General features: G+C 44.8%; 86 protein-coding genes, 2 tRNA genes and 1 other annotated feature (1 of these 89 cut by a window edge). Of the genes, 19 read left to right on the plus strand and 69 right to left on the minus strand.

What is annotated here, in order from left to right; genetic code table 11:
* Positions 1-1,252: 1,252 nt before the first annotated feature.
* The 6 genes from NST74_RS23610 to NST74_RS23635 form a co-directional block, all read right to left on the minus strand.
* A complete protein-coding gene (locus tag NST74_RS23610) occupies positions 1,253-1,924 on the minus strand; it encodes a type IV toxin-antitoxin system AbiEi family antitoxin domain-containing protein (RefSeq protein WP_341114710.1) in 672 nt (223 codons plus the stop codon).
* Positions 1,925-2,057: 133 nt separating this feature from the next.
* Positions 2,058-3,185: a flavodoxin-dependent (E)-4-hydroxy-3-methylbut-2-enyl-diphosphate synthase gene (gene ispG, locus NST74_RS23615; RefSeq protein WP_036685055.1), complete on the minus strand. Its 1,128-nt coding sequence runs from the start codon at positions 3,183-3,185 to the stop codon at positions 2,058-2,060.
* A gap of 109 nt (positions 3,186-3,294) precedes the next feature.
* The gene (clpX, locus tag NST74_RS23620; RefSeq protein WP_042130648.1) at positions 3,295-4,551 is read right to left on the minus strand and encodes an ATP-dependent protease ATP-binding subunit ClpX; all 1,257 of its coding nucleotides are present in this window, start codon (positions 4,549-4,551) and stop codon (positions 3,295-3,297) included.
* Positions 4,552-4,563: 12 nt separating this feature from the next.
* Positions 4,564-5,154 carry an ATP-dependent Clp endopeptidase proteolytic subunit ClpP gene (gene clpP / locus NST74_RS23625; RefSeq protein ID WP_036685049.1) on the minus strand — a complete coding sequence of 197 codons (591 nt, stop codon included), beginning with the start codon at positions 5,152-5,154 and terminating at the stop codon, positions 4,564-4,566.
* 285 nt (positions 5,155-5,439) lie between these two features.
* Positions 5,440-6,774: a trigger factor gene (gene tig / locus NST74_RS23630; protein WP_341114711.1), complete on the minus strand. Its 1,335-nt coding sequence runs from the start codon at positions 6,772-6,774 to the stop codon at positions 5,440-5,442.
* Positions 6,775-6,872: 98 nt separating this feature from the next.
* On the minus strand, positions 6,873-7,718 hold the full coding sequence (locus NST74_RS23635; protein WP_341114712.1) for a hypothetical protein: 846 nt from the start codon (positions 7,716-7,718) through the stop codon (positions 6,873-6,875).
* A 280-nt stretch (positions 7,719-7,998) separates the two neighbouring features.
* Here NST74_RS23635 and NST74_RS23640 point away from each other — a divergent pair.
* Positions 7,999-8,072, plus strand: a tRNA-Arg gene (locus NST74_RS23640).
* Positions 8,073-9,531: 1,459 nt separating this feature from the next.
* On the opposite strand, the gene pstA is transcribed toward NST74_RS23640, so the two are convergent.
* The 6 genes from pstA to uxuA all read right to left on the minus strand — a co-directional run bounded on the left by pstA (position 9,532) and on the right by uxuA (position 16,729).
* On the minus strand, positions 9,532-10,407 hold the full coding sequence (gene pstA / locus NST74_RS23645; protein ID WP_042130653.1) for a phosphate ABC transporter permease PstA: 876 nt from the start codon (positions 10,405-10,407) through the stop codon (positions 9,532-9,534).
* A complete protein-coding gene (gene pstC, locus NST74_RS23650; protein ID WP_042130655.1) occupies positions 10,404-11,351 on the minus strand; it encodes a phosphate ABC transporter permease subunit PstC in 948 nt (315 codons plus the stop codon). Before pstC ends, pstA begins: the two co-directional genes overlap by 4 nt.
* Before the next feature lie 82 nt (positions 11,352-11,433).
* Positions 11,434-12,294 (minus strand): phosphate ABC transporter substrate-binding protein, encoded by an 861-nt coding sequence (locus NST74_RS23655; RefSeq protein ID WP_341114714.1) that lies wholly within the window; start codon positions 12,292-12,294, stop codon positions 11,434-11,436.
* 55 nt (positions 12,295-12,349) lie between these two features.
* The gene (locus NST74_RS23660; RefSeq protein ID WP_341114715.1) at positions 12,350-13,786 is read right to left on the minus strand and encodes a stalk domain-containing protein; all 1,437 of its coding nucleotides are present in this window, start codon (positions 13,784-13,786) and stop codon (positions 12,350-12,352) included.
* A 243-nt stretch (positions 13,787-14,029) separates the two neighbouring features.
* Entirely contained in the window at positions 14,030-15,652 is a 1,623-nt protein-coding gene (locus tag NST74_RS23665; RefSeq protein WP_341114716.1) for a mannitol dehydrogenase family protein, read from the minus strand.
* Positions 15,653-16,729, minus strand: coding sequence for a mannonate dehydratase (gene uxuA / locus NST74_RS23670; protein ID WP_341114717.1), 1,077 nt, complete (start codon positions 16,727-16,729; stop codon positions 15,653-15,655).
* 186 nt (positions 16,730-16,915) lie between these two features.
* Between uxuA and NST74_RS23675 the strand changes: the two genes are divergently transcribed.
* Positions 16,916-17,569 (plus strand): GntR family transcriptional regulator, encoded by a 654-nt coding sequence (locus NST74_RS23675; protein ID WP_341114719.1) that lies wholly within the window; start codon positions 16,916-16,918, stop codon positions 17,567-17,569.
* A gap of 96 nt (positions 17,570-17,665) precedes the next feature.
* Here the strand turns inward: NST74_RS23675 and NST74_RS23680 are convergent, their stop codons facing one another.
* A complete protein-coding gene (locus tag NST74_RS23680; protein ID WP_341114721.1) occupies positions 17,666-21,109 on the minus strand; it encodes a glycoside hydrolase family 2 TIM barrel-domain containing protein in 3,444 nt (1,147 codons plus the stop codon).
* A gap of 96 nt (positions 21,110-21,205) precedes the next feature.
* Positions 21,206-23,296: an alpha-glucuronidase family glycosyl hydrolase gene (locus tag NST74_RS23685; protein ID WP_341114722.1), complete on the minus strand. Its 2,091-nt coding sequence runs from the start codon at positions 23,294-23,296 to the stop codon at positions 21,206-21,208.
* A 124-nt stretch (positions 23,297-23,420) separates the two neighbouring features.
* Here NST74_RS23685 and NST74_RS23690 point away from each other — a divergent pair, with 124 nt between their 5' ends.
* The 5 genes from NST74_RS23690 to NST74_RS23710 all read left to right on the plus strand — a co-directional run bounded on the left by NST74_RS23690 (position 23,421) and on the right by NST74_RS23710 (position 30,526).
* Positions 23,421-24,305: an AraC family transcriptional regulator gene (locus NST74_RS23690; RefSeq protein WP_341114724.1), complete on the plus strand. Its 885-nt coding sequence runs from the start codon at positions 23,421-23,423 to the stop codon at positions 24,303-24,305.
* Between the two features lie 262 nt (positions 24,306-24,567).
* Positions 24,568-25,299, plus strand: coding sequence for an ABC transporter ATP-binding protein (locus NST74_RS23695; RefSeq protein WP_445668154.1), 732 nt, complete (start codon positions 24,568-24,570; stop codon positions 25,297-25,299).
* Positions 25,296-26,351 (plus strand): ABC transporter permease, encoded by a 1,056-nt coding sequence (locus NST74_RS23700; protein WP_341114727.1) that lies wholly within the window; start codon positions 25,296-25,298, stop codon positions 26,349-26,351. Before NST74_RS23695 ends, NST74_RS23700 begins: the two co-directional genes overlap by 4 nt.
* Before the next feature lie 58 nt (positions 26,352-26,409).
* The gene (locus NST74_RS23705; RefSeq protein WP_341114728.1) at positions 26,410-27,099 is read left to right on the plus strand and encodes a TetR/AcrR family transcriptional regulator; all 690 of its coding nucleotides are present in this window, start codon (positions 26,410-26,412) and stop codon (positions 27,097-27,099) included.
* 82 nt (positions 27,100-27,181) lie between these two features.
* Positions 27,182-30,526 (plus strand): DEAD/DEAH box helicase, encoded by a 3,345-nt coding sequence (locus NST74_RS23710; RefSeq protein ID WP_341114729.1) that lies wholly within the window; start codon positions 27,182-27,184, stop codon positions 30,524-30,526.
* A 98-nt stretch (positions 30,527-30,624) separates the two neighbouring features.
* Here NST74_RS23710 and NST74_RS23715 read toward each other — a convergent pair whose 3' ends face one another.
* The 3 genes from NST74_RS23715 to NST74_RS23725 all read right to left on the minus strand — a co-directional run bounded on the left by NST74_RS23715 (position 30,625) and on the right by NST74_RS23725 (position 35,142).
* On the minus strand, positions 30,625-32,001 hold the full coding sequence (locus tag NST74_RS23715; RefSeq protein WP_341114730.1) for an exosporium glycoprotein BclB-related protein: 1,377 nt from the start codon (positions 31,999-32,001) through the stop codon (positions 30,625-30,627).
* 393 nt (positions 32,002-32,394) lie between these two features.
* A complete protein-coding gene (locus NST74_RS23720) occupies positions 32,395-34,767 on the minus strand; it encodes a beta strand repeat-containing protein (RefSeq protein ID WP_341114732.1) in 2,373 nt (790 codons plus the stop codon).
* A gap of 15 nt (positions 34,768-34,782) precedes the next feature.
* Positions 34,783-35,142 carry a hypothetical protein gene (locus NST74_RS23725; protein WP_341114734.1) on the minus strand — a complete coding sequence of 120 codons (360 nt, stop codon included), beginning with the start codon at positions 35,140-35,142 and terminating at the stop codon, positions 34,783-34,785.
* Positions 35,143-35,424: 282 nt separating this feature from the next.
* Positions 35,425-35,641 (plus strand) — a binding site (T-box leader).
* 40 nt (positions 35,642-35,681) lie between these two features.
* On the opposite strand from NST74_RS23725, the gene NST74_RS23730 reads away from it, so the two are divergent.
* Entirely contained in the window at positions 35,682-37,547 is a 1,866-nt protein-coding gene (locus NST74_RS23730) for an arginine--tRNA ligase (RefSeq protein ID WP_341114735.1), read from the plus strand.
* A 55-nt stretch (positions 37,548-37,602) separates the two neighbouring features.
* Here the strand turns inward: NST74_RS23730 and NST74_RS23735 are convergent, their stop codons facing one another.
* From NST74_RS23735 to NST74_RS23750, 4 genes are all read right to left on the minus strand, one after another.
* Positions 37,603-40,947, minus strand: coding sequence for a GH36-type glycosyl hydrolase domain-containing protein (locus NST74_RS23735; RefSeq protein ID WP_341114736.1), 3,345 nt, complete (start codon positions 40,945-40,947; stop codon positions 37,603-37,605).
* 47 nt (positions 40,948-40,994) lie between these two features.
* Entirely contained in the window at positions 40,995-43,163 is a 2,169-nt protein-coding gene (gene bglX, locus NST74_RS23740) for a beta-glucosidase BglX (RefSeq protein WP_341114737.1), read from the minus strand.
* Between the two features lie 38 nt (positions 43,164-43,201).
* Positions 43,202-43,957 (minus strand): alpha/beta hydrolase, encoded by a 756-nt coding sequence (locus NST74_RS23745; RefSeq protein WP_341114738.1) that lies wholly within the window; start codon positions 43,955-43,957, stop codon positions 43,202-43,204.
* A 125-nt stretch (positions 43,958-44,082) separates the two neighbouring features.
* Positions 44,083-45,096 carry a LacI family DNA-binding transcriptional regulator gene (locus NST74_RS23750; RefSeq protein ID WP_042132423.1) on the minus strand — a complete coding sequence of 338 codons (1,014 nt, stop codon included), beginning with the start codon at positions 45,094-45,096 and terminating at the stop codon, positions 44,083-44,085.
* Between the two features lie 412 nt (positions 45,097-45,508).
* Between NST74_RS23750 and NST74_RS23755 the strand changes: the two genes are divergently transcribed.
* Entirely contained in the window at positions 45,509-46,408 is a 900-nt protein-coding gene (locus NST74_RS23755) for a serine hydrolase domain-containing protein (protein WP_341114739.1), read from the plus strand.
* 278 nt (positions 46,409-46,686) lie between these two features.
* On the opposite strand, the gene NST74_RS23760 is transcribed toward NST74_RS23755, so the two are convergent.
* From NST74_RS23760 to NST74_RS23770, 3 genes are all read right to left on the minus strand, one after another.
* Complete coding sequence (locus tag NST74_RS23760; protein ID WP_341114740.1) at positions 46,687-46,992, minus strand: hypothetical protein; 306 nt, start codon at positions 46,990-46,992, stop codon at positions 46,687-46,689.
* Between the two features lie 33 nt (positions 46,993-47,025).
* A tRNA-Arg gene (locus NST74_RS23765) sits at positions 47,026-47,099 on the minus strand.
* Between the two features lie 165 nt (positions 47,100-47,264).
* Positions 47,265-47,621 (minus strand): hypothetical protein, encoded by a 357-nt coding sequence (locus NST74_RS23770; protein ID WP_042130688.1) that lies wholly within the window; start codon positions 47,619-47,621, stop codon positions 47,265-47,267.
* Between the two features lie 145 nt (positions 47,622-47,766).
* On the opposite strand from NST74_RS23770, the gene asnB reads away from it, so the two are divergent.
* A complete protein-coding gene (gene asnB / locus NST74_RS23775; protein ID WP_341114742.1) occupies positions 47,767-49,611 on the plus strand; it encodes an asparagine synthase (glutamine-hydrolyzing) in 1,845 nt (614 codons plus the stop codon).
* An 86-nt stretch (positions 49,612-49,697) separates the two neighbouring features.
* Here the strand turns inward: asnB and NST74_RS23780 are convergent, their stop codons facing one another.
* The 4 genes from NST74_RS23780 to NST74_RS23795 all read right to left on the minus strand — a co-directional run bounded on the left by NST74_RS23780 (position 49,698) and on the right by NST74_RS23795 (position 52,609).
* Positions 49,698-50,534, minus strand: a complete 837-nt coding sequence (locus NST74_RS23780) for an aldo/keto reductase (RefSeq protein ID WP_341114743.1) — start codon at positions 50,532-50,534, stop codon at positions 49,698-49,700.
* Between the two features lie 153 nt (positions 50,535-50,687).
* Positions 50,688-51,143 (minus strand): cupin domain-containing protein, encoded by a 456-nt coding sequence (locus NST74_RS23785; RefSeq protein ID WP_042130702.1) that lies wholly within the window; start codon positions 51,141-51,143, stop codon positions 50,688-50,690.
* A 102-nt stretch (positions 51,144-51,245) separates the two neighbouring features.
* Positions 51,246-52,181, minus strand: coding sequence for an SPFH domain-containing protein (locus NST74_RS23790; RefSeq protein WP_042130704.1), 936 nt, complete (start codon positions 52,179-52,181; stop codon positions 51,246-51,248).
* Positions 52,181-52,609 carry an NfeD family protein gene (locus tag NST74_RS23795; protein WP_341114745.1) on the minus strand — a complete coding sequence of 143 codons (429 nt, stop codon included), beginning with the start codon at positions 52,607-52,609 and terminating at the stop codon, positions 52,181-52,183. Before NST74_RS23795 ends, NST74_RS23790 begins: the two co-directional genes overlap by 1 nt.
* 601 nt (positions 52,610-53,210) lie before the next feature.
* Here NST74_RS23795 and NST74_RS23800 point away from each other — a divergent pair.
* The gene (locus NST74_RS23800; RefSeq protein WP_341114747.1) at positions 53,211-55,151 is read left to right on the plus strand and encodes a glycosyl hydrolase family 18 protein; all 1,941 of its coding nucleotides are present in this window, start codon (positions 53,211-53,213) and stop codon (positions 55,149-55,151) included.
* A 77-nt stretch (positions 55,152-55,228) separates the two neighbouring features.
* Entirely contained in the window at positions 55,229-57,643 is a 2,415-nt protein-coding gene (locus NST74_RS23805; protein WP_341114749.1) for a glycosyl hydrolase family 18 protein, read from the plus strand.
* A gap of 213 nt (positions 57,644-57,856) precedes the next feature.
* Here NST74_RS23805 and NST74_RS23810 read toward each other — a convergent pair whose 3' ends face one another.
* The 3 genes from NST74_RS23810 to NST74_RS23820 all read right to left on the minus strand — a co-directional run bounded on the left by NST74_RS23810 (position 57,857) and on the right by NST74_RS23820 (position 60,560).
* Positions 57,857-58,513, minus strand: coding sequence for an XTP/dITP diphosphatase (locus NST74_RS23810; RefSeq protein ID WP_341114751.1), 657 nt, complete (start codon positions 58,511-58,513; stop codon positions 57,857-57,859).
* A gap of 1 nt (position 58,514) precedes the next feature.
* Positions 58,515-59,273 (minus strand): ribonuclease PH, encoded by a 759-nt coding sequence (gene rph / locus NST74_RS23815; RefSeq protein WP_076286052.1) that lies wholly within the window; start codon positions 59,271-59,273, stop codon positions 58,515-58,517.
* A 165-nt stretch (positions 59,274-59,438) separates the two neighbouring features.
* Positions 59,439-60,560, minus strand: a complete 1,122-nt coding sequence (locus tag NST74_RS23820; protein WP_339291453.1) for a GerMN domain-containing protein — start codon at positions 60,558-60,560, stop codon at positions 59,439-59,441.
* A 272-nt stretch (positions 60,561-60,832) separates the two neighbouring features.
* Here NST74_RS23820 and NST74_RS23825 point away from each other — a divergent pair, with 272 nt between their 5' ends.
* Positions 60,833-61,441, plus strand: coding sequence for a phosphatidylglycerophosphatase A family protein (locus tag NST74_RS23825; RefSeq protein WP_341114752.1), 609 nt, complete (start codon positions 60,833-60,835; stop codon positions 61,439-61,441).
* A gap of 273 nt (positions 61,442-61,714) precedes the next feature.
* Here the strand turns inward: NST74_RS23825 and NST74_RS23830 are convergent, their stop codons facing one another.
* From NST74_RS23830 to NST74_RS23850, 5 genes are all read right to left on the minus strand, one after another.
* Positions 61,715-62,794 carry an MBL fold metallo-hydrolase gene (locus tag NST74_RS23830; protein ID WP_341114754.1) on the minus strand — a complete coding sequence of 360 codons (1,080 nt, stop codon included), beginning with the start codon at positions 62,792-62,794 and terminating at the stop codon, positions 61,715-61,717.
* Positions 62,795-63,529 carry a class I SAM-dependent methyltransferase gene (locus tag NST74_RS23835; RefSeq protein ID WP_341114755.1) on the minus strand — a complete coding sequence of 245 codons (735 nt, stop codon included), beginning with the start codon at positions 63,527-63,529 and terminating at the stop codon, positions 62,795-62,797.
* Between the two features lie 148 nt (positions 63,530-63,677).
* Positions 63,678-65,375 (minus strand): glycoside hydrolase family 13 protein, encoded by a 1,698-nt coding sequence (locus tag NST74_RS23840; protein WP_341114756.1) that lies wholly within the window; start codon positions 65,373-65,375, stop codon positions 63,678-63,680.
* Positions 65,376-65,446: 71 nt separating this feature from the next.
* Complete coding sequence (locus NST74_RS23845; protein ID WP_341114757.1) at positions 65,447-67,096, minus strand: response regulator; 1,650 nt, start codon at positions 67,094-67,096, stop codon at positions 65,447-65,449.
* The gene (locus tag NST74_RS23850; RefSeq protein ID WP_341114758.1) at positions 67,097-68,911 is read right to left on the minus strand and encodes a sensor histidine kinase; all 1,815 of its coding nucleotides are present in this window, start codon (positions 68,909-68,911) and stop codon (positions 67,097-67,099) included.
* A 341-nt stretch (positions 68,912-69,252) separates the two neighbouring features.
* Here NST74_RS23850 and NST74_RS23855 point away from each other — a divergent pair, with 341 nt between their 5' ends.
* From NST74_RS23855 to NST74_RS23870, 4 genes are all read left to right on the plus strand, one after another.
* Positions 69,253-70,629, plus strand: a complete 1,377-nt coding sequence (locus tag NST74_RS23855; protein ID WP_341114760.1) for an ABC transporter substrate-binding protein — start codon at positions 69,253-69,255, stop codon at positions 70,627-70,629.
* A gap of 254 nt (positions 70,630-70,883) precedes the next feature.
* Entirely contained in the window at positions 70,884-71,768 is an 885-nt protein-coding gene (locus tag NST74_RS23860) for a carbohydrate ABC transporter permease (protein WP_042130723.1), read from the plus strand.
* 25 nt (positions 71,769-71,793) lie between these two features.
* Entirely contained in the window at positions 71,794-72,684 is an 891-nt protein-coding gene (locus NST74_RS23865; RefSeq protein ID WP_081954172.1) for a carbohydrate ABC transporter permease, read from the plus strand.
* 355 nt (positions 72,685-73,039) lie between these two features.
* Positions 73,040-73,861 carry a TerC family protein gene (locus NST74_RS23870; RefSeq protein WP_076120789.1) on the plus strand — a complete coding sequence of 274 codons (822 nt, stop codon included), beginning with the start codon at positions 73,040-73,042 and terminating at the stop codon, positions 73,859-73,861.
* 160 nt (positions 73,862-74,021) lie between these two features.
* Here NST74_RS23870 and NST74_RS23875 read toward each other — a convergent pair whose 3' ends face one another.
* Entirely contained in the window at positions 74,022-76,385 is a 2,364-nt protein-coding gene (locus NST74_RS23875) for a YcdB/YcdC domain-containing protein (protein ID WP_341114761.1), read from the minus strand.
* Between the two features lie 171 nt (positions 76,386-76,556).
* On the opposite strand from NST74_RS23875, the gene NST74_RS23880 reads away from it, so the two are divergent.
* Positions 76,557-77,504 (plus strand): serine hydrolase domain-containing protein, encoded by a 948-nt coding sequence (locus tag NST74_RS23880; protein WP_341115963.1) that lies wholly within the window; start codon positions 76,557-76,559, stop codon positions 77,502-77,504.
* 212 nt (positions 77,505-77,716) lie between these two features.
* On the opposite strand, the gene NST74_RS23885 is transcribed toward NST74_RS23880, so the two are convergent.
* The 18 genes from NST74_RS23885 to NST74_RS23970 form a co-directional block, all read right to left on the minus strand.
* Positions 77,717-78,805 (minus strand): low temperature requirement protein A, encoded by a 1,089-nt coding sequence (locus NST74_RS23885; RefSeq protein WP_341115964.1) that lies wholly within the window; start codon positions 78,803-78,805, stop codon positions 77,717-77,719.
* Between the two features lie 85 nt (positions 78,806-78,890).
* On the minus strand, positions 78,891-79,586 hold the full coding sequence (locus NST74_RS23890) for an ABC transporter permease (protein WP_341114762.1): 696 nt from the start codon (positions 79,584-79,586) through the stop codon (positions 78,891-78,893).
* 50 nt (positions 79,587-79,636) lie between these two features.
* A complete protein-coding gene (locus NST74_RS23895) occupies positions 79,637-80,413 on the minus strand; it encodes an ABC transporter ATP-binding protein (RefSeq protein WP_341114763.1) in 777 nt (258 codons plus the stop codon).
* On the minus strand, positions 80,394-81,386 hold the full coding sequence (locus NST74_RS23900) for an ABC transporter substrate-binding protein (protein WP_076120796.1): 993 nt from the start codon (positions 81,384-81,386) through the stop codon (positions 80,394-80,396). The genes NST74_RS23895 and NST74_RS23900 overlap by 20 nt, the downstream gene beginning before the upstream one ends.
* A 246-nt stretch (positions 81,387-81,632) precedes the next feature.
* A complete protein-coding gene (locus NST74_RS23905) occupies positions 81,633-82,346 on the minus strand; it encodes a GntR family transcriptional regulator (protein WP_042130734.1) in 714 nt (237 codons plus the stop codon).
* Positions 82,347-82,354: 8 nt separating this feature from the next.
* Positions 82,355-83,371: a sugar kinase gene (locus NST74_RS23910; protein WP_076120798.1), complete on the minus strand. Its 1,017-nt coding sequence runs from the start codon at positions 83,369-83,371 to the stop codon at positions 82,355-82,357.
* The gene (dagF, locus tag NST74_RS23915; RefSeq protein ID WP_341114765.1) at positions 83,364-84,119 is read right to left on the minus strand and encodes a 2-dehydro-3-deoxy-phosphogluconate aldolase; all 756 of its coding nucleotides are present in this window, start codon (positions 84,117-84,119) and stop codon (positions 83,364-83,366) included. The genes NST74_RS23910 and dagF overlap by 8 nt, the downstream gene beginning before the upstream one ends.
* Position 84,120: 1 nt before the next feature.
* A complete protein-coding gene (locus NST74_RS23920; protein ID WP_341114766.1) occupies positions 84,121-85,224 on the minus strand; it encodes a DgaE family pyridoxal phosphate-dependent ammonia lyase in 1,104 nt (367 codons plus the stop codon).
* The gene (locus NST74_RS23925; RefSeq protein ID WP_341114767.1) at positions 85,190-86,302 is read right to left on the minus strand and encodes an amidohydrolase/deacetylase family metallohydrolase; all 1,113 of its coding nucleotides are present in this window, start codon (positions 86,300-86,302) and stop codon (positions 85,190-85,192) included. The genes NST74_RS23920 and NST74_RS23925 overlap by 35 nt, the downstream gene beginning before the upstream one ends.
* A 452-nt stretch (positions 86,303-86,754) precedes the next feature.
* Complete coding sequence (locus NST74_RS23930) at positions 86,755-87,249, minus strand: YhcH/YjgK/YiaL family protein (protein WP_341114769.1); 495 nt, start codon at positions 87,247-87,249, stop codon at positions 86,755-86,757.
* Positions 87,250-87,449: 200 nt separating this feature from the next.
* Complete coding sequence (locus NST74_RS23935) at positions 87,450-88,304, minus strand: MurR/RpiR family transcriptional regulator (protein WP_042130742.1); 855 nt, start codon at positions 88,302-88,304, stop codon at positions 87,450-87,452.
* A 23-nt stretch (positions 88,305-88,327) separates the two neighbouring features.
* Positions 88,328-89,200: an ROK family protein gene (locus tag NST74_RS23940; RefSeq protein WP_341114770.1), complete on the minus strand. Its 873-nt coding sequence runs from the start codon at positions 89,198-89,200 to the stop codon at positions 88,328-88,330.
* 23 nt (positions 89,201-89,223) lie between these two features.
* Positions 89,224-89,913, minus strand: coding sequence for an N-acetylmannosamine-6-phosphate 2-epimerase (locus NST74_RS23945; RefSeq protein ID WP_042130746.1), 690 nt, complete (start codon positions 89,911-89,913; stop codon positions 89,224-89,226).
* Between the two features lie 24 nt (positions 89,914-89,937).
* On the minus strand, positions 89,938-90,780 hold the full coding sequence (locus NST74_RS23950; RefSeq protein ID WP_081390001.1) for a carbohydrate ABC transporter permease: 843 nt from the start codon (positions 90,778-90,780) through the stop codon (positions 89,938-89,940).
* Between the two features lie 13 nt (positions 90,781-90,793).
* Positions 90,794-91,606, minus strand: a complete 813-nt coding sequence (locus NST74_RS23955) for a carbohydrate ABC transporter permease (RefSeq protein WP_341114772.1) — start codon at positions 91,604-91,606, stop codon at positions 90,794-90,796.
* Between the two features lie 148 nt (positions 91,607-91,754).
* The gene (locus tag NST74_RS23960; RefSeq protein WP_341114773.1) at positions 91,755-93,161 is read right to left on the minus strand and encodes an ABC transporter substrate-binding protein; all 1,407 of its coding nucleotides are present in this window, start codon (positions 93,159-93,161) and stop codon (positions 91,755-91,757) included.
* An 81-nt stretch (positions 93,162-93,242) separates the two neighbouring features.
* Positions 93,243-93,884, minus strand: a complete 642-nt coding sequence (locus NST74_RS23965; protein WP_341114774.1) for an SGNH/GDSL hydrolase family protein — start codon at positions 93,882-93,884, stop codon at positions 93,243-93,245.
* Positions 93,885-93,888: 4 nt separating this feature from the next.
* The gene (locus NST74_RS23970) at positions 93,889-94,800 is read right to left on the minus strand and encodes a dihydrodipicolinate synthase family protein (RefSeq protein WP_042130751.1); all 912 of its coding nucleotides are present in this window, start codon (positions 94,798-94,800) and stop codon (positions 93,889-93,891) included.
* A 530-nt stretch (positions 94,801-95,330) separates the two neighbouring features.
* Here NST74_RS23970 and NST74_RS23975 point away from each other — a divergent pair.
* The gene (locus NST74_RS23975) at positions 95,331-95,516 is read left to right on the plus strand and encodes a hypothetical protein (protein WP_341114776.1); all 186 of its coding nucleotides are present in this window, start codon (positions 95,331-95,333) and stop codon (positions 95,514-95,516) included.
* A gap of 218 nt (positions 95,517-95,734) precedes the next feature.
* Here NST74_RS23975 and NST74_RS23980 read toward each other — a convergent pair whose 3' ends face one another.
* The 14 genes from NST74_RS23980 to NST74_RS24045 form a co-directional block, all read right to left on the minus strand.
* Positions 95,735-97,018 carry a Gfo/Idh/MocA family protein gene (locus NST74_RS23980; protein WP_341114778.1) on the minus strand — a complete coding sequence of 428 codons (1,284 nt, stop codon included), beginning with the start codon at positions 97,016-97,018 and terminating at the stop codon, positions 95,735-95,737.
* A gap of 92 nt (positions 97,019-97,110) precedes the next feature.
* Positions 97,111-98,793 carry a response regulator gene (locus NST74_RS23985; RefSeq protein WP_341114779.1) on the minus strand — a complete coding sequence of 561 codons (1,683 nt, stop codon included), beginning with the start codon at positions 98,791-98,793 and terminating at the stop codon, positions 97,111-97,113.
* A gap of 13 nt (positions 98,794-98,806) precedes the next feature.
* Positions 98,807-100,540, minus strand: a complete 1,734-nt coding sequence (locus NST74_RS23990) for a sensor histidine kinase (RefSeq protein WP_341114781.1) — start codon at positions 100,538-100,540, stop codon at positions 98,807-98,809.
* A 45-nt stretch (positions 100,541-100,585) separates the two neighbouring features.
* Entirely contained in the window at positions 100,586-101,470 is an 885-nt protein-coding gene (locus NST74_RS23995) for a carbohydrate ABC transporter permease (RefSeq protein ID WP_341114783.1), read from the minus strand.
* A 34-nt stretch (positions 101,471-101,504) separates the two neighbouring features.
* The gene (locus NST74_RS24000) at positions 101,505-102,410 is read right to left on the minus strand and encodes an ABC transporter permease (RefSeq protein ID WP_197069713.1); all 906 of its coding nucleotides are present in this window, start codon (positions 102,408-102,410) and stop codon (positions 101,505-101,507) included.
* Between the two features lie 89 nt (positions 102,411-102,499).
* Positions 102,500-104,164, minus strand: a complete 1,665-nt coding sequence (locus NST74_RS24005) for an extracellular solute-binding protein (protein ID WP_341114785.1) — start codon at positions 104,162-104,164, stop codon at positions 102,500-102,502.
* 302 nt (positions 104,165-104,466) lie between these two features.
* Positions 104,467-105,396 carry a phosphotransferase gene (locus tag NST74_RS24010; protein WP_341115965.1) on the minus strand — a complete coding sequence of 310 codons (930 nt, stop codon included), beginning with the start codon at positions 105,394-105,396 and terminating at the stop codon, positions 104,467-104,469.
* A 223-nt stretch (positions 105,397-105,619) separates the two neighbouring features.
* Positions 105,620-106,150: a hypothetical protein gene (locus tag NST74_RS24015; protein WP_341114786.1), complete on the minus strand. Its 531-nt coding sequence runs from the start codon at positions 106,148-106,150 to the stop codon at positions 105,620-105,622.
* 156 nt (positions 106,151-106,306) lie between these two features.
* The gene (locus NST74_RS24020; protein ID WP_341114788.1) at positions 106,307-107,212 is read right to left on the minus strand and encodes an AraC family transcriptional regulator; all 906 of its coding nucleotides are present in this window, start codon (positions 107,210-107,212) and stop codon (positions 106,307-106,309) included.
* Positions 107,213-107,382: 170 nt separating this feature from the next.
* Positions 107,383-109,788: an S-layer homology domain-containing protein gene (locus NST74_RS24025; protein WP_341114789.1), complete on the minus strand. Its 2,406-nt coding sequence runs from the start codon at positions 109,786-109,788 to the stop codon at positions 107,383-107,385.
* Positions 109,789-109,927: 139 nt separating this feature from the next.
* Positions 109,928-110,476 (minus strand): cupin domain-containing protein, encoded by a 549-nt coding sequence (locus tag NST74_RS24030; protein ID WP_341114790.1) that lies wholly within the window; start codon positions 110,474-110,476, stop codon positions 109,928-109,930.
* A gap of 352 nt (positions 110,477-110,828) precedes the next feature.
* Entirely contained in the window at positions 110,829-114,224 is a 3,396-nt protein-coding gene (locus NST74_RS24035) for a cadherin-like beta sandwich domain-containing protein (RefSeq protein ID WP_341114794.1), read from the minus strand.
* Between the two features lie 301 nt (positions 114,225-114,525).
* The gene (locus tag NST74_RS24040) at positions 114,526-114,774 is read right to left on the minus strand and encodes a GNAT family N-acetyltransferase (RefSeq protein WP_341114796.1); all 249 of its coding nucleotides are present in this window, start codon (positions 114,772-114,774) and stop codon (positions 114,526-114,528) included.
* 121 nt (positions 114,775-114,895) lie between these two features.
* Positions 114,896-115,343, minus strand: the end of a protein-coding gene (locus tag NST74_RS24045; protein WP_341114798.1) for a hypothetical protein. Its footprint extends 761 nt past the window's final position; the window shows 448 of its 1,209 coding nt (coding positions 762-1,209); the start codon falls outside the window, past its right edge; its stop codon occupies positions 114,896-114,898.

Consider the following 115,343-nt stretch of genomic DNA (forward strand, 5'->3'; position numbering starts at 1 on the left):
ACGCAAAGTAACCTTTAGATGGGTAATTACCTTGATTACTCTACAGCCCTCGGTATCCAAACTTTGCTCCATTCATCACACTCACTAAGCACGCAAAGTAACCTTCAGATGGGTAAGTACCTTGATTACTCTACAGCCCTCGGTAACCAAACTTTGCTCCATTCTCCACACTCGCTAAGCACGCAAAGTAACCTTTAGATGGGTAATTACCTTGATTACTCTACAGCCCTCGGTATCCAAAATTCGCTCCATTCATCACACTCACTAAGCACGCAAAGTAACCTTCAGATGGGTAAGTCCTTGATTACTCTACAGCCCTCGGTATCCAAACTTTGCTCCATTCATCACACACTTACTAAGAACGCAAAGTAACCTTCAGATGGGTAAGTACCTTGATTACTCTAAAGCCCTCTGTAACCAAACTTTGCTCCATTCTCCACACTCACTAAGCACGCAAAGTAACCTTCAGATGGGTAAGTACCTTGATTACTCTAAAGCCCTCTGTAACCAAACTTTGCTCCATTCTCCACACTTACTAAGAACGCAAAGTAACCTTCAGATGGGTAATTACCTTGATTACTCTACAGCCCTCGGTATCCAAAATTCGCTCCATTCATCACACTCACTAAGCACGCAAAGTAACCTTTAGATGGGTAATTACCTTGATTACTCTACAGCCCTCGGTATCCAAAATTCGCTCCATTCATCACACTCACTAAGCAAGCAAAGTAACCTTCAGATGGGTAAGTACCTTGATTACTCTACAGCCCTCGGTAACCAAACTTTGCTCCATTCTCCACACTCGCTAAGCACGCAAAGTAACCTTCAGATGGGTAAGTCCTTGATTACTCTAAAGCCCTCGGTATCCAAACTTTGCTCCATTCATCACACACTTACTAAGAACGCAAAGTAACCTTCAGATGGGTAAGTACCTTGATTACTCTACAGCCCTCGGTATCCAAACTTTGCTCCGTTCATCACACTCGCTAAGCACGCAAAGTAACCTTCAGAATAGTATGCCCATTGCCGATAATTGCGGAAATCCTCCCTGATTATTCGTTATATATGCCCTCTACGCTGATAATTGCGGAATTTCTCCCTGATTATTCGCTCAGAAGGGCTCAAAACGTGGAAATCGCCCATTAATTAGGGAGTTTTTCCGCAATCTAGCCCATTTCGAGCAATATCAAGCATAGATCAGGGAGAATTTCCCTAATTACTTATCACTACTTCACACTTTGCTACATTCTGCTCAATCCCAATAATAAAGAACATCACGTGCCAGTTTATACTCAACATTTTTAACACCAACTCCCCTTCTTACTGGAGCCAGCCAGCCTTTTTCGCATAAATTAACTAACATCGTTCGTACAGTCTTGGGATCTAACCCAAAGTAATCTGACACATCTTTTGGACGCACTGTCCCAGCTTTGCGGACAACTAAACGGATAATTTCCTTCTCAGCGAGTAGAAGTCTACCGCCCGGTGCACTAACAACCTGATGTCGACTTAGCGCCATAGTCAGCAATGTGATGCATAAATCAGGCCGCTCGTTCACATCATCATAGGCAAATGAAATTACTTGGTACCCCATCCCGTACAGGAAAGTTTCACGATTCAGCTCATTGCTATACTTTTGTCGGTCCATGTCTCGTACATGTGCTGCATAACCCTTGATCTCGAACAACAGCTTCACTGGTCCTGGCAAATACGCAAAGTCAGCAAAGTATGATCGTCCGCGCCAATCCAGCACATCATACTCCGGATGCAGATCCTTGAAGTCCCCACGAAGTGGCCACCATACATTCTGCAAAAACATTTCTTCGGCATGACGATGTCCTCTCTCCAACCTTCCCCGTCTTTCACCTGTCCTGCTTGTTAGATGTTGCGCAATAAATGCTTCATGGGCTTGTTCATAATTCATTCGATGTTCCCCCTATATAATTAATTTCACGCAAAAAAAGAACGCCCCGTTCCCACCACCGGATAAACCGGGGTGTAACAGGGCGTTCTTCGCCACCTATTATTAACGAATCATAAATTCGTAAAAGACCAGATTACTTCGATTGCACAGGAGGTGCAAGATTAGCGTGTGCACGGCCTGGAATTTCACCAGTTGCCTCATACGCCACAACAATCGCATCAATTTCCTTCTTCAGCTCGTTCACTAGTTCCGCTTCAGGGACTTTACGAATCATTTGTCCGTAACGGAACAACAAACCTTCCCCACGGGCACCAGCAATACCGATATCTGCTTCACGTGCCTCACCAGGACCATTAACGGCGCAGCCAAGCACGGAAACTTTAATAGGCACCTTAAGCTTCGAAATGTATTCTTCCACCTCATTAGCGATGGAGAAAAGATCGATATCCAGTCGGCCGCAAGTTGGACAAGAGATCAGCGTTGCCGCGTTAGAGATCAGACCAAAGGTCTTCAGCAGCTCACGCGCTACCTTCACTTCTTCCACTGGGTCAGCGCTAAGCGAGATACGCAGGGTGCTGCCGATGCCCATAGAGAGCAGTGCACCAATACCCGCGGAGCTTTTTACTGTACCGGCAAACAAGGTGCCGGATTCAGTAATCCCGAGGTGCAGCGGATAAGGAATGACTTCCGCAGCCTGACGGTAAGCTTCGATGGCCATAGGCACATCGGATGCTTTTAGCGAAACGATAATGTCGTGGAAGTCCAGCTCTTCCAGAATGCCAATATGGTATAACGCACTTTCTACCATAGCTTCTGGAGTCGGGTATCCGTATTTCTCCAAGAGATGATTCTCCAAAGAACCGGCGTTTACACCAATCCGAATCGGAATTCCTTTTTCTTTACAAGCTTTAACTACCGCTTCTACCTTCTCCCGACGACCGATATTGCCCGGATTAATCCGTACTTTATCGATGCCGTTCTCAATAGCCATCAGCGCGAGCTTATAGTTAAAATGAATATCCGCTACGAGTGGGATATGAATCTGCTTCTTGATCTCCTTAATCGCGGCGGCTGCCTCTTCATTGTTGACAGTAACGCGTACCAGTTGGCAGCCTGCTTCCTCAAGCCGTAAAATTTCGGCTACAGTAGCCTCCACATCAGCTGTTTTGGTTGTACACATGCTTTGAATCGCAACCTCGTTGTTTCCCCCAATAATGAGCCCGCCAACATTGACAGGACGGGTTTGGTGTCTCAAGAACATGATTTTTCTCCCCCATAACGCCAAAGCTCCACCCCTTCGCAACCGCTAGTGAAGCGGGATAAGCGGAAGAAAGGTGGAGACAGTGACATGTATTGTTAAGGTAAGCGACTTACGCGCTTTCCTCTTTCTTCTTATCTTTCTTAAGGTTCAATTCAGGCAAAGCCTTCTCTTGAACGACCTGCTCCGTGATCACACAATCCTTGATATCATCGCGTGAAGGAACTTCATACATCACATCAAGCATGATGCTCTCAATAATCGCGCGCAGTCCACGGGCTCCCGTATTGCGTTTGATCGCTTCCTTGGCAATTGCTTCGAGTGCCAACGGTTCGAACTTCAGCGCTACGTTATCCATTTCCAGCAGCTTGATGTATTGTTTCGTGAGTGCATTCTTAGGCTCGGAAAGGATACGCACCAGCGTATTCTCATCAAGCGGCTCCAAAGTCGAGATAACCGGTAGACGGCCTACAAATTCAGGAATTAATCCGAATTTGAGCAAGTCTTCAGGCAATACCATCGACAAATATTCGCCAGGTTTGAGATCCTTTTGTCCTTCAACCGCTGCGTTGAAGCCAATGACTTTTTTACCGATACGGCGTTTAATCATTTGCTCCAGACCGTCAAAGGCACCGCCAACGATGAACAAAATGTTCGTCGTGTCGATTTGAATAAACTCTTGATGTGGATGCTTACGTCCACCTTGTGGAGGTACAGAAGCAACTGTTCCTTCCAGAATCTTCAGAAGCGCTTGCTGAACACCTTCACCGGATACGTCACGAGTAATGGACGGGTTCTCGGATTTACGTGCCACTTTATCAATCTCATCAATATAGATAATGCCGCGTTCGGCTTTCTCCACATCATAATCTGCTGCTTGAATCAGCTTAAGCAGAATGTTCTCAACATCCTCGCCGACATACCCAGCTTCCGTTAGGGAAGTAGCGTCTGCAATAGCAAAAGGAACGTTGATAATCTTCGCCATCGTCTGTGCAAGCAAGGTTTTACCCGAACCTGTTGGACCAAGCAAGAGAATATTACTCTTTGTCAATTCAACATCTTCGATCTTGCTTTGGCTGTTCACACGTTTATAGTGATTGTAAACCGCAACAGACAGCGATTTCTTCGCTTGTTCTTGACCGATTACATATTGATCCAAAATGTCGCGGATTTCCTTTGGTTTTGGGATATCCTTCAGATCAAGCTCTTCCTCATGACCGAGCTCTTCTTCCACGATTTCCGTGCAAAGCTCGATACATTCGTCACATATATAAACGCCCGGTCCTGCTACAAGCTTACGAACCTGCTCTTGTGATTTGCCGCAAAAAGAACATTTCAATTGCCCTTTTTCATCATTAAATTTAAACATCTAACCACCCCTTTAAGATTTCATCGGTGAAGAAAGAACCTGGTCAATAAGCCCATATTCCTTGGCTTCTTCCGCGCTCATGAAGTTATCGCGGTCTGTGTCCCGTTCGATTTTTTCAAGGGGCTGACCTGTGCGATCTACATAAATTTGATTCAACTTCTGTTTCGTCTTGAGGATCCAATCGGTATGAATCCAAATGTCGGACGCTTGACCTTGAACACCACCGAGCGGTTGATGAATCATAACTTCGCTGTTAGTCAGCGCATATCTTTTGCCCGGAGCCCCAGCTGTTAGAAGGAGCGATCCCATGCTTGCCGCCATTCCTACACAAATGGTTGAAACATCCGGTTTGATATATTGCATCGTATCGTATATACCCATGCCGGCTGTTACTGAACCACCGGGTGAGTTGAGGTACAAGTGAATGTCCTTCTCGGGATCATCTGCTGCAAGGAACAGCAGTTGAGCAATAACCAGATTGGCGACATCATCGTCAATCGCACTGCTTAAGAAAATAATGCGATCCTTGAGCAATCTGGAATAGATATCGTATGAACGTTCCCCACGACTTGTTGATTCCACAACCATTGGTACCAGACTCATGCCACCAACCTCTTTTCTCTTTACAGATTAGTCTTATCGTTTCAAAAATATTTTAACACGTTCACGGCTCGATGTCATTTTTTCACTACAGCAGACCTGTCCACTGCTTGTCAATAATGATTGTCACGCCATTTTTTTATTACCATACGCTCATACGAATACCTATGTACTCACATATATCTGTGGCCGAGGATAAAAATAAGGCACGTAACGAAACTTACGTGCCTTATCATATCTGTATGGAGGCCGACTTACTTGGCCGTTCTAGGTAGTGTCAAAAAGATCTTACTCAGCTTTAGTGTCTTCAGCAGCTGGTGCTTCTTCTACTGCTTCAACTTCTACACTGTTGCTAACAAGGAAATCAATGGTTTTGCGCAAAGAAAGTTCTTCGCTCAAGCTGCCCAGGGAACCGTTAGCTGCCAAGATGCTGCGAATTTCTTCAGGAGTACGTTTGTAAGCTTCAGCCATAGTAGCCAACTCTTCGTTAACTTCTTCTTCAGAAACTTCAATGTTCTCTTCTTTAGCGATAACTTCCAGTACCAGGTTGTTGCGAACGCGTTTTTCAGCATCGCCTTTCATTTGGTTCTGCAAGTCTTCACGTGTTTGACCGGAGAAGCTAAGGAACATATCCATGTTCATACCTTGTTGACGAAGACGAGTGTCGAAATCACGAACCATGTTCTCAACTTCACTGTTGATCATTGCTTCTGGGATCTCAACTTCAGCGTTTGCTGCTGCTTTATCAACAACTGCGTTCTCACGAAGACCTTTCAGTTCATCCTGTTTACGGGATTCGAGCTGAGCTTTCAGATCCGCTTTGTACTCTTCCAAAGTTTCGAATTCACTTACATCTTTAGCGAACTCATCATCGAGTGCAGGAAGTTGTTTGCGTTTGATTTCGTGCAGTTTCACTTTGAATACTGCTTTCTTACCCGCAAGGTTCTCTGCATGATATTCTTCTGGGAAAGTAACTTCGATATCTTTGAAATCTCCAGTGGACATTCCCACTACTTGCTCTTCAAATCCAGGAATGAAGGAGTTGCTACCAAGCTCAAGAGAATGACGCTCAGCTTTTCCGCCTTCGAACGCTACGTCATCAACGTATCCGTCAAAATCGATCACAGCGATGTCGCCGTTAGCTGCTGCTTCTTCTTCAATTACAACGAGTTCAGCATGACGCTCTTGCAGACGAGCAAGCTCAGCGCTCAACTCTTCTTCAGTCACTTCAGCTTTTTGTACTGGAACTTCCAGACCTTTGTAATCGCCAAGCTTCACTTCAGGTTTAACCGTGATCTTCGCTTTGAAGATAAAGGATTGACCTTTAGCAAATTGCTCAATATCAACTTCAGGACGGTCTACAGGGAAGATGTCAGTTTGTTCAACTGCTTCACCGTAAGCTTCAGGAAGAAGAATGTCGATTGCATCTTGGTACAAGCTTTCTACACCAAAACGGGATTCAAAGATCGGGCGTGGCACTTTACCTTTACGGAAGCCTGGTACGTTAGCTTTCTTAACGACTTTGTTAAAAGCTTTATCGAGTGCTGCTGCAACGCGTTCTGCGTCAACTTCTACTTCAAGAACTCCAAGGTTCTTCTCTATTTTTTCCCATGTTGCTTTCATATTATACTTTTCCCTCCAAAATATAGGTTCACAAGTTTACTTCAAAAAATGATACAATCCACGCACAGAATAACCATTATATTATATACAACATTACTTTATTTATCAAGTAGAGAAGTCTTTACAAAACCCTTGATCGCACGATAAGCTCCCTCAAATTGAAAGCGCATGCCGTCTGTAATGCCGTACATTCCACGAGTCTCCTCTTCTTGCCGTGTACCGTTTAAGCTCTCAGATACAAACTGGTGTAACGCCCCTGCCCAAATATCCAGCAGCGCATCTTCTCCATCCAGTAATTTCCGATACTCTTCCGATCCATAAATCGACATGACGAACTGACCCCAGAGCTCCTGTGCAAAATAATACAGCGTAGGCTCGTGTACCTCCGCCTGTTCGGCTACCCGCTCCAGCACCTGACTCACCTGCGGTGGAAAATCCTCGGTCTGCAGCGGCACACTTTCAATCTCTACAATTGCTGTTTCGTGACCACGAATCAGATTGACCGTACCCTGCATCCCACGCCGCCGAAGGGTCTGCAGGGTCCGAAATTGCAGCAGTGGGTGAACATTATCCCCCTGCAGCCAAGCCGTCAGCGCCTCATCGACTCCGCCGCCTTCCAGATAAGAAAGCTGCTCTAGTGCTAGGATTGTCGCCTCTGACAGCGGCTCATTCATTACCCGCTGCAGCAGCTTTTGAGGGTACCCCGCATCCTCTGTCATCTTTGATTTGGCCAAAAGACGGGCCATATCTTCTTCTCTTAAATCTTCGTCTTCGGGGTGAACAGCTCCTCCTGCATCTCCATTCCGGGACGCATAGGGGAACGCCGTTTCCAGCCATTCCAGCAGAGACCGCCATTCCTCGTAATTCCGCTCTTCCTGTCCTTGACACTGCAGCAAAAAACGAAGCAGTTCCATCGCTTCCCCGTACCGTTCACTCTCCAGCATCACCGTAAGCTGGATTTGATAATAGTCCAGTGTCTTGGGAAACAGGACGATATTTTCTTTTGTGGCGGGGGAATCTGAATCTTTAATGAGGGCACCTCCTTAGAGCTAATTATGTGAATTGAATTCTAAACCGTCATAAATGTTATTAAGACCTTAAGCTTCAACCGAAACTTAATAATTGTAGATTATAGCATACCCCGTACTCTTTTTAAAAAACAGCTTGAAAAACTTTAACGCATATGATAAGATAAATCCTGCTTGCTTTTCAGCCATCATTCATGTCCCGGTAGCTCAGCTGGATAGAGCATGCGCCTTCTAAGCGCACGGTCAGGGGTTCGAATCCCTTCCGGGACGTCAGTGAAACAGCCTTCCTTCGGGAAGGCTGTTTCTGCATTCAGGGGATGTGAAGCACCGGGTTCTTCGGAGTGAGCATCGAAAACGTACGCTTCGCGTCAGCCCGTTAGGGCTGCATCCCGCACGCGACATCAGCATAACAGCCTTCCTTCGGGGAGGCTGTTATTGCGTTCTGCGGTAAAAATACTCGACGTACATGCTTAAAAAATACTCGGCTCTTCAGACGTAAAATGTAATGTTAAACATCGGACAGGTTGTTAAATAATATGTGGCTGGGATGATAGCGATTGTTGTTATTAGAGGCTTATCAGAAACATTCTAAGATGCTGTGAAGACTGGGTACGCTAGATTAACTAGATTGCTTAAAGTAACTTGGAACTGAGGGCGAGTATGGTTAGCGTTCTTCAAAGTATCTTAAGGTGCTGTGACAGCTAGGTACGCTCGATTAACTAGATTGGTTAAAGTAACTTGGAACTGGGGCGAGTACGGTTGGCGTTCCTCGGAGTATCCTAAGGTGCTGTGACGACAGGTACGCTCGATTAACTAGATTGGTTAAAGTAACTTGGAACTGGGGCGAGTATGGTTGGCGTTACTCAGAGTATCCTAAGGTGCTGTGACGGCTAGGTACGCTCGATGAACTAGATTGGTTTAAAGAACTTGAAACAGGAGCGAGCATGGTTGGCGATCCTCAGAGTATCCTAGAGTGCTGTCACGGCTAGGTACGCTCGATTAACTAGATTGGTTGAGGGAACTTGGAACTGGGGCGATTATGGTTGGCGTTCCTCAGAGCATCCTAGGGTGCTGTGACAGCTAGGTACACTCGATTAATTAGATTGGTTTAAAGAACTTGGAACAGGAGCGAGTATGGTTGGTGTTCTTCAGAGTATCCTAAGGTGCTGTGACAGCTAGGTACGCTCGATTAACTAGATTGGTTGAGGGAACTAGAGGCTCGACGGTGGCGGGTTATGAGCTACTTTGTTTCGGATTCGTGGCAGCTTAAACTGGATGAGGACCTTTCAGTTATTGGAGCTTACTTAGGGTGAAGTTCCCGCAAACAGATCGGATGGGTTATATCCTGCCGATATTATAAAATTAGGGAATTTCTCCCTGAAATTCGCCTGTAATCGCAAAAAAACAAGCTTTTTAGGGAATTCCTCCCTAAAAACTACCTAAAAACCTCTATTTAGGTGTAACACAAGGATATTAGAGGGTATTTTTCCCTAATCATGCCTCTAAAAACGATAAAGCACTGAATTATAGGGAGATATTCCCTAATTACGAATAAACAACTTCATTCCATTAATACCCCATCAATAATCCATCAATCCGTCGAGAATCTATCAGCAATCAAACATCCATCCATCCATCCATCCATCATTCACTCATCCATCAGTAACCCATCAAACCTTACAAATAAATAAAGGCCTACAGGTTCCCCCGTAGACCCTACTTTACTTCATTACTTCCGGCGATTTCCCAGCCACAGCGGAAATCGAAATACAAAATTGATAAATAAAACTACAAATACAAGAACCGCTGCCGACTTATCTGCAATTTGACGTGCATCTTCTACAATCGCCTCAGATTGTACATACCAGAGGTGTACGGCCAGGGTTTCACCCGGTGAGAACAGATTGAAGTCCCACATTTCGCCTGAGGTACTGAGACCGGCGGTAAGGATAATAACCGCTGACTCCCCGAAGGCGCGTCCAGCAACAAGACAAATCCCAGTAACGATGGCAGACATTGCAACAGGTAGGACTACCGTACGGATCACGTGAAATTTAGTCATCCCAAGCGCATAACCAGCCTCGCGTATATCTCCAGGAACGGCACGGATCGCTTCCTCTGTCACTCGCGCAAGCATAGGTAGATTCAGTAGCGCCAAGCTGACGCCCCCGCCAAGAATCGTAAGACCGATATCGAAATATTCCGCAAAAATCGCAAGTCCGAGCATACCGAACACGATCGAAGGAACCGATGACAGTGATTCCACGCAAATACGTAGTGCCCCTGTAAATTTATTATCTGGCGCATACTCAGCCATATAGATTCCCGCACCCAAACCAATTGGCACGGAAATAATCAGCGAGATAAACAAAATGTAAAAGGAGTTGAACAACACCGGGCCAATCCCACCCCCTGCATCAATCTCTTCAGGTTGTTTGATCAGGAAATCGGGCCGAAGTGCCGGTAGACCTTTACTAAGAATCGTGAAGAGCAGCCAGAAGATCAGCAGCATGACTAAAGCCCCTAGCGTATAAAACCCTATGGTCGCGATTTTATTGTTTCTTTGGGCACGCGCTGTATGCTTTGTACTTGCGAATCCGTTCACGCTGCATCCCTCCTTTTTCTACCCAACACGCGGATGATCAGAATTAATACAAATGATATTACTAGCAAGAGAAATGCCATCATATGTAGCGCATAGTTCCAAGTAGAGTCAAACTCTACATTAGAGATTTGCATAACGATGTTACTAGTCAGCACCGATGCTGGCGTGAATAACGTCTTCGCCAATTGCGGTGTATTCCCGATAACCATAACTACAGCCATCGTCTCACCCACAGCACGAGTCATACCCAGAATAACCGCAGAGATAATTCCCCGGCTAGCCGCAGGCAGTATTACACGCATGATTACCTGTAAACGGGTAGATCCAAGAGCATATGCTGCATCCCGGTATTTGCGCGGCACAGAAACAATGGCATCATCACTGATTCGGCAAATCGTTGGCAGCACCATTAATGCGAGCACAAGTGCAGCTGCTAACAAGCCATCACCTAAGCTCTCCCCGCTAATTCTGCGCAAGAAAGGAAGTAATACCGTTAAGCCTATATATCCGTAAACAATTGAAGGAATACCTACTAACAAATCTAGCACTGGACGGATGAAAGTCTTCATCCATTTTGGAGCAATCTCTGCACAAAGCACCGCCATCCCCACCGAGATAGGAACTGCGATCAGCAGTGTCAATGCAGTTAGAGAAAGTGTATTTACAATGAAGGCAGCCGCTCCAAAAGAATCCTCTTCCGGCGTCCAATTAAAGGAAAAGAAAAAGTCCGCAGGCGAGAGATGGCCGAACAGAAGCATAGCCGTTTTGCCGATAAATAGAATTACAAGTCCAAGCACGAAACAAAGCGCGAGAATGCTGAATAGAAAATAAAACTTGAACAATTTGTTGCTAAACAAATGTCTACCATGACGTTTGGAGTTAGCGGTAACCTGCGTTACGCTCTCTTTTCCCCTAGTTGCCAAGCCGTGGACTGGTGCCCCCATACTTTCCCTCCTGTAAGCGGCCACCCCCGTATCAAGATCGGAGCTGGCCGCTGTTACCGTTCAATATGATCTTTAGATGATATTAGCCCTTCATTGCTGCGATCGGAATGAATTTAAGCTTTTTCAGGGAACCTTGTTGGAACTTCTTGCTTTGTACGTATTCGATAAATTCTTTTGTTGCGCCAGTAGGTTGGCCCTTAGTCATGTAGTAACCGTAAGCCCAGATCTTATAAGTTCCATTGATTACGTTGTCTGTAGTAGCAGCTACACCGTTGTGTTTAACAGCTTTTACGTCGCCACTTACATATACAAGGTCGATATAACCGATGGAGTTAGGAGTTGTTCCTACGGTAGTCTTCATGTCACCGGATGAACCTGTTTCTTTGTAGTTCTTAGCTTTTTTAACGATATCTCCACCATCCAAAGCTTTAGCTTGATAGTTAACGCGTGTACCGGAACCGAAAGAGCGAGTGATAACTACGATATCAGCATCAGAACCGCCTACTTCTTTCCAGTTCGTGATTTTGCCTGCGAAAATGCCTTTAAGCTGTTCAGTTGTAAGGTTATCTACGCCAACATTTTTGTTCACGATTGTAGCAAAAGGAATAACTGCTACTTTGTTTGCTACTTGACCGTCAAAAGCTTTGAAGCCTGGTACGTCGATGCTAGCATCCCAGTCGCAAGCGCCGATATCGGCGATGCCTTTTTTAACAGCTTGAGGTCCAGTTACTGAACCTTTACCTGATGCTGCGATTTTTACTTTAGGGTGCAGCTTTTGGAATTCTTTTGCCGCTTGAAGCGTCAATGGAAGAAGTGCGGTCGAACCGTTAACTGTGATTTTACCTTTTAGTGAATCAGCTGCTGCTGCAACCCCTGCGAAAGATGCGGTTACCGCAATTACAGCCGTTAGAGCCGTTACTGTTAGCTTTTTGAAAATCTTCATTTGTATTATTTCTCCTCTCGGCTCTACGCCGTTAAAATATGATTAGGGATATTTATTATTTCGACAGTTGCAACGCTTTACCGCCTTGAACTACCCATACACCGCCGTCACTTACGATAGCAAGCTTGCTTCCATCATTCGAAACTGCTACTTCAGATACATCTTCAGTGGAGCGGAACAGCTCAGTCTTAGCACCATTGTTATCAACGGAATAAACTACTGTGCTTCCATCTGCCGCTGAACCTGCCACAACCAAGCCGTTCTTAACGCCAGTAGACCAAGTTACTTCTACATCAAGTGCAATTTTGCTGCTTGTTCCGTCTGCTTTTACAACCTTCAATGTGTTAGCTGCGTTACCTTCAGCATCTGCGCTCAGGTAAACTACGCTGCCATCAGCAGAAATTTCAGGGTACAGCTTGTTATCCGGTGTAGTTGTCAGTGCAACTGGTTTAGCATCTTTTGTAGCCAGGTCTAGCTTGTAAAGCTGCTCTCCAGCAGAGCTGAAGTCTACAGTAAGAGAATCTTCTGTGCTGTCCGCATCGTTCTTAGCAACACCCGTCAAGTTAACGATATAAACGGCACTCTTTTCGTCAGTGGAAATGCGCAGTTCGGATTTATTTTCAACTTTGTCCGCCAATACGGATTTTACATCACCAGTTTCTACTGAGACTTTTGCAATTTTTTCTTGCTTGTCTCCTTGGATGAAGTAAATGCTTTTACCATCGTTAGACCATACCAGATCTGTTTTTACGCTATTATCAGTACCCAGTATCTTAGTAGCTCCGCTCGACAGGTTAATCAGATTCAACAAACCAGTCTCATCGTTGAAAGCTCCCCACTGACCATCCGGCGATACCGAGAAATCCACTGCACTGTCATTTGATGAGAATACTTCGTAGTTACCTGGTTCAGTGCTGAATTTGATAAGTTGAGCAGTTTCAGCATCACTTTTGTTCGCAATCAGATTTCCAGCTGCTGTCCAGTGTAAAGTATCAAACAATCCTTCAGGACGAGCAAAGCTTAGAATCGTGCTAGCATCAGCATCCAGCTCTCCGCCTAATGCATAAACTAACTTAGTAAGCTCCACATAGGTTTTACCGTTATAAAATACTGGAGCAACGGTGAACGTATCGGTATTACCATCTACTTGATAGCTCTTTGAGCCTGTTTTGAGCTTCATATTATGTAATCCTTTGCTGTCATTAAGTTCAAACCCGCCAGCTCCAAGTACTAACTTAGCTCCAATTTCACCAGCTACCTGATTCAGAGCGTACAGCTTGTAACCACTGCTATTAATGGTGTTAAACACAATCGGCGTACCGTTTACATTCCAAGTAGCTGTACCTTCTTTAACTGCTGTTTTTGCAGCGGCTTGATTGGTAGCTACAGATTTTACATTACTGCCGATGCTAGCTGCAGATACACTTCCAACGCCTACTGTTGCAAGAAGTGCTGAAGCCAACGTTGCGCTAATCCATTTACTGTTTTTCAATTAGATTCACCCTTTTCGTATAGGTAACTGCTAATGTCATTTTCGTCTACAATTGTCAACTCTGTTGCAGAGGAATGTTATGGAAATATTAACTATAATTATTTTTTTGAAAAAGTAGGTATATTAGCGTAATAGACTGCACTATCTAGATAAACCAAATGGACTAGACACCAAAAAACCTCATAGAGTATTGCTCTGCGGGGTGCAGTAGCTTTACTCCATGAGGTTTTTTGTAAATGTGATCTACACTAACTCTTCATTTAAATGCTTTTCCAACGTTCTCCGTACAGCTCCTGGGCCTTTGAGCATCTCATAGAAGTAACTTTCAATCTTGCTACCCAGACCGATTTCATATAAAGGTACACCAAAGATCTTCTGATTATCTAAAATCTCGTGCACATTAGAGTTCGAATCTCCCAAAGTCACTCCCTGCAGATGTGCTTGAAGTGACTCCATTAGAGGATCGGGACTTAGCTTAAATGAATTCCCTTCATCATCCACTCCGATCAAATAGCGGCACCATGCAGCAAGGGCTAATGGAATCGCCGTCAAGTCAGCTGGATTAAGATCTTCTCGTAGTACATAGGATTTGATCGTTTCCCCATAACGAATGCCCACCTTCTGCGACGTATCTGTCGCAATTCGCTGCGGTGTGTCCGGAATATATGGATTCGTGAGTCGCTCTTGCAGCACTTCATTCAAGAATTGCTGTGGTCCTAGAATGATTGGATCTACAACTACAGGCATTCCTTCCTTATACCCAATCCACTCGACTAATGTACGTAGGGTCTGATCCTGCATCTCATCCGAAATCTGCGTGTAGCCTAGTAGACAGCCAGTAACCGCTAAGGCAGTATGTAAGGGATTCAGACAGGTCGTAACCTTCATCGTTTCAACTCGGTTCACGGTCTCACGATCAGTGAATATAATGCCCGCTTCTTCTAATAAAGGTCGCCCATTCGTAAACTTATCCTCAATAACCAGATATTCACTAACTTCTGCGTTAACGAAAGGTGCGGTATGAGCGTTTCTCGAGGTAATAAGTATGTCCATACCGCCAATCCCTTGCTCCTGTAAGGCATTACGTACAGCCTCGGACGGACGAGGTGTGATTTTATCAATCATCGACAAAGGGAATGTTATCCGACTCTCGTCTTCGAGATACACTACGAATTCATCCTCCACAAGTCCTTTTACAGCCCATGCCTTGGCGATTGTAATCACGCTATTCTTCAGCATATCCCCGTTGTGTGAACAGTTATCCATACTAACAAAAGTCATCGGATACTGCCCTTTAAGATAACGACGGTAAGCAAGTGAAGCGATCACACTCATGCTGTGGGAAGGCTGCTCCGGCCCTTGCTCCATATCTTTTTTCACAATATCAAGGTACTTTCCATTAGCATCTGTTAAAGTGTAGCCTTTCTCTGTAATGGTGAAGCTGGCCATCTGCAGGCTCGGATTCTCAAAAATTTCAACCAGACGGCAGTAATCCTCCGCTCGATTTGTGTTCGCCATTACAGCCTCGGTAATGCTGCTGATGACCTTTTTCGTAAACTCGCCATTCGCATTCATTAATACGAGAAGTGTTAAATGATCATGCGGTTTATAAATCTTATCAATCAGCTCGTAGTCAGAGGAGGTTGCGGCGATAATACCTGTATCTGCTTTTCCAAGCTCCAACAGCTTCTGGTGAGCATTTGCTACAAATCCACGAAAAATATTACCCGCTCCAAAATGAACCCATTCCGGCCTAACGCGAGTATTCTTCGCCACCTGCTCATAATCAAACTGAGGAAGCTCCACGCCAGCGCCCTTCCACGCCTCTGCACATGATTGAATACACTCTCTTGTCAGGAGCAGCATTCACTTCACCCCCGTCGTATTGTCGAGACTATCCCACACACCAAGTAAATACATGATCCCCATTGCTCTATCGTACAGCCCGTATCCTGGGCGGCAAGTCTTCTCTTCTCCCCATAAGTGACGACCATGATCTGGGCGCACATATCCCGTAAACCCGTTCTCATGATATGCTTTGACAACCTCTGCCACATCCACACTGCCATCCCGTCCACGATGAGAGACCTCAATAAAATCGCCGTTCTCAAAAACCTTAACATTTCGAATATGAGCAAAATGAATACGATTACAGAATTCCCGAATCATCGCTGGCAGATCATTCTTCGGATTCGTCCCGAGCGATCCTGTACAAAAGGTTAATCCATTATACGGACTATCTACTGCGTCAAGTAAACGGCGAATCGTATCGCGGCTGCGGACGATGCGGGGTAAACCAAAGATCGGCCACGCGGGATCATCGGGATGGATCGCCATTTTGATATCCACTTCCTCACAGACCGGAATAATGCGCTTCAGAAAATAGACCAAATTCTCGAACAGCTTCTCTTCCGTTACATCTGCATAAGCGGCGAAAAGCTCATCGAGCTTCGCCAGACGCTCCGGCTCCCAGCCAGGCATCGTAAATTCGCCAGCCCCCTCCAGAATACGATTCACCATGTCGCGAGGGTTATCATTAACGGCTGCATTTTCATAAAAAAGAGCATTCGAGCCATCCGGCAATTCCTTGTACAGCTCCGTCCGAGTCCAATCAAAAATTGGCATAAAGTTGTAACAGATCACTTTAGTACCGACCTTGGCTAACTTCCGGATGGTATCTATGTAAATATCGATATATTTATCACGCGTCGGGAGTCCAATTTTGATATCATCATGGACATTCACACTCTCTACTACGGCAGTGCTAAACCCTTTGCCCGTAATTTGATCCGCAACCTTTTGAATTTCATCCATCTCCCATACTTCGCCCGCTACCTTATGATGCAGTGACCAGACAATACCCATTACCCCCGGAATTTGCCGGATATGATCAAGCGTAATGTTGTCATTGCCTTCTCCATACCATCTCCATGTCATGTTCATCTGGATAAAAACCTCCTATAATTTCATGTGACAAGTTCTTGTATACAAGATAATATACTCAATATTAGAGTTAAATATTGGATTTTGTCAATGACTTTAATTCACTTAATGAAAACTTGTATACAAGTTAAAATGAATATATAATGAATCTGAATTACAAATTCAATGGCAATGGAGACGTAACGCATGTCCACCAAAAATGATATTTTGAACCTATTGAAGCACGAAATCCTTAATCTAACGCTAAAGCCTGGAACCATTCTGAGTGAGACCGTGTTGTCCGAACGGTTTCAGATATCCAGAACACCATTGCGCGATGTACTTAAGCAGCTATCCCTAGCGTCCTATATTGATGTGTATCCGAAGAAAGGGAATCTTGTTTCGTACATTGATTTGGAATCGGTTGAGCAGATGATCTATTTAAGAAGTGTTTTGGAAAAAGATATTATCAAAGGTCTATCCGGCAGCCTTACTCTTAAAGGAATTATGGAACTTCAGAAGAATCTGGAAGAGCAAAAAAACGCCATCCATCAAGAACATGCATTTGAGCACTTTCTTGCCTTGGATGACGCCTTTCATAAGACGCTATTCTCTTTAGCAGGACATGAATTTTTGTGGGAACAAATTAAGTTCTCCCATGTACATTATGAAAGATACCGCCGTCTGCATACTCTAAAGCAAGAAAAGCTGGAGAAAATTTTAAGGGAGCATCACATGATCCTGGATTGTATGACAAACCATGAAACGGATAAAGTAGATGCATTAGTCCAGCATCATTTGCGTGAAGATATGAACTCCTTATACTTGCTGGAGAATTTTGCGGATTATATCAAAACGTAATACACGCGTATTAACACAGCCTACTTAATAACAAAAGGACCGGGTCATGCAGCCACGGTCCTTTTATTCATTTATCGTTGTAGTTAAAATAACAAACTATCTTTCAAATCGGAACCATCCGAAATCGAACTGACTTCCAGGCAAGAAGATAAACGTTACCTTCTGCTCCCCTGTCACTTTCTCCAACTCAAATACTCGCTCTACATATCCATCTGACTGTGTAAATTCGATCAGTTGATGGTTAGATTCTTCACCTTTTTCGAAGTGAATATGAATGGTATTCTTATCGATCGGTGATCTTCCGCAAATAACAAGCCTTGAAGCACCTTCCGTGATAAAGTCCATCTGCCCGAACACAAGGGATACGTTATTCCCGATTCCTTCAACGCCCTGTTCAGCGATGGTAAATGTGTCACCATAAATACGATCGCAATCTACAGCCTGATTCTGCTCGAACGCTCGATTCTTTTTCATAAATGAAAAGCCTTTAATATGCACCTTCTTCTGCAATACGAAACAAATAGAGCTGATACCAGTGAGCCTCTTAGATAATGGATAGGTTGCCTCCTGATAAACATTCCATTGCGATTCCTTCTGATAAATAACGTCTGCCAAAAGCTCACTGTTCTCTTCGTCTGGCATGCCTTCCCAAATCTGGAGCCGGTAGGCTTCGTTAGACAATGCGAATAGGGGAATCGTTATCAGATCCGAGCCGTAAGGTCCAAAGTCAATCTCACGATAGGCAACCTGCGTCTCACCATCTCGACTCGTAGCTACGCCTCGTTCATTTCCGTTTCCGACTTCGCCTTTAAACTCGTCATATAGTCCACCAGAAATAAATCCATACGGATCCTTAAAGGCCGTCCCCAGACCGCTCGCCGTAAATTCCAACTGTGAAATCAGCTTTGTCTTATCCGTACCGTTCTTACTCATACAGCGAACGCGGAAATTCCCATCTCCTAATGCCGTGATTTTGGCTTCTTTTCCAAACGATTCGATCCGTGCTAAATTAGACTCGATCCCAGCGTCATTTACAATGCTCCATGCCACTTCAGAATAAGAAGTATCTACAGGGTAGAGGTTTGCGCTAACGATCATTTCTCTTCTAGATTCATTGAACTGTTGCCCTGAATGACTTACAATCTCTATTTTCCGTAAAGGAATTTCTTCTTCATTCCCCAGCACACATGGCATATCTAAATTTCTTGTGTTTGCCGAAATACCTACTTTACGATCTGGCACAGGGAGTGATTGAAGCTGTAGCTTACTGCCTTCTACACCTCCCGAAGTAACCTCAACTGTAATCGTTCCAGCCTCTAAGCTGGCAGCCACAATCGCCATTAACTTGCCGCTAAACAAGCGTCTACTCGTTCCTTTGTAAGGATCATAGTCCGTGCTATCTCCATTATCTAAACCGATTAACCGCCCTGCTCCGCTCACCTGGACTTGTACGCGATTGTTGGCATTCTCAACGGTATGACCCATCTCATCCTCCATCGTAATTTCGACGAAGATTAAATCTGTACCGTCCGCAAGAAGCGTATCCTTATCCGCATTTAAGCAGATTCGACTCACATCACCAAACGATTCTCTGAAGTCTACTGCAATGATTTGGCCAGCTTCATCATAAGCGATGGCTTTAAGCTCGCCTGGTTCATAAGGAATCTTCCACCAGCCAGCTAACTGCGTCCCATGTTCATGGTCGATATCATAGGTCCCTACAGTCTCACCATTGAACTGCAATTCTATCTTCGGCGCATTCGAGCAGACTCGAACATCGATCATCTGGCCTGGATTAAAATCCCAATAGGTGAGAATATGCACCATCGGATTGCTCTTGTAATTCGTCCAAGCCGATTGATAGATATAATAAGAATCCTTCTTAAAGGTCGCTGTATCCATCTGCCCGAAGTACGAGTTCTTCGTATGATACGGTGTAGGTTCACCAATATAGTCAAAGCCGGTCCATATGAATTGACCTAATGAGAACGCCGCATCTCGCTCCGCAATAATACACGCTTCTGCTGACTTCGCTCCCCAGCTTGTAGAGCTATTGCCTAGCGCAGAGCATTGCTCATCGTCGTCAGCCAAGATGGATTGCTGGAATGGGAAGTGATATATTCCCCTACTCTGCACAATAGAGGCGGTCTCACTGCCATAGATGATCCAGTCAGGATGCTCTGCGTGATGCTGATGGTAATATTTTTCCGCATAATTGTAGCCTGCCACCTTTACGATATCCGCACATTTCTGAGCATTCTCCCATGGCATATAGTTCGATCCAATGGTCACTTTCCCGTTGCCTCTCGGATCATATTGAAGAACGGCTTCCAACAGCATACCCGTTATTTCTTGGCCTCGTTCATCTGCATGTGTATCATAAATTTCATTACCAATACTCCACATCAGCAAGCTTGGATGGTTACGATCTCGCATGACCCAGCTACACACATCTCTTAAGGCCCAATTCTTGAAAAACCTTGCATAATCATATGAAGTCTTCGATCGTTCCCACATATCAAAGGCTTCTGAAACCACAAGTAGCCCCATTTCATCCGCTAAGTCCATAAGCTCTGCAGCAGGCATATTATGAGCGGTACGTATCGCATTCACACCCATGTCCTTTAAGATCTTAAGTCTTCTTCGCAAGGCTGCTGTATTAAACGCCGAACCCAATGCTCCAAGATCATGATGCTCGCAAACTCCGTTGAGTTTAATTTTCAAACCATTAAGGAGCATTCCCTCTTGCGGATCCAGTTCAATCATTCGAAAGCCTATACGCTGTGTTACTACCTCAATGGTTCTCCACACTTCTTCCGAACCCTGATCAGATGCCATATATTGCAATTCCGTTTTTAGCTGATATAAATGCGGCTCATCCGTGCTCCATAATAAAGGCGTATCTACAGATAGCACCTGACTTACACGAGAGGGAGCTTGTGTTTGTTCTCCTGCTGAGAGCTTCTCTACACAGGTCTTTATCACTCGGTCCTGATGTAGAATGGTTTGCGAAAGCCGCATCTCTTCCATGATGTTCACATCGGTATCGACCTCCACTCGCCACTCGTTATCCTCTTGCACCGTATGAATATAAATCCCATCTGTCACGATGTGACTGGAATCTCTTGTCTTGAGCCATACATTCCGATAGATCCCCGCTCCTGAATACCATCTACTATTCGGACTCTGGTGCACGACCTTCACTAGAATTTCATTTTCCCCATCTATGAGCATATCTGTAATCTCGTATTCAAAGGAAGAATACCCGTATTTCCACTCTCCTACCCATTGATGATTCACATAAATCTCCGAGTCCATATAAATACCATCAAAGCATAACAATCTCTGCTTATCGTCCTTCTCCTTTATAAAACGCTTTCGATACCAGCCAATGCTATCCTCATACAAGTCTAAAGTATTATAAATCAACCAATCATGAGGGAGATCTACGGTATGAAAATCCAAGAATTCTCCATCCGTCACTTCTAAGGTGCTCTTAGCAAATTCCCAGCCTTCATTAAACAATCTTTTATGATTCAATATGTATCTTCCTTTCTTCTCTTAGGAGTATGAAACAAAGAGAGGGAACATTAGAAGGAGCGGCCCTACTGGACACACTCCTCCTAATGTTAATATTTAGTATATTTTGCGTTGAAGCCGGTCTGGGATACCGCTTTTTCGATAAAAATACGTATTGATGATATCTCTCCACTCGCGAGCATGCAGTGCCTGTTCATGCAGACGGTCTGCCACCTGCCCGTGTCTGCTATCGTCTATTTTCCCCTCAAGAGATTGCCACATCTCTTTCAGTTGATCTGCCTGTTCCACACCTTCAAAATGCGAATCATAAATATGCTCTATGACGGTTTTACCAGAATGAAGCGTATGCGTATACGGGACATGATGGAAGAACAGCAATAGCTCATCCGGACATGTAGTTACAGATTCATACAGATCTACATTCGCGCCTTGATACTGACCGACATATCCTGTACCTGTCTTCATTGTCCGGTCTACGCCAATGCCTTGTAGGTCCGCAAAATGATACGTTCCCCATTTCGAATACTCATATCCATCCACATTTGGACCGTAATGGTGATCCGGATTAACCATCCAACCTACCCCAAGCGGCGAAGTATAAGATTCATATATATGCCAAGAGGTTAGCAAGATCTCACGAATAGTATCGATTAACTGCTCATCCTCTGCACTGAAAGTGAGCATTATCCATTCCTTCGCAATTTGCTCTGCACTTAATTCCGGATTCCAAGCGAGTCGACCGTAACCATACAGATTGGCCTGTGCTAACAAATGCCCTGTCCAGTTATGGTCATTGCCAATATTCGAAACAGCCGCGAAGCCGCTATATCTATTACCATACATGGATCCATCAACAACCCGCTTTACCGATGACTCCGAATCTGTTGCGTACGTATTAAAATCAAGAACTTCCTTCCATTGAGGGACGAGGTAGCAGACATGACGCTGTTGGCCTGTATATTCCTGCGTAATCTGAAATTCAATCATCATATTCGTGTGCTTCATGGCACCGAACAACGGAGATACGCCTTCTCGCACTTGGAAATCCATTGGACCATTCTTCACCTGTAAAATAACATTCTCCATGAATCGGCCATCCAGCGGTTTAAAATGATCATATGCCGCACGTGCGCGATCGGTAGAACGATCCCGCCAATCCTGCTTGCAATTGTAGACAAAGCAGCGCCAGATGACGATTCCCCCGAAAGGCAATAAAGCTTCAGCTAGCATATTTGAACCCTCTGCATGATCACGATCATAAGTAAACGGACCTGGACGATTCTCTGAATCTGCTTTTACGAGAAAACCACCGAAGTCTGGAATCTCTTTATAGATTTCTATAGCCTTAGCCTTCCACCATTTGCGAACCTCAGGATCTAATGGGTCCGCTGTATTCAATCCCCCGAGTTCGATCGGACTAGCATAGTTAATACTTAGGAACAGCTTCACACCGTAGTTACGGAAGATATCTGCAACCCTCGCGATGTCTGGAAGATAGCGGTCCGTAATAAACATCGTCTCAAACCGATGTACATTGACATTGTTTATAGCAATCGCATTGATCCCTATCGAAGCGAGCATTCTCGCATAATCTTGCAAACGATCAAAGTCCTTAGTGATTTCGTTGCCCGCGTAGAATATCGACTTCCCTGCGTAACCACGTTCGATGCTTCCATCGATATTATCCCATTGATTCATCATGCGGAGTGTATTTACCGGATGATCCAACACGTCCAACGCTTCAATAGATTGACCCGTTCCAAGTAAGCGTAAGAATGCAAATACGCCGTACAGTAATCCAACAGGTGTTGCGGCACCGATTCCAATGCAATTCTTCTCCACATTTGTTCGAATGACATATCCTTCAAGCCCAACCTCTGTCCTCTCAGCTTCGCTGAAGGTATGCGTAAGAAGTGGATGATGACTGTCAAACGTACCGATTGTAATACAAGCTTGCTCAGCTATATCCTGAGACTGAGTAATGATAGCATCGATATTAAGCATTCCTTGTATGCCGCGTGTTAGTTCTTGCACAGCACTTTTGATCAATGGGTGTTCCTGATTGGAGGTCAAGATGTTATAACACCATGAAGCATAGCGCTCTCTTATGGCGCTCGATTGGATATTAGGATATTCGAGCCAAGCTTTATACCCTGCGTTATGTAATTCTGTTTTTTTCTTTGCCATAATTCGGTGTCCTCCATTAGTGTAAGACTTTTATGCCCAAATGTTGCTAGCTGTGCAATGGTTCTCTTATACTTTTGTAAACGATAGATTAACCGCATCCCTACTATATAGGAGGAACACGAATGTGACGTACCATGCGCAGCAGGACTTACAACCGTTCCATCTCTATTTTGTATATAAAAGAACTAGTACAAATACAGATGACTATCAAGGAACATTCCATGCCCATCAAGGTGTTGAAATTCTTATTGTTCATGAAGGTAAAGGTACGCTGATTATTGATCAGAATAGTTATGAAATAAAACCAGGGATGATCTGTATTTTCCAACCTTACCAACTGCATCATATTCAAATTGAAATTAATGAGGCGATTCCTTTCGTGCGTTCGATCGTTCATTATGAGCCTAGCCTATTTAAAGCTTATTTTGAGAAGTGGCCTATCCTGCAAAAGTTTTTTAATCATATTCATAGTGGCGATTTGGCCTCACCTCGATGGTATGAACAGCAGGACCTTCAATCCCTGACAGCTCTTCTGAAAGATCTGGATGAAGCGCTTCCAACTTTGCACAAAAATGATTTCCTTGAGGAGGTTTCGTTGTTTCTCATCACGTTCCTACATACTTTAAAGCCGTTATGGGATACACAGCATCAGACGACCTCCAGGGAACAACTGCTCCGCAAACCACATCAGGCGGAAAGTATCATGGAATGGCTGCAGTTGCATTACAAGGAACCTTTGCGGCTGGATCAAATGAGCAAGGATCTGCATCTTTCACCCCATCATTTATCCCACTTATTCAAAGAATGTACAGGCAGCAGTATCTCCAATTATTTAACGGTAAAAAGAATGCAAGAAGCGGTTCATCTTCTGACTTCAAGCGAATACACAGTCGCGCACATCGCCGAGGAAGTCGGAATCACGAATTGCTCTCATTTCTGCAAACTGTTCAAAACTCATTTCGGCACAACGCCTAATCGATTTCGGAAGCAATGGTATATCCATCATTAGGTTGTTGAATATTCCATCTGCCTCATTCCTAGTTAACATCATATCAAGCCGGTTCGTGAACAAGTATTCACATCTTGTGTAAAAATGCCGCTACTTTGCGATTTATACCTGATTTTAAGCAGCTTTCAGCCAAAAATTGAATACTTTACATTTACTGGATTCCGGAGCACAATAATGAGCGAGCGCTCACTCATTATCGTGTTGGAGAGCACTCTGTAACACCATTCAGTATCCCAGACTATTCAGAATCGAGGAGATGAATATGGGTTCGGAATTTCCAGTCATTTCAGTGAGCCGTGTCAGCAAAGCCTTTGGAGACAAACAGGTTCTCGAGGATATTTCGCTTCAAGTCGAACGTGCAGAAACCTTCGGTATACTAGGCCCATCTGGCTCCGGAAAAACAACGCTAGTGAAGCTGTTAACAGGTATCGATGTAGTGACCTCAGGCGAGGTAAAGGTGCTTGGAGTCACCATGCCTAAGCTATCCATCCTGCAGCAAATTGGATACATGGCTCAATCCGATGCCCTATATACGGAACTCAGCGCAAAAGAAAATCTGGAGTTCTTCGCTGCGCTATATGGACTTAAAGGTGCGGAGCGCGGCAAACGTATCAAAGCTGTTATGGAACTGGTGGACCTACAAGAGCATCTGCGCAAAAGAGTAGATCAATACTCTGGCGGAATGAAACGCCGCCTATCCCTGGCGATTGCTCTGCTCCATGAGCCTCCGCTGCTTATTCTTGATGAACCTACCGTTGGCATCGATCCTGTACTGCGTTTATCTATATGGAAAGAATTAAAAGCGCTGAACCAGAAAGGTACCACGATTGTATTAACTACGCATGTCATGGACGAAGCAGAGAAATGTGATCGCCTCGGAATGATACGTGATGGCAAGCTGCTTGCCGCCGACACACCTGCTGGACTACTTCAAGCCACTGGCTCAACTTCTATTGAAGAAGCCTTTCTATATTATGGAGGTGTCCGTTCATGAGAATCCGAGCGATCACCTTACGGATTTTGCGACAATTTATTCATGATAAAAGAACGATGGCCTTAATGTTTATCGCACCGCTCCTCGTTCTAAGCTTAATGAGCTTGGTATTTAACAGTGATGCCTATGAGCCAACAATCGGAATATCCGAAGTGCCATTAAGTATCTCAGCTGCGTTAAAAGAACAAAAGGTCACAATCCAAGATTACGCCAGCGCAGAGTTAGGAAAAGACGCTCTAGTAGAAGGAAAGATTGACGCTTTGATTACTTTGGACGGAAAGTCCGGAGAATCACTAGGCATGCCCCAAGTGTTGTTAGAAGGCAGCAATCCAACGGCCAACAAGGCGGTAATTATGACGCTTCAACAGCTATCTCAGAAGCTTCTTCCTAGTACAGAGACACCATTGCAATTACAGCCCCAGATCAGCTACCTATACGGTTCTGAGAATATGAAGACGATCGACCGCTTCGGTCCGATTATGATTGGTGTATTTGTTTTCTTTTTCGTATTCCTGATTGCCGGTGTTTCTTTCCTGCGAGAGCGGACTACAGGCACCCTTGAACGTTTGCTTTCCACTCCTTTAAAAAGATGGGAGATTGTACTCGGGTATGTATGTGGTTTCGGCATTTTCACCGTATTCCAAGCGCTGTTGATCTCATGGTTCTCCATTCAGATTCTTGGCATTATGATGACAGGAAGCTTTGGTTACGTAATGCTGATCACCTTACTCCTGTCGATGACAGCTTTGACACTGGGCACGTTACTATCTGCTTTTGCAGCTAACGAGCTACAGATGATTCAATTCATTCCACTCATTATCGTGCCACAAGTTTTCCTCAGCGGACTGTTCCCACTCGACACCCTACCACTGTGGCTACAGCGCATCGGCTACGCAACCCCGATTTATTATGGATCAGAAGCGCTTATGAACATCATGATCCGTGGCAAAGGATGGAACTCCATCGCTTTGGATGTCTATGTGCTGATCGGATTCTCACTACTGTTCATGATTCTGAATGTATTGGCGCTGCGCAAACACCGGAAAATGTAGCCTCACTAAGATCTTTCATCGGTTAAACGGAATGAACCAAGTTTGGAGGATAAATGTAATGAAAGAACATGATTCTGCGGATCAAAATATAGAAGAGCAGTGGATTGAAGAGCTGCTGGCCAGAAGTGAAGACGATAATCTGACACCGAAGCAGATTTCCATTTTGCATGCGGCGATTGAGGTGTTTTCCGAAAAAGGATACGCTGCTACAGCGACTAGTGTGATTGCTCAAAAGGCAGGCGTAGCAGAGGGAACGATTTTCCGATATTACAAAACCAAAAAAGATTTACTCCTGTCCATCGTAGCTCCCACCATGAGTCGTATGCTCGCCCCTTTTGTGCTACGAAATTTCAATGGGGTACTTGACGTACCCTTTGACAGTTTTGAAGAATTCCTGCGATCATTCATCAGTAATCGGTTGGAGTTTGCCCGCAAGAATTATAAAATTCTAAAGATCCTAATTCAGGAGATCCCTTTCCAGCCAAAGCTCAAAGAGCAATTCACGGAGAATATTCTGAGTAAAGTGCTGGAACGTTTCATCGAAATTGTTGAACATTTCAAGGCAAAAGGCGAAGTCATTGAATTACCTGCACCCGCTATTCTACGCTTCACTATTTCATCCGTTGTAGGGTATGTGATTAATCGCCTGCTTCTACAGCCAGAGAAGGACTGGAACGACGAAGAAGAGATTAACCTGACGATCCATTTTATTATGCATGGGATTGGTAGAGCCGCGGCTCCTATTTGATGCGCACGCCCGTTCTGTTATCATAAGAACTATATAATAATCGGACTTTTCGAAGAACAAGTTACGAGGAAGGAATTATGTTATGGGCTTTAGTGTAACAGAACGGGTAATTAAGCTGCTGTGCGGCAAGTCTATTTTTGAAAAAGGATTGGCTTATCACCAGTCTGGAAGCGTCGATATCCTTGATATTGAAGAACGAAATGAATCCATACCAGATCTGCCCAGATCTCGTTATGAAGCGCTCGTTCAAGGGGGCATTGGCTACGAAGTCATGGTTGTCATTGATATCGATGGTGATGTATCGGCAGAGTGTACTTGTCCCGCTTACTCACATGGGGGGCCTTTCTGCAAACATATCGCTGCTGTATTGATCAGCATTGATGCCCTTGAGTCTACCGGAGAACAAGAGGAGCCTTCCGGGGCTTCCCGTCTTTCTTCTATAGAAGATACTGGGGTCTTAACCCCACGTATTGTTACGGATTCTACGCGAGACATAGGAGGAAATTCCAGAGATCAGCATCTGGTGAGCAGCCTGTTAGGCATGTTCAGCAACCATAAACCGCGTCCGAGTGGTACTGGAGCTTTTGTGGACAATAGAATCCCATTAAATGTAGAGTTCATCTGCAAGCCATTCACTTACAGCTACACCGCTACCATGCTGGGGATAGAAATAAAAGTCGGCTTGAAACGTCTATATGTCGTTCATAAAACAAGAGGTTTTCTGGAACGCATTCACCGTGGAGAAACCTTCGAGTTCTCTAAGCATTTCATCTATGATCCTGCCATTCACAGCTTTCGGAAGGAAGATAACATCGTTCTTCAGAAGCTGATTGAAATTGTCTTAAATGAAAAAATGTATCGTGACAACGTCACTAACTACTCTCCATATGGTGGTAACCTGGGAGGAGATCGCCTGCTGGCTGTCCCTCCTTTTTTCTGGGAGACGCTTCAGCCTGCGCTTTCAGAGGTTTCATCGGTTTATCTGCAACAAGGAGAGATACTACACGAAGGCATTCATATGTCTAATGAAGCACCGCCTCTTAGCTTTGCATTCGAGCAAGCCGAAGGCGAAGGATACCATCTGGATATTCAAGGACTGGAGCAGATCTCAGTTCTGGAAGACTATGGACTCGTGCTGTCTGAAGGGAAGCTGTTGAAGCTATCCCCTCAGGAATGCATGCGCCTATCTGAGATGAAGAAAATGCTGGAATCTTCCCGGCGAGATGGCATCGATATCGCACCTGAGCAAATGGAGCCTTTTATGGACAAGGTTATTCCTGGACTGAAAAAACTGGGCAACGTGCATATCGCCGACTCCATTGCTGATCGAATTGTACAACACAAGCTTACAGCGAGGCTTTATCTGGACCGTGTGAGAGATAGACTACTCGCAGGGTTAGAGTTTCAGTATGGTGACATCATTATCAATCCTTTAGACGAAAATGCCCATATTCGCGGTACGAACTTGATTCTTATTCGCGACGGCGAAGGAGAGGCCCGAATTCTGGAGCTAATGGGGCATGAATCCTTCGCCAAAACCGAAGGCGGGTATATTATGACGGATGAGGAAGGTGAGTACGATTTTTTGTACCATACGATTCCGTTGCTTGAGCCACTGCTAACGGTCTATGCGACCACCGCTGTCAAAGATAGATTGTTCACGGGGACCACGCCACCAAAGGTGAGCATTAGTTGGAATGAGAAAACCGACTGGCTTGATTTTAAATTCGACATGGGTGGTATTCCCGAATCTGAGATTGTGATGGTCTTGAAATCACTTCAGGATAAACGTAAATACTACCGCTTGCCCGAAGGGGCGTTGCTGCCGCTGGAAAGTGAGGAGCTTCAAGAAATCATCACCTTTATGAACGAAATGGGTATTCGGGAAGGTGAGATCAAAGGTGCCGCATTTTCTCTGCCGATTGTACGTGGTTTACATTTGACCTCCGCAGACGAGAAAAGTGACTCCGTTAAGCTTGGCAGATCTTTTAGGCGGCTACTGGCGAATATGCACAACCCTGAGAACCTTGATTTTCCTATACCAGAAAGTCTAGTTCCTGTGCTTCGGGATTATCAGCAGTATGGATTTCAGTGGCTGAAAACATTGGCCCATTACCGTTTTGGCGGTATTTTGGCGGATGATATGGGTCTTGGAAAAACGTTGCAGAGTATCGCTTTTCTGCTCTCTGAGCTTCCAAATATTCGTCAGAGTGGTCTGCCGGCTCTTATTGTCGCTCCGGCGTCTCTTACCTACAACTGGCTTAATGAACTCAAAAAATTTACGCCTGAAATCAAGGCTGTTATTGCAGATGGAAGTTTAACGGAACGCGGTCGAATTTTAAAAAATGCAGCAAAGGCTGATGTAATCATCACCTCTTACCCGCTGCTTCGCAGAGATGTACAGTTGTATGCTAAGAAATCTTTTCATACCCTAATTCTCGATGAAGCACAAACTATAAAGAACCATACAACACAAACCGCTCAAGCTGTGATGGCTCTTCAGGCCCGGCATCGTTTTGCACTTACTGGGACTCCTGTGGAGAATGCGCTGGAAGATCTTTGGTCCATCTTCGGCACTGTATTCCCTGGGCTGTTTCCAGGCAAGAAGGCTTTCCACGATGTACCGCGAGATGTTATTGCTAAACGGGCACGTCCCTTTTTGCTGCGGCGCTTAAAGAGTGATGTGTTAAAGGAGCTTCCTGAGAAAATCGAGTCCCTTCAAGCCTGTGAGCTACTGCCTGAGCAGAAGAAGTTATATGTCGCTTATCTCGCCCGTTTGAAAAAAGAGGCGCTTAAGCATCTTACACAAGATAGCTTTGGCAATAATAATCGGATTAAAATCCTTGCGGGACTCACCCGTCTGCGCCAGCTGTGCTGCCACCCGGCTCTTTTTGTGGATGGGTATGAAGGAGGCTCCGCCAAGTTCGAGCAGCTCCTTGAAATCATCGAGGAATGCCGCAGCTCAGGTAAACGAATGCTAGTATTCTCCCAGTTCACAGAAATGCTTGGCCTAATTGGACGGGAGCTTGGATATCAAGGCATTCCATATTTTTATCTAGACGGTCAAACGCCTGTGTCACAGCGGGTAGATTTATGTAATAAATTTAATGAAGGAGAGCGGGATATTTTCCTGATCTCTTTAAAGGCTGGCGGAACCGGACTCAACTTAACAGGGGCTGACACTGTAATCTTATACGATCTGTGGTGGAACCCTGCCGTCGAACAGCAAGCTGCAGATCGGGCTCACCGAATCGGGCAGAAAAAAGTAGTGCAAGTCATTCGGCTCGTCACCCAAGGCACTGTGGAGGACAAGATGTATGAGCTACAACAGAAGAAAAGGAACTTGATCGATGAGGTAATTCAGCCAGGTCAGGAAGGGTTATCTACTCTGACAGAACAAGACATCCGAGAAATTCTGATGATCTAGGTATAATGATGTTTGGAGAAAAAAAGGGATATCCTTCAGCCAAATGGCTTTTGGGATATCCCTTTTTCTGTAGTAAATACGTCATAATCATCATCAGATTATGCGATTGTAACTCCTGCACTAGCGTAACCTGCAACGGTTGCTGCAACATCAAGGCCAGCCGTTACCGTTGAAGTAAAGACCAACAACAAGCGCTCTCCCACAGTTACAGGAATGCTCAAACCTGTGGTATTCCCACTGCTAATAGATCCAAGAGAAATTAATCCTGTAAGAGCAGGACTTAATGTAACTAAAGCCCCAGGTACTGCTGTGAAGGTATTGTTAGGTGTAGTAGATCTGTATAATTGAGCCGTGATTGTTACTGTAGAACCAACTAAACTAACGGAAGCTGTCGTACTGAAATAGGCTGCTATAGAAGTAAGCGTTCCAGTTCGAGGAACTGAGAACGCAAAGTTCAGCAAGGTTCCAGCTGCTCCTGTAAGATCTATAGTGCCACCTGTAATAGCGATATTTGTGGCAGTGCTACCAAAACCAATCGCACTTGAAGTATTCAAAAGACCTCCCAATACTGTGGTCATAACAGCTGGCAGACCAGAAGCATATGGAATAATGGCTCCTGAACCCGTAGCTCCTGTTGCTCCTGTTACGCCTGCAATTCCGGTCGCTCCTGTTGCGCCTGCGACTCCGGTCGCTCCTGTTACGCCTGCGACTCCGGTTGCTCCTGTTACGCCTGCGCTTCCGGTTGCTCCTGTTACACCTGCGCTTCCGGTCGCTCCTGTTGTACCTGCGCTTCCGGTTGCTCCTGTTGCGCCTGCGCTTCCGGTCGCTCCTGTTACACCTGCGACTCCTGTTGCTCCTGTTGCTCCTGCACTTCCGGTTGCTCCTGTTGCGCCTGCGCTTCCGGTTGCTCCTGTTGCGCCTGCACTTCCAGTTGCTCCTGTTGCGCCTGCATTTCCGGTCGCTCCTGTTGCTCCTGTATTTCCGATCGCTCCCGTTGCGCCTGCACTTCCGGTTGCTCCTGTTGCGCCTGCACTTCCGGTTGCTCCTGTTGCGCCTGCACTTCCCGTCGCCCCCGTATCTCCTGTGGCACCGGTTTCTCCGGTAGCTCCTGTATAACCTATATATTCACTATACAATTCAGAGTATACAAGCCGATGGGCAGTCACTAATTGGCCTGTACTGCTTTTTCCCCAAACCGAGACTTGAATTGGATCGTCTATCTGAGCTGATGTTGTGAATAAAAATTCGAATGAATCAAAATCTGCATAATAATCTTTCGTTAGCACTTGATTAGGACCCACAGTATGAAGTTCACTAACATATAGTGTTCTTGTACCGTTCATATAGTAGCCTTCGATTTGAATCATAGCCGCAGAAACATCGCTCTGATTAACAAGCTTAATAGTAACCAGCTGGGTGGGTCTTTCTCCGCCTACCAGATTGTTTTCTATAGGTCCAGTAGATAAATAACTCAAGTTATCAACTCCTTTTATTTTTAAATAGATTGCCTACAAAAAGATTGTCCTACAAAAACTCTAAATAGTTGCGTTACTATAAACATTCCTCCGATCTACTCTAAATTCGCTATCAATGAGCCTATTATATTTTTCAGTTGGAAATTTCCGGCTCTTAATAGTAATATTCTTATCTTGATTTAAGGTGTGGACATCCATCAAAAGCTACTACTATACATATTAAATACTTATAAAAACTCTGAAAATCTATCATCATTTAATTAGCTGTAGATCTTAGGAGCATTATTCTGTTCTCCCCATAACATGTCCCTTTAACAAAACAGAGGATAGCTCAGGAACCTTACTTACGCTCCAGAGTATCCCCTCTTTTTACCATCAAACTATGTGATTAAATTAAGTCAATTCATGAACAGACCAAACGATACCCGCTGTGTTAGCGCCGCCCAAATCCAAAGGAACCGTCAAGCCATTTGACACATAGAACAAACCAATAACATCACCTGCTGTCAGTGCAAATTCACCAGCCAACGTTACAGTCCCGCTTCCCAAAATAGCTCTCAAAGTTAGAATAAGCGCAACATTCACATCCAACACTGGAAATAATCCACTAACCAGATTTGTTGTCGTTGGAGAAGTTCTCTGAACTACGAAAGCGGGATTGATCGCACTGCCGAGACTAATTGAGATTGAGGCAGTTGTGGAATAATTGATAGTAGCTTCAATTGAATATCTGCCGGTTGTCGGAATGGTATAATTGCCCCCAACTTCGTCGAAAGTCGGGCTATCATAAAATGGTGTTGTTACAGTCCAACCTGTTATTTGTGAGGATGTAGAGACCGACAATGAAGATTTAAATGCCGAAAATCCCTCTTGTTGAATATTCGGACCCGTGACTCCTGTTGCTCCTGTTACTCCATCTACTCCTGTTGCTCCTGTTGCTCCTGTTACTCCGTCTGCTCCAGTCACTCCAGTTGCTCCGGTTGCTCCGGTTGCTCCGTCTGCTCCGGTAACTCCAGTCGCTCCTGTTACTCCATCTACTCCTGTCGCTCCTGTCGCTCCATCTACTCCGGTTGCTCCGGTAACTCCAGTCGCTCCTGTTACTCCATCTACTCCTGTTGCTCCTGTCGCTCCAGTTACTCCGTCTGCTCCCGTTGCTCCATCTACTCCGGTTGCTCCGGTAACTCCAGTCGCTCCTGTTACTCCATCTACTCCTGTTGCTCCTGTTGCTCCTGTCGCTCCAGTTACTCCGTCTGCTCCCGTTGCTCCAGTCACTCCGTCTGCTCCTGTCGCTCCATCTGCTCCTGTTGCACCTGTTACTCCGTCTGCTCCAGTCACTCCAGTTGCTCCGGTTGCTCCGGTAACTCCAGTCGCTCCTGTTACTCCATCTGCTCCTGTCGCTCCAGTCACTCCGTCTGCTCCCGTTGCTCCAGTCACTCCGTCTGCTCCTGTCGCTCCATCTGCTCCTGTTGCACCTGTTACTCCGTCTGCTCCAGTCACTCCAGTTGCTCCATCTACTCCGGTTGCTCCGGTCACTCCAGTCGCACCAGTCGCACCAGTGACACCGTCTGCTCCATCAGCTCCTGTTGCTCCAGTTGCTCCGTCTGCTCCTGTTACTCCCGTTGCTCCAGTCACTCCGTCTGCTCCGGTCACTCCAGTCGCACCAGTCGCACCAGTGACACCGTCTGCTCCATCAGCTCCTGTTGCTCCAGTTGCTCCGTCTGCTCCTGTTACTCCAGTTGCTCCAGTCACTCCGTCTGCTCCAGTCACTCCAGTCGCACCAGTTGCACCAGTCGCTCCAGTCGCTCCGTCTGCTCCATCAGCTCCCGTTGCTCCAGTCACTCCGTCTGCTCCAGTCACTCCAGTCGCACCAGTCGCACCAGTCACACCAGTCACTCCATCTGCTCCCGTTGCTCCAGTCACTCCGTCTGCTCCCGTTGCTCCTGTCACTCCGTCCGCTCCCGTTGCTCCAGTCGCTCCGTCTGCTCCTGTTGCTCCTGTCACTCCGTCGGCTCCTGTTGCTCCCGTTGCTCCAGTCACTCCATCTGCTCCTGTTACTCCAGTCACTCCGTCTGCTCCTGTTGCTCCAGTCACTCCGTCTGCTCCCGTTGCTCCTGTCACTCCGTCGGCTCCTGTTGCTCCCGTTGCTCCAGTCACTCCAGTTGCACCAGTCGCTCCATCAGCTCCTGTTACTCCGTCTGCTCCTGTTGCTCCAGTCACTCCGTCTGCTCCCGTTGCTCCAGTCACTCCGTCCGCACCTGTTGCACCTGTCACCCCATCTGCACCTGTCGCACCTGTTACTCCGTCTGCTCCCGTTGCTCCAGTCGCTCCGTCTGCTCCTGTCGCACCTGTCACTCCGTCTGCTCCCGTTGCTCCAGTCGCTCCGTCTGCCCCTGTCGCTCCAGTTACTCCAACTGTTGCACCGAGTAATTCAGAATGAACAAGTCGGTGAGCAGTCACGATTTGACCTATACTATTTTTTCCCCATACTGAAATTTGAATAGGATCATCTACCAGGCTTAAAGTCGTAAAAATAAATTCAAACGCATCAAAATCCGCATAATAGTCCTTAGTTATAACTTGATCAGGTATAACGTTAACATGCTCACTAACATATAAAGTTCTTGTCCCATTCATATAATATCCTTGGACGAGAACCGTAGAAGAAATAACGTCGCTTCGGTTATCAATTTTGATCGTAACATGTTGAGTAGGTCGTATACCTCCCACCATCGTATTATCAATCGGCCCGGTAGATAAATTGCTCAATTTCTCAACACTCCTTTAGATTATTGCTGAATATTTTTCCCACGCTGCTATTCGATGAGGATCTACTAATTGCCCCGAAGCCTGTTTTCCCCATACCGAAATCCCTACCTCTGCTTCAACCTCGTCTACTGTTGCAAACACAAATTCAAAGGCATCTAAATCAGCAAAATAGTTCCTAGTCAGAACTTGGTTAGGTGCGAGATTTAGCATTTCATTCACGTACATTGTTCTTGATCCATTTAATAAAAAGCCTTGAATGACCAAATTATATGGATTAAGAGAATCACGGTTAACTACTTTTACTGTTACGATTTGAGTCTGTCTAACTCCCAGAATTGGAGAATTATCTATAGGTCCAGTTGAATATAAAGCCATCTTTATTCACTCCTCTCTTCTGCTACAGTTTGAAAGAAAAAAAACTATAAAACTAGTAACATGGTTCATAATTAATAGCTCTATATAGTAATATTCTGTATTTAAAGTTAATGTGTGGACATTTAAGCAAAGGAATTGTCACTCAAAAAAAGACAACCTTCTATTCTTTGAATTTATAATCTACTAATCGAACAATCTAATACTCAAACATCTTCTAGATTTCACTGAGTAACACACCCTATTGCTTTTTTCGAAATATTCGTTATACTGATAAAAATTATTCAAGCATCGATGAGTGGGAGAGTAGTTAACGTGTTCTAGTCCTCAGCGAGCCGGGTAAGTGTAAGCCGGCACAGATCACCTAATGAAGCGCACCCGTGAGATGGACTTCTGAACCCAAGTAGGAAGCCCCGGCTGAAGACCGTTATCCTGTAAGGTGGCTAAACGTCTGTTTAGCAACGAGAGTGGTACCGCGAGCGCTTAAGCCCTCGTCTCTTTTGAGACGAGGGCTTTTTTGTATTTTCAAAGGAGGGTATAACATGTTAAAGCAAGTCATCAAAAACAGCATTGAAGAAAGTGTAAAAAAAGTGTTCCACAGCTTAGAAATTTCCTACCCTAAGGATGTTGCTATTCTAATCGAACAGCCAGCGAATCTGGAGCATGGTGATTATTCCTGCAATATTGCTATGCAACTAGCTAAAACCCTGCGCAAATCTCCTCTCGTCATAGCCGAATTAGTAAAAAAAGAAATTGAACTACAAGAGAGTTACACAGGTCTTTTACAAAAAGTCGAAGTAGCTGCTCCTGGTTTCATTAATTTGTATATCGATTGGCAGGTGTGGGCTAAACATTCCTTTGATCTACCTGACAGCGCAGGGGAAAAGGTCATCATCGAGCACACTTCCATCAATCCCAATAAAGCTGCTCATGTAGGTCACCTGAGAAATGCTTGCATTGGCGATACGCTAGTCAGAATAATGAAAAGAACCGGATATAATGTTGAGGTCCATAACTACGTTGATGATCTGGGCAACCAGCTGGCTGATACAGTTGTAGGTTTATTAAATGTACCTTTGGAAGGAGATCATCAACGCTTCGGTGATTATTCCTGGGATCTTTATGCCAAAGTGAACAAAGAATATGCACGGAATCCAGAGATGACACACAAGCGCACGGATATGCTGCATGCGCTTGAACAGGGTGACGGCAATGAGGCGTGGCTGGGCAATCTTGTCGCTGAACGTATCGTGAGAGAACATGTAGCGGAAATGAAGCGTTTCGGTATTCACTATGACCTGCTGGTATGGGAGAGTAATATTTTAAAAGAGGGATTCTGGACAGCCGCATCTGAGCGATTGAAGCAAACGGCAGTTTTTGTACAGGAGACTGAAGGTAAGCTTGCGGGATGCTGGGTGCTAAAGCAAGGGACAGACGTAAACAATGAAACGGATTCCGAGGATCATCAGATGGATAAGGTGCTTGTGCGTTCGAATGGTATTTTGACGTATACAGCCAAAGACATTGCTTATCATCTCTGGAAATTCGGTCTACTAACCAAGGATTTCACCTATAGTGAATTCTCATCCGGCTTATGGACCACAGGATTAACTGGAACCCAAGAGTCTTATGGACATGCAGACCGTGTCATTAACGTGATTGATTATAGACAGGAATATCCGCAACAAATGGTTAAGCAGGCTTTAAGCGCACTAGGTTATAACGATCAGGCAGATAAGCTCCATCATGTAAGTTACGGTGTTGTTTCTCTTAGTCCGGTCTCGGCTGCTGAGCTGGGAATAGATATTTCAGAAGGAAAATCTTCTTATGCCATGTCCGGACGCCAAGGAATTGGCGTTAAGGTGAGCGATTTAGTGAAGCTTATGGAACAGAACATAGAACATTCGCGCTCCGATAAAGAGGGACTTTCCAGCCACATCATTGCAGCTGCTGCCATTCGTTATTATCTGCTGCGGTTCAATCTGGGAACGGAAATCGTGTTTGATTTCAAACAAGCTACAGAAATATCCGGGAATACCGGCGTTTATTTGATGTACACCTATGCTCGTGCCAGCAGTGTTTTGAGCAAATCTACAATCCCATTCAGCACAAACGCCTCAGTACTTCAATTCCCTATCGAAATGGAAAAAGCAGAGCTTGCTCTGCTGAGACAGCTTAGCCTCTGGCAGGAGACATTGTATTCTGCCAGTGTAGAATTGACGCCGAACATACTCTGTACTTACGCGCATACGTTAGCCACACTCTTCAATAACTTCTATTCTTTATGTCCGATTTTAAAAGGTGAGGCAGGTACCATTGCCTTTCGTCTCTGGCTCACTTCGAGATTTAAGGACACTTTAGGGGATGTACTTGAAGTGCTTGGGTTACCGACACCGAGCCGTATGTAGCACAAAAAAGGGCAATCTCCACGCTTATCGCGGAGATTGCCCTTCAAATATGATCTTACTTATAAATGTCTATCACATTTCCAGCTTCCACGCAGAGACGATCAAAGTCTTCGCGCTTGATCCGGATACCGCCACTACGGTAACGATTAAGCGTATCTTCCGCTTGCACTTCCGTATCGTTAACAGTAATCCGACTGTTGTCAGAGCCCGTAAGGTGATAAATAAATTCCACCTTAGTACCGGCATACTCAAAGCTAAAGTGCATTCCGTCCAGTGACTCCGGCAGAATTGGGTCGATGATTAAATCCCCGCCTTCCGTACGGATCCCCAGTGCATTGGAGATTAACTGGTTCATGTAGATCCCAGGACCGCTGGAATAGATTCTCCATCCACCTTTGACCGCTACATCACCATTACGCAGCTTATCGAAATTCTCCTGTGCCTCATAACGGGTGTTAAATTTACCATCCGAGCTGCTGAAATAAGAGTTAGCCTGACGTAGTTCAGCGTTTGGCACCACGTCACGGATTCCGATCGGATTGATCGCCGCTAGGCCATTCCAGACCTGATCGGTTTTCCCTAGCTTAGCCATAGCTTCTACATAACGGATGTGGGCATGTACATATTGAAGCCCAATTTCCCGACCAAAGTTAGAAGCTTGCTCCGCACGTTTGAAATGAGTGCTAACGCCGCCAACGTATTGTGCTGGACGGTTCATCAGACGAACGCCGTCTGGGCAGAACAATTTATCCTGGATCACTTCATAGTGCGCTTCGGCTTGTTCTGGTGTAAGCAGCTCACTGATCATACTGCGCGTCATTGGCAGCAAACGGTATTGAATTCCGGTTTCTGTATCGCTTGGATGTACCATAAGCTTCACCTGCTCAGGGTCCTCCATATACAGGAATCCAGGAATTACCTCAGATTGGAGCATATGAGTGTTGAAATCCTCACGGATTCCCTCTACCATCGCTTTCAGCTCTTCAGAACCTGCTGGATCAACTTTATGGAGCACTTCAGAGAACTGATTCAATGTCTGATAAGTAAGCGCCACTGTCCAGCTACTCACCATGTACTGCTTCAGCTGTGGATTTGCCGGCTGGAGTGTATCATCCCAGTCTCCATCACCGTAAGAAGACAAATGCGTGTCATGCAGGAAGTGATTCTTAATATAAGCAACTTCCTTCCGTGCATGATCCAGCAGCGTCGCTTTTTCCTCTGTAAAATCAAAGCTATGCTTACGAGTGTACGGCACAGTCGCCTGCAAAATGCTGTAGTCTTGCGTTACTGCCAAATAGTCTCCAAGCACTTTGAGTGGCCATACAATAATATCTCCATGGCTCTCCTCTTGCTGAATCTTCGTATATTTATCAAACATGAACCACTGCGGCCAGTTACCATCATCTTCATATTGATGAGCATACAGGGTCAGCAATATCTCACGAACTTGATCGTATTTTTGCGTAGCCATGAAGTATTCTACTGGTCCTTGACACACGTCACGGGTTCCCCAAGCAGCGCCGCCGTATTGTTCCAATCCGTGAGGAACTGAATAATGGACGAGCATATTATGGGTATACCACCAAGCCAGAGCATTTACCTTAAACAGCTCGCCTTCCGCCCCATCACCTAACGTCAGACGGAAGCCATTCATAACCCCGCTATAGAACTCACGGTATGCGGAAATCTCTTCTTCAGCTGTACGACTGCTCGATTGAATCTCCTTACCATCCAGAAGACCTTGAATGTTCAATGTCCACTCACTGCTCTCCGACAGTTCCAGAACTGCTAGCGGTGCATCGGTCTGCTCAGCATGAGAGACAAGTCTACCTTCATTTTGAAGAGTAAAATCTGCTCCCTGTACCTGGAATTTATATTGCAGATCAGGATATTCTCCTGCACTTAGTGCGCTTCTGTCAGCCGAGAAGGTTACGATTCCCTCTTCTTGCTTGAATTGATATGGAAGCTCGTATTCGTTAACGTTCATCGTGATTTGGTTAGTGACTAGATAGCGATAAGCTTTTCCGCTTTCGGTACGCACATTCAGGAATATCTCTGGAGAATCTGCAGTAGTGTAGTTCGTAATAATGAAGCATTCGCCATCAGTTCTGTAATACCAACGGGCATAGTTGAAACCAACCTCGAATAGAGAAGGCATGGTCAACAGACGGTATTCACCATTCCACTGCACATAGATACGTTGTCCTGAAGCTTTCGGAATGTTAAGTGCATTTCTCGCATTGGTCATGAGTTTGTTGAAATTAGTATTACCAATAACGATTTGAGAGTTAAATATTCCGTACATATAGGAAGTCGTAGTGATGACCTTATCGTTAAGTCGGGCATTATCCCCACTCATTAGAATATGGCCATGAGGACGCTCTACCTTAAGTTCCTTCTCTTTCAATACAACATGCTCATAATTTTCCGTGAAGAAAGACAGAAGCTGGTCTCCCTCTCTCTCTTCTTGATAACGAACCGGGAACAAGGCATCGATCTCTTCGTCCGTCAGAGAGTTTGCAGCCAGAGGCGCACCCAGCTCTTTCGTTAGGAAAGAACGCTCGAGCGTTGCTTCAACTTCTAAAGGCAACTCTTTTACAGTTTCCCAAGCCGCAGTAACATCCTTCGCGAATTCTAACGAGGTGATCGCTTCTGGATGATCTTGCTTGAACAATCCATAAAATACAAATCGGGCTTCCCCGCTCAGCTTCACCCGCTCCGATTGCAGCGCAGTATAAGCGAATTCATATTGATAGATTTCATTACTTAATTGATCACGACTCAGGCTTTCCGGTTGATTGGTCTCTTTATAAGACAATCCAAAGAATTGGAAACCATCCGTTGAGAAGCTTGTTGCTTTAGTGATTGCACCCTGTTGTAGATATGGAAATTTGCCACCTTGCGGTTGATTCTGTCTGGAGCATACTACATATCCCTTTGACTGATCCTCGAATACGGCATGATCAATATACTGTGACAGGTAGGCTTCATTACTGCGAACAGCACCAATATCGGCAATACCCACATCTTGTCCGTACACGAGATCCACATCTGCGTCTTGCCCTGAAAGCTTCACATCCCAGAACCAAGCGCCTTGAGCCGTCGGAGTAAAAATAACCTGATACTCAATTTTTTCCGCAGTACCTTCCCAAACCAAGCGGTTCCCAGCCTTACGTACAGTACTTGAAGAATGAATGCCAAGCAAAGGAACAGCTTGAATGCTTCCATTACTATGAATGCGTAAATATAGATTGGATAAGGAGCCATCCACAATATTAGGCAGCAATTGATTGATCATTGTCCGTTCATGGAGAACTTGGAACAAGTCCCCACTGTTTGTAAAAGTGAATGATAAGTCTCCAGCTTTTAAATGGATGTTAGAATTCATATTAGTAGTCATATTCTTGCGCTCCTCTAGTACGACAGCCTGTGTCGTGTATATTCTACTTAAGCTAATGTTAAGCGAAAATCGCGATCTTTAACCTCTTGGCTATTTGGACCCACAAACAATTTGAATTGTCCCGGATCACTGCTAAAGCTTAAGTCGCTATGATAGTAACGAAGCTGTTCTTCCGTAAGCGTAAAGCTCACTTCCTTGCTTTCTCCCGGGGAGAGGCTGATCTTGGCAAAGTCTTTCAGTTCCTTCATCGGTCTGACAACTTCTCCTGAAATGTCTCGGATATAGAGCTGCACTACCTCTTCTCCTTGTACATTGCCTGTATTCGTCACCGTAACAGTTACTTTAATAGGCTGATCGTTCGTCATTATTTCACCGGAAAGAATCGGTTCACTGTAGCTAAATGTCGTATAACTAAGACCAAAGCCAAATGGCAGGAACGGCTCGTTAGGAATGTCCAGATATTGTGAGACATAACGTTTGTCCGCACCCGGTACATGTAGAGGACGTCCAGTGTTGAAATGATTGTAATAGACCGGAATTTGTCCAACAGATACAGGGAAAGACATCGTTAATCTTCCTGACGGATTCTCGTCACCATACAGTAGACTGGTAATCGCCGCGCCGCCCTCGCTTCCCGGGAACCAAGCTTCCAGAATAGCATCCGCGTTCTCGATCACACCGCTAAGATCCAGTGGGCGTCCGTTAAACAACACCACAACAACAGGCTTACCCAGCTTCTTCATACGTTGCAAAAGTTCACGCTGCGCTTCCGGCAAGCGGATATCTGAACGACTTCCAGCTTCTCCGCTCATATCCGAATGTTCTCCAAGCGCCAGCACAATCACATCGGCTTCCAGCGCTGCCGCTTTCGCCTCCAGCCATTGCTCTTCTGTAAAGCTCTCAATCCCGGAGCCTTCTGCAACGGTAACCTTACCTGCAGCTGCACGAGCTTCAAGAGCTGGAGCAAGGCGGCTAGCTTCTTCTGTTGAACCCAACCAGGACCATGGTCCAAGAATATCTCCGTTACTAGCAAACGGTCCGATTAGCGCAATCCGCTGCTCTGTCGCAAGCGGCAGAACCTGATCATTCTTCAGTAGAACGCAGGATTTAACCGCTAATTCTCTCGCTGCTGTCCGGTGAGCCTCACAGAAAATCACCTCGCGCTCTTTCTCTATATCTGCCCCACGTAACGGATTCTCAAACAAACCCAGTCTTTGCTTCAATTTCAAAATACGAAGTACGGCTTCATCAATGATACTTTCATCCACTTGCCCATCAGCTACAAGAGATGGCAATTGGTGAACATAACACTCTGTCATCATCTCGATATCCACGCTAGCCTTGATAGCTTTAAGCGCTGCTTCAGCCTCGTCCTCGGCGACACCATGCGGGATCAGTTCCTTCACCGCGCCCCAATCCGAGATCAACACACCGTCAAAGCCCCATTCCTCACGCAGCAGTTGACGAAGCAGCTTAACGTTTCCGCTTATTGGAATCCCGTCAATCGTGTTGAAAGAAGTCATAACCATTTCTGCGCCCTCATCCAGTGCTGCACGATAAGCTGGCAGATAATATTCCCGTAGCTGACGTTCTGATAAATCGACCGTATTATAATCCCGTCCGCCTTCAGATAGACCATAGGCCGCAAAGTGCTTAACGCAAGCCGCCAGACGATTTACATCATCCGTCAAGTCATTCCCCTGAAATCCGCGTACAAATGCACGGGCAAACCTACCATTCAAATAAGGATCTTCACCAGTAGACTCCATCACTCGTCCCCAGCGCGGGTCTCGAACAAGGTCCGCCATAGGTGCAAAAGTGACGTGTACACCGGAGACTGCCGCTTCTTTAGCCGCAATCTCGGCGCTTAGCTCTGCTCGCTCCATATCCCAAGAGCAGCCAATCGCCAATGGCACCGGAAAAATCGTCTTAAAGCCGTGCACGATATCCGCCATCATCAACAATGGAATACCCAATCTATTTTTACGTAAATGAGCTTCTTGGACGGCTATGACTTGCTCTGCGCCCGATAGTCCAAGTACTGAACCACTGTTCTCAATCATGTGATCTGTAATCCCCATGGATGCCATAGGACCAGTAATTTGGCCTCCTTCTTCCGCTCCTTCATAAAAATTTGCCGCAAGCTGCTGCAATTGTGCTATTTTCTCCTCAAGCGTCATCTGGTTTAGCAGCGACGTCAGTTGCTGGTCTTTCATCTCAAATCCTCCATAATATCTCTTTCTGTAATTGCTCATTATTCTTTGTTGTACAAGAAATCAAAAGTTGTCTTCAGATGTTCCTCCCAGAATCCCCATTCATGCGTTCCCGGGGTCTCAACATATTGAAAGCTATACGGACTCGCTTGCATATGAGAAGCAAATTCCCGGTTCATCTCCACAAATGGATCTTCCGAACCACAGCAAGTCAGAATCGAAGGCAACTTACGGTTATCGTTGACCAATTTAGCCGCTAAAGCATATAGATCTTGATCCGGCTTAACTTGTAAGCGGTTTCCGAAAGTGCCTGCCATCTCCCTCGCCATATCCGGAGACATCTGCGGGTCTTTCAATCTTTTCTGAATATCTGTAACACCCGATAAAGAAACTACTTTGCTGTATCGTTCGGGATAGGTAAGCGCACATTTCAGGGCCCCATACCCGCCCATCGACAGACCGGCAACGTATGTCTTTTGCGGATCATCATCCAGTCTCATCATTCGGCCACAAAGCTCAGGAAGCTCATGCGTAATATAGTGGAAGTAATCTAGTCCGTACTCCATATCTGTATAATAACTTCTGCCTACCTGAGGCATTATGACTGTGCAGCCATACTTGTTAGCATACTGCTCAATGGTAGTCAGCCGGTACCAAGTGCTAGCATTATCACCAGCACCATGCAACAGATAGAGCGTTCCTCCGGTGGTGTTGCCCGAATCGACAGGGGAGATTATACTGATGGACGTTGTCATTCTTAAGGTAGGAGAACCGGTCTCAACGGTTAGAAGTGCCATATGTCATCTCCTTACGGAACCTTTTATTAAAAATATAAATAAGTATATGCTTACGCTATAAAATATCCTTCTATTTCTCGCTCAAACGATTACCGTCCTTATAAGGACGCCGAAGGCTTTTATGCTTATATATTAATCTTCTTACAAGATCCTCGCTTAACCAAAACAGACTCGAATACCACATGTTTGTTCTCCGATTGTCCCGAGATCAGATCAAACAGAATTTCAACACTGGCTTTCGCCATATCCACCCCAGGTTGGCTGATCGTATCCAGCGATGGGTGATAGTATTCTGCCATCTCTATACCGTCAAATCCGATGATCGAAATATCATTTGGAATCGATAGACCCAAAGACAATAAAGCTTTGGCAGCTCCGATAGCAATAGTATCTGATGCGGCAAACACAGCGGTGATGTCTTTTTTCTTATTGAGCAGTCTTTTCGTAGCCGTAAAGCCAGAACTTGGACTGTATTCACAATCCTCTACCAAGGAAGCATCATACTCAATCCCATGATCCTCAAGCGCCTTGATATAACCCATAAGACGACGGTTACCGGTAGTATGCTGAACCAAAGGAAATCTGGCCAAAAAGCAAATGTTCCGGTGTCCAAGTGAGATCAGATAGCTCACAGCTTTATAAGACTCTTGCATATCATCAATGATCACACTGGAGAATACAGCAGGATCAACATCCTTCGTAGTCGTGATGGTAGTCAAAACAAATGGGATCGGCAATTGTTTGAATTTTTCTTCAGAATGGTCATATGTACCACCCATAAAGATTACCCCGTACAAATTCTTTTCCTTTACGAGCTGAAGAGCAGCATTGATCTCATCCACACCATCTTCAACATGCTGGATCAGAAGCGGGCAGCCGCGCAGATTCACTTGACGCTCTACTTCTTTGATCATGTCTGCAAAAAACGGGTTTGCAATTCCCTTAACCATAAGCGCTATCGTATTAGAACGCGTTTTTTTCAGATTGCTTGCATTTCCATTTGGAATGTAATTATGTTCTCTTACAACAGCCATTACTTTAGCTCTGGTTGCATCACTTACGACACCGGAGTTATTAATTACCCTGGAAACCGTGGCGATACCAACTCCTGATAGCCTTGCAATATCCTTGATATTCATAATTTCTCCTGTTTCACCCCTATAATGAGCTCCCCCTTCATCTGATAAAATCAGCTTAGTGGAAACCCCTGAAATGATGGGAAACGTTTCCCATGACATCATTTTGACTGTTTTCGTATTCAAATCGCTTAATACGTTCATTATGGACAGATATTTTTTAGAAGTCAACCTATGTTTTTTGATAAAAACCAACTCACGTTTCGATTTTATATTAATTTTTCAAGGAGTTTGGTGCTAATTACTAGTTTCCCCGCTTTAATTGACTTTAAAATAAGAATAGAATACCATCAAATTAGCTATTTAATATCTACTAGAGGAAACGTTTCCACCTTGTTTTCAATTATATCGACTACTAAATCATCTAATCTCAGCTTGGAATCTTAGAGAGAGAGGGCTACATTTTATGTTAAACATGACTCGCTTCGAAGCTCAGATCCGTGAACGTGGATTGAATGTGTTCAATGTTCGCGTGCTTCAAAATGGAACTCTTGTGGGCAAAATGGATCTCGCAGAGGATATTCGGCGCTTGCAGCATTCGGTCAGCAAATCTTTTACATGCATGGCGGTGGGCCTGGCCATCGAAGAAGGAAAGCTAACACTAGATACAACATTAAAAGATGTGTTTCCGGATTACGCATTCACTCATAAGCAAGCCCTTCCCTCGATGCAGCCTGGTGAATTGACTTTGTTCGATTTACTGCGAATGAGCACAGGTCATGATTCCCCTCCATTTTGGGCTGAAGAGAGATTAGCATTGAAGGACGTAAACTGGATACAACATTATCTATCTCTGCCATTGGACAGAAGTCCCGGGGAACAGTTTACCTACAGCAGTGGGGATACCATTATGATCTCTGCAATGGTACAGGCCAGTGTCGGACAAACCGTAAAAGATTACCTCGTTCCCCGTCTCTTTGCCCCACTAGGCATTGAAAATGTCGATTGGGAAATGACCCCTCAAGGAATCACCCTAGGTTGTGCTGGTCTTCAGATTAACACGGAAGAATTAAGCCGATTTGGACAGCTTCTTTTGCAAAAAGGAGTATGGCAAGGGCAGCAGCTTATTCCTGCAGCTTGGATCGATTTTGTCACGCAAAAGCAGATCGAAAATAATGGCGACGGCGATTGGGGCCAAGGGTACGGCTGTCAATTCTGGCTGTGCACGCACGATGCTTATCGTGCTGATGGCGCTTACGGACAATTCTGTATTGTTGCACCGGATGCTCAAGTAGTAATAGCTATTAACAGTATGGAAGATAATTTGCAAGCTATACTAGACACTGTCTGGGAGGAAATCTGGCCGCTTCTTTAGGTGGGTATATGCAAGATAGGCTTCTCGGCAGCTTTTTTTCGTATAATTAGGCCAACCAGAATTATTGGGTTGGCCTTTTTGAGAGGAATTAGGGAAAAACTCCCTGTATTTAGCCGATAATTTCTAAAAATGAATAAAATGAAGGAAATCCTCCCTAATAATCGAGAGAATTTCTATATAAGCCAACGAATTAGCTAAATTACAGGGAGAATTTCCCTGATTATTAGTTTATTGAGCAGAAATCTCTGGATTATAGGGAGATATTCCCTAATTATCTATTAGAGCTTCGTTTTCTTTGATGCAGGGTGCTCTGTACGCAAAAACAGCCCTCCCGAAGAAAGGCTGTTACTTGCCCCGAGCGGGATGCAGCCCTTTCGGGCTGACTGCGAAGCTGATCCTATCGATGCTTTTGCTCCGGCGAACCACCCGGGCTTCTCTTCCCACGTACGCAAAAACAGCCCTCCCGAAGGAAGGCTGTTACTTGCCCCGAGCGGGATGCAGCCCTTTCGGGCTGACTGCGAAGCTATTTCTATCGATGCTTTTGCTCCGGCGAACCACCCGGGCTTCTCTTCCCACGTACGCAAAAACAGCCCTCCCGAAGGAAGGCTGTTACTTGACGTCCCGGAAGGGATTCGAACCCCTGACCGTGCGCTTAGAAGGCGCATGCTCTATCCAGCTGAGCTACCGGGACATATAAGAAATAATGATATGTATTGACGCAACGATACTCATTATACCGTATTCAGCAGATTTTTCAAGATCAAACATTTTGGAAAATAAGTCATCTTCATCCTGTTTTAATAATTACGAGGGTACCAAGCTATTTTCATAGCTCAAGGATACCCTCGTTTCTACTCTACTCCAAATTCCGAAAATGCTGCTCCAGCTGCTTTTTTAAATCTCCGTATGTCATTAATTCTCTCTGAAATTTAGAACGTTCATCTTCTGGTGACATAATCATACTGCCTGTAAACGCGCTCGAAGTCACATCTTTAAAAGCGTCATGCATATTGTTATCAAACCAATCGGTAGAAGTATCCGCATCGTTAGTGAGAATACGGACAATCTCGTATCCTTCCTCGCGCTGATCTTCTACGATATACACCAAAAGCGCAGGATCACTAACAGCACCTGGCAGCACCCCTACTTCTGCACAAGGTGCACCGTCATACTCCATCATTCTGCGAATCTTGGCATCTTTAATATAATACACCTGTCATCCTTCCCTCCTGGCAAATTCCTCTCTCCCCTAGTGTTCGGATAAGGACATACATTTTATGCCTTCCTTCGGCATATATCTGTATTACTTGGCAAAAAAGTAAGGACAACAATCGCACAATAAGAGAGGATGAACCATCATGTGCGGAATAACCGGATTTATCCAGTGGCGCGGAGATCTCACGCAGCACTCGCAGTTGCTGGTCAAAATGACTGAAACTTTAGCAAACCGCGGACCCGATGCAGCTGGAACTTGGATTTCAGGCCCCTGCGCATTCGGTCACCGCAGACTTAGCGTTATCGATCCAGAGAACGGCGCGCAGCCTATGATCACCCGCCATGAGGAACAGGTATATGCGATTGTGTACAACGGCGAATTATATAACGCACCCGAGCTCAAACAAGAGCTTAAGCAGCGTGGGCATCAATTCCGTACCCAATGTGACACCGAGGTTCTGCTGCATGCCTATATCGAATGGGGGCCGGATTGTGCAGAGAAGCTCAATGGAATCTTTGCCTTTGCGGTGTGGGACGGTCTTCGAGATCAGGTCTTTTTTGCACGTGACCGCTTAGGTGTGAAGCCCCTGTTCTATAGTAAGGTGGATGATGTCTTAGTTTTTGGCTCAGAGCCTAAGGCACTCCTGCAGCACCCCAAGGTACAGCCTCTCGTAGGTCCCGAAGGATTAGCAGAAATCTTTATTGTCGGCCCAGCCCGTACTCCCGGTCATGGTGTATATAAGGATATGCAGGAACTTCGTCCGGGGCATGCCATGATCTATAGTCGCGAAGGTCTGCGCAGTTATGCTTATTGGAAGCTGGAAAGCGCAAAACACACTGACAATGAAACAGAGACAGCCGCTAAGGTGCGTGAACTGCTGCAGGATACGCTCGAACGTCAACTGGTTTCAGATGTTCCTGTTTGCTCCCTCTTGTCGGGAGGGCTGGATTCCAGTGCGCTAACAGCACTTGCAGTCGATTACTACAACCGAAACGGTCAGGGACGAGTGGATACGTATTCCGTCGATTATGTCGATAACGACAAGCACTTTAAGAGTCATACTTTTCAGCCCGGTGCAGACGGACCGTGGATTAAGCGAATGGTCGATGAATTAAATACAAACCATCACTATATCTCATTTGATACGCCGGAGCTTGTAGAAGCACTTGATAATGCCCTGTACACACGTGATTTACCTGGGATGACCGATGTGGACTCTTCTTTATATTTATTTTGCCGCGAGATTAAAAAGAATGCTACTGTAGCCATTTCCGGTGAAGCTGCCGATGAGATTTTTGGCGGATATCCTTGGTTCCATCGGGAGGAGATGCTCTCCTCAGGTACTTTCCCTTGGTCAGTTGCCCCTAAAATGCGCGCAAGTCTATTATCCCCTGAAGTCAATGAATGGATTCGGCCGCTTGAATATTTGGGTGACAGATACAGTGATGCAGTGGCAGAAGTTCCAAAATTGGATGGGGAGACAGGTAAACAAGCACAAATGCGCGTAATGTCCTATTTAAACATCACCCGCTTCATGCCTACTTTGCTCGACCGTAAGGACCGAATGAGTATGGGCGCCGGACTAGAGGTACGTGTTCCTTATTGTGATCATCGCCTCGTTCAATATGTCTTTAATATTCCTTGGGAAATCAAGAACTTGAATGGTCGTGAAAAAGGGATTTTGCGCAAGGCACTTGAAGGCATTCTTCCCGACGATGTGCTATATCGTAAAAAAAGTCCTTACCCGAAAACCCACAATCCAACCTATTTAAATGCCGTACGAACACAAGTATTGAACATTCTAGATGACTCTACTTCGCCTATACTCCCTTTAATTGATGCTGCCAAAATCCGTGAGATCGCCGCTTCCCCAGAATCCTCTACCAATCTCCCTTGGTTCGGTCAGCTCATGTCCGGTCCTCAGCTCTTTGCGTATCTGGCGCAAGTAGATCTCTGGCTGCGAAAATATAACGTCTCCATCCAATAGGCACTTGAAAAATAAGAGGTAAACAACAAACCAAACAGCAAGTCTCCTTATCCGGTGACTTGCTGTTTGGTTTGTTTTCGCATTTTTTAAAAATTAAAATTATCAGGATCTGGACCAAACCGGTGATCTTGGTTCAGATCTTCGATGGCTTTGACGTCCTCATCGCTTAGCGTGAAGTCAAAGAATCCTGCATTCTCCTTGATTCGATCGGCACTCACCGATTTTGGAATCGTAATGACGCCTTGCTGTAAATCCCAACGAAGGACAATTTGTGCGGGGGTTTTACCATACTTTTCAGCCAGCTCGTTGAGGAGGGGGAGATCAAGATTCCCTTGCATTAGCGGACTCCAAGCCTCAAGCTGAATGCCTTGCTCATTGGCATACTTCAGCAGCTCGCGCTGAGTTAGCAGCGGATGGAATTCCACCTGATTCACCACTGGCACTACTCCCGTATCCTCGATGATCTCCTTCAGATGATGAATCTGAAAATTACTCACACCGATGGACTTGATGAGGCCCTCTTTTTGCAAATGAATTAGGGCTTTCCATGTCTCCCGATACTTTCCTGCCACCGGCCAGTGTATAAGATACAAATCTATATAATCCAGCCCCAGCTTACGCCGGCTAACCTCGAATGCTTTCAGTGTTGATTCATAGCCTTGATCAGGGTTGCGTACTTTCGTCGTAATAAACAGTTCATCACGGGCCACTCCACATTCACGAATAGCTTGTCCAACGCCATCTTCGTTATTATAACCGGCAGCCGTATCAATACTGCGATATCCTAATTCTATTGCGGTTTTGACCGCATGAATAACCTCTTCTCCATCCTTAGTCTTATATACGCCAAGACCCAGCCACGGCATGGTCACTCCATCATTTAAAGTGGGTCCACCCGAGAACGGTGCGTTCAATTCACTCATCGTATAGCCCTCCAAATATATTATTTATTTCGTTAATCTTACTTAACCTAATTTTAAACTTCAGAAGCAAGCGCTACCACAAGAGTATAGCAGACTGCTTCATCATTCCCAATATTCTAATAAAAAAACGGAGGCCTAAGCCCCCGCTCCTTTTTATTTCTCTATTAGTTTAAAATCATCGAAATGGAATTCTGGAGAAACAATACAGGATACTAGCGTCGGCTCTTTGCCTAACGTGCGAGCTGCCTGCCATACGCCTGCTGGAACGACAACCTGAGGCTGTTGACCTGCTGCAATATCGAGACCCAGAATAACTTCCTGCACATCCTCAGGCTTATCTCCACTACCTCCAAGACTAAGCACTATTGGACTACCGGAATGCCATAACCAGACTTCATCGGACAATACAGTATGCCAGTCAGATTGTTCGCCCTCGTGAAGCAGAAAATAAATTGAAGAGGCCGAATGACGCGAGCCGGAGTAGCTATCGCCGAGCACTTCTTGCGATATTTCAAATTCGGAGTTCCAAAGTCTTTTGTACCAACCGCCCTCAACGTGAGGCTGTAGTCCGAGCAGTTCAACTAGCGGTGAGATTTCTTTTTGTGTCACGGTAGCTTCTCTCCTTCAAAGTTTGCATAAGCAACAATAGCTTCGTATGCATAAGGTTGTTTTTGCTTTTTACTTTAACGGAAGAAGCCCGAATTGTAAAATCTATTTACTGTCCTTGCTCGCTTTAAATACTTCAGCAATCGCGCCAAGACTTCCCAGCGTTTCAACAGCACTTGTTGGCAAGAACACTTTATTCGCAGGACCTTTTGCGATTTCAGCCAGAGCCTCGAAGGAGCGATAAGCGAGCACCTGCTCATCCAGACCTGCTGAACGAATCAGCTCAATGCGTGATTTTTCCGCTTCAGCCACCGCTTGAATCGCTTTGGCTTCACCATGAGCTTCCAGCTCCTGAGCTTGCCGTGAACCCTCTGCTTGACGGATTCGTGCTTCCTTGTCGCCTTCCGCTTTCAGAATCTTGCTCTGCTTATCCCCTTCAGCACGCAGGATCATATCCTGCTTGGCAGCTTCCGCTTCCAAAACAATCGCACGTTTGCTCCGCTCTGCTTTCATTTGCTTATCCATCGCTTCTTGAATATCCAGCGGTGGCTTGATATCGATAACTTCCACACGCTCGATCCGTACGCCCCACTTCTCAGTAGCCTCATCAAGCGCCAAGCGAATATCAGTCGAGATTTTTTCACGCCCTGACAGCGTTTCATCCAATTCAAGCTTACCGATAATTTGCCGCATCGTTGCCGTCGAGATGTTTCTTACCCCATATACATAATCGGAGATTCCATAAGTTGCTTCCTCTGGTCCGACGACCTGATAGAAAATAATCGTGTCGATCTGCACCTGCACGTTATCCTTTGTGATTACCGTTTGCGGAGGTACGTTCGCTTGTTGAATCCGCAGGTCATGGTACGTACGCACCTGATCAATTACAGGAATCAGAATGTTCAGCCCTGGTGTCAGCAGCCGATTGAATTTACCCAGACGTTCCACTACGCCTACCCGTTGTTGTGGTACGATTTTGACCGTTAATGCCACAAACACTACGACTACCACCAGAATAATTGTAATTATTGCCCATTCCATTAGTTCATGTCCCCCCATCGTTCTACCTCAATAATCGTCGTGCCTCTCTTCACTACTCTTACCAATTCATCCTTGCTCAGTGACTCGTCAGAGCTCGCGCTCCACGTATCTCCTCCTACCTTCACTTGCCCGTAGCGCCCCTGCTCAATCGGCTCAATAACGACACCTTGCCTGCCGACGATTTCCGTACCTGTATCCTTGAATCCACGTGAACTACGAAATTTAGAAACCAGTGGTTTCGAGAATAAGGTCAAACCAAGCGCGACCAGTGAGCCGACCACCACCTGAAGCAAAATAGAATCGGGAACGAATAACGACAACACGCCTCCAGCCAACGCGCCAATACTAAGCCATAGCAGATAAAAAGTAAGCGTCATCATCTCTACAACAAACAGGACACCGGCTGCGATCAACCAAAACACAACCATCGGTGAACCCACCACCTTCCATATGATACTACTATAACGAAAAGAAACAGCGATGCGTTGCGTAATTCCGTAAAATAATTGCAGGCATGTATATAATTTATATTCATTACATCTGAGGTTATGTGTTCTGCATGAGTTTTCTGAAAAAGAGGACAGGCACCTTTTCTATCGAAGTTCCCCTCATTAAGCACCCAATAATTATAAAAATGTCCCCCTACATTACCGAATTTTATCCCTAGCTTAATCGCTCTCTATGCTTGAAAATAAGAAATGCCTCCACCCATATATATGAAATTAATCCTAATTATTCAACTCCCAACCAACTCTTCTACCCATCTTACCCTCTACCAGCATTGTTATATCTACAAGTTTATCAGAAAAGGAATTCTTAGAACGGCAATTTAGAAAGCGCTTACTTATTGTGTAATGCTTCATGAGGACGCTATTTTTTTGCTGCTAAATCTATGAATTGGATGTCGGTAGAATGAGAGATACGCACAGGTGAAGGTACAGATCCATTTTAAACTGCGGGAGGTGAACATCGGGATTTCTTGCCGAAAAGATTTCGAACTACACATTAAACCTCGGAGGTAGAAAATCAATGATATTCATGAAAAAAAGTTCACGCAAAACCTTTGCGATCGCGATGATCGCCGCGCTTGTTCTGACCCTTTTTTCAGCCCTAGGTAGTAGTGCTAAAACGGCCAACGCTGCAGAGGATTATAAACTGGTTGGTTATTACGCTTCTTGGGCCGCTTATGGGCGGGCTTACAATGTATCCGATATTGATCCTACCAAAATGAATGTCATTAACTACGCCTTCGCTGATATTTGTTGGAATGGCATTCACGGCAACCCCGACCCAACTGGTCCGAATCCAGTAACCTGGAGCTGTCAAAATGAACAAGCACAGCCCATTAACGTTCCAAACGGTACAATTGTGCTCGGTGACCCGTGGATTGATAGCGGTAAGAGCTTTGGGGATGACAAATGGGATGACCCTATCAAAGGTAACCTGAAGCAGCTGTGGAAGCTGAAAGAAAAGAACCCGAACCTGAAGACGTTGATCTCCGTCGGAGGCTGGACCTGGTCGAACCGATTCTCTGATGTGGCGGCTACGGCTGCAACCCGTGAGGTTTTTGCCAACTCAGCGGTAGACTTCATTCGTAAATATAAAATGGACGGTGTCGATCTCGACTGGGAGTACCCAGTTAGCGGTGGGCTTGCAGGCAACAGCTACCGTCCCGAAGACAAGGAGAACTATGTCCTTCTTCTGCAAAAAATCCGCGAGAAACTAAATGCTGCCGGTCAGACCGACGGCAAAACCTACCTGCTGACCATTGCTTCCGGCGCAGGCCCGACATACGTGAATAACAATAATCTTGCAGGTATTGCTTCCATTGTCGATTGGATCAATATTATGACCTATGACTTCAACGGAAGCTGGAATAAGACTACAGGTCACAATGCTCCATTGTACTATGATCCTGCCGCTTCTGCGTCAGGCCTAACCGAACCGCAAAACTTCAACATCGACAAAGCGGTAACCAGCTATTTAGCTAATGGCGTACCCGCGAACAAGTTAGTGCTCGGCATGGGATTCTATGGCCGTGGTTGGGGCGGCGCTCCTGCAGCAGGAAATGGCCAATATCAATTGTCTGCTGGCATTTCGTCCACGGGTACATGGGAGAAAGGCAGTTATGATTTCTACGATCTCGAAGCTAATTATATTAACAAAAACGGCTATACCCGTTATTGGAATGATGTTTCTAAAGTGCCCTATCTCTATAATCCAACTAACCAAACCTATATCAGTTATGACGACGTAGAATCCTTTGGCCATAAAATCAGTTATCTCAAATCAAAAGGCCTAACAGGCGCCATGTTCTGGGAGACAAGCGGTGACAGGAACAAAACCCTGACCAACAAACTAAACGCCGATCTTGGCGGCGGAGTAGTGCAACCGACTCCGACTCCATCGGCTACTCCAACCACTACACCAACGCCAACACCTACGGCAACTCCAACCACTACACCGACACCGACACCGACACCGACGGTAACCCCAACCCCGACGGCTACTCCGGGTCAATGTGCAGCGGCATGGAACCAGACAGCTGTATATACTGGCGGTCAGCAAGTTTCTTACAATGGTTCAGTCTATGAAGCTAAATGGTGGACTCAAGGCGATCGTCCCGACCTTAGCGGTGCTACTGGAGTCTGGAAATTCATAAACGTATGCGGGACAGCAACTCCGGCTCCGACGGCAACAGTGGCACCAACCGCAACTCCCACACCAACGGCCACTGTAACACCGACAGCAACTCCAACACCAACTGCAACTGTAGCACCGACAGCAACTCCGGCGCCAACCGCAACTGTAGCACCGACCCCCGGGAGTTCTAGCTGGATTGCAGGAACCGCTTACAAAACGGGTGATATCGTTAGCTACAACGCCAAAACGTATACTTGCCTCCAGCCCCATACTTCACTTCAAGGCTGGGAACCGGCGACCACACCCGCACTCTGGAAGCTGAATTAAGACTCATTATTAACGCGAAAGGATCACCGTTTCTATCTACTCTCGCAGTCATATTATCCCTTTTGGAGGAATGTTAAATGAATATAAGTACACGTAATAGGCGAAGTAAATCCGCACGCTACATTGCGGCCTTAATGAGCGCCATCATTCTGCTTCCGCTATATACAAGTGCAGGTGGATCGTCGCAAGTAGCCTTAGCGGCAGGGACAACACCTACTGCTCCCGCTCCCGCTGCAGATCATCCACGTAAAATTGTTGCTTACTTCCCGGAGTGGGGAGATCAGGAGAATAAAGGATTTTATACTGTCGACAAAATACCGTGGGACAAAATCACTCACATTAACTATGCGTTCGCCAAGGTAAACGCTCAAACGAACAAAATTGATCTGATGGACCGTACAGCAGCTATCGAAAAAGATTATCCCGGCCAACTAACGAATTTGCCGTATAAAGGACATTTTAATCAACTCGTAAAGTATAAGCAGTTATATCCCGATGTCCGCACTCTGATTTCGGTTGGTGGTTGGTCGGGTTCTGGTGGTTTTTATAACATGGCCAATTCGGAAGCTGGCCGCGAGACGTTTGCGAATAGTGTCGTAGATTTTCTACGAACCTACCAGTTTAACGGTGTAGACATTGATTGGGAGTACCCATCCGGTACCGGCCAATCAGGTAACCCGAATGACTTCGGTGTGGCTGAGCCACTGCGCACAGTGAATTACAACAACTATGTTCTCCTCATGAAAAAGCTTCGTGAAAAGCTGGATCAGGCAGGCGCACAGGACAATCAAAAATATGACCTAACCGTCGCCGCAACCGCCTCCTCTTGGATTCTAGGCGGGATGAAGCTCGGGGAAGCTAACCAGTATTTGGACTGGGCGAATCTTATGACCTATGATTTCCACGGCGCGTGGAATGGATATGTAGGGCCGCATTCCGCCCTGTATCCAGATTCTCGCGATACCGAAACAGCTGCACTAGGCACTCCGGTTCTGAATACCGACTGGGCCGTTCGATACTATTTGGGTACGCTTCCTCCGGAAAAAATCGTCATCGGAGTTCCTTACTACTCACGTGGCTGGAAGAATGTGAATGGAGGCATCAACAACACCGGTCTTTACGGTACAGCTCCTACAACCGGAGGCGGAGCAGACGGCATTTACGGAATCTGGAACGATCCTGCACCAGAGCAGCCTGCTGGCGCAAATCCTATCTGGCATGTGCTGAACCTGCTCAAAGATCCAGCGAACAAACGTTATTTCGATCCCGTTACCAAAACTCCATACTTGTTCAACGCAGATAAGAAGGTCTTTCTTACTTATGAAGATAAGGAGTCACTCGGCTACAAACTGGATTATATCAAGCAAAAAGGATTGGGAGGGATGATGTTCTGGGAGTTGACAGGCGATTACGCTGAAAAGAGTGATGGCACTTATACGTATGGCAACTCGTTGACCGATTTTGCCTATGACCAGCTTAAGACAGCCTCTCTGCCAGGTGGAACTCCGAAGCCACAACTACCTGCACCTACGAACTTCAGTCTTAGCTTCAGTGGCGCTTACGATCATCCGAATTATACCTACTCCCTCAAAATAACGAATAACACAGGCACAGATATCGCCGGTGGTTGGAAGCTTGAATTCGATCTACCGACAACCACCACCCTGACTTCTGCATGGGGAGCTGGTACTGTAGAGCAAATCTCTACAGCTTGGGACTTTAATCGCTACCGGATTACCGGGACGGCTTCCCAAACGATTGCAAACGGAGCCACGCTGGAAGTTCCGGGTATGATGAAGCTGAACTTCTCGGGCGGGCCGCAACGCATTACGCTGAACGGAAGCTCGTCCCAGCAGGAGTACGAGAAGTTGTATGGAGGCATCACTCCAACTCCTACTCCGACAGCAACACCAACAGCTACCCCAACCGCGACACCGACTGCAACACCAACACCGCTGCCTACCGCAACGCCGACAGCTACCGTGACTCCTACTCCAACACCTACTGCAACCGTGACTCCAACACCTACACCGGGACAATGTTCGGCAGCGACGTGGAGTGCGACAACCGTGTACACTGGCGGACAACGCGTTTCCTACAACGGTTCACTTTATGAAGCCAAGTGGTGGACGCAAGGAGATCGTCCAGATCTGAGCGGCGCTAATGGTGTCTGGAAATTCATCAGCGCATGCGAAACCGCAACATCTACACCTGCGGTAACTGTAGCTCCAACAGTGACGCCGACTTTGGCACCTACGGTGGCACCAACACCAACTGTTGTACCAACATCTACAGCTACCGCCACACCAACATCAACTCCGTTGCCTACCATTACACCTACTTCGGGAGGCTCTATTTGGGTAACAGGGGTTGCCTACAAAGTAGGCGACGTCGTCACCTATAACGGAAAAACATATTCATGCTTGCAGCCTCACACTTCCCTTCAAGGGTGGGAACCAGGTTCCACGCCTGCTCTTTGGAAGCTGTTATAATCCAGCCAATAAAAGGCTCTACATTAATATTTCCGAGTAATTTTACAACCTCTGAGTCTAGTGCTAATAGCGACTTTGGAGTCCGTTAAATTCTGAAATCATAAATGAAGCCACCTTTAAGATCAGCTGTGTCCGGTAATGGTCACGAACACGCAAAAAAACAGGGTGTCCAGCAGCCAATGGCTTTTGGACACCCTATTTTGTAAAAATACTCTATTCCTCAGCTAGTTCGCCTTCAGCTGCCAGCTTCTTCTCCAGCTTCTCTGTCAGCATTCGTAATGCAGCACCTCGATGGCTGATCTGCTGCTTCTCTTCCAGCGTAAGCTCGGCCATAGTTTTTTCATGCTCCGAGAGATAGAAGAGTGGGTCATAACCAAATCCGCCAGCACCGGAAGGTTCTGAGGTAATCCAGCCTTCCACCGCGCCTTCTGCGGTTAGCTCCTGTTTAGAAACCGGATCATACAGCGACAAAGTGCAGACAAACCTAGCTGTGCTCAGCAAAGGCTGGTCAGTGTCTTCCCCCTGCTTCAATCGCTCCAGCTCGCTAAGCAACTTCAGATTATTCTCTCCATCCGTAGCATCTTCCCCTGCATAACGCGCAGAGTACACACCCGGCTTGCCATCCAAAGCGTCTACACAAAGACCCGAATCATCAGCGAGGACCGGGATTCCAAGGGCATCACCTACAGCTTTGGATTTTTTAAAGGCGTTCTCGGCAAAAGTGGCTCCGTCTTCTACCACATCAGGCAGATCCGGATAATCGTACATACTTTTCACTGTCAGCCCCAGCGGAGCAAAAGCATGCTCGAATTCACGTACTTTCCCCTTATTCTTCGTCGCAACAATGAGAATGCCGCCGTCAGACCTCATGTTACACCTCTTGGCCCGGCTGGCCGGAAGGGATTTTGAGAGCAATTGCTCCCAGCGCTTCTTTCTGCGCAGCAATCAGTTCATAAATTCCCTTCTCACCTAGACCTAGCAAAAGATCAAGCTCTTGACGCGTGAACGGTCTTTCTTCGCCAGTGCCCTGAAGTTCAACAAAAGCACCGCCGCCGGTCATAACTACATTCATATCTACTTTTGCTTTGGAATCTTCTTCATAATTCAAATCGAGCAGCGTTTTATCCCCTACAACACCGACACTGATTGCCCCTAAGAAATCTGTTATAGGAAACACAGGCAGCTTGTGCTGAAGTGCAATTTTGTTAATAGCAAACGCCATAGCAACAAAAGCACCTGTAATCGAAGCGGTCCGCGTACCACCATCCGCCTGAATTACATCACAGTCCAGCGTAATACTACGCTCGCCTAACGCATGCAAATTCACTACGGAACGAAGCGCTCGTCCGATCAGCCGTTGGATCTCCATAGTCCGTCCGGTAAGCTTACCGCGTGCAGCTTCACGCTGATTACGGGATTGAGTTGCCCGAGGAAGCATCGAATATTCAGCGGTTACCCAACCTTTTCCTTGTCCTTTAAGAAATGGAGGCACTTTTTCCTCCACAGTAGCCGTACAAATGACTTTGGTATCTCCCATTTCAATGATCACGGAGCCCTCAGCATATTTATTCGTTTGGGTCGTTATTGTCAGCGGCCGTAATTGGTCGTCGTTTCGCCCGTTTGATCTCATCTTTTCTGCCTCCTACATCGTATAGCTAAAAGTTTAGCGTGAGTCCCATTTCCCCCGTCATAATTACTGATTAGCACAATGCTTGGGACGTAACGTCTTTTTGAGCAACTTTTATTCTACCAAAGAGGAGGCACAAAAGCATCTTTTAAACCTTAAAGGGTCATTCTATAACGGGATCTCATTCAAATATTCTGGTGCCGAAACAGGTTTACTGTAGTCCACATTATCCGTGTCAGTAATCGATTCCTTGCCATTCAAGCGAATTTGCACCAGAGAATCATCTGAATTTTGCGCAACCGTCAACACAACCGATTCCAGCATCTCAGCGGGTACCCCTTTACCGTCTGTGAACATATCGTCAGTCAAGGACACGGTAACTACGCCGTTCTGCCCCGCATCAACGGAATCAAGGATCGTTCCCTGTGTCATGACCATTTCCAGCCCATTACCGGATTCAGGACCTGCAATCAATTCGTTCAAAGCAGCAGTCAGCTGTTCTTGTCCGGCGGGTACAAAGCGGGTTACAGGAACATAATATTGAATACCGTCAGGGGATGTTGTGGAAAAATAAACAGTAACCGCACTTGAGTTCATCAGAAGTGGACCTTGCTTCGGCAAGTTAATGCCCATTGTACGGGATAATGGACGATCCAGCGGAGTTCCTTGTAGCGGCATCTCTGTGAGCTTTTTACCATCTACCCAGAGCTGTACGCCTTTAATCTCATCTTGACCGGTCAGCGTCCAAGTGATAGCTTCGAGGATTTTACGCTCATCCGCAGGATCATAGTTATTGAATTCTGAATTAAATTCCACAACCGCAAGATTAGATTTGTCTACCGTAACACTTACTTCTGTTCCTGCTGGAAGAACGCCTTGGAATCCTTTAGGCACTGATGAGGCATATTCTCCTTTGCTCACTAGAGCCATTAACGAGTTTTTGAGTGCGGAGGAAGCATCTTTGCTCTTTGGCAAGCTTAGGGATACAGGAGCGAGTAATCCATTGCCATCTTCCAAAAATACAGTTGTCCGATCTCCGGAAGCAGTACCTTGAGCGCTTTTGGTGCTGCCTTTAGTTGCTGTCTGTGTATCCTCCTGTGTCACCGGACCAAATACACCTGAATCCAAAGTAGTACCTCCACTAGTCTGTAACATTTGCGCTTCAACCTCTGGTGGCGGAGCATCAATCGATGCCGATTCTGAACCAAACAGCCCACAGCCGGACAGTGCCAGTGGAACTGCGAGTAAGCAGACTGCGGAGATTCCGCGGATTTGTTGCATAGGTTTCATCATTTATTACCCCTTTCAAGGTTAGATATCATTTGTACTGCTATGTATACGAGACCTTTGTCCAAAAAATAACAACAGCTTATCCTAAATTGTTGGAAAAGCCTGTGAACTACTTCTTCATCTCAAGTAGGACCTGGATTTCAGGTCACTGAAACTTCCCTCTCTGGACAAATACTTCCGGTAAACGTACAATCTGAGGTAACAACAGTCCTTAACATCATACTAACGTTTGCTGTAATGAAATGACTTACTAAACAACGAGGTGACTGAACATGGCTGATGAAAAAATCGCAAAAATACCGTACAGTCTGAACAGCAAGGCCGTCGCAGATGCGACCAAATTCTGGCTGAACAAGCGTGGAGTAACTCTGGAGGAAATTGCGGAGCTCGTAATGTTTCTGCAACAGAAATACTATCCGAATTTAACGATGGACGAATGTATCCATAATGTAGAGATGGTGCTTAGCAAGCGAGAAGTGCAAAATGCTGTGCTAACAGGTATTCAATTAGATGTACTGGCAGAAGAGGGCAAGCTGTTCTCCCCCCTTCAGGATATGATCGAGAATGATGAGGGATTGTACGGCGTAGATGAGATTCTTGCCTTCTCTATCGTGAACGTATACGGCAGTATCGGATTTACGAACTATGGCTATGTAGACAAGCTGAAGCCTGGCGTTCTTAAACGGTTAAATGATAAAAGCACGGGACAGATCCACACCTATCTCGACGACATCGTCGGAGCAGTGGCGGCAGCAGCTAGTAGCCGAATCGCACACCGCAAGCAAGCGGAGCGAGAAATTGAGCTTGAACTGCCTCATACACCGGAGGATCGTGAAGAAGCCGCTAGAAAACTTGCGGAATATGATGATACTCCGGAGTGAGGAGTTTCAGATGCACCAGAAGGTGAGTTTCTAATACATCAAATGTAACTCTGAGGAAAAAGCGATTGTTTCACAAGCCCTGCGGGCTGCTGGGACAATCGCTTTTTTTTGATGGGTTCTATGAATTCCTATAATTATTCACTACCAACATTTAGTTACTCAAATACAAAAAGAGCAGTCCTCACAAAGGAAGACTGCTCTATAACAGCGTTATACATCATCTAGTCCACGTCGATCCTGCAGCATACTCTAACTGATATGCTCTTCAACACTTTAAGCTCCGGCGAACAAGAAACCGCTGTCTACCTCCAGCATCACCGCCCGCTCCCGGCGCACTAACTCCGCCAAATGTGCTAGGGTCTCACTCATCGCAAAGCGCATCTGGTGAACGGTGGTTACCCGGCTTCGAAACAGAACTTCGCACACCGCAAACGCGCTTAGCGGACCGTTTGCAAGCAGGGCAGCCGCTGTATCCAGCCGCTCCTCATGATGGGCGAGCAGGCTGTTCACCCGGTGCTCGAAGCCAGCGAAGGGCTCGCGATGCCCCGGGAATGCCATGCTGACCGGGTAGCTGCCCAGTTCCCGCAGCCCCTGAAGGAACGTCTGCAGCGGCTGCGGATCGCTGCCTGGCAGCAGGCTGACATTGGGCGAGATCTGCGGCAACACAGCGTCCCCGCAGATCATAAGCCCGCTGTCAGCATGATACAGGCTCACATGCCCCGGTGCATGTCCGCCGGTAATAATGAGCTGCCATTCACGGCCGCCCATCTTGAAGGGCTCGGCCACATTGAAATAAGAAACGACAGGCTGCGGCTCCACTTGGGAATTAAAGCTTTCCAAGTGGGCCTGAATCCCGTTCGACCACTCATCTGTCATCCCATGCCGGATGAAATAAACCGGTAATATCTCATTGATGTCTTTGCTATTGTCTTTCCCTGCATTTTCCTCAGCGCCATTGCCTCGATCATCACCAAAGCCATCGCCCCACATCAATCTAGCCTCCGCATGGGCGCGCTCCGTCATCCACACCTTACAGCCACTCTGCGACTGCAGCCATCCGGATAATCCATAATGATCGGGATGGTGATGCGTAACGACGATATCCCGTATATCCATCCACGACAAGTCCAGCTCCTGCAAAATCCCGAGCCAGCAATTCTCTGTATCCAGGCTGCGCGGACCCGGATCGATAATAGTCACTCTCCCATCTCCGTCCGAAAGAATATAGCTGTTCACTTGACGAAGAGGCGAGTCCATGGGTACCGAGACTTGGAGAATGTTCTTGTCCCATGAAGTAAGCTCTGCCTTAGACATGGAGCGTTCACCACCTTTAAATCTTTTTCCGGAAACCATTTAGGGACGTGTTCCACCAAAGATCATCCGCGTGGACCTTTCTGCATCATAAACCTCATCTTCATAGCTGCCATGTACAGCTTCGAGCTGCAAGCCCGCTTTCTCAATCATTTCCTTGAACTCCTCCAGTGAATAAAGCTTCACACGCTCATGATATTGACGAGGCGTAGGGTCATTCTTAGTGGTTAGAATGATGTCCTTCTTCACATAACCATCCTCGATCCGGCGTGACTCATCTATCAAATTCTCTCCATCCTCACGGGTAGAATGCGGTACCAGATGTTGAATCACATACGCAGGATTTAAGAAATCAATAACGAACTTGCCGCCCGGCTTCAGCAGACGATAGATTTCACGCAGAACCTTTACTTGCTCCTCATCTTTTTCAAAATAACCAAAAGAAGTGAACAGATTAACTACGGCATCGAATCCTCCATCTAATGGTAAATCACGCATGTCAGAACGGATCCAGGTTACCTTCTCTGCCCCGATTTGAGTACGAGCTTCACGTAACAATACCTCCGACAAATCTACTCCGGTAACCTCGTATCCTTCCTCCGCTAGTGCCAGAGAATGACGTCCCATCCCACAACATAAATCCAGCACTTTCGAACCTGGAGGCAGTCTCAGCCAGGCGATCATCTGATCTACTTCTTTACGTGCTCCACCGAAATCTCGGTGTTTATATACGATCAGATAATCCTCTCCGAAGCTCTTTTCATACCATTCAGTCATGTTGTCTCTCCTCCTACAGGCGTCATCCTGCAACTCTTCTTATGTATGCTAATGTAACGCCATTGTACAGTCTTTTGCTGACAAACTCAAAGAAGAGTCATCATCGTGACCTCTCGGCCTTTAATGACAACTTTTATTGTAATTTCCTTTACACAAGCTGCTGCAAATACACCCTTGCTTCATAAGGACGAAGCTTGAAAGAACGAATATCCTGATCTTTTGACTGCGTGTAATTACTGATTAATAGCTCCAGATGATCTGGATTTAAATCGAACCCCGCTGGCCATTCGAATTCAGGCTCTCCATCAAAAAAGTTCAAAATGACCAACATTCGCTGATTCTCTAAAGTTCGGGTATACGCATAAATCTCAGTGTGCTCTGCTAGCAGTAGATCATACGATCCGTATACGATCACCCTGTATTTTTTTCTTAACGCAATCAGCTGTTTATAGTAGTTGTAGATAGAATCCGGATCTTTTACCGCGTTGCCAGCGTTGATCTCCATATGGTTGGAATTGACTTCAATCCAGGGCGTCCCCGTTGTAAAGCCACCTGCATGTCCATCATCCCACTGCATAGGGGTACGGGCATTGTCCCGGCTTTTGTGATGAATCGCAGACATAATCTGCTCTTCTGGAACACCGTTTTTTCGCTTCTCTTCATAATAATTAAGGGTCTCCACATCCCGGTATTCATCAATGGAATCGAAACAGACATTTGTCATGCCGATTTCCTCTCCTTGATAAATATAAGGTGTGCCCTCCAACATATGAATAAAGGTCGCCAGCATTTTGGCCGAAGGAATCCGGTAAAAGAGATCGTTCCCAAACCGGGATACCGAGCGCGGCTGATCATGGTTACATAAATAATTCGCATTCCAGCCTCTGTCATGCAGAACCGTCTGCCAGTTGCTCATGATCTTTTTCAGCTCTAGTAGATTCCAGGGGACCACATCCCATTTCCCACTACCCGGCGAAGCGGCATCCAGAAACATATGCTCAAACTGAAAAGTCATATTCAACTCCCTACGTCCATCACCGACATAATCCAGCGCCTGCTCTGGTCCGAGTCCTGAAGTCTCTCCTACCGTCATAATATCGTAGAAATATAGCACCTTATCGTATAGATTTTGCAGCAAGGTGTGTACATCCTCCAGATTGGAGAACATACCATAAGCCCTTACAGTAGGTGTTCCGTTCGGGTTGTCTGCATCTGGATAGCCTTTCGTCTTCACGATATGTGCAATCGCATCAAAACGAAATCCATCCACGCCCTTCTTCAGCCACCACTCCACCATCTCATGCAGCTTATCAATAACCACCGGATTCTCCCAGTTCAGATCGGGCTGGTATTTAGAGTAGAGGTGAAGATAATATTCATCCGTATGCGGATCAAGCTCCCAGACCGAGCCGCTGAAATAAGACTCCCAGTTGTTCGGGGGACCGCCATTTTTACCTTTTCGCCATATATAATAATCCCGTTTAGGATTGTCCTTCGACGACCTGGATTCTACAAACCAAGGATGCTCATGTGACGTGTGGTTCAGCACCAAATCCATCATCAGCTTCATTCCACGTGCGTGCAGTTCCCTGAGCAGCCGGTCAAAATCATCCATCGTGCCGAATTCCTTCATAATGTCACAGTAATCACTGATATCATACCCGTTATCATGGTTAGGTGATTTATAAATAGGGCAGACCCAAATCACATCTACACCTAGGTCCTGTAAATAATCCAGTCTGGATATAATCCCTTGTAAGTCTCCGATTCCATCTCCGTTACTGTCCATGAAGCTGATCGGATAAATCTGATATACGACGCTTTCTTTCCACCATTTGGGGTTCATAACTCGGTTACCTCCTATTTAGCTATATGTAGAGTTTAACCACACAGAGCCTAGTAGATAACAAATCCCCCTTACTTGGTTAGTCCTTTTTGATATTGCGAGGGCGTAAGTCCAGTCCATTTTTTAAAAGTAGCACTGAAGTGGCGCTCTTCACCGTACCCCACCAATTTGGCAACTGCGTACATCTTAAGATTTTGGCGGAGCAGCTTTTTCGCTTCTTCTACCCGGTATTGATGCAAGTAATCGAGAAAATTCACACCAAGCTCCTGGCGGAATAGTGAACTTAAATAAGTATTAGAAACATAGGCTTCCTTCGCGACATACTCTAGTGTCAGATTGGTATTATATTTATTACGAATGATCTCCATTGCAGTGACTACTGTGCGATGCAGCGGTCGATGGTTGGAAAAAGCCTCTACCACATTCTGCATAACCTTATTCAAAATCGTAGACAACTCTTCGAGTGTTTCTATCTGTGGTGCCTGCTCCATCCAATTGACCAAATGCTGCTTCCATTCGAAGCCAGCGACTTGTTTCTCTTGCGCGAGTCTCTTTAATCGAACTACAAAAGCCGTGGCTCGAATATTCACCTCCTGCTTAAGACATCCCGGATTGCTGCGAAAACGATCGAGCCATTTCTCCAGCAGATCAAGTGCGAGCTCATTGCTCCCAGCACCCACCGCCACAAGCATTTCATCCTCCAGCACATTTAATTCAGAATCATCTAAAATCCCGATTTCCTGCGGAGCGCCACCTATTACTCCCGTTCCTTCTGTATAGTAATAGACACCGCCTTTTCCGTTCAAAAATCTCGATTCCATCGCCTGAAGGGCTTCTTTATACGACAGATGAGCTTCAGAAATATCCGAACGACAGGAGCCGACGGCAATACTGATTGATAGTTTGAGGTATTTCTCCAGATTACACTGAAGCTTCTCAATTTGCTCTTTCAGCTGGAGGGGCGCTCGGTAAAGCTTGCGAGAATCCGTTCCGGCTAAGCCGCTGCCGATCCAGAGCAAATTATTGCCGTCATGAAAAGTTTCTATCTTTCCTCTATAGATGGGTGACAATGTCTCACTGATAATGTTTAATGCTGCGTAACGCAAAAGTACAAAATCCTGTCCTGTGCCTGTAGCGGAAGGCGGGTCAAAATCAAAGCTGACGAGACCAATCTGCGGCCCTTCAAAGCCAATCGCCATTGATAACTCTCCGATCAGCTCCTGTCGCCGTTCTAGCGGAACCGGTGGATGATAAATCCATTGGGAAAGGACCTGGCTTTTGACAAGCGGTGCATTTTTATGCCAGGAACGGTCTCGTTTAAGCTGCTCATCCTCTTGATTGCGTTGTCTTTCAATGAGTTCCTTGGCCTTCAGTACCGTCTTCAAAATTTCCTCAGGACGGCAGGGCTTCAGCACATAATCAACAACGCCTAGGGAGATCGCTTGCTTCGCATAAGAAAACTCATTATAGCCGGATAAAATTATTGACCGGAAGCCGTACCCTCTGCGCCGTGCGACTTCAATCAGCTCCAGACCATCCATTTGCGGCATACGGATATCCGTTAACAAAAGATCGGGCTGTTCTTTCTCCATCAATGCCAGCGCTTCACTTCCGTTCCCCGCCTCACCCATTACCTCAATCTGATGAGACTTCCAATCAATCATATTTACGATGCCCTCACGAATCGTATCTTCGTCTTCGGCAATCAGCAGCTTCATCATTTATGGACCCTCCACCGTGATATGAATAATAATACGTGTGCCAGCCCCTTCTACACTCTCCAGTTGCAAAAAGGCTCCCGCAAAAAATAAGGACAGTCGTTCCTGCACATTCATGAGCGCAAATCCTGTACGTCCAACATTCTCTTCTTCAGCTAAAGAGTTTCCCCTCGCTAAACGTTGATGTAGCTCTAAAAGTCTATCTGCTGTGATCCCCACACCATTATCCTGCACTTCAAGCACAATAGTCTTCTCTATACGATAAGCACGAACCGATATTAGTCCACTGCCAGACAACGGCTCAATCCCGTGAATCACTGCGTTCTCGGCTAGTGGCTGCAGCAGTAGCTTTGGTACAGTAAAATCCTTGATACTCTCATCCAGAGAAATTTCGAATTCAAAACGCTCCTTAAAGCGATTTTTCTGCAGGAACAAGTAATTGGTTACCAGCTCCACTTCCTGCTCCAAGGTAAACGTATCGCGTCCATCATTTAAGCTCAGCCGAAACACTTGAGAGAGAGAATACACCATATCGGCAATTTCTTTATCTCCCTTCTTCTCGGCTTCCCAACAAATTGTATTTAACGTGTTATATAAAAAGTGCGGCCTAATTTGAGCTTGAAGCGTTTTCAATTCTGCTTCCTGTTGCTTCATTCTTGAGGCGTATACATCATTGATGAGCGATTTAATCCGCTGCACCATTAGATTATAACCATGCCCGAGTAAGCCGATCTCGTCATTTCCTTCAAAAAATACCCGCTGCGTAAAATCACCTGTCTGCAGTCTGCGCATCGAACGGGAAAGCTTCTTCAGCGGTTTCGTAATAGCTGCTGCAGCCAGCCAAGTAACCATTAGGCTAACCACTAAACACAGAACAGCGATCGTCATTGTGACCTGTAAAATCTGACCAAGCTCTTTAACAAGTTGCCGCTTGGAATGAGCCACCACCACATACCAGCCCGTCGTCTCCGACTGAAGATGCGACACAATCCACTGCTTATGATCCGCAGTAGATTCCAGCCTTTTCTTCACAGTCAGATTAGGATCGCTGTCTGCAAAATACGGAAGTTCCAGATCTCTTTTGCCAATCCAGCTCGGGTTCGAAGCCGTAATAATCAGCCCGTTCCGATCAATCACGAACATATCCACATCATCTTCAGCATTGTCGAGATATTGACTGCCAATCTTCCCTGCATCTACACCGATCACAGCGAGTCCTGCCGGCTTTAAGGTGTAAATATTCTTAATGATTCTGGAAAGGACAATCTTATGATAATGATCACCTACAAAAATGCCGTCCGTGGGTCTGGAGAGACCAAAGGTTGGGCTCCCTGCTGCTTTAATAGCTTCCTGATAATACGAGGTTTTGATAAAATCCGAGTACTTCATACCTGTCGTCAATCCTGCCTGATTCGCAGCAAAAGGCTCTGCTCCATTGTTATCTTCTAAAGAGTATAGAATCAGAGATTGAATAGAATTGCCTGCAACCATAAGATTGGTAACGGTCTTAAATACAGAATTACGTTCCTTTTGCGCTTCAGACGATGCTAAAAGCCGCTGCACACTTTCATCCAGAAAGAGTGTATTCGAAAAAGATATCATGCCTCGCACCATTTCATCGATCTGCTCTGCTGTTTTTTTGGTAAGATGATCCTGTGACTGCTTCATTTTCTCTACAACCTGCTGCGAAGAGATCTGATAAGAGTTCCAACCCATAGCAAATATGGTCACCAGAAGCAGAGGAACGAACCATAACAACAGCTTAAATTGGAGCGGAAGATGGCGATAACGGCTGAGTAAGCGAAAATTCCGATTCATGAGAACCACCTTCATTTATATTAGAAAGATGTGTAAACCAAGTATAACTGAAATCATTCAGCCCTGAACCGGCTTTTTACATTCGCTAAAAAATGCCTACATTATTCTTAAATATGGACCATGTTTCTATTAGCTAGAAACTCTTAAGATGAGGATGCAAGCAAAAACGCCTTCGACGTCTCTTATAGACGGTCAGCGTTTATGCGAGAAATATAAGGATAATGTATAGCGTGAAACTTATACATTATCCTTATATTTCAAGAAGAAACGACGTTGTCGGCTTCCTTGATAGATAACAATCGTTTCTTCAAAATACATCATTCTAAAAAGGTGGGTTTTTGATGAGAAATAAAGGAATCAAGCTAATGCTTATGAGTCTAATGCTTCCGGCTCTGCTTGCAGGCTGCGGTGGCGGAAATAACAATGCGAAAGCTACAAACGCTCCTGCGAATGACAAAACTGAAGCTACTGCCGAGGCAACAGCGAACGCAGCGGAAAACGCACCAGCCGAAAAAATCACACTGAAGTTCTTTACCGCACTTGCGGATCGGGCAAACGGTTCAGGCAAGGTGGAGCAAGACATTATCGACGCTTATATGAAAGAGCACCCTAACGTCAAGATAGAAGTGGAAGCGCTTCAAGATGAGCCTTATAAATCAAAAATCAAAGTATATGCTTCCAGCAATCAGATGCCTGATATCATTCAAGCTTGGGGTCAGCCTTCTTTCCTGAGTCCTCTGCTCGATAATGGCTTGCTGCTTGAGCTGAACAGCGCTGACTTCGAAGGCGATCAATTTGTTTCCGGTTCCATGGACGGCTTCAGCAAAGATGGCAAACTGTATGGATTACCACGCAGTGCCGACTATATGGTCATGTTCTATAACAAAAAAATCTTTGCTGACAACGGTATCGAGGTTCCAAAGACTACTGCTGACCTGCTAGCAGCTGTCAAAACATTGCGTGCCAACAAAATTAACCCGATCGCTATGAATGGTATGGATGCATGGACGCTGCCAATCTGGTATGAGTTCGTTGCTCAACGTCAAAATGGTGATTTCAATAAGATGGATGAAGCTGTTGCACGTAAAATATCCTTTAATGATCCTAGCCTTGTTGCAGCTGCAACTGAAATGCAAGATTTCGCAAATGCTAAAGGCTTTGCAGACGGCTGGTTAACCGCTGATTATGGCGCAGCACGTAACTTGTTCGGACAAGGACAAGCCGCTATGTTCTTCATGGGCGCTTGGGAGTCCGGCCTAGCTACAGATGTGAACTTCTCTGAAGAATTCCGTAATAATGTAGGCGCATTCGCTTTCCCTGGTTCAGATAAAGGTAAATCAACGGATGATGCTGCTTGGTACGGTGGTGGGTATGCAGTAAGTAAGAACTCAAAGCATCCTGATGCTGCTGTTGATTTCTTGAAATATTTCTTCGCGCCTGAGAACTGGTCCAAGATGTTATGGCAAGCTGGCGCGGGTACACCTGCGCAAAAATTCGATGAATTCTTAACCGGTAATGAAACTCAACTCCAAAAAGAACTAGTAGATGTCTTCAGCTCAATGACCTCTTCCAGCGGAACTCCGCTGCAGGATATTGGTAACGACGAGTTCAAGCAAAAGGTAATGGAGGCTCACCAAAGCCTGCTCTCCGGCGCTATGAATACAGCGGAATTCGCCAAAGCGCTTGACGCTGCGTCCGATAAATTGGCTGGTAAATAAACGCTAATACTACTAGGTATATGAATGACGGCGCTTCTGATTTAACATCATAAATAGTGGCGTACAACCCCCGACTTCTCCCAGAGGTCGGGGGTTTGTTGTTCGAGCATAAGGGCTTTCGACGTCAGAGAAAATTATCATTCTATAATTTAAAAAATATGTACAATCATCTGAAATATACGGCATGTTCCAGGGTCTGGCTTCCCGTTACGATGGTAGTAGATAGATTACTCTTTCAAAGGACGGAGATTTCCATGCACAGAGTGTTAAGCGACAAAAAAGCGATATTCCTACTCATCGCACCCGGGCTATTCCTGTTTGCTTTTATGATTTGCATCCCTATCTTCATGAGCGCTTATTACGGCTCTACAGACTGGGGCGGAATCGGGAAGTACAATTTTATCGGCTTTGATAACTATCGTGAAATCTTATTTCATGACAAAGTATTCTGGACTTCGCTAGGCAATGCCCTATTACTGACTGCTGCCACTGTATTCTTACAGCATCCCTTTGCTATTCTCATAGGGATTTTCCTGACCAATTCCGGCAAATACGAAAAAATATTCCGGACGATCTTCTTTATCCCAGCCGTAATTTCTGTTGTGGTTACAGCCAAGCTGTGGAGCGGGATTTTTCATCCCAATTACGGATTGCTCAATAAGTTGCTAAGTGGTGTTGGGCTGGATTCCCTCACACATGATTGGCTTGGAGATCCGAAGACAGCGATCTGGTGCATCATCATTGTTGTTATGTGGCAAGGCTTTGGATACGCACTGCTGCTTTATTATTCAGGTCTGCAAGGCATTCCAAGTGACTTAAGCGAGGCCGCAAAGATCGATGGTGCGAACAACTACACCCTCTACACTCGAATCATCATTCCGCTTCTGTCGCCTATGATGCGAGTTGCCATTATCATCGCGGTTACAACCTGTCTTAAGCAAATGGAAACCGTGTTCTTAATGACTAACGGCGGCCCGGCGAACAGCACGCAATTCTTAGGGAACTACCTTTACAAAACCGCCTTCTCATCGTCGCTATACGGCTACGGTAATGCCATATCCATCCTATTCATTGTGTTCTGCCTTGTACTGACCGTAATACTCAACAAGGTTCTGAAGAAAGATATCGGAGAGTTTTAGAATCCCTGTAACCGGAGGAAATCATATGAATAATTCATTAGCACCTGCCGCTTCACCCCCCAATCTGAAGCTTCATAAACAGAAGCGCAGTAAACCTACAACTGGCAAAATCCTAATGATGGTGTTTCTTTGTCTCATCGCTTTGATTCAGTTATTTCCGCTCATCTGGCTGATCGATTACTCCCTGCTAAAGAGTGGTGATTTCTTCGGAAGCTCTTTTCTGAAATGGCCATCGCCACCGCAATGGGAGAATTATAGAAACGCTTTTACCTATGGGCGTGTACCACGCTATTTTGCCAACAGTCTTATCATTACAGTAATTACCGTTGCGCTGTCCGCACTAGTGTCACTGATGATGGGATATGCGTTCACACGCATGAAATGGAAGCTAAGTGGTATTGTGTTGTCACTTATCATGATGGGCATGATCATTCCCATTCACGCGACACTGCTGCCGAACTTTATCCTGTTTAACAAGCTCGGAATGCTGAACAATATGTACACGCTGATTCTGCCTTATTCGGCTATTGTCATTCCAATGAGCGTGCTCATTATGACCGGTTTTCTTGAGACCATCCCTCGCGCGATTGAAGAATCGGCGGTTATCGATGGCTGCGGCATTTACGGTGTGATCTTCCGCATCATCCTACCAATTACGAAACCCGCACTCGCTACCATCTGTGTACTCAATTTCATCAGCACCTGGAATGAATTCATTATGGCGAACACCTTCCTCACCTCAGAGGATCTCAAAACCATTCCGTTCTCCATTATGAAATTCGCCGGAGAATATTCGTCCAACTATGGTGCTCAGTTCGCGGTTATGACGATCATTGCCATCCCGACCATCCTGATCTATCTGCTCTTCACAGAACAGATGACCAAGGGAATTACCGCCGGAGCGGTTAAGGGATAACACAAAAAACACGGAGAACTCTAGCTTCTCTTCTTTCTCCAACATTTTATTGACATTAACTTTCAACTCGTATATGATCTCCTTAGGCAAAATCACAACGAATTAAATCAAAAATTTAATATATCCCGTAAAGGGGAGTAGCTGTTAAATAAAGTCGTCAATACGAGAATATGAGGATATTCTCCGGCTTTATTGGCAATTCAACATTGTTAGCGAGACCTTTACCAATCAGGTTAGACCTTTATTCCAAAGGCTAATCTGTTTGGTAAAGGTCTTTTTTATATAAAATTGGTTAAAATGGTAAGGTAAGTATCTTTTAGTAGATATTTGCATAAGAAAAGGGAGGACAACAGTAATGGATTGGGGATTATTATTAGAGTACGGCTGGGTATTACTAGTTCTTGTAGCACTTGAAGGGCTACTAGCCGCAGATAACGCACTGGTATTGGCAATTATGGTTAAACACCTTCCTGATGAGGAAAGAAAAAAAGCACTATTCTACGGATTAGCCGGAGCCTTCGTGTTCCGCTTCGGTTCACTATTTGTCATCTCTTACCTGGTTGATATTTGGCAAGTACAAGCCATCGGCGCACTTTATTTACTGTTTATCGCGGGGAACCATATCTTCCGAAAACTATTAATCAAGAAACCAGTTACGGATGAGGCAGCTGAAAGCGGTACGGACGGCGCAGTCAACAAAAAGAAATCAAGCTTTTGGTTTACTGTCTTTAAAGTAGAAGTTGCTGACATCGCCTTCGCGGTGGATTCCATCCTAGCCGCAGTTGCACTTGCGGTTGCACTACCTGCAAGTGGTCTTCCAAAAATCGGAGGCCTTGACGGCGGACAATTCCTCGTCATCTTTGCCGGCGGATTTATCGGATTGGTTATTATGCGTTTTGCAGCTTCCTTCTTCGTTAAGCTGCTTCACACCCGTCCAGGTCTTGAAATTGCAGCCTTCTTCATCGTAGGCTGGGTCGGCGTTAAGCTCGCAGTCATTACCTTGGCACACCCTTCACTTGGTGTTCTTTCCGAGGATTTCGCGCATAGTACCATCTGGAAGGTTACCTTCTATGTTGTACTCGTGCTCATCGCTGCAATTGGTTGGTTTATGAGCAGCAAGGTAGAAGAGAATGTTGGAGAAAATCCAGTTAAAGAAGTAGATAAACAGCTCAACTAATCTTATTTGAATCACAGAAACAACAATAACCCGAAAGATGCGCCCCTTCAGTAAAGGTGTCCGTCTTTCGGGTTATTTTCTTTTATCCCCTATTTTGCTCCTCATACAGAAAAGCCTACTTCCACCATCAAATGGGAAGCAGGCTTTTCATTAAAGATTCTTATTGACCTATAATCTGATCGGTCTTTCCTTGCAGTTCCACCAGCTTCATAATCACCGTAGCCGCCAGCGCTTTCGATACCGTCTGTTGCGGATTAAACTTGCCGTTGTCATCCTTTAAGATTCCCAATTTCACAACAAGAGCCACTGCACCCTTATTGTTAATAGTTGAACTATCGCTAAATTGACTTACAGTCACATCCTTATCAAGATAGGTTGTGAGTTTGTTGTATTTCAAAAAATTAGCCAGCAGAACAGCAAGCTGTTCCCGGGTTAATTTACTATCAATTTGGAGGCTTTCATCCTTATTGATCCACTTACGATCTGCCGCATAAGTAACAGCATCATAATATGAATTCTCAGGCTTCACGCCAGCCACAGTTTTTCGTTCATTATTATTATAATAATTGCTGAAATTCGGATTAGAAGCCTTAACAAGATAGGTTATCCAATCGCCAACAGTTATTTCTTGATCCGGGTTCACTTTACCATCGGCATCCGGAGTAAGCACATGATATTTTACTAATTCTGACAACGGCTGTTCTGCTGCGTGCCCTTTGATATCCGTCGCAGATATTTGAGTATCTTGCTGACCGAGATAATCATAAACCGCAGTCCATTTTCCAGTGGCTGCATCTAAAACCTGATACAATCCGTTAGATTCATCAAAGGTTGTATCATATACCAGCTTCACCTTTGGCGCTACATAGCTGCTATAAGTATTGTATCCGCCAACCTGAGTGTATCTTAGCTTAGTCTGATATTTGGGTTTATAACTTTCGAGTGCTTCCTTCTTAGATATTTTAGCCTCAGGCGATAATGTGATTTCATCGATACCGCTTATCCGATTCCCCATGTAAGAAATCAGTCTGCCGTAAAGATCCAAGCTTACCGTAATATTGCTGTCACTCACAGGAATCCCTTGATGATATCTAATAAACTGGTATCTGAATGCAGATCCGTCTGAAGTCACGCTTGAGTTAGCTCCATATTCAACAAGCTTTAGCTTCTCGCTCGCATGAGGATATAGGCTGTTAATTATACTAAGCGCTTTAGACTTAGCTTCAGCCTCACTAAGCTTCTTCCCTCCAACAGGAGCCGGCTCTTCTTTTTTATCCTGAGTAACACCATAGGTTTGAACTTGGTACTGCAATATTTCACCGGTCTTTGCATCTATTTCAGCAGAGGATTGTTCTGGAAAACCAGCACCAATGAAACGTTCATTTCCATTACCACCCCAGTATAACTGCCAGATCTTCCGATTCGTATCCTGATAGTCATTTCTCAAGCTTTGAGAAATCAGTTTACGATCTGCTGGAATGTAAGCTACCTTCTTTACAAGCTGTTCCGCTTCTTTTGCAGAAAGCTCTGCAGTAGAGCTCCTTGCTTGAAAGACATCCTTGCTCTTGGCTATATCTGAATACACGACTGGAGTGGATACGGATTCTTTTCCTTCATAATCTATTCTCTTGCCGGTCAATGCATCGATAGGATATAGAGATTGATCCACCGGACGCCAGCCTAGAATCCAGTTGTTAGGTTTTCCGTTCTTATAAACAGGAATGTAAAAAAGGCCTACATCAAGCTGATCCGCAAATTGCTTCTGTGCTTGCTCCAAGGTAATCTTAGGCTGTGCAGACGGATACTCAAGCCCTTGAGAAGACTTAGAGAATTGAATTACATCTCCGTTCCCATCCACAGCTATGTTAATGCTATCCGATCCAGAGGGAAGACCATTCTTCATGATACTGAAGAAATAGCCATATTGAACAGGACCGAATAAAGCGTTCGAAAAATAATTATAACCAACATTCTCATTTAATTGCAGATCACTGCTCTTAACCGATGAAGCTGCCTTAGCCACAAAAGCCTTGGCGATCTCCAGTGCCTGCGTCTGCGATATTTTCGGTGGATAATAGGATTCGTTATTCTCACGTGGATATGAAATATACGTACTGATAATATCTCCATTAATCGCATCTATCTCACTGCTAAAGCCATATCCCATATTCCCTTCTTGCATTTGCCACTGAATATTCCAGATCATTTGATTTGCTGGAGCGGGGTAGCTTTGGTTAGATCCCAGTTGAACATTGTTTACCGTTGCGTTTTTTAGGGATGGGAATAATTCTCTTAGCTTTGCAATCGCTTGCTCCTGCGTGAATTTCACTTTTGTAATATCTGCCTCGGACGTCGTTGTAGTAGTCGGGGCTTGTGCGCTAACCTGGGTTACCACAGTGTTGCTGCTAACAGATGTAGAATCGGCAGCAGCCAAGCTTGGTGGTAACAATAATGCGATTGCCACTGAAGTAATCAATACCGTTTTAGCTGTCTGATGAACAAAGTGTGTGTTATTGCTTTTCAAAAGAATTCATCCTCCTCTAACACGTGATTCATAACATTATACAGATAATTTCTTATATTTTCCATATTTAATTAACGACAGGAAATTACAACATTTATGTAATGTATGCTATATAAGCTATAATGGTAGGCAGCTACAGCTTCAACTCATCTATGAAAGGGGGCCACCCACATCACTGACTGGAACCTACAGCCGCTTATAGACGGTATTACTGGCCTAGATATTCGCAGTTGTCTAATCGTTCAACATGGAAAATCCATACTAGAGCATTATCGCGAGCCTAAAATTGCAGTAGAGCTTGGCAAAATTAACTCATGCACCAAAAGCGTGCTCGCCGCTCTAGTCAGCATAGCCATAGATAAACAAATCGTTCCACCACCGGATACCCCTATTTCACTATTTTTCCCTTTATTAAAAGAGGATCAGGACCCCCGAAAAAGAGAGATCACGATCGGTCACTTATTAACAATGACAGCAGGCTTTAACTGGACGGAGTTTGGGGGGCAGAACTCTTTTCCGACCATGACCAAAACCGCAGACTGGATAAAGTTTGTGCTCGCGCAGCCGCTTGCGCATACGCCTGGAACCGTGATGACTTATAACTCCGGATGCTCTCAGCTCTTATCCTCGATTCTGCGGGATTGTTCTGGACAAGACGTGGCTGCCTTTGCCGAAGATCAGCTGTTTCAGCCGCTTGGCATCGAAAGCTATCGCTGGGATAGTGATCCGCAAGGTATACATACTGGTGGTTTTGGCCTTTATCTAAAGCCAGAGGATATGCAGAAATTCGGTCTCCTTTATTTGCAAGAGGGGCGCTGGAAGGCTCAGCAGCTTATTCTTTCAGACACGGTTCAGAAGTCCACTCACCCATATGTTGAAGCCACACTTCCACAGAAGGGCTTCTACGGCTGGCACTGGTGGGTATCCTCATTCAATGCAGGCACAGAGCAGCAGCCGAATGAGATCCCTTATTATTTTGCGCTTGGTTTCATGGGTCAGCACATTATTGTGGTTCCAGCCTACGAGCTGGTTGCAGTCATCACTGCGGATAAATATAAGAAACGCTCACCTGCAAATGTCTTCGGCCGATTTATTGTACCTGCTCTTCTTGGGCGATAGGGACAGGGGATTACATGCAGCTTTATGTGTGGATACCACCTATAGAGCTGCAGCAGCCCTAGACGGATAAAGTCTTAGGCTGTCTCTGTTTTCTTTGAACTAATTTCGTTCTTAACTAAATAGAATATATTTCATGGATCTAAAACAAAAAGGAAGCCAATCACATGGACCGGCTTCCTTCTTCTTATGATTCAGCTGCGATGTAAAGCTGCTCAAGTCGTTACTTTGGCATATACACCAAAGAACAACATCATTTCTCCGATGATCAGGTAATTAGGTATAAGGAACAGCAAATCTACTGCGAAAAACACTCCAAGTAAACCTAATAATAACACTAAATGGAACATCCCTAATCTTTGCTGTGAACGTCTATATTTATGGAAGACCAGCGAAGTAGAGAAGAAGTAGAGCAACACCGACCCAAAAATAAAAAACACCATAAATGTATAATCCAGTTGTTCCAGAAATAACAGTTGGATCGAAGCAGCGATCATACTCAAGGAGATATAAATAAACAAATGTCCATAAATTATGGTCTGCCCGGCAGTCTCTATACTCTTGTCCACTTTCTTCTCAACATTATCAAAATATTGCCACCACATCGCAATAATTAATAAGAAAGTTAATAATGCAAATAAAATAGATTGCCATGTCCAGTGGCTGGACTGCAGCACTGCAAGTATACTGACCACTGATTCACCAAGCAGAATGAGCGTGAACAATGAGAAGCGCTCTAATAAATGATGAGTGTTTATAGGACTTTTCACCAAGTATTTCCGACCGATTAAGGGGAGCAAGATGTCTACAGTAATTCCTGCATACAGCACTGCATAACGAACCCAAGAATCGAAGAAAAGTGATAAAGAAGAGATTACTATACCAATCCAAAATCGACTTCCCAAATACCAGGCAGTGCTCTTTCTATCGTCCTCTTCATTTTTATGTACCGTAAGATATTGAATGGCTGTCATGGCTCTTAAACCAACATAACCTACTAAGAATGGTACATAATGTTGATCAAAATCAACCGATAAGCTAGCTGTCATGATTAATACAAAGAATAATTGTAGAATCAGAAATATTCGGTGTGAAAAAATGTCTTGTCCAAACCTGTTAACAAAAACCGATTGCCCCACCCAAGCCCACCAGATCGGAACAAAGATTAAGATAAACTTGGATAAGTATTCAAGTGGAATTGTACCCGTCTCTACATGCAATAAGACATGACTCGCTTTTGAAACTGCAGCTACAAACAGTAGATCATAAAACAGTTCCAGCCAGGTCACTTTCTTCTCAGCCATTGATGTTGATCTGTGTTCAGTTCCCGATGTGCTCTTATTCATCGTTTTGCTCCCTTGGTTTGGATGTGTTGGATCCCTGGCACAGTTAATTCCGCCACTTCATAAACTTGTAATCCAGAAAATCAACAAGCAAGAAGAGGACAAACCCCACTAAGCTGAACAGCATAATTCCCGCATACATTTCCGGATAATCCAGTCTTAACCAAGCATCCATGATGAAAAAGCCCATACCATGCTCGGTACCATAAATCTCCGTGAAAAAGAGGACAGATATCGCCGTTCCAAGCGAAATACGAATCGTACTCAGAATGACTGATAGTGCACCCGGCAGTGTCACATGCCAGAATTTCTGCACTGTACTTGCCCCTATACTCGTTAAGACATCATAGGTATTCTCAGGAATAGCCTTCACACCATCCCTAACCGAAATGATAATCTGGAACAAGAGAATCAACATAATCATTAAGATTTTAGATGTTTCACCAAGCCCAAAGAATAACATCACAATCGGAAGCAGAGCAATTTTTGGAACAGGATAGGTTAAGTAAACCACAGGGTCCAGCAGCTTATTCCAAGTCAGCGAACGTCCCATCAGAAGACCAATGAGCAGCCCAATGATTAACGCAAGCACTACACCTGCAAAAATTCTGAACAAGCTATACCCCACATTCAAAGCAATATCCTGTGCACCCAAGTGAAACATAGCGTTATACACTGCGAATGGACTAGGCAAAATCGAATGATTCATAAGCAAATAGGCAATATACCAAACCACATTCATACAAAAGAACACAAATACCAGTCTTATTATGTGATGAATCCGACTTTTTCTCACCATATCTCCTGCATTACCTTTCTGATTCGCTTAGTCTGCTCAAAGAAATCTACACTGTCCCGCTTATCCTCATGCTTCATATGAAACACCAATTGATTATCGATAATTTCCGGTATTTCTTCTTTGTTAGATGGCATGACAATAATTTTCTGTCCCAGCAGAATAGCTTCTTCCACATCATGGGTAACAAATAGGGTAGTCGCCGGATGCGTCAACCAGTTATCCAAAAAGAGAAGCTGCAGCGTTTCCCGCGTAATCGCATCCAGTGCGGAGAATGGCTCGTCCAGCAGCAAAATGGTGGGCAAAATAGCGAAGGCTCTAGCGATTGCCACTCTTTGCTGCTGTCCTCCACTGAGAGATAGAGGATAACGATCAGCTAAATCAGAGATTCCCATTGATGAAAGCCACTGATTAATCTGGTTCTCCCGTTCTTGCTTGGTTGTGCTCGCAGTATGCGAGATTTTCATTGCGATTTGAATATTATCATGTACAGTCTTCCATGGGAGAAGCCCATAGTTTTGTGGTACCAGACCGATCAGAGTTTCTTTATCATGCACGGATTTTTCATTAAAAAGTATTTGCCCCTTATAGCTCGGCAGCAAACCTGCGATCGCCCGTAGTAACGTGGATTTCCCGCTGCCAGAGGGTCCGATGATCGTGTAAATCCCATGCTCTGGCAAAGATAAATCCATCTGTCCTAAGGCCAGTTGACCCGTCTTGTACTCTACTTTAAGACCCTTAATGACGAGTCCCTTATTTTTTGAATTGGACATCAGAAATCACATCTTCGGCCGAGATATTTTTGCTAAGCAAACCTTTTTCCCGTGCCCATGCAAATGCAGCTTCTACTTCTTTCACATCCACTTGATTGGCAGGAACATAATCAGGCACCTTAATCTCATCTTTCAACGTTTCTGGATAGCCAACTTCTTTGATCACAAGATCGATATATTCGGATTGATCATGAGATTTCATATACGCTACAGCCTCGTCATAAGCAGCATACATATTCCGAATCGCATCTGCCTTAGCATCAATAGCAGTTTGTGGGAAAGCCAATACAAATGGATTCACTCCCGCGGTATGCGTGGAGCTAAGCACGCGCAAGCCTGAGGTTTTACCCATAGTTACAAATGGTTCAGGCAAAATAGCTGCATCCGCCTTATTGTTCTTAAGCAATTCTAAACGGGTAGGGATTTGTGGAACCTCAGTTACCGTAATATCATCCTCCGTCAAACCCGCTTGTTTCAGCATCATCGCCACCGTATATTGTGTGGAAGTATTTTTGGACAAAATCACGGTTTTGCCTTTCAGATCCTTCACATCTTGGATGGCGTCATTCCCAGTCAATAAATCGAATTCACCAAAAGTTGTACTAGTGATCTTCACATCCAGCCCAGCTTCATTGTAGATAGAAATCGCAACTAGATCAGCGCTGATCCCCTCCAGCTTACCAGCTTGAAAAGCGACATCACGATCTTTTGCACTCTTGAACGTTTGAATGTCTAGGTTCACTCCATGTTTCTTATCAAAGCCTTGCTCATGAGCAATCACAAAAGGAATAGCATCAATAGAAGGCAGTAAGCCAAGCGACAAAGTAACAGGTTCTTTTGAAGCCTCTGCTGCGTTTCCCTCTGTCGATGTTGTATTCGTGTTATTCTTTGAACCACAACCTACTGCAAGTACAGCAATGACAACGACCATCATCGACAACATCAACATCTTTTTTAAAGATTTTTTCTTCATAAAACTCTCCTACCTCCATTAATCTTTCTATAGTAGACATGCCTCTATTCTTTGCAATCTGCAAAAGAGCATGCAAAAAGCCCTTAAGCTGTTCCAGAACGCTTCAGGTATTGTAATTTTACATCAGTCATCATAGCTTGTATATTCATAAATTAAAATAGTTAGATTTATCACATACTAAGATGCAAAAAATCCGAACCATCCTGCAAGGAATCTCCCCTGCAAATTGCTCCGGATTTTCGCTACCTACACCTCATAGTTCACTACATAATTCTGTAGCTCTGTATTGTAGAAGCCGATACTATACTCAGTTACCTTACCCAGCTCATCATAAGAATAGCGTGTTCGTTTCAGCAAAGGACACTTCTTTTCCAATAGTAGGATCTCTTCTACCTCAGGCGGAGGGACAGCAACAGAAAATTCATCACGTAGCCTCTCAAGGGAAACACTCCGCTCTTCAAGCAGCTCATACAAGGACTGGGCATTCAAATCAAGTAGATCCAAATCATCCATACCATTTACTAAATAATGCGTGTAATGAACATATGGATTATCATTGAGAGTGTATATGCGTTCCAAGCGTAAACAATGTTCGCCGAATAAACGGTACGGTTCACTTCCGACCTCATTAAATACTCGCTCCGCCTTCAGCCATTGCTTCCGAATTTGGTGCCCTTCATCCACCAGAATTTCCGTGAACTTTTTCCATTTGGACAGCTTGGAGGATGAGGTATTACGGATCACCTTCGTCCCCTTGCCGCTCCCTTTCTCCAGAAATCCTTCTTGGACAAGCTCCTGAATGGCACCGCGTACTGTGATCTTGCTGACATTGAATTCCTGCTCTAGCTGAGGTTCGGAAGGAATATTTAATCCTATAGGATAGACTCCGTGTAGAATCCGATCCTTTATAATATTTGCGATTTGCAAATATAAAGGCTTATCTTTTCGGGACAAACTCAAGAGGTTCACTACCTTTCTACATCGCCTACGGATAGAGTCATAGCTCGAAGGACATCCGCTTCTGAAGCCATGGGAGTGTCGCCCTCGACAGTATGAGCTAGCATACTAGCGGCAGCGGCAAACTGTACGGTCTGCTCAGGTGTAAATCCTGTTAGCTCGCCATGCACAATTCCGCTCGTATAGGCATCTCCAGCCCCTATTCTATCATAGACGAGAAATCTCAGCGTATCCGAAAAGAAGAAGCTCTGATTCTTATAAAGAAAACCACGCAGTGAATGTGAGTTGTCGCCATGAATACTGCGATGGGTGCCAGCGATCACCGAGATATCGTACTGCTTCGCAACTACCGGAATAAGTTCGAGCAATTGCTCTTCACGTTCAGCTTGTGCAGTACTCATCCCTAAGATATGGATCGCGTCCTTCTCATTCATCATTACGATATCGGCCAGCTGCAGCATCTCCTCATAATGCGGCTTCGCTAGTGAATATCCTTCCGCTCCCCACAAGGACGGACGATAGTTGCAATCAAAGATCACTGTTCCACCCTGCTGCTTGACCGCTCTAGCTAAAGATTTCATGTGATGACGCACACTTTCGTTCATAGCCAGCGTAATGCCGCAGAAATGGATCACATCGAGACTTCGCGCAATCTCTTCATAATGATATGTTTCCTCAGGAGCCGTGTTGAAGCTGCTCTCCAGACGATTGCTGTAAGTCACCTTGCTTGGACGTGCACCAAATCCATTCTCCAAGAAATACAAGCCTAGATATTCTCCTCCTCGCATAACGAAGTTTGAAGAAATCCCCAGCTTACGTAAATGCGCCGCAGCGGCTTCACCCAATGAAGTATTCGGCAAACGGGAAACCAAAGCACCTTCATGCCCGAAGCGTGCCAGTGCAGAGCTGACATTAACCCCGGTGCCAGAGAATGAATAGTTTAAGCTGTTTCCTTGTGATAGCAGCTGAACTCCCGGCACCTGCAGACGCATCATCACTTCTCCGAATGCCCCGATTCGTTTAGGCATATTTATCTGTCAGCCTTTTCATAATTCCAAGCAAATCACGCACATCCTGGATCCGGGTCTGGCCCGATTCTTTATCGATAATGGATGAGTAGACATGCGGAATCACTTGTGGCACCCCTGCTTCAAGCGCAATTTCCAATATTGCCTCGAAATTGTCCATATCAATCCCACCGGTAGGTTCGAGTGCAAACCCTGCCTCAGCACAGGCCTTAGCGACAGAGCGGTATTCCTCTTCACGGCTTAAACCCTCCATCGGGAAATACTTCAGTGCATTACCACCCATATCCCGAACTAGCGCAATTGCTGATGCTATAGGTACAATCGCCGCTTCACTCTGCGCAGCGCTGAAAGGTCCTGTAGAAATATTCACATAACCAGCGTGACCGGAAGGGGCGATCATGCTGTTGATCCAGCTGTCTTTCCCGCCAAGATTAGCGCGCGTAGCTCCAACCACCGGGAACACCTGGTTAATATGACTCCCCGGATAATGCTTAGCAATCTCGGCTACAATTGCCGCTTGGCGATTATCTCCTGCACCTAAGCCAATCGATACCGCATCTTCAATCTCTTGACCATACTGCTTCATGGCTGTTACGGCTTCTTCTACCGTCTTATAATCCTTAGAGAGCACACCGACCAGCACATATCCTTCCGCCGCTTCATAAATCGCTTTAGCATTATCGATATCTTTTGCGAGTACATTTAATGCGGTGCGGCCCTTATAAAAACGTTGTGAAATCGTCGTCATCTTATTGTCCCCCTATTAATTTACGAATACTGTCTACAATCACGAGCAGATCATCCCCCAGAAGCGGCCGTGGGTCAATATCGAAATATCCCTGATTCACTCCATAATCGCGGGTATAGATCGCAATCTCACCCTGCTGCAACCCCTCTACCAATTCCTTAGCCGTAATACCGGCCTGCTGTGGCTCCACCTGAACTCGGCCGCGATAGATGGCACGCCCCGCCTCATCCTGCACAATGGTTACACGAATGCCAGGAAGATCATTCAGCACCATCAGTGCCTGCAAAGACGCTTGCTCGATGTCACTTCTGTCTTCCTTCACCATGTATTCCTCCAAAGCTTGCAGCAGACCAAAGGTTGTTTCTTTACCCACTTTCATACTGCGTCCTATTCCATACAATTGGACCTTAACCCATTCCACATAACTACGTTTACCGGCAATGATTCCGGAAGTAGGCCCTTCAATGGCCTTGGACCCACTATAAATCACCAGGTCAGAGCATTTCACATATTTACAGAGGTCTTCTTCCGCTGCAGCATCAACGATTAGCGGCACCCCTTTACGCTTGGCGATCTCCCATGCTTCTTCAACAGACAGCATATTTTTCTGCACCGCATGGTGGGACTTCACATACAGAATAGCAGCAGTCTGCTCACCAATAGCGTCCTCTATATGTTCAGCCCGACCTTCATTCGCATAGCCTACCTCAATTAGTTTACCTCCACCTAGATAGACCATCGTTTCCACCGGAGCTCCGTACTGTACATTATGACCCTTCAGAATGATGATTTCGTTGCGCGGAATGACCTCTTGGTGCAGACGTTCACTGCGGCGGCGGTTACCTTGGGTAACTATCGCTGCAACAGACAACGCAATACCACTGGAGGCTGAGTTGACGATAATCGCTGCTTCAGCACCGAGAATACGCGCCGTGTAATCTCCGGCTTTATCCACTAAATCCGCTATTTCTACGTAATTCTGTCCACCTTGCTTCATCGCATTCATCACAGTATCAGTAGGAGCCGACACCCCCAGAATGCTCATTCTACCGCTAGCATTAATTACGCGTTTAAGCCCGTATTTCGCATTTAATGAATTCCCCACCTATAACCACTCCTTTTGCGTGAATTACTTTATCCGCCACTCTTTCTTCCCCTTCAGAATCAATAAGCACAGTAGGTTCATGCTGCAAGGTGAACAGGGTCAGGTTAGCAGGATCACCAACCTGAATTCGGCCCAGCTCCGGCCTGCCCAGCCATTCCGCCGCATTGGAAGTAACCGCTGCCATAATCTCATCCAGAGCATAGCCCAAACATAGAAACTTGGAAAGTACATTAGACATGCTAAAAACAGGTCCCTTCATCCGGTTCACTCGATAGATATCCGTGCTAATCGTATTCAATCCAATACCATTACGTTTAGCAGCCTCAGCTACCTTAAAAGAGAAGCTTGCTGTTCCATGCCCCACATCTAGATGAACTCCTCGTTCGATAGCCTCAGTCAGTACCTGAAGCGGCTGACCGTCTGCAGCAAACAAATTATTCTCTTTTCCGTTGAGATAATGGGTAACAATATCCTTTTGCTGCAAAAGAGGCATAACCTCTCTGATATCTGGCGGTGCTGAACCGATATGTACCATTAACGGCAGCCCTGTCTCCATTGATAGGCTTCGTGCAATATGCAGCGGCTCAATTCCGCTAGACCCGACAACGCTCTTGCTGATCCTAGCCTTTAATCCTACGATCATCTTCCCGTAAGTTCGGACAGACTCCAAAACCTTCTCCTTATCAATCCATTCCAAGTTGGATAACTCATCAATTCTTAGTAGTCCAATCCGCGAGATATTCAAGAACGCCAGCACATTCGTCTTAGCTAGAGATGCGTCCTGAACCAGATCACCTATCCGATCCGCCCCACAGCTACCGGCATCTACTAGAGTTGTCACCCCTTGCCGGACACCGATCTCATCAATCTCATCGCCATACGGATCAAATTCGCGAAAAGCATGCACATGCATATCAATCCAACCACTGGATACGTATGCGCCTGAGCCTTCCCACGCCTGCCCCCCACGGCCCTCACCTGCCGGAGTGATCTCATCGATTCTTCCATTCTCGATTACAATGTCGATCTCTTCTCCGCTTACTCGTTTCACCTGACGGAGCACGTATCTTTCATCCATTGTTCTCACCTTTTTTCATATAACATTATAATGTTTAAAATAGCATGAATAGTACAGGAAGTAAATATAACGTTATAATGTTTATGAATAAAAATAGACGGGACTGTCACAAAATTAGAGCAGCCTACTTATGTGACGGATTCTTTATTGAAGTAATTAGGGAAAATCTACCCGATTATAGCCGATGATTGCTTTAAATGAATAGAATTAGGGAATTCCTCCCTAAAAATCGGGGTAATATCTATATTCACCAACGAATCAGTTAAATTAGAGGGAGATTTTCCCTAATTATTAGTCATATAAGCAAAAATCGCAGAATTTCAGGGAGATTTTCCCTAATTATCTATCAGTTTGGCCATCTCTTGCCCACAATCTACTGAGGCAAGCTGCAAATGACCGAAAACGCAGAACAGCGATCCTCCAATAAAAAGGAGAATCGCTGCTTTCTCAATCTATGAATTTAATAATCCTACATGAATCTTTATAACAGCCTTCTTAATCTTCATACCCGATTGACCCATCCCAGGTCTGTGTACATCATGCGGGAAAAAGACAGCGAACATACCCGGCTTCAAAGTTAACAAAATTTCTTCAGTTGAGGGAGGATAAAGCGCATAATCTGCTTCGGCATCGTAGGGCTTAGTAGCCTCGATCCCCTCTTGCAGGGGGGACCAACCGATCGTTTCTTCACCTTCGATCAGATAATGCACATCAATGTAAGCCTCATGCTTTTCAGCAACCTGTTCCTCCAGCGACTTCGCCTCTAGCGCCATAATCGAAACATAGATCTCGTTCCCGCGGATCTCGATTCGCCCGAGATCAGGTTCGTGTTGTAAGATGACTTTCAATTCCTCAATAGCCTCTACAATGACTGAATTCTCATATCTGCTATGCTCTTCCCAAGATGATAATGAACCTAAGATCATAATGTCTCCTTCTCCCCACATCTCAATTATCTTACAGAGGTTGTTCAAAAAGTCCGCTTTTGATCACGAAGTAGCCCAAGAAGCTTACTCGACATCGAAAATTGAATTCAGACGATACTTCCGGTGCTCACGTAGCTTCCACTTCCACTACGCTACGTTCCTCAGTTTCTACCTTCATCCAATCTTCTCGGTGCTGAAAGCCATACTTTTTGAACTCGCACTTATAGGAGCTTTTCACTAACTGCCGCAGCAGTTGTTTCTTTATTGATAATGGACTGCTCGCTAGTTTTTTTGAAATATTCCACATATAAAATATCCAGCAGATAGAGCTGTGAGATCTTAGCAGATAATGAACCGCCCTGCAGAGGGCCCTCATTAGCACCACATAGTAAGGTTAGATCCGAATACGATGTTAAAGGTGACTTTTCAAATCTCGTAATGGACACCACTTTAGCGCCTCGTTCCTTCGCCTTTCTTGCGACCTCAATACTATCCTTCGTTGAGCCGGAATAAGAAATGATTACAGCGACGTCTCGCTCAGACATTAGCGCTGCTGACATCATCTGAAGATGTGAGTCCATTAAACATTCTGTTTTGTTTGTAATGCGCATAAATTTAATTTTGGCTTCCATTGCCGTGATTAGAGAAGAGCCAACGCCGAAGAATAATACACGTTCCGCGTTAATCATATAATCAATGGCTTCATTGATCTTCTTTATATCAATTAAATTATAGGTCTCGTTCAGTGCACTTACATTTGTGGTCAGCACTTTGGAAGCCACTGCTTCAGTCGTGTCGTCCATTAGAATTTGATCCGTAAGCTGCGGGATCTCATTCTCCACAGTGATACTATGAGCTAGTGCAATCTTGAACTCTTGGTACCCTTTATAACTTAAAGATTTGCAAAATCGAAAGATACTTGATTCCCCTACATCGCACGCATCTGCAAGATCAGTAATGGACATATAGACAACACTTCTCGTGTTCTCCAGGACGTAGTCCGCTACCTTCTTCTCCGTATTCGTCAAATTATTGTACTTGGAATGAATAGAAGTAAAAATACTGATTGTTCGCAAATAAGCCCCTCCTTTACAATGGTTTAATATGCGAATAAAGAGGAAGCTCCTAGCAAGCCTGCCTTATTCCCAAGTGAGGCCTTAACAATTCTTACACCTGCAAAACTCTCCATAATTAAAGACTTTGTCCGTTCTTCTACCCTTTGAACTAAATCTTCTTGCTCCATAACACCGCCCCCAATGATTATAGCGGATGGATTAAAAATATGAATAATAGAGGCTAAGCCCGTAGACACCTCAGTTATCCAAGAATCCAAGATCTGTTTCAGAGCTTCGTCCCCGTTGTGTATTTTATCAAAAAGAACCTTCCCGTCTACACATTCGGGATCTGCTAGCTGAGCCATCTTTACTAAAGCGGTGGTTGAAGCATACTTTTCATAAAAAGGCAGTCCCTCCACCGCATCTGACAATGGATGTGTAAGGATATGGCCAAATTCGGCCGCCACTCCATCTGCTCCTTTATAGATTTGGCGGTTCATTACAATTGCACCGCCGATGCCCGTGCCAAACGTCAAGCATAAGAAATTGTTAAAGTTCTGGGCAGCACCATAATGAGCTTCACCTAATGCTGCTGAATTCACATCGTTCTCTACCATAACAGGTTTATGAAAATGATTTGTTACAATTTCCTTAATCTTCATCCCTGTATATCTAGGTATATTTTCGTTAGCATAGACAATAAATCCTTCTTCAGCATTGACTTGACCAGCCGTGCTTATAGCGATGGCATCAAAATCATCATATTCTGCAATTTTCACAAGCAATCTTGCGACTACATGCGGACCGCCCAAATCACTTTCTGTTGCATACTCTTTAAAATGATCAACATTCCCATGCTCATCGCAAATACACATTTTGGTATTGGTACCGCCAATATCTACGGCTACAATTCTCATTCCCATCTACCCTCTCTGGCATTCTACTGAATAGCGCTCACAAACCTTTTTGTAATCTCCATCGGTCTTGTAATCGCTGAGCCAACTACCGCTGAATAGACCCCTAAATCAAACATCGTCTTCAGTTCTTCGGGCGTGGAAACGCCACCTTCAGCTATCACAGGCACAGAGAAGTTGCTTACGATTTGTTTGACTAGCTCGAAGTCTGGGAGTGAACGGTCTTTAGTGTATGCTGTATATCCGCTTAAGGTCGTTCCCACTAGATCAAATCCCAGCTCGACAGCTTTAGCCGCTTCTTCAAATGTAGAGCAGTCTGCCATAAACAGCTGATCCTTGTAGGTCTCTCTTATGTTAGGAAATAGTTCTGAAATGGTAGATCCATCTGGTCTAATTCGGTCCGTCGCATCCATAGCAATGATATCTACGCCTTCGCGGTAAAGCTCATCTACTTCCTTCAGGGTTGGTGTTATAAATACTTCTGAACCTTCATATACCCTCTTGATAATCCCGATGATGGGTAGATTCACTGTTTTCTTGATTTCTTGAATATCAGCTACGCTATTAGCCCGGATGCCGGAGGCACCGCCCAAGTATGCTGCATATGCCATTCTCCCCATAATAAACGGACTATGCAGCGGTTCTTCGGGTAAGGCTTGACTAGAGACGACTAGTTTATGTTTTATCTTTTTAAGTACATTATTTTCAGTATTCATCAGTAACCCACTCCACTTTTTTATTTATTCTTTAACTGCTCCTGCTGTAATCCCATTGGTGAAGAACCGTTGGAATAACATGAACACTAGCAACATCGGAATTGCAGCAATGGTGGCTCCGGCCATTTTATATGCGAAATTAGGATTCAAATCCTGCATTAAGGTCGCAGTACCAACCATTAATGTTTTCATTTTGTTCTCTTGGCCTATAACCAGCTGCCACAAGTAATCATTCCAGACTTGCACGAAATTCAGAATAAATAAGGCTCCAATACCAGGTTTAATAATTGGCACCATGATGCGAGTAAAGATTCTCCATTCATTTGCACCATCTATTCTCCCAGCTTCTCTTAAAGCGTTAGGCGTTAAATCGAAGAATCCTTTTAACAGGAACACTCCAAATGCACCCGCGACGTTCGGCCAAATCATACCGTTATAGGAATTCACCATTCCAAATTGCTGTGTAATCCGGAATAAAGGCACAATCATAATTTCTTTTGGGATCATCAAGCTCGATATGAAGATAATGAAGATGATATCTTTACCTTTAAAATTGATCTTTGAGAAAGCATAAGCAGCCATAGCGCCTACAATAATAACGATAATCGTAGATACACCTGAGACATAAATACTATTAAACGTCCATCTCAAAGCCGGTTGGTTCTGAAACACATCTACATAGTTGGAAAAAGTAATCGATTTAGGCCACCAGTCTGGAGGCATCTTCACAACATCTGAACTGTTCTTAAGCGAGCTTGTGAATAACCAATACAATGGAAAAAGATTAAGGAGCGCGAAGAGGACAATGATCACATTCGATATCACATCAAACTTCTCTCTCTTCTTCTTGTTTCTAATTTTCGACATGTTGTATTCCCCCTCACTTCACCTTAATCATGCTTCGCAGCTGAGGCACAGATAATAATAATGTAATCACGAACATGATAACGCCTACCGCAGAAGCTACACCGAGTTGATTGTACTTAAATGCATTATTGTAAAGGTAGTACATCAAGGTTACCGATGAGTTATTCGGTCCACCGCCGGTTAATAGCTGGATGACTACAAATATTTTTAGAACAGCAATAATATTGATAATCGTAATATAGGTCGTTGTAGGTCCTACAGAAGGAATGAGGATCTTCGAAATCACTTGCCATCTGCTTGCACCGTCGATTTCTGCTGCTTCAAAAAGCTCTTTAGATACACCAATCATCGAAGCTATATACAGAATAATGGCTTGGCCTACGTTCGTTGCGAAGGTTACAAAGATAACCACTGGCAAAACCGTCTTTGGATTTCCTAGAAGATTGATCGTCCCAAAACCCATATCTTTATAGATAAAAGAAATAAGTCCGTTAGCAGGATTCAGCAGGAAGCTCCACACCATACTCATAACAACCATGGATACCATGACCGGAATATAATAGCTTCCTCTTATAAAGGAGACGTACTTAGCGTTCTTATCAAATACAGCCGAGGCAACGAATAGTGCAAAGCCCACGGTAAGTAGAACGATAAATACTACGAATATAATCGTATTAAAGGTAGCTTTAAAGAATACCGGATCATTAAACAATGTGGTGTAGTTAGCCAGACCCACAAACTTCTCACTATCATAATTAATTTGGTATAAACTCAGGCGCATCCCTTCTAAGATCGGATAGACAAGAAAGGCTAAGAATACTAGCATCTGAGGTAAAATAAACAGATAACCTGTAATATTCTCTTTTAGGTAATTACTACGTAGTTTCATATCGTTTACCTTTCTAATTAACAGCCCTTGGAGCCTCTTCAGACTCTAAAGGCTGTTAATCGTTTATTGTTTACCTGTTCTTAGATTATTGGAAAATGACAGAGCTAGCTTTATTCGTATCAATCACTTTATTACCATTGGTCTGATAATCTTGTACAAACTGTTCTGGTGTCTTTGCTCCCATGTAAAGCGCCTGCAGATCAGGGTACAAAACTTCTCTTAATTGGCTATATCCTGGAACGTTACCCGTGAAGTTGAACAAATATTTTGAATTGGCATCATAAGCAGCAAAGAGTGGATTCTCCGACTTCAGTTCTTCGGCCACCGAGCTTCTCACAGGGATACCATTCTTAGAGGATTTAACTAATTCAGGATCACTTGAAAAGAACTTCACGAAATCTTTAGCGACTTCAGTCTTCTTCGCATCTTTGGACTTAAATACACTAGCACCCACTACATAAGTAAAGGATAGAGGATCTCCGCTTTCAGACGGAATATTAGCAAGACGCATATCAAACTTAGGAGAGGTGCCGGATTCCATATTTGCTTTTGAGCCATTGAACAAGATTGGATTGGTGAAACTGATCGCTAGCTGCTGATTCTGGAACATGGCATTGGCGTCATTGGAGGATACAGATTCTGCACCTGGATTTGTATATCCACCGTCATATAGTTTTTTCAACCATGTAGCAGCTTTTACACCATTCGCATCATTCAGAATAATGTTTCCTTGATCGTCAAAGAACTTATTGCCGAACATTCTTAAGTATGCAAGGTTCCAAGTATCTCCTTGGTTATTCACAGCGTACAGTGCCATTGGATAAGCATTAGAATATTTATCCTTCGGAAGATCATTTTTCAGACCGTCCAAGATTTGTTGATATTCATCCAAGTTCCAAGTCTTAATTTCGGACTCTCCACCGATGAATTTTTCTAAACCAGCCGCTTTAAACATGTCTGCGTTATAGACCAAAGTACCTGGATTATGTTGGAATGGATAGAAGTACACATCTTTTCCGAACGTTACTGCATCCCAGTAATTTTGTGCGATATCACTTTTTGCATTATCATCGATGATGTCTGTCAAAGGCTCCAACGCCCCACGGTGAACATAATCGCCCATAGGGAATACGCTTTCAAAGAAGACATTCGGCGGCGTACCTCCGCTCAAGTTAACATTGAGGAGTTGGTCGCGCTGATCCCCGGCAATGACTTCGACTTGAATGTCAGCATCATATTTGTCATATTGCGCTTTGAACTTCTCAGCAGCGGCTTTAAGGAAACTATCATAGTCAGCACCGCTTTCGGTTGCATCCACAACACCCTTCCACTGAGGGGTCAGCCATACTTTAATTGCCACTTTTTCCTTGCCTGATGTAGAAGTATTATCGGATTTATTAGAGCTTGCTGCATTGTTACCAGAACAACCTGAAATTAGTGAAATAATTACCATTAATGCAACCATTGTCGAGAGTAAACGTTTCTTCTTCATTAATAATCCTCCCTAAAAGTTTTGTTAGTATTATTTTTTCTGAATCGCTTCGTGTTTTGTAAGCCAGTCCAGAAACAAACCCTAATCTAAAATCCGTTTGACATGATTTTGCACCAGATCAGCCATGTTTCGATGTCCTTGTAGATCAAGATGCATGTAGTCAATTTCATTCATCGATACATATTCTCTAGAATCCATAAAGTGGATATCTGTGCCCTTAAGCAACGCTGCAAGATGCTGCGATAGCTCCATAGATTTCTCGCTACAATTACTTCCCATCGGCTTACCAATGGGAGTATGGATATACTCTGCCCCAATAGGGGGAGGAGCGATCACAAGCACTTCTGGAGCTTTTCCCGCGTGTCCTGCCCCGCTCCCTTTAGCTTTAAGAGCAAGTCTAACAATACCTTGAGCGATGTTATATGAAGTGAGTGCAAATCTTTCTTTCGTATCATTCGTTCCAAGCATGATCACAACCAAGTCGAGCGGTGCATGTGACATGAGGCATGGATAGAGATAAGAAATTCCGGCTAACCCTTCAAATAACGGATCCTCACTGACACTCGTTCTACCGGGAAGCCCTTCTTCTATGACACGATAAGAGTCGCCCAGTTCTGTATCCAGAAGCCCTGTCCAACGGATTTCATCCTTAAACCTTTGGTCAGTCTCTGCGTCGTAGCCCCAAGTATTGGAATCGCCAAAGCATACGATCGTTCTCTTCATTGCATTAACCACAATATTTTTCGATCGCTTGATCAATCAATTTCATAATGTCTGCGATTGGACCAGCATCTTCAGCGGCTATCCCTTCAAGCGGTGCTCTTACACTACCAATGTTTACGCCTCTTAATCTCAGAACCTCTTTAATTTCCGCATACATAGAACCCTTGAGGGAACAAAGCGCGATGATGATATCGTTGATATCACTTTGAAGTTGTCCTGCTTCCTCAAACTTGCCGGCAAGAACAAATTTATTAGCTTGCAAGAACAGCTCCGGCATAACAGCATAAGTGCCACCAATACCTGCATCAGCTCCCATAATTCTTCCCGCAACATATTGTTCATCCGGTCCATTAAATACCACTACATCTTTTCCACCCACTCTTTTGAAGCGTTCAATATCCATAGGTGGCATAGAAGAATTCTTAACACCGATAACCTTTTTATTAGCAAGCAGTTTCTCGAATAAAGCTGGGGTTAGTGTATATCCCGTAGTCTGAGGGATGTTGTAAATGATGAACGGTAGAGGAGTTGCCTCCATAATATCGCTCCAATATTTAGTTACTGCGCTATCTGGTAATTTAAAATATATAGGGGGGATTGCGGATAGTGCATCATATCCTAAGCTCGCCGCATGTTTTGCTAATTCGATACTATCTCTTGTAGAAGGCGCACCTACATGAGCGATCAGCGTCATTTTACCTTTCAAGTTGTTAGCTACGTAGCTAAGTACCGCTTTGCGTTCGTCCAGACTCTGGTAGATACATTCTCCAGAACTGCCTCCCACATAAACACCTTGAACACCTTTTTCAAATAAATAATCACATAAGGCATGCGTACGGGATTCAGAAATATTCCCTTGATCGTCATAGCAAGCATAGAAGGCAGGTATAATTCCGTGGAACTTGGTTAGTGTCATTGTTTATTAATCCCCCTTAAGATGTGAGCGGTTTCTGTTCTACATATTCAAGATATCACTTAAATTTAATTCTGTAAATTATTTTCTCTATTTTTTATAAAATAAAATTTATTTCCACCAGAAAACGTTTATTAATAGAAAAACATTTTCTTTTAAGTGAACTTTCTCAAAATTAAGATCTTATTCCCTATATATAAATAGATTATCGTACTATATATGCGGCCCTAGTTATTATCAGAGTATCACTATCTACCGATTAAAAGTCAGTTCTCCCATTTGGTACTTATTGGATATTAAGTATAGCTTTTATGGATAATGTTCTATTTATTTGATCCCGCCAAAAATGTCCTTATCCGGGAGACACTTCTCTTTCAACGGCATACAAAACCTAATTAACACACAATGTTCACTAATAAAACTGTGTTTTTACGGTGGACATATCTTTAAAAAACTAATATCTATGTTATAATGAAAGCGTAATCAAAACAATATAAAATATATTGTTTCTTCGCCAAAGGAGGCTGGAGGAAATGCTAGCAAGTCTTAAGGAACTTAAAAATTGGGTAACTGAAAATTGGAATCCAACGATGAATTCAGGTAATGAGGATTATCAAAAGATGGAATATTCTGTGCAACGTCATTTGCACACTCCAAGATCCCCAAAACCACTTACCTATGAAGAAGAAGCTCGTATCAAGACAGTTAAATTCCATTAATCTCACTACATTTAGATACAGATTGACCCTATAATAGAATCTTGTCCTAAGGCCGCCAGATCCGGAAGTCATTCCAGTAGAGCGGTCTTTTATTATGTCTTGAGATTATGTAACGAAAAACCTTTTCCATATTGACTCAATTACTTGAATCATTTCCATACCAAAAAACCTCCCTCTCCATGACAGCATCCCATCACTTCGAAAGAGGCTTCCTAGTATCATTTTATCTTATACGACATTTCTCCTTTCTTCTGCAAGTCCGAAAGCTTGACCGCCTGACCTGCGTTCAATCTCGAATGTTCCGACGCGAATGCGATCAAATGGCTCTGCAGGGATGCCGTCGCCGAGGTCAAGCCTTGCGATGGATTGCTGTCAAATTGACGTACAATCCACAGGAATGAGCTCACCATACGGTCATCGCCGCCTCCATGACCATCGCCTTTCACATTGCAGCCAATATCAACCTTCTCACCCGATACATAGCGGTACAGCGTGAAGGATCCTTTGTCCATATCCCCGATGATCTCGCCTTGTGTTCCCATAATTTGAACCCGACGCGTGCCGCTCTGTGTCAGCCCTGACATGATGAACGATGCATTCGCTCCGTTCTCGAATTCCATGTTGACTACCTGGTGATCCACGACATTATTATCGCAGCGATACACGCAGCGCCCCCACGGTCCTTCCTTCAGCGCCTTCAAGATCCCCTCTTGCGACAAATCATTCGTCATATAGCGTGCCCAAGGGTGTTCCGGAGGCTGAATATATATTTTCATCGCCGAGAAGGGGCATTCCTTCTCAACCTCACAGCCGTCGATACAGCGATCCGCGGAGCCTTCCGGAGCGTTCTCCGCCCTGAAATGCAATAATGATCCGTACGAGCTCACGCTTGTACACGGTTGATTCATAAGCCATGAGATGAGATCCAGATCATGGCATGATTTGGCCAGGATCATGGGACTCGTCTCCTCCGAATTGCGCCAATTCCCGCGGACATAACTGTGTGTCATATGCAGGTAGCCCACATTTTCGGTTAATTGAATCGTACCTATCGTTCCGAGTTCACCGTCTTCAATGCATTTTTTGATCCCAGACCAGAACGGGGAATATCGCAGGACATGGGTTACGACGAGCAGTCGCTTATACCGAAGCGAAGCTTGCTCCAATTCGATGCATTCTTCCATGGAAGGAGACATCGGCTTCTCTAGCATGACATGATAGCCTAGCTCCATCGCTTTCATCGCTGGGATATAATGCATCCGATCGAGCGTAGCAATTATCATCACGTCCGCAATTTGACCCTGATCGAATACTTTCTCCCAAGAATTGTAGACATGCTCTGGGGCAATTCTATGAATCTCTGCAAATCGATTTCTACGTTCATCATCCGGCTCAGCTACGGCAACAATCTTTAATTCATTCGGAAACTTCTCCGCATAGGGTCCATAAATATATCTCCCTCGACTGCCAGCGCCAAGTAATACAGCTGTTAATGTTCTCAAGACTACTCCTCCTCTAGCGCACCAAGTGTACTTCCATTGTAAGGCGGTAGGAACGGAGGCAAAAGAGATCGTTACTGACATTTCATATACATTTATTGACCTTGATTCTGTATATGGGTCCTTGTCATACGGAAATCTTGCGGCGTTGTTTCGTTCTGCTTCTTGAAGAAGCGAATAAATGCAAGCGCTGAGTTGTACCCCAGGGCAGCAGCAATTTCATTCACTTTCATCGATGTGTTGAGCAGCATATTTTTTGCGATCAGGTTACGATAGTCGTTCACATATTTAGATAACCCTATTCCAGTGATTTGCTTATAAAGCCGGGACAAATACGATGGATTCAAGCTCACGTAATCAGCCAGCGCATTTAAGGAAATATCAGTGGAAATATGTTCTTCAATATATCGATGTACCTTATTCACGACCTCTGTCGGCAATTGCGTACCCCGCAGCGCATTCCATTCGAAGAAGCACTCCGCCATTTGCGAGAAGTATTGAATCAGCTCCGACCATGATGCGGAATCTCCATAGCGATATAACTTATCCAGATCCATCAGCGTATTAATGTAATCCCGAATTTCCCGATTCTTATGGATATAGAACAGAAAAATAGCAGAGAACGAATGATACAGTTCGATCTTACGCTCATTCGGCGACTCCTTATCATTCCAAATGGATGTTAGTTCAGCATACAGCTTGTTGAATTGCTCCCGATGATTATTCTCGAGACAAGACATCAGCAATTGAACACGGGCGTGATAGAAGGCATCGTGGTAGTTCCCTCTCAGATCACCGTTCACTTCTCTTTGAATGTCTTTATCGGTCAATATGACCTCATTAAATAATCCATGTCCTTGTACCAGGCCGTATTTGATCGAGTGAAACCGATCAGATATGTTATCCCATGTCGTTGCTTCACTTCCAAGAAGGAAAGAAACCGATAAACTCAGAAATCTCTTGCAATTTCCCTGCACAGTCTCCAGAATACCGCTCGTATACCGATGAGCTCTGATCCAATCCTGATCCCCATATTCGATAGACGATCCATCCGGGATTTTCGGTTGAATCATCCAGACGATTTTGGATAACTCGAATACAACGGAATAACATCTGACCTGCGTGGACAAATACTCATCGCAAATGTTCTGTACGGCGTAAGTCAACAATGCTTTATCCGGCGTCGTGAACATTTCTTTCCATGCGTCTACCCTGCCTATGAGCAAGTAAACCGGCAATGTCGCATCAAGCCGGATATCAATTTCTTTGAACGCCTGCTTTAATTGGCTATCCGATACATGCTTGCCTTGAAAGAGCTCCCACACATACTCTTTTTGCAGGGAGGGCAATGCCAGTCTCATTTTGGATTGCGCTCTAGCGATCATCTGTTCTTGGTTATTTTCTTCTTCAATTTTCTCAATCGCCCGTTCTACGGACTGAATAATTTTCTCATCACTTTCGACCTTCAGAATATAATCGAACCCACCGTACGTGATAGCGCTCTTTGCATAATGAAAATCATTGTATCCTGTTAAGAAAATAACTTTGCAGGCCGGCCACTGGGATTTGATTTCCCGAAGCAGTTCAATCCCTTCCAGTCCAGGCATCTTAATGTCGGAAATCACGATATCAATACGATGATGAGACAGTACCTCCAGTGCTTCTTCACCTGAATATGCCTTCATAACCTCGAGTTGCAAATGATCGGTCTCATTGAATAGCTCCAGAAGACCATCGACAATAATGGGAAGATCATCGACGATTAGCAGTCGGTACATGCTGATTCCTCCTCTAGTTCGTGCTCAGATTGATTCTTACTTGAAGTCCACCAAGAGCAGAACGTGACACGGTAATGCCATATTCCTCACCGTACCGCAGTTGTATTCTGCGATGCACATTTATGATTCCGGTTGTTTCCTCCATCCGAATCGCGGATTGACGCAGTCGCTTCTGAAGCTGTTCGATCTCCGCATCGGAGATGCTTCGGCCATTATCTTCGACATAGATGGAGAATACATCGCCCACCCGCTCACAATGAACCCATAGCTCACCCTGCTGAATCATATTGCCCAAGGCATGCTTATAAGCATTTTCGATGATCGGCTGCAGAATCAGCCTCGGCACGAAGAGATCGGGAACATCACCTTCGAACTTGACTTGAATACGGTCTCCGTAACATATGGTTTGCATGTCTACATACGTGCGAGAATGATTGACCTCCAGCCCCAGCGGAATATCATCCTCGTCATCGCGAGTAATAAACTGAAAATATTGTCCGATGTACAGGCAGAATTGATAAGCCTTTTCCTTCTGATTCTCAGATTTAATTAACCGGCACAATACAAAAAAACAATTATATAAAAAATGAGGATTAATTTGCGATTGTAATCGTTTCAGCTCGGAACGCTGGTTCCTGATTTGCTGCTCGTAATTTTCCTCGATAAGTGTTTTCAAGGATCGGATCGTATTATTAAAAGCTTGGTACAAATACCCGAACTCATCAGCTCCACGATCGATCACGATCGGTTCCAGCCTATTCTGCTGAACGCGCCGAAAGGAATGCACAAGTTTCATTAATGGCCGATAGATAAATCGTAATAGAAAGTAGGAGAAGAAAACGACAATACCCACAGCTAGCGCGCAAGCCCACCAGAACAATGTTCGATAGATCTCAAGAGAACCCAAAATCGTCTCTTCGGGAATGCACATCATCGAATAGGAATTCCAGAGACTGGAGTATTTATATACCGTAAGAAACCGCTTACTATTATACATAATTGTTTCGTATCCTTCGTTTTTTTGCAATTCCCGCTTATCTGCAGCGAAGGATTTCATTTGTTCCAGCAGTTCCGGATCCATGTTACTCTCGATCTCCCAACCACGTTCCAGATTGAGCAATACGCTCTGTCCACCACGCGAGCTGCCAATTTGAGATAACGTTTCTCTGATTTTGGTAGTCGATAATTCAACCGCTACGATATAAATCGGATTTTTAACGGTATTAATGGGATATTGCATGGAAATAAATAATCGATCGTTCCAGTAAATGAAAGGTTCTTCGTATAATCTCTTGTTTTGCTGCATAGAAGCATATTCCTGCTTATTCATCGAGGTTTCAAATTTATTGCTAAGAATCGTTCGGTCGATAAGAGGGATATACGCCCTTGCTTCTTGAATAAATGGACTTGAGTTCTTCATCAATTCAAGCCGTCTTTGGATATCTAATATTTTTTGCGCACGATCGTAATAACTCATGTAATTGCCTGTAGTTGCTATTTCCATCAAGTCTTTGTCCATCACATAGTTCGGCAAATAACGGCTGATCCGGTCTGCTTCCTTGTCGAGTGAATCCAGATAGAAGCGAGTCGTATTTAGAATTGACTCGGAAATTTCACTCCGAATATTGTCCGAGCCCTTCTCATTAATCAACCAGGTAATCGCCATGAGCGGAAACAAGGCTGCCAGAAAGGCAGCCATTATTTTCTGGAATATAGAGGAATCTTTAATCAAGAATCGGATTTTCATCGTTTGTTCTCCTGCAATGCAATGTCTTAGTTTGAGTGCCCTATTTTATTCTTTGACACTCCCCATCACAATTCCTTTAATGAAGAACCGCTGCAAGAACGGATACACGATTAGAATCGGAAATGCTGCTACGAAAATTTGAGCGGCTCTGCTCGTACGATCGGACAATTTGAGCATTAATTCTGCCCTCTCAGGTTTAATAAAGCGGAAATCCATTTTGATAATGATCGTCTGCAGGAAGGTCTGCAGCGGATAATTCTCGGGATGATTCATGTAAATCATACCGTCAAACCAGCTATTCCAATGCCCCACCATGGTGAAAAGACCTGTCGTTGCCAATGCCGGCAACGATAGCGGCACATATATTTTCCATAAGGTAGTAAATTGACCCGCCCCATCGAGCAGCGAAGATTCCTCAAGTTCTTTGGGCAGACTGCGATAGAAATTCAGCAGCAGAATAACGTTGAACACCGTGACCGCTCCTGGCAGCACCAAAGCCCAGATTGTATCGAGCATCCCAAGGTTCTTCACGGTTAAATAGTTTGGAATAAGCCCGCCACTGAATAAAATCGTGAATACGAAGAACCATGAATAGAAGGTCCGCAGCCGAAATTGGCGAGAATCTTTGGATAATGGATAGGCCGTGATAATCGTCAGGAACATGCTGATTGTCGTTCCCATAAGGACCCGCTGAATCGATACCAAGAATGCACGTAAATATTCAGGTTTTCCAAATACGTTAGCATAAGCAGCCGTTGTGAATTCAACTGGCCACAGGATGACTTTTCCGGCGGATGCTGCCTGCCCGGAGCTGAACGAGAGCGCCAAAATATGAATAATAGGCATAAGGCATAACAAAGATACGGATGCCAGAAAAATGAAATTACCTATCAAAAACAATTTCCTTCCCAATGATCTGTTAGTACGCACGATGTATCTCCCTTCTGAATTACCGACGATTGCATTAGAAAATGCGGTAATTCGCTACACGATAGGCTAAGATATAGGACATAGATACGAATACGAAAGAGATGACTGATTTCAGTAGTCCTACGGCCGTAGCGAAACCGAACTGTGCTTGCTCAATCCCCATACGATATACGAAGGTATCGATAATATCCGCGCTCTCATAGACAGGAGGACTATATAGATTGAAGATTTGATCAAATCCGGCATTCAGTACATTCCCGATACTAAGTGTAAACATGAGAACGATAATAGGAAGCATCCCCGGCAGCGTCACATGTAACGTCTGCTTAAAGCGTCCTGCGCCGTCGATCTCCGCTGCCTCGTACAGTGACGGATTAATACCGGTAAGCGCAGCCAGATAGACAATCGTACCAAATCCGAACTCTTTCCATACATCCGATATAACCATGACATAAGGGAACCATTTATTGTCTCCCAGGAAAAAAACAGGGTCGATACCAAACAAGCCAAGCACTTGATTGAGAATACCGGAAGATGGAGACAATACATCGATTAGAATACCGCTTAACAAAACCCATGATAGAAAATGCGGCAAGTACACGAGCGTCTGGAAGGTCCGTTTGACCCATTCTTTCCGCAGCTCATTTAGCAGTATCGCTATAGTGACCGGAACGACCATGCCTGCTACAATTTTCATCACCGCAATGTATACTGTATTGAAGAATATCCGGCCGATATCGGGGTAATCCATCAGTAACTGAAAGTTTTTAAGACCAATAAATGGTGAGCCGAACAGCCCTTTATTCGGTACGTATTTCTGAAAGGCCATCGTAATGCCGGCCATCGGGATATAACTGAAGATGAGGACCAATACGATCCCAGGAACCAACATCAAGTGAAGCGGCCACTCCCTTTTCCACATACGCGTTAATACATTCATGCCATCCACCTCGCTATAGGACTAAAAATTAAGAACTAGGTTAAAGAAAAGAGAGGTCGTTTGTGTCCAACCCCTCGATTCTCCTGCTATCATTGTTTGTTAGTCGCGTACCATTCATTGACTTCTTTGGTCATTTCGTCGCCGCCAAGCTTTTTCCACTCTTCCACGAATTTATCGAATTCATCCACGGATACTTGATTCATCATAATCTTGAAGTATACTTCATCCCGCTTCTTCTTCAGGATTTCTTGTCGATCTGCCATGGTTGGAGTCGGTGCACCGTAGAATTTGTTCTGTAAGTACTGTTTATTGTTCTGAATTTCTGGAACAAGTGAATATGCGCCTTTTGGGCCTGAAATCAGATATTCCCACCACATGTTGATATCGGTACCGTCAACATACTTCATGGCACGCTCGTAACGAGTTTTTTGATCTTTCGTCTCCAAAATGCTCTCGTTTTTGTTCTCAATCGCTTTTGGCAATATTTCACCGTTATTATCCTTTTGTTTACCAACACGAAGCGGGCTTAGAAGCCAGTAGTTGTTGCCTTTCTCCTTCAGGTCTTTACCATACTCATACACTTTCTGTTCTGGCGTCGGATGATTATCCACGACAATCCAATGGTTCAGCAATTTAATAACGCCTTCCGGATGCTTCGCTTGCTTGGAGATAACATAATATTCGTCAACACCCAAACCTATCTGCGATAGTGCAGGTTCGCTATCCACCGATGGAATCGGGAATACGCCCCACTCTTGTACGACTTTACCATCCTTTACTGCGCCTTTAGCGAGCTGAGCCGGTACCCAAGACTGGCCGTATACGATACCTGCGTTGTTGTTATAGAGGAGCTCTGCTGCTTTCTCCACATCTTTAACGACGAACTCAGGATCAATTAATCCTTTCTTGAACATTTCCTGCAGCGCCTTAAGTGCGTCTTTCACTTGAGGCTGAATGTCACTGTTGACCAAATTTCCATTTCCGTCTTCCATCCAAAGATTTTCATAAGCATGGTAACTATTCAAGAATGCTATTAGTCCTGTAACAGCTGTGGACTGGTTGTTAAATGGATCTTTGCTAACTACAATTCCATACGGTTTCCCAGTGCCGCCTGGATCTTTTGTTTTGAACGCTTCGGCGATCGTCAAGAGATCTGCCATCGTCTTCGGTTCCGGCAGGTTCAATTTCTTCAGCCAGTCCGTGCGTACATAGAGGAACTGATACTGGTACGGATTATAAGAACTTGGAATCCCCATGAGTTTACCGTCGAAAGTGGCGGTCTTCAGTTGCATTCCGCCATCCATCGACAAGAATTTCTTCGTCTCATCCGTCGCATTCTTGTCATATACGTCCGTGATATCCATAATCATATCCGCTTCGGTCAGCTCTTTCAGCTGTGTAGCATTAACCTTCATGAAGTCCGGAAGATCATTGGAGGCGATGGACATCTTCACTTTTTCCTTGAATTGAACGTCATCGGCGGACACCCATTTATTCGTGAGCTTCACACCGATATCTTTCTCATACGCATCATAGACCGAGTTCTTCTCGAAGCTTTCGCCCTCATCGAATTTGAGATACTGATCGCTTGCCGAAACTGTTGAAACTTCAATCACTTCATTTTTTTGTTCCACAGGTGTCTCAGGCTGCTTCTCAGGCTGCTTCTCCCCTTCATTTGTGGTTTTGCCGCATGCCGTGATAGTTAAACTTAGGATCAATGCGACGATCAGAAGTATTCTACTTTTTTTCTTCATATTACCCCTCCACATTGTCTCAAAATAGGTCGTGCATCTACTTCATGCAGCTTCTCTTCCTAGTTCTAGTATAGGAAAGGGAGTGATCCCCATCTATATACTAGTCTTTACTTTCGTATACACCTCTTGACTACCGTCAGGCTTGCCCCTAGAACGCACAAGAGAGGGGGAGTCTCCCCTAGGTTAGGTTGACTCCCCCTTCGCTTCGTTGAAACGTTACCGTGTAACAACTCGAATATTCAGCTCCCACGATATTTGACAAGAGCTGATGCGCCGCTTCTTGCTTCATTTTCAATTCTTCATCATTTTTCGATAAACCTAAGCGCACGTTCAGATTGATATTCAGCTAGACCTTTTGCGAATTGTTGATCGGGAAATCCTCTATGCTGTAGCTTTAAACCCGCTGAAGTTAACGATATATGATGGTGAAATTGATAAAATAACAGCCTATCCGGATCAAGCTTATCGTTCTTAAGATACCGATAGAAATCTCCAAATCGCATCTCCAAAAAACTATGCTCGTGCTCAATATCAAAGAACGCTGCTCCTTCGATATCGATCAAAAAGGGTTCCAGCTTATCATTAACCAATACATGGTCAGGACCCATTTCCCCGTGAATAAATCCGTACTGCTGTCTGGGCTTAATTCTTGATTCTAACTCATGCAACTTGTCGAGCAGTTTACTTTGATTAGACCCGATCTTTTCTATATATTGAGAGGCATAAGCTAGCTGTACTTTCGCATTTTCCATTTGTAAGAAATGACATTGTTCTGAGATGATCTCGTTAGCATTCGCTTTCCCAAAGATACGCCTTTCGTTGGTATGCATAGTAGTAAGCATGTCCCCTAGCCGCTGAAACACTTTATCTTGAACACGTAAATCAGCATGATGAAAATAGTCTTCTGCCTTACGTCCATCTATATATTCAACGAGCGCATAATCAAATGGGTAACGATCTTTTTCCTTATTTAGATCATAAAGTGCAGGGGTCTGAATTCCATGTTGTATTAAGAACTTATTGTTTAATTCAAATAAGTCACTTCCATAGGATCGTTCATTTATATCTTCATTGGCTTTTTCTTCTTCAAAATAATTCATGGAAAGATCCCACACATACAAAACGCAGGAAAATCCATTACTGCACTCCATCTTGTAGACCACCTTTTGTGCGCCACCATGCATTCGCGAAACAGAAGTAACTAAATAACTGCTGCCAAAAACCCGTCCAATATAATCCTGCAAATCAGCCTGATCGAGATGACAAGTAACGTCCATTTACAACACTCCATTTATTAGGTTTTGCCGGCTTCACAATAGTAAATAAAATCCAGCCAAAAGTATAGACTTTTTCTTTATGATCAATTATGATGTTGAATAAGGTCTTGAAAAAAATAAGCATACAAAAAGCCTTTGGATTTTAATCCAAAAGGCTTTTTTTTGATGAAAAAATCACCTATTCAATCATTGATTTTGCTAATAAAACCATCTGCTTCCTAGACAATCGAAAGCTATCCACCTCAATATAAGTACCATCTTGCACCCAACGCAAACATCCTCCTTGTGTTCCATAATCATACCTTGCTTCAATTCCGTTCAAATAAACAACCTCACCACTCGTATCAAATTTAAAGTCCTCTTCTATAACTGTGGTCGTACTTGTTTTCCTAAGAATATCAATTATTGTTTCAGATCGCTTACTTCGGTACCCTATCGCTTTATGCTGTTCAATTCCAAACAGATACGTACTTCCTGATTTATCAAAGTAATGGAGTCTAACCTTTTTAATTAGTTGGTCAGTATCTAGAGGATATGGCTCCTTGATTTCAACCTTCCAATCTGTTAAGCAGTAGTGTGGAGTAAACAGCTTGAAATCCGTTGCACTTTTTAATTGATCTAATCCAATATGCGCGAAAGCTATTTTAGGAATTAACAACGATATTATTGTTAAGAACAAAATTAAAATCCGTTTTTTCATAACCACCATCAGCACCTCCCATGCGTTTATCCGTGTAGGATTCCCATTAATGAGGGCTTTTTCAACGTAAAGAAGCTACCCAGTGTGCAGGTAGCTTTCTTGTCTACAACTCTTATTGAGCTATCGTTTCCCTTACTAGCTTTATGATACAGTTCACCAGACGATCTAAATCTTTCTTCTAACAGGAATCCAAACCTCACATATCGATTCTTCCTGTGTATCATCCATCCAGAAGTATTTTTCCATACATGGACCTTCTACTTGTTCAAATCCTACCGAGGGGAACCATTCTGAGTAAATTCGCCTCCAAATATTTTGGATTTCCAGTCCAATTTCCGAGTCATCTGGAATTGATTCACGGCTATCAAATACCGCATAGGTTTGACCCGGGACATGAAGAGTAACAAGCCCTTCTGTTACTTCTTTACCATCAGGCAGATCGGTCCCCATTAAATAACGTTTGGTTCCATCTTCCCTAAAGTCGAAATAATAGCCATACAGTAGTGAGCCTGAGGGTTTCCCAACCAAATCATTAATCCGATCATGTGTCCCATCTTTCCAAATTCCCTCTACAAAAATAGGTATTTCTGTATAGGCATCCTTTTGAATAATAACGTCCTTTCCGATAATCGTTGAAGCCTGTTCTTCCACAATTCGATAGTTCATTTCAGTTTCTCCTTTAATCTGAATTTGAAAGGAGATTCGAGGAAAAGATTTAAGCTTCACGTTCTTTTTCTTCGCCATGTGCGGCGTCACCCCATGCATTCGTTGAAAAGCTTTAGCGAATGCTTCTGGGGTCTCATAACCATAATTTAGCGCAATATCGATGACCTTATTATCTGTTCCTGCTAACTCCTCGGCTGCTAGCGTAAGACGCCTGTTTCGTACATATTCAGTAACCGTAAATCCGGTTAAAGCATGAAACATACGTTGAAAATGAAATTTCGATGTCATTGCAGCCGTAGCAATGTCTTCGATCTCAATGGCGGAGTTCAGATTGTGTTCCACGTAATCTATCGCTTGCTGTAGCAGCCTAATCGTCTCCAAGACCTCATCTCCTTTCCATTTCATTGTAGAGAAACCGATAAATCTATTCCTGACCCGGAATGCTTTGATTTGTCCAAAAAATTCCTGTTATCTATGATAAGGTTCACTTTATCATCTAAAGAGCAAAACAAAAAGCACCCGTTTGGGTGCTTTTTGTTTATGGGAGTGATTTTTTCCTACAGTATAAATACTCGTTACTCTATGTCTAAGGAAAAATCAAGACTGATGTTTAGCATGCGCAAGATCATGAGTAATGCCTCAGATCTCGTAGAATTAGCATTTGGTTTAAACAAACCGTCAACAGTTCCCTTTACGATCCCCATATCAGATAACATATTTATCTCAGCCTCTGCCCAATGACCGAGAATATCCTTGAACTTAGTCTCTTTTGCTAAATTGGGGTTAATGACTGCAGCAAGCATAGCCGCTATTTCTGCTCTGCTAATAGAATTATTCGGTTTAAATGTTCCATCCGAGTAACCGTTGGTAATGCCACTAGCCTTTAATCCCGATATTGCATCTGATGCCCAGTGATCCTTAACATCTTTGAAATTGGATGAGTCTTTAGCTTCTAAACCAAGCGCTTTTAATAGCATGGTCGCAAATTCTGCTCTTGTTACCGTAGCAACCGCATGAAATGAGCCGTCGCTGTACCCCTTAATAATTCCAAGTCTAGTTGCTACTTCGATTGCTTTAGCGTTTGGTGAGTCCTTAGATACATCCTTGAATGCTAGCGCAGGTGTAGATTTTGCCTTTTCTACAATAGCCTTAACAACTTCAAGATCAACCTTTTCGTTGAAGAATGGCGCTGGGGTCGGTGTTGTTGTTGGCGCTGTTGTTGGCGCTGTCGTTGGTGCTGTCGTTGGTGCTGTCGTTGGTGCTGTTGTTGGTGGTTCTGTTGTTGGTGTTGGTGTTGGCGTCGCTGTTGGCGTTGGCGTCGCTGTTGGTGTTGGTGTTGCTGTCGGTGTTGGTGTCGCTGTTGGCGTTGGCGTCGCTGTTGGCGTTGGCGTCGCTGTTGGCGTTGGTGTCGCTGTTGGCGTTGGCGTTGGTGTCGCTGTTGGTGTTGGCGTCGCTGTTGGCGTTGGTGTCGCTGTTGGCGTTGGTGTCGCTGTTGGTGTTGCTGTCGGTATTATCGGTTGATTAAACACTTTAATTTCTTGAAGATCAGGACCCGTGCTGCCATCTTCTCCAACTGCATGGATCACAATCTGAATGTAGCGCTTGGAGATCTCTTTCGGAAAAGAGACTGAATCTATCGTATAGCCATTATATTGTCCATCCGTATGGACAAGGCTAGCGTAAGTCGTGCCTGTGACTGTTTCAAACGGTCCAGTCACGCTGTCGCTGACCTTCACTTCGTAGGATTGCAGATAGACGGTATCGACAACAAGGATTTCATTATAAGTCGCGCCTGCATTCATATCTAGTGTGATTGTCCAAGGTGCATCGAATTGACTGCCTATCCAGCCAGTCTCCAATAAATCGTCAGTCAAATGGCCGGTCTGACCGCTGGTGGTTCCTTTATCGACTGTAACCGGTACACCATATGCCAGGTTAGTGCTGTCTTCATTAACGATGATGGTTCTCTTTACCGCGACAGCTTCATTGCCTGCGGTATCAGTGGCATCATAGCGAATGGTATACCGACCCGCAACAGACGTATCGATAGCCGGGAGCTGGACATTGTTCAAGCTGTAAGTGACTTTGGCTGTCAGATCGATGTCGACATTATCAGTTACTATTACACCAGGATCATGGAAGGACGTACCATTCCTAACCAGCACGGTTGAAGCACCGTTAAGCGTAATGACCGGTTTTTCCGTATCGATGGCGGGACTTGAATATTCGTCAAGCTCAGGACTCTGCAAGACCTGCGAGCCGTAGGATGTATAAGCTTTGCCGCTCGGAAGATAAGCGATGCCATAGAGACTGTACTGCATATTATTCAGTAATGTCTCGAATTCGGACGCAGCTACAGTACCGTTCGATAAATGATCACTGTTAATGCGATAGACATTATAATTAAATTGTCCAAGTGCATATAGATGGCCGGCAGGACTTATCGTTATACCTAGCACAGGTGTTGGAAGTCCTTGAATGACCGATGTCGCAGCCGTTGCTCCTGGCGCAAGCTTGTAAATGCCTTTACTTGTGTAGTCCGTGAAATAAAGGTTGTCTGTGGCATCAAAAGCCATGCCGTATACAAAATTAAAGCTCGTATTGTAATATACGGTGCCGCTATTCGCGGGAAGAGGAAAATTGACGAGTGCGCTTTTGTTGATTTTATAAATATTTTTATCATATCCGTCAGTCGTGAAGAACAGATCTCCGGCTTGGTTCAAGGCGACGGTCATAACAACACCTCTATCCAGCACTTTCGTGACCGCTCCCGTCTCGACCGAAATGCGATAGATGCCGCCCGGATCTCGCTGAGCTACATAAATATAGCCGTCATGGTAAGCGAGTGCTCTTGCATTTTGAATCGAAGCACTTATAAATTCGCTAGGAGATAGAGAATCGGGAGCCTCAGAAGCCTTGGCTGCGGGAAGGCTTACAAATAGAATTATCAATGTCATTAATAAAGATAAAAAACGTTTCATAAAGGAGATCCCTCCTCTTTCAAGTTGTAAAATAGATTAATGCTACTCTAGCAAACCGTGCTGAGCTGCCCTCATGCAACCACAGCTTGGCTTGCAGAAAATCATAATCCCCATAGTTTCTGGCGACAGAGCATGATGATTATACGGTCTCCCCTGTATACTTTTCTAGCGCTTCATATAGCCCCCTTTTATGTGCGCGTTTAACGATTAGACCAAAGATACTACGTTGTATCCAGAGTGGAATGCCTGCGATGAGCGTATTTTGTAGTAATAACACTAAAGCGGTGTGTGCAAGCAATTTAGGATTACCTTTTGCATCAGTTAAACCATCCTCCATTAGCCCGTAATGAATACGAACAGACTGCTCGAACTGACTTGGTGGTGTTAATCGTACACGGAATATAACCGGATCATCGTCATTATTCGTAAAAGTATGTGGTGTCTTCATCGGGGCAATACGACGTTCGCCCGCTACTAGAATGTGGTTTGTTTTGCCTAATGTTACCGTGAGCTTGCCAGAAATCACTTCAAATTCTTCTTCAAAACGATCATGAATATGTAGTGGAGGACCCTTGCCATGTGGGGGGAGTGCAACTTCAATTAATAAGTATTCACCCTTCGTATCCTTTGCTGTTTCTATAAACGTAATTTGTTCACCCGTAACTCGATTAGTTACCGTTTGTTCCACACACGCTCACTCCTTGGGTTAATCATTTATAAAATGAACTAAAAGGCCAAGCTGCCACTTTAAGCCTCAATTCTTTCAATAATAGAGAATAAATAAATTGTCGAATAGTGAGTGCTGTCATCACTTTGTCATATGACAATATGGATTTTTATGTAATAAACAAGAGTAACCACTCAAAGTAAGCGACATAGTTCACACTTCACACAGAACCGTGGGCATACAGCAATGAATTGCAATTTAATAGGGCACCCCTTGGATGCCCTGTTATCTATTAATCGTAGATAAAACTTTAAAAAACTTTTTTTCTCTTCAATGTCTTGTCTTCCAATGAGATTGAAGTAATATTGTTGCTTTAATAACTCTTTTGAGCGATCATCTTCATTAGAATCGTTACCGCCTCTGCTCTTGTTGCCTTATCATTAGGAGCGAATTCGTTATTGCCTTTACCGGATACAAGGCTAAGATTCTTCAATGCCGCTACCTGCCCCTTCGCCCAATTTGGAATTTGAGCGTCATCCACAAAACTGGTTACAGCACTGTCTTCCACCTTCAATGCTAATGCTTTGACGATCATCACAGCCATCTCTGTGCGTGTAATTTCTGCATCTGGATGGAAACTGCCATCCGAATAGCCTTTAACAATACCTAATTGTACAGCTTGCTCTATCGCTTGCTGCGCCCATATGCCAATCTTCACCGAATCGGTAAACTTCAACTTCTCAGCATCTATTTGCGGCTTCAACGCCTTCATTAACATAACTACAAATTCCTCACGGGTTACGACGCCATTAGGTTTGAACATGCCATTCACATAACCGTTCACGATTCCGCTCTGTGCCGCTTTAATAATCTCAGACGCTGCCCAGTGACCCGTTATATCGCTAAATGTCAGTTGATCCGATCCGGACTGTTCCTTCTCTTTGCTTACAGCCATCACAGCAAACTTTGTAAAGTGATCGACTCCCACAGTGATCTTATTGCCGTCTACCTTGCCGCCGTCAATTTGCACCCACACTTTCTTCACTTCGTCATAGTAGAATACAACTGGTCGCTGCTCCTTCTTCAAACCTGCCTCCTCGAAAACAAAGGTAAGTGTTACTGCTTTGGTAAAATTATTCGTAACGTTTTTCAATATTTCGTAAACCGGACTGATTAGAACTTGTCGATCAGATAGAAGATCTTTCGTATAGGTCAATCTCTCTATCGTGATTATTAATTCTTTATCTGAAGCACCTGCCGGAATGACAACAGTCACCTCCCCCGGCAGACTCAATTCGCCTGTGCTTCCTACTGGCACCACTAATGTGCCATTCGTTGAGGTCACTTTTCCACCACTATTACCTGTATTACTTGAACTGCCACCTTCACTGATCACTACCGTCTCCCGGGTCAATGTTACCGTATAAGTCTTCGTCGTTCCATCTGCTGCCGTTACCTCTAAAGTAATTGGGTTTGCTCCTTCAGCTAATGGAATCGCGCCCGAAGCTGCTCCGCTCGTTACCGTCGTGCCATTTACCTTAACCGACGCTCCGGCTTCCGCTACCGTCGGCGTTACCGTAATGCTACTCACACTATTCGCCACGCTCGCTGTGTAGCTGGTTGTACCCGATGCAAACGTCGGTGTTAAGCTCCCTCTCGACAGCGTCAGGCTACTTATATCAGCGTTCGTGCTCAGTACTGGCGCCTCACGTGTCAATGTTACCGTATAAGTCTTCGTCGCCTTACCATCTGCCGCCGTAACCTCTATAGTTATTGAGTTTGCTCCTTCAGCTAATGGAATCGCGCCCGAAGCTGCTCCGCTCGTTACCGTCGTGCCATTTACCTTAACCGACGCTCCGGCTTCCGCTACCGTCGGCGTTACTGTAATGCTGTACACACTATTCACCACGCTCGCTGTGTAGCTGGTCGTACCCGATGCAAACGTCGGTGTTAAGCTCCCTCTCGACAGCGTCAGGCTACTTATATCAGCGTTAGTACTTAGCACTGCCGCCTCACGTGTCATTGTTACCGTATAAGTCTTTGTCGTTCCATCTGCTGCTGTTACCTCTAAAGTAATTGGGTTTGCTCCTTCAGTTAATGGAATCGCACCCGAAGCTACCCCGCTTATTACCGCCATGCCGTTTACCTTGACCGACGCTCCTGCATCCGCTAACGTCGGCGTTACTGTAATGCTGTACACACTATTCGCCACGCTCGCTGTGTAGCTGGTCGTACCCGATGCAAACGTCGGTGTTAAGCTCCCACTCGACAGCGTCAGGCTACTTATATCAGCGTTCGTGCTCAGTACTGGCGCCTCACGTGTCAATGTTACCGTATAAGTCTTCGTCGTCTTACCATCTGCCGCCGTAACCTCTATACTAATTGAGTTTGCTCCTTCAGCTAATGGAATCGCGCCCGAAGCTGCTCCGCTCGTTACCGTCGTGCCATTTACCTTAACCGACGCTCCGGCTTCCGCTACCGTCGGTGTTACCGTAATGCTACTCACACTATTCGCCACGCTCGCTGTGTAGCTGGTCGTACCCGATACAAACGTAGGAGTTAAGCTCCCACTCGACAGCATCAAGCTACCTATGTCTGCGTTAGTGCTATCCCCGAATTTCATAAGACGGTCAGCTGCAAACGGAATCATCCAAACATTTTCCCCGTCATATACGCCGCCCATAAACGCATTACTATCTTTCTTAAAACCACTAGGCCAACTGTTGTATCCCGTCATATCCCCTGTCGCGGCATTGACCTTCATTAACATGTTAGCGGATTGTGGAACCAGCCATATATTCGTACCATCATACACGCCGCCGGCAAAGCTTTCGCTCCCTTTTGTAAAGCCGCCAGGCCATCCGTTGTATCCGGTCATGACTCCAGTGGTCGTATTGAATTTAACCAGATGAGTGGCATTATTCGGTATCAACCAAATATTTATGCCATCGAAGACACTTCCAGCAAATGCGTTTGCACTTTTGGTGAACCCGCTAGGCCAATTGTTGAATCCAGTCATGTCTCCGGTTGCTGGATCAACCTTGATTAAACGATCGGCCCCACTCGGAATCAACCATAAACTTGTGCCATCGAAAACAGAACCTTGAAACGGATAACTGCCAAGAACTGTCCCGCTTGGCCAACTATTATAACTGGTCATTGCTCCTGTCGTTGTATCAACCTTTACTAAACGACTACCGGAATAGGGGGTGAGCCATATATTAGTACCGTCAAAAGTGCCTCCAATATATAGCTCGCTACCTCTCGATCCGTCTGGCCAACTGCTATAACCTGTCATTACACCTGTAGTCGCGTTTACTTTGATGACCCGATCTGCACTATATGGAATTAGCCATATGTTAGTTCCGTCATAAACTCCGCCGGCAAAAGCATTACTTCCCTTAGTGAACCCGGCGGGCCAATTGCTATATCCTGTCATTTCTCCAGTGGACGGATTGACCTTCATCAATCGGTCGGCATTGTATGGTATCATCCAAATACTTGTTCCGTCATAAACGCCGCCGACAAAGGCAGATAATCCCTTTGAAAACCCACTTGGCCAGGCTTGGTATCCCGTAAAAGCGGTCCCCAGCACTTCGTTTCCAGGAATGGAGCCACTATATCCGAACCCGTCCTGATTAGAGATATTTGCAGCCGCTGCAACGGCCGATATGCCGCCAATACCTGCCCCATACTTCCCCGGAAGTACACCTATTAAAAAAAGAATAATCAAAACCATAATTGCCAATTTGCTGCGTAGCCTTGTCACTGCTCTTCCGTCCTTTCGCTTAGAGAATCGGTTGTTTTTTTGGAAACCTTAACGTAATGCCACCAACCTATCCATGCTTAATCAAGCCGTCATTCTATCTCGATGTTATCTTGTACTATTGTTACATCCGATATGGTGACCAGTCTGTAACCCCGACTACATTTTACGAACGAATGGAGTCAAGTATATTTTTCTAGCGAAATTTCCATAATGGATTCTTACCTCCACGCAAATAAAAACTGGAACCCGTTATCCGGGTCCCAGTTTTGGTAGAGAATACTTATTAGAGGACGTTCTAGCATCAAATATTAATTGACATATAATTCTTTCCTTCAACAAAACCTAGACTTTCATACATCGGTTTACCCATATCAGACGAGTGTAGCAGGATTTTTCTAATTCCTTGTGCCTTTAAATCGTCTATTGCTTCACTAACAAGTTTGGATACAATACCCTGGCGACGAGCTACTATTGCCTCATGAGATAGCAATATCTTACGAAATTCAATTAACTGCGGTATATCGGTTATAAAAGCTTTTCGAAACAGCACGATTGACTTCCTTCCTATTCAAAACATAGATTTTAAATATTGTGCTGCAACGTAGCGAATGATGTTGCCCTTGCAATAGCGAACAACTCGCAAGCAATGTTGGACTGAACGTTTATTTCATTCAGTATTCGCGCGCTGCATCGAACCACTGTTGAGCCATCTCCTCTGCTATTGGCTGACCAATCAGGTGATCAGACTGACTGAGTTGCCACACCGCTTCACCAAGGTCTTCACGTTCAGCGGTTTCAATGCCTTTGAGGTTGTTGAAGCGCACGGTGAAAGCGGTAATAGCTGCCTCGGCTTCGGCAAAACTACGAGCCTCGGACAAAGTTGCCTGTGCAACGTTGTAAGCTTCATTAGCCAGCTTGGCCAGACGTTTAGGCCACGACGAAAACGGGCGGCCGAACTCAGTCGTCCACCACTCAGCCTTTCGTAATTGGCTCACTGAAGCATGGTCGGTCCAAGGGCGGGTTACAGCGCGAGTTTTCATTTGCTGTTTTAGACGCTTGCCAGCAATCTCTTCCACATTATAGGCGATAAATCTAGTAAGCAACGGCCACACGTTCAAG

The sequence above is a fragment of the Paenibacillus sp. FSL F4-0125 genome (genome assembly GCF_038008565.1).
In the GTDB taxonomy this organism is placed as follows: domain Bacteria; phylum Bacillota; class Bacilli; order Paenibacillales; family Paenibacillaceae; genus Paenibacillus_AQ.

Coding starts and splice junctions, on each gene's coding strand:
- NST74_RS23955 (WP_341114772.1), bottom strand. CDS start 91,606: ATGCTAGTATTCTTAGCCTTTCTTGTCTATCCGATCTTAGAAGGGATG.
- NST74_RS23850 (WP_341114758.1), bottom strand. CDS start 68,911: ATGAATCGGAATTTTCGCTTACTCAGCCGTTATCGCCATCTTCCGCTC.
- NST74_RS23685 (WP_341114722.1), bottom strand. CDS start 23,296: ATGGCAAAGAAAAAAACAGAATTACATAACGCAGGGTATAAAGCTTGG.
- NST74_RS23700 (WP_341114727.1), top strand. CDS start 25,296: ATGAGAATCCGAGCGATCACCTTACGGATTTTGCGACAATTTATTCAT.
- NST74_RS23960 (WP_341114773.1), bottom strand. CDS start 93,161: ATGAAGAAGAAACGTTTACTCTCGACAATGGTTGCATTAATGGTAATT.
- NST74_RS23865 (WP_081954172.1), top strand. CDS start 71,794: ATGAATAATTCATTAGCACCTGCCGCTTCACCCCCCAATCTGAAGCTT.
- NST74_RS23930 (WP_341114769.1), bottom strand. CDS start 87,249: ATGTGGGGAGAAGGAGACATTATGATCTTAGGTTCATTATCATCTTGG.
- NST74_RS23830 (WP_341114754.1), bottom strand. CDS start 62,794: ATGGTTTCCGGAAAAAGATTTAAAGGTGGTGAACGCTCCATGTCTAAG.
- NST74_RS23895 (WP_341114763.1), bottom strand. CDS start 80,413: ATGTCCAATTCAAAAAATAAGGGACTCGTCATTAAGGGTCTTAAAGTA.
- NST74_RS23750 (WP_042132423.1), bottom strand. CDS start 45,096: ATGAATATCAAGGATATTGCAAGGCTATCAGGAGTTGGTATCGCCACG.
- ispG (WP_036685055.1), bottom strand. CDS start 3,185: ATGTTCTTGAGACACCAAACCCGTCCTGTCAATGTTGGCGGGCTCATT.
- asnB (WP_341114742.1), top strand. CDS start 47,767: ATGTGCGGAATAACCGGATTTATCCAGTGGCGCGGAGATCTCACGCAG.
- NST74_RS23945 (WP_042130746.1), bottom strand. CDS start 89,913: ATGAATACTGAAAATAATGTACTTAAAAAGATAAAACATAAACTAGTC.
- clpX (WP_042130648.1), bottom strand. CDS start 4,551: ATGTTTAAATTTAATGATGAAAAAGGGCAATTGAAATGTTCTTTTTGC.
- NST74_RS23845 (WP_341114757.1), bottom strand. CDS start 67,096: ATGATGAAGCTGCTGATTGCCGAAGACGAAGATACGATTCGTGAGGGC.
- NST74_RS23655 (WP_341114714.1), bottom strand. CDS start 12,294: ATGAAGATTTTCAAAAAGCTAACAGTAACGGCTCTAACGGCTGTAATT.
- dagF (WP_341114765.1), bottom strand. CDS start 84,119: ATGACGACGATTTCACAACGTTTTTATAAGGGCCGCACCGCATTAAAT.
- NST74_RS24000 (WP_197069713.1), bottom strand. CDS start 102,410: ATGAATGTATTAACGCGTATGTGGAAAAGGGAGTGGCCGCTTCACTTG.
- NST74_RS23755 (WP_341114739.1), top strand. CDS start 45,509: ATGACTCGCTTCGAAGCTCAGATCCGTGAACGTGGATTGAATGTGTTC.
- NST74_RS23665 (WP_341114716.1), bottom strand. CDS start 15,652: ATGCTGCTCCTGACAAGAGAGTGTATTCAATCATGTGCAGAGGCGTGG.
- rph (WP_076286052.1), bottom strand. CDS start 59,273: ATGAGATCAAACGGGCGAAACGACGACCAATTACGGCCGCTGACAATA.
- NST74_RS23925 (WP_341114767.1), bottom strand. CDS start 86,302: ATGGATGAAAGATACGTGCTCCGTCAGGTGAAACGAGTAAGCGGAGAA.
- NST74_RS23820 (WP_339291453.1), bottom strand. CDS start 60,560: ATGAAACCTATGCAACAAATCCGCGGAATCTCCGCAGTCTGCTTACTC.
- bglX (WP_341114737.1), bottom strand. CDS start 43,163: ATGAAAGACCAGCAACTGACGTCGCTGCTAAACCAGATGACGCTTGAG.
- NST74_RS23885 (WP_341115964.1), bottom strand. CDS start 78,805: ATGGCTGAGAAGAAAGTGACCTGGCTGGAACTGTTTTATGATCTACTG.
- NST74_RS23710 (WP_341114729.1), top strand. CDS start 27,182: ATGGGCTTTAGTGTAACAGAACGGGTAATTAAGCTGCTGTGCGGCAAG.
- NST74_RS23780 (WP_341114743.1), bottom strand. CDS start 50,534: ATGAGTGAATTGAACGCACCGTTCTCGGGTGGACCCACTTTAAATGAT.
- NST74_RS23735 (WP_341114736.1), bottom strand. CDS start 40,947: ATGACTACTAATATGAATTCTAACATCCATTTAAAAGCTGGAGACTTA.
- NST74_RS23975 (WP_341114776.1), top strand. CDS start 95,331: ATGCTAGCAAGTCTTAAGGAACTTAAAAATTGGGTAACTGAAAATTGG.
- NST74_RS23990 (WP_341114781.1), bottom strand. CDS start 100,540: ATGAAAATCCGATTCTTGATTAAAGATTCCTCTATATTCCAGAAAATA.
- NST74_RS23790 (WP_042130704.1), bottom strand. CDS start 52,181: ATGGAATGGGCAATAATTACAATTATTCTGGTGGTAGTCGTAGTGTTT.
- NST74_RS23855 (WP_341114760.1), top strand. CDS start 69,253: ATGAGAAATAAAGGAATCAAGCTAATGCTTATGAGTCTAATGCTTCCG.
- NST74_RS24020 (WP_341114788.1), bottom strand. CDS start 107,212: ATGAAATGGAAAGGAGATGAGGTCTTGGAGACGATTAGGCTGCTACAG.
- NST74_RS23860 (WP_042130723.1), top strand. CDS start 70,884: ATGCACAGAGTGTTAAGCGACAAAAAAGCGATATTCCTACTCATCGCA.
- clpP (WP_036685049.1), bottom strand. CDS start 5,154: ATGAGTCTGGTACCAATGGTTGTGGAATCAACAAGTCGTGGGGAACGT.
- NST74_RS23965 (WP_341114774.1), bottom strand. CDS start 93,884: ATGAAGAGAACGATCGTATGCTTTGGCGATTCCAATACTTGGGGCTAC.
- NST74_RS24025 (WP_341114789.1), bottom strand. CDS start 109,788: ATGAAACGTTTTTTATCTTTATTAATGACATTGATAATTCTATTTGTA.
- NST74_RS23800 (WP_341114747.1), top strand. CDS start 53,211: ATGATATTCATGAAAAAAAGTTCACGCAAAACCTTTGCGATCGCGATG.
- NST74_RS23950 (WP_081390001.1), bottom strand. CDS start 90,780: ATGTCGAAAATTAGAAACAAGAAGAAGAGAGAGAAGTTTGATGTGATA.
- NST74_RS23730 (WP_341114735.1), top strand. CDS start 35,682: ATGTTAAAGCAAGTCATCAAAAACAGCATTGAAGAAAGTGTAAAAAAA.
- NST74_RS23985 (WP_341114779.1), bottom strand. CDS start 98,793: ATGTACCGACTGCTAATCGTCGATGATCTTCCCATTATTGTCGATGGT.
- NST74_RS23970 (WP_042130751.1), bottom strand. CDS start 94,800: ATGACACTAACCAAGTTCCACGGAATTATACCTGCCTTCTATGCTTGC.
- NST74_RS23725 (WP_341114734.1), bottom strand. CDS start 35,142: ATGGCTTTATATTCAACTGGACCTATAGATAATTCTCCAATTCTGGGA.
- NST74_RS23695 (WP_445668154.1), top strand. CDS start 24,568: ATGGGTTCGGAATTTCCAGTCATTTCAGTGAGCCGTGTCAGCAAAGCC.
- NST74_RS24005 (WP_341114785.1), bottom strand. CDS start 104,164: ATGAAGAAAAAAAGTAGAATACTTCTGATCGTCGCATTGATCCTAAGT.
- NST74_RS23900 (WP_076120796.1), bottom strand. CDS start 81,386: ATGAAGAAAAAATCTTTAAAAAAGATGTTGATGTTGTCGATGATGGTC.
- NST74_RS23805 (WP_341114749.1), top strand. CDS start 55,229: ATGAATATAAGTACACGTAATAGGCGAAGTAAATCCGCACGCTACATT.
- NST74_RS23610 (WP_341114710.1), bottom strand. CDS start 1,924: ATGAATTATGAACAAGCCCATGAAGCATTTATTGCGCAACATCTAACA.
- tig (WP_341114711.1), bottom strand. CDS start 6,774: ATGAAAGCAACATGGGAAAAAATAGAGAAGAACCTTGGAGTTCTTGAA.
- NST74_RS23705 (WP_341114728.1), top strand. CDS start 26,410: ATGAAAGAACATGATTCTGCGGATCAAAATATAGAAGAGCAGTGGATT.
- NST74_RS23835 (WP_341114755.1), bottom strand. CDS start 63,529: ATGACTGAATGGTATGAAAAGAGCTTCGGAGAGGATTATCTGATCGTA.
- NST74_RS23635 (WP_341114712.1), bottom strand. CDS start 7,718: ATGCTGGAGAGTGAACGGTACGGGGAAGCGATGGAACTGCTTCGTTTT.
- NST74_RS23840 (WP_341114756.1), bottom strand. CDS start 65,375: ATGAACCCCAAATGGTGGAAAGAAAGCGTCGTATATCAGATTTATCCG.
- NST74_RS23810 (WP_341114751.1), bottom strand. CDS start 58,513: ATGAGGTCTGACGGCGGCATTCTCATTGTTGCGACGAAGAATAAGGGG.
- pstC (WP_042130655.1), bottom strand. CDS start 11,351: ATGGGGGCACCAGTCCACGGCTTGGCAACTAGGGGAAAAGAGAGCGTA.
- NST74_RS23675 (WP_341114719.1), top strand. CDS start 16,916: ATGTCCACCAAAAATGATATTTTGAACCTATTGAAGCACGAAATCCTT.
- NST74_RS24015 (WP_341114786.1), bottom strand. CDS start 106,150: ATGGTGGTTATGAAAAAACGGATTTTAATTTTGTTCTTAACAATAATA.
- NST74_RS23795 (WP_341114745.1), bottom strand. CDS start 52,609: ATGGTTGTGTTTTGGTTGATCGCAGCCGGTGTCCTGTTTGTTGTAGAG.
- NST74_RS23825 (WP_341114752.1), top strand. CDS start 60,833: ATGGCTGATGAAAAAATCGCAAAAATACCGTACAGTCTGAACAGCAAG.
- NST74_RS23910 (WP_076120798.1), bottom strand. CDS start 83,371: ATGCCTAAACGAATCGGGGCATTCGGAGAAGTGATGATGCGTCTGCAG.
- uxuA (WP_341114717.1), bottom strand. CDS start 16,729: ATGAACATGACATGGAGATGGTATGGAGAAGGCAATGACAACATTACG.
- NST74_RS23745 (WP_341114738.1), bottom strand. CDS start 43,957: ATGGCACTTCTAACCGTTGAGACCGGTTCTCCTACCTTAAGAATGACA.
- NST74_RS23870 (WP_076120789.1), top strand. CDS start 73,040: ATGGATTGGGGATTATTATTAGAGTACGGCTGGGTATTACTAGTTCTT.
- NST74_RS23890 (WP_341114762.1), bottom strand. CDS start 79,586: ATGAATGTGGTTTGGTATATTGCCTATTTGCTTATGAATCATTCGATT.
- NST74_RS23940 (WP_341114770.1), bottom strand. CDS start 89,200: ATGAGAATTGTAGCCGTAGATATTGGCGGTACCAATACCAAAATGTGT.